Origin of the sequence: Nonomuraea soli (assembly GCF_013761175.1) — a bacterium.
GTDB classification, from domain to species: domain Bacteria; phylum Actinomycetota; class Actinomycetes; order Streptosporangiales; family Streptosporangiaceae; genus Nonomuraea; species Nonomuraea soli.
In genome coordinates, this window is record NZ_JACDUR010000008.1 from 392,546 (window position 1) to 504,558 (window position 112,013).

The 112,013-nt window shown below is 71.7% G+C and carries 102 protein-coding genes (1 of these 102 cut by a window edge); 54 read left to right on the plus strand and 48 right to left on the minus strand.

The window, feature by feature from the left end:
* Window positions 1-935 (plus strand): acetylxylan esterase (locus HNR30_RS38015; protein WP_181614972.1); only part of this gene is annotated, 935 nt, incomplete at its 5' end.
* A 46-nt stretch (window positions 936-981) separates the two neighbouring features.
* Complete coding sequence (locus HNR30_RS38020; RefSeq protein ID WP_181614973.1) at window positions 982-1,437, plus strand: VOC family protein; 456 nt, start codon at window positions 982-984, stop codon at window positions 1,435-1,437.
* Window positions 1,438-1,552: 115 nt separating this feature from the next.
* Here the strand turns inward: HNR30_RS38020 and HNR30_RS38025 are convergent, their stop codons facing one another.
* Window positions 1,553-2,209, minus strand: coding sequence for a formylglycine-generating enzyme family protein (locus HNR30_RS38025; RefSeq protein WP_181615216.1), 657 nt, complete (start codon window positions 2,207-2,209; stop codon window positions 1,553-1,555).
* A gap of 401 nt (window positions 2,210-2,610) precedes the next feature.
* Window positions 2,611-3,282 (minus strand): TetR/AcrR family transcriptional regulator, encoded by a 672-nt coding sequence (locus HNR30_RS38030; RefSeq protein ID WP_181614974.1) that lies wholly within the window; start codon window positions 3,280-3,282, stop codon window positions 2,611-2,613.
* 79 nt (window positions 3,283-3,361) lie between these two features.
* Between HNR30_RS38030 and HNR30_RS38035 the strand changes: the two genes are divergently transcribed.
* Window positions 3,362-3,838, plus strand: coding sequence for an anthrone oxygenase family protein (locus HNR30_RS38035; RefSeq protein ID WP_181614975.1), 477 nt, complete (start codon window positions 3,362-3,364; stop codon window positions 3,836-3,838).
* Window positions 3,835-4,353 carry a hypothetical protein gene (locus tag HNR30_RS38040; protein ID WP_181614976.1) on the plus strand — a complete coding sequence of 173 codons (519 nt, stop codon included), beginning with the start codon at window positions 3,835-3,837 and terminating at the stop codon, window positions 4,351-4,353. Before HNR30_RS38035 ends, HNR30_RS38040 begins: the two co-directional genes overlap by 4 nt.
* Before the next feature lie 203 nt (window positions 4,354-4,556).
* On the opposite strand, the gene HNR30_RS38045 is transcribed toward HNR30_RS38040, so the two are convergent.
* From HNR30_RS38045 to HNR30_RS38055, 3 genes are all read right to left on the minus strand, one after another.
* Entirely contained in the window at window positions 4,557-5,483 is a 927-nt protein-coding gene (locus tag HNR30_RS38045) for an aldo/keto reductase (protein ID WP_181614977.1), read from the minus strand.
* A 139-nt stretch (window positions 5,484-5,622) separates the two neighbouring features.
* Window positions 5,623-5,919 (minus strand): ubiquitin family protein, encoded by a 297-nt coding sequence (locus HNR30_RS38050; protein WP_181614978.1) that lies wholly within the window; start codon window positions 5,917-5,919, stop codon window positions 5,623-5,625.
* A 3-nt stretch (window positions 5,920-5,922) separates the two neighbouring features.
* Window positions 5,923-7,002 carry a WD40/YVTN/BNR-like repeat-containing protein gene (locus tag HNR30_RS38055; protein WP_181614979.1) on the minus strand — a complete coding sequence of 360 codons (1,080 nt, stop codon included), beginning with the start codon at window positions 7,000-7,002 and terminating at the stop codon, window positions 5,923-5,925.
* Between the two features lie 135 nt (window positions 7,003-7,137).
* Between HNR30_RS38055 and HNR30_RS38060 the strand changes: the two genes are divergently transcribed.
* Window positions 7,138-7,944, plus strand: a complete 807-nt coding sequence (locus HNR30_RS38060; RefSeq protein ID WP_181614980.1) for a helix-turn-helix domain-containing protein — start codon at window positions 7,138-7,140, stop codon at window positions 7,942-7,944.
* 79 nt (window positions 7,945-8,023) lie between these two features.
* Here HNR30_RS38060 and HNR30_RS38065 read toward each other — a convergent pair whose 3' ends face one another.
* Both HNR30_RS38065 and HNR30_RS38070 read right to left on the minus strand, forming a co-directional pair.
* On the minus strand, window positions 8,024-9,142 hold the full coding sequence (locus tag HNR30_RS38065; protein ID WP_181614981.1) for a globin domain-containing protein: 1,119 nt from the start codon (window positions 9,140-9,142) through the stop codon (window positions 8,024-8,026).
* Between the two features lie 251 nt (window positions 9,143-9,393).
* The gene (locus HNR30_RS38070) at window positions 9,394-10,881 is read right to left on the minus strand and encodes an N-acyl-D-amino-acid deacylase family protein (protein WP_181614982.1); all 1,488 of its coding nucleotides are present in this window, start codon (window positions 10,879-10,881) and stop codon (window positions 9,394-9,396) included.
* Between the two features lie 119 nt (window positions 10,882-11,000).
* On the opposite strand from HNR30_RS38070, the gene HNR30_RS38075 reads away from it, so the two are divergent.
* Genes HNR30_RS38075 through HNR30_RS38085 form a run of 3 tightly spaced genes read left to right on the plus strand, consistent with a single transcriptional unit; the run spans window position 11,001 to window position 14,624 of the window.
* A complete protein-coding gene (locus tag HNR30_RS38075) occupies window positions 11,001-12,296 on the plus strand; it encodes a serine hydrolase domain-containing protein (protein ID WP_181614983.1) in 1,296 nt (431 codons plus the stop codon).
* Entirely contained in the window at window positions 12,293-13,057 is a 765-nt protein-coding gene (locus HNR30_RS38080) for a GNAT family N-acetyltransferase (protein WP_181614984.1), read from the plus strand. Before HNR30_RS38075 ends, HNR30_RS38080 begins: the two co-directional genes overlap by 4 nt.
* On the plus strand, window positions 13,038-14,624 hold the full coding sequence (locus tag HNR30_RS38085) for a PucR family transcriptional regulator (RefSeq protein ID WP_181614985.1): 1,587 nt from the start codon (window positions 13,038-13,040) through the stop codon (window positions 14,622-14,624). The genes HNR30_RS38080 and HNR30_RS38085 overlap by 20 nt, the downstream gene beginning before the upstream one ends.
* 10 nt (window positions 14,625-14,634) lie before the next feature.
* On the opposite strand, the gene HNR30_RS38090 is transcribed toward HNR30_RS38085, so the two are convergent.
* Window positions 14,635-16,068, minus strand: a complete 1,434-nt coding sequence (locus tag HNR30_RS38090) for an ABC transporter substrate-binding protein (RefSeq protein WP_181614986.1) — start codon at window positions 16,066-16,068, stop codon at window positions 14,635-14,637.
* Here HNR30_RS38090 and HNR30_RS38095 point away from each other — a divergent pair.
* Genes HNR30_RS38095 through HNR30_RS38110 form a run of 4 tightly spaced genes read left to right on the plus strand, consistent with a single transcriptional unit; the run spans window position 16,067 to window position 19,845 of the window.
* The gene (locus tag HNR30_RS38095; protein ID WP_181614987.1) at window positions 16,067-16,372 is read left to right on the plus strand and encodes a hypothetical protein; all 306 of its coding nucleotides are present in this window, start codon (window positions 16,067-16,069) and stop codon (window positions 16,370-16,372) included. The two genes, HNR30_RS38090 and HNR30_RS38095, sit on opposite strands and share 2 nt — an antisense overlap.
* 40 nt (window positions 16,373-16,412) lie before the next feature.
* Entirely contained in the window at window positions 16,413-17,375 is a 963-nt protein-coding gene (locus HNR30_RS38100; RefSeq protein ID WP_220134451.1) for an ABC transporter permease, read from the plus strand.
* The gene (locus HNR30_RS38105) at window positions 17,375-19,135 is read left to right on the plus strand and encodes a dipeptide/oligopeptide/nickel ABC transporter permease/ATP-binding protein (RefSeq protein WP_181614989.1); all 1,761 of its coding nucleotides are present in this window, start codon (window positions 17,375-17,377) and stop codon (window positions 19,133-19,135) included. Before HNR30_RS38100 ends, HNR30_RS38105 begins: the two co-directional genes overlap by 1 nt.
* A complete protein-coding gene (locus tag HNR30_RS38110; RefSeq protein WP_181614990.1) occupies window positions 19,132-19,845 on the plus strand; it encodes an ABC transporter ATP-binding protein in 714 nt (237 codons plus the stop codon). Before HNR30_RS38105 ends, HNR30_RS38110 begins: the two co-directional genes overlap by 4 nt.
* Here the strand turns inward: HNR30_RS38110 and HNR30_RS38115 are convergent.
* Window positions 19,823-21,391, minus strand: coding sequence for a CocE/NonD family hydrolase (locus HNR30_RS38115; RefSeq protein ID WP_181614991.1), 1,569 nt, complete (start codon window positions 21,389-21,391; stop codon window positions 19,823-19,825). The two genes, HNR30_RS38110 and HNR30_RS38115, sit on opposite strands and share 23 nt — an antisense overlap.
* A 21-nt stretch (window positions 21,392-21,412) precedes the next feature.
* Complete coding sequence (locus HNR30_RS38120) at window positions 21,413-23,776, minus strand: penicillin acylase family protein (protein ID WP_181614992.1); 2,364 nt, start codon at window positions 23,774-23,776, stop codon at window positions 21,413-21,415.
* A gap of 177 nt (window positions 23,777-23,953) precedes the next feature.
* Here HNR30_RS38120 and HNR30_RS38125 point away from each other — a divergent pair, with 177 nt between their 5' ends.
* On the plus strand, window positions 23,954-24,652 hold the full coding sequence (locus tag HNR30_RS38125) for a sugar phosphate isomerase/epimerase family protein (RefSeq protein WP_220134452.1): 699 nt from the start codon (window positions 23,954-23,956) through the stop codon (window positions 24,650-24,652).
* Complete coding sequence (locus tag HNR30_RS38130) at window positions 24,649-25,734, plus strand: Gfo/Idh/MocA family protein (protein WP_246380020.1); 1,086 nt, start codon at window positions 24,649-24,651, stop codon at window positions 25,732-25,734. The genes HNR30_RS38125 and HNR30_RS38130 overlap by 4 nt, the downstream gene beginning before the upstream one ends.
* 155 nt (window positions 25,735-25,889) lie before the next feature.
* On the opposite strand, the gene HNR30_RS38135 is transcribed toward HNR30_RS38130, so the two are convergent.
* Both HNR30_RS38135 and HNR30_RS38140 read right to left on the minus strand, forming a co-directional pair.
* A complete protein-coding gene (locus tag HNR30_RS38135; protein WP_181614994.1) occupies window positions 25,890-26,405 on the minus strand; it encodes a MerR family transcriptional regulator in 516 nt (171 codons plus the stop codon).
* 15 nt (window positions 26,406-26,420) lie between these two features.
* Window positions 26,421-27,578, minus strand: coding sequence for an alpha/beta fold hydrolase (locus HNR30_RS38140; protein ID WP_181614995.1), 1,158 nt, complete (start codon window positions 27,576-27,578; stop codon window positions 26,421-26,423).
* A gap of 77 nt (window positions 27,579-27,655) precedes the next feature.
* Between HNR30_RS38140 and HNR30_RS38145 the strand changes: the two genes are divergently transcribed.
* A complete protein-coding gene (locus tag HNR30_RS38145) occupies window positions 27,656-28,636 on the plus strand; it encodes an acetylxylan esterase (RefSeq protein WP_181614996.1) in 981 nt (326 codons plus the stop codon).
* 48 nt (window positions 28,637-28,684) lie between these two features.
* Here the strand turns inward: HNR30_RS38145 and HNR30_RS38150 are convergent, their stop codons facing one another.
* The gene (locus HNR30_RS38150) at window positions 28,685-28,969 is read right to left on the minus strand and encodes a Fe-S cluster assembly protein HesB (RefSeq protein WP_181614997.1); all 285 of its coding nucleotides are present in this window, start codon (window positions 28,967-28,969) and stop codon (window positions 28,685-28,687) included.
* A gap of 129 nt (window positions 28,970-29,098) precedes the next feature.
* On the opposite strand from HNR30_RS38150, the gene HNR30_RS38155 reads away from it, so the two are divergent.
* The 4 genes from HNR30_RS38155 (at window position 29,099) to HNR30_RS38170 (ending at window position 33,720) form a co-directional block, all read left to right on the plus strand.
* Complete coding sequence (locus tag HNR30_RS38155) at window positions 29,099-30,445, plus strand: aldehyde dehydrogenase family protein (RefSeq protein ID WP_181614998.1); 1,347 nt, start codon at window positions 29,099-29,101, stop codon at window positions 30,443-30,445.
* Between the two features lie 129 nt (window positions 30,446-30,574).
* Window positions 30,575-31,732: an alginate lyase family protein gene (locus HNR30_RS48625; RefSeq protein WP_181614999.1), complete on the plus strand. Its 1,158-nt coding sequence runs from the start codon at window positions 30,575-30,577 to the stop codon at window positions 31,730-31,732.
* Complete coding sequence (locus tag HNR30_RS47055; protein ID WP_312894940.1) at window positions 31,729-33,072, plus strand: ricin-type beta-trefoil lectin domain protein; 1,344 nt, start codon at window positions 31,729-31,731, stop codon at window positions 33,070-33,072. The genes HNR30_RS48625 and HNR30_RS47055 overlap by 4 nt, the downstream gene beginning before the upstream one ends.
* A 69-nt stretch (window positions 33,073-33,141) precedes the next feature.
* Window positions 33,142-33,720, plus strand: coding sequence for an AAA family ATPase (locus tag HNR30_RS38170; RefSeq protein WP_181615000.1), 579 nt, complete (start codon window positions 33,142-33,144; stop codon window positions 33,718-33,720).
* Between the two features lie 6 nt (window positions 33,721-33,726).
* Here the strand turns inward: HNR30_RS38170 and HNR30_RS38175 are convergent, their stop codons facing one another.
* Genes HNR30_RS38175 through HNR30_RS38200 form a run of 6 tightly spaced genes read right to left on the minus strand, consistent with a single transcriptional unit; the run spans window position 33,727 to window position 39,393 of the window.
* Entirely contained in the window at window positions 33,727-33,942 is a 216-nt protein-coding gene (locus HNR30_RS38175) for a hypothetical protein (RefSeq protein ID WP_181615001.1), read from the minus strand.
* A gap of 57 nt (window positions 33,943-33,999) precedes the next feature.
* Entirely contained in the window at window positions 34,000-35,049 is a 1,050-nt protein-coding gene (locus HNR30_RS38180; RefSeq protein ID WP_181615002.1) for an LLM class flavin-dependent oxidoreductase, read from the minus strand.
* A 1-nt stretch (window position 35,050) separates the two neighbouring features.
* A complete protein-coding gene (locus tag HNR30_RS38185; protein WP_181615003.1) occupies window positions 35,051-36,508 on the minus strand; it encodes an APC family permease in 1,458 nt (485 codons plus the stop codon).
* Window positions 36,495-36,746: a hypothetical protein gene (locus HNR30_RS38190; RefSeq protein WP_181615004.1), complete on the minus strand. Its 252-nt coding sequence runs from the start codon at window positions 36,744-36,746 to the stop codon at window positions 36,495-36,497. The genes HNR30_RS38185 and HNR30_RS38190 overlap by 14 nt, the downstream gene beginning before the upstream one ends.
* Window positions 36,743-38,236, minus strand: a complete 1,494-nt coding sequence (locus HNR30_RS38195; protein ID WP_181615005.1) for an FAD-binding oxidoreductase — start codon at window positions 38,234-38,236, stop codon at window positions 36,743-36,745. The genes HNR30_RS38190 and HNR30_RS38195 overlap by 4 nt, the downstream gene beginning before the upstream one ends.
* Window positions 38,233-39,393 (minus strand): (Fe-S)-binding protein, encoded by a 1,161-nt coding sequence (locus HNR30_RS38200; protein WP_181615006.1) that lies wholly within the window; start codon window positions 39,391-39,393, stop codon window positions 38,233-38,235. Before HNR30_RS38200 ends, HNR30_RS38195 begins: the two co-directional genes overlap by 4 nt.
* A gap of 48 nt (window positions 39,394-39,441) precedes the next feature.
* Here HNR30_RS38200 and HNR30_RS38205 point away from each other — a divergent pair, with 48 nt between their 5' ends.
* Both HNR30_RS38205 and HNR30_RS38210 read left to right on the plus strand, forming a co-directional pair.
* On the plus strand, window positions 39,442-40,176 hold the full coding sequence (locus HNR30_RS38205; protein ID WP_312894942.1) for a FadR/GntR family transcriptional regulator: 735 nt from the start codon (window positions 39,442-39,444) through the stop codon (window positions 40,174-40,176).
* A 2-nt stretch (window positions 40,177-40,178) separates the two neighbouring features.
* Window positions 40,179-40,856: a cache domain-containing protein gene (locus HNR30_RS38210; RefSeq protein ID WP_181615008.1), complete on the plus strand. Its 678-nt coding sequence runs from the start codon at window positions 40,179-40,181 to the stop codon at window positions 40,854-40,856.
* An 18-nt stretch (window positions 40,857-40,874) separates the two neighbouring features.
* Here HNR30_RS38210 and HNR30_RS38215 read toward each other — a convergent pair whose 3' ends face one another.
* Window positions 40,875-42,032, minus strand: a complete 1,158-nt coding sequence (locus tag HNR30_RS38215; RefSeq protein ID WP_181615009.1) for an MFS transporter — start codon at window positions 42,030-42,032, stop codon at window positions 40,875-40,877.
* A 48-nt stretch (window positions 42,033-42,080) separates the two neighbouring features.
* On the minus strand, window positions 42,081-42,368 hold the full coding sequence (locus tag HNR30_RS38220; RefSeq protein ID WP_181615010.1) for an SH3 domain-containing protein: 288 nt from the start codon (window positions 42,366-42,368) through the stop codon (window positions 42,081-42,083).
* A 161-nt stretch (window positions 42,369-42,529) separates the two neighbouring features.
* Here HNR30_RS38220 and pgi point away from each other — a divergent pair, with 161 nt between their 5' ends.
* Both pgi and HNR30_RS38230 read left to right on the plus strand, forming a co-directional pair.
* Window positions 42,530-44,161: a glucose-6-phosphate isomerase gene (pgi, locus tag HNR30_RS38225; protein WP_181615219.1), complete on the plus strand. Its 1,632-nt coding sequence runs from the start codon at window positions 42,530-42,532 to the stop codon at window positions 44,159-44,161.
* Between the two features lie 18 nt (window positions 44,162-44,179).
* Window positions 44,180-44,515, plus strand: coding sequence for a spore germination protein GerW family protein (locus HNR30_RS38230; RefSeq protein ID WP_181615011.1), 336 nt, complete (start codon window positions 44,180-44,182; stop codon window positions 44,513-44,515).
* Between the two features lie 62 nt (window positions 44,516-44,577).
* Here HNR30_RS38230 and HNR30_RS38235 read toward each other — a convergent pair whose 3' ends face one another.
* Both HNR30_RS38235 and HNR30_RS38240 read right to left on the minus strand, forming a co-directional pair.
* Entirely contained in the window at window positions 44,578-45,717 is a 1,140-nt protein-coding gene (locus tag HNR30_RS38235) for a site-2 protease family protein (RefSeq protein ID WP_181615012.1), read from the minus strand.
* Window positions 45,718-45,772: 55 nt separating this feature from the next.
* Complete coding sequence (locus tag HNR30_RS38240) at window positions 45,773-46,423, minus strand: hypothetical protein (protein WP_246380022.1); 651 nt, start codon at window positions 46,421-46,423, stop codon at window positions 45,773-45,775.
* Between the two features lie 275 nt (window positions 46,424-46,698).
* On the opposite strand from HNR30_RS38240, the gene HNR30_RS38245 reads away from it, so the two are divergent.
* The 4 genes from HNR30_RS38245 (at window position 46,699) to HNR30_RS38260 (ending at window position 53,619) form a co-directional block, all read left to right on the plus strand.
* Entirely contained in the window at window positions 46,699-48,801 is a 2,103-nt protein-coding gene (locus tag HNR30_RS38245) for a hypothetical protein (RefSeq protein ID WP_312894968.1), read from the plus strand.
* Between the two features lie 64 nt (window positions 48,802-48,865).
* Complete coding sequence (locus tag HNR30_RS38250) at window positions 48,866-52,198, plus strand: phosphodiester glycosidase family protein (protein ID WP_181615014.1); 3,333 nt, start codon at window positions 48,866-48,868, stop codon at window positions 52,196-52,198.
* Between the two features lie 281 nt (window positions 52,199-52,479).
* The gene (locus HNR30_RS38255; protein ID WP_181615015.1) at window positions 52,480-53,121 is read left to right on the plus strand and encodes a helix-turn-helix transcriptional regulator; all 642 of its coding nucleotides are present in this window, start codon (window positions 52,480-52,482) and stop codon (window positions 53,119-53,121) included.
* A 12-nt stretch (window positions 53,122-53,133) separates the two neighbouring features.
* A complete protein-coding gene (locus HNR30_RS38260) occupies window positions 53,134-53,619 on the plus strand; it encodes a DUF3291 domain-containing protein (protein ID WP_181615016.1) in 486 nt (161 codons plus the stop codon).
* Here the strand turns inward: HNR30_RS38260 and HNR30_RS38265 are convergent.
* Together HNR30_RS38265 and HNR30_RS38270 are read right to left on the minus strand one after the other, a co-directional pair.
* Window positions 53,556-54,704, minus strand: a complete 1,149-nt coding sequence (locus tag HNR30_RS38265; RefSeq protein WP_181615017.1) for a monooxygenase — start codon at window positions 54,702-54,704, stop codon at window positions 53,556-53,558. The genes HNR30_RS38260 and HNR30_RS38265 overlap by 64 nt on opposite strands.
* A gap of 57 nt (window positions 54,705-54,761) precedes the next feature.
* A complete protein-coding gene (locus HNR30_RS38270; protein WP_181615018.1) occupies window positions 54,762-55,847 on the minus strand; it encodes a DUF3866 family protein in 1,086 nt (361 codons plus the stop codon).
* A 28-nt stretch (window positions 55,848-55,875) separates the two neighbouring features.
* Between HNR30_RS38270 and HNR30_RS38275 the strand changes: the two genes are divergently transcribed.
* The 6 genes from HNR30_RS38275 to HNR30_RS38300 all read left to right on the plus strand — a co-directional run bounded on the left by HNR30_RS38275 (window position 55,876) and on the right by HNR30_RS38300 (window position 62,843).
* Entirely contained in the window at window positions 55,876-56,823 is a 948-nt protein-coding gene (locus tag HNR30_RS38275) for a helix-turn-helix transcriptional regulator (RefSeq protein ID WP_181615019.1), read from the plus strand.
* On the plus strand, window positions 56,820-57,779 hold the full coding sequence (locus HNR30_RS38280; RefSeq protein ID WP_181615020.1) for a helix-turn-helix transcriptional regulator: 960 nt from the start codon (window positions 56,820-56,822) through the stop codon (window positions 57,777-57,779). The genes HNR30_RS38275 and HNR30_RS38280 overlap by 4 nt, the downstream gene beginning before the upstream one ends.
* Before the next feature lie 210 nt (window positions 57,780-57,989).
* Window positions 57,990-58,283 carry a Sec-independent protein translocase subunit TatA gene (gene tatA / locus HNR30_RS38285; RefSeq protein WP_181615021.1) on the plus strand — a complete coding sequence of 98 codons (294 nt, stop codon included), beginning with the start codon at window positions 57,990-57,992 and terminating at the stop codon, window positions 58,281-58,283.
* Window positions 58,284-58,292: 9 nt separating this feature from the next.
* Entirely contained in the window at window positions 58,293-59,162 is an 870-nt protein-coding gene (gene tatC / locus HNR30_RS38290; RefSeq protein ID WP_181615022.1) for a twin-arginine translocase subunit TatC, read from the plus strand.
* Between the two features lie 9 nt (window positions 59,163-59,171).
* Window positions 59,172-60,050, plus strand: a complete 879-nt coding sequence (locus HNR30_RS38295; RefSeq protein WP_181615023.1) for a diacylglycerol kinase — start codon at window positions 59,172-59,174, stop codon at window positions 60,048-60,050.
* A 51-nt stretch (window positions 60,051-60,101) separates the two neighbouring features.
* Window positions 60,102-62,843, plus strand: coding sequence for a DEAD/DEAH box helicase (locus tag HNR30_RS38300; RefSeq protein WP_181615024.1), 2,742 nt, complete (start codon window positions 60,102-60,104; stop codon window positions 62,841-62,843).
* Here the strand turns inward: HNR30_RS38300 and HNR30_RS38305 are convergent.
* Entirely contained in the window at window positions 62,825-64,150 is a 1,326-nt protein-coding gene (locus HNR30_RS38305; RefSeq protein WP_181615025.1) for a cytochrome b, read from the minus strand. The two genes, HNR30_RS38300 and HNR30_RS38305, sit on opposite strands and share 19 nt — an antisense overlap.
* Window positions 64,151-64,271: 121 nt before the next feature.
* Here HNR30_RS38305 and HNR30_RS38310 point away from each other — a divergent pair, with 121 nt between their 5' ends.
* From HNR30_RS38310 to HNR30_RS38320, 3 genes are all read left to right on the plus strand, one after another.
* Window positions 64,272-64,820, plus strand: a complete 549-nt coding sequence (locus HNR30_RS38310; RefSeq protein ID WP_220134453.1) for a helix-turn-helix domain-containing protein — start codon at window positions 64,272-64,274, stop codon at window positions 64,818-64,820.
* A complete protein-coding gene (locus HNR30_RS38315; RefSeq protein WP_181615026.1) occupies window positions 64,817-65,182 on the plus strand; it encodes a RidA family protein in 366 nt (121 codons plus the stop codon). The genes HNR30_RS38310 and HNR30_RS38315 overlap by 4 nt, the downstream gene beginning before the upstream one ends.
* A 171-nt stretch (window positions 65,183-65,353) precedes the next feature.
* On the plus strand, window positions 65,354-65,524 hold the full coding sequence (locus HNR30_RS38320; protein ID WP_181615027.1) for a hypothetical protein: 171 nt from the start codon (window positions 65,354-65,356) through the stop codon (window positions 65,522-65,524).
* An 81-nt stretch (window positions 65,525-65,605) separates the two neighbouring features.
* Here HNR30_RS38320 and HNR30_RS38325 read toward each other — a convergent pair whose 3' ends face one another.
* Window positions 65,606-67,021, minus strand: coding sequence for a LysR family transcriptional regulator (locus tag HNR30_RS38325; protein WP_181615028.1), 1,416 nt, complete (start codon window positions 67,019-67,021; stop codon window positions 65,606-65,608).
* A gap of 125 nt (window positions 67,022-67,146) precedes the next feature.
* Here HNR30_RS38325 and HNR30_RS38330 point away from each other — a divergent pair, with 125 nt between their 5' ends.
* Window positions 67,147-68,043 carry an EamA family transporter gene (locus HNR30_RS38330; RefSeq protein WP_220134454.1) on the plus strand — a complete coding sequence of 299 codons (897 nt, stop codon included), beginning with the start codon at window positions 67,147-67,149 and terminating at the stop codon, window positions 68,041-68,043.
* Window positions 68,044-68,328: 285 nt separating this feature from the next.
* On the opposite strand, the gene HNR30_RS38335 is transcribed toward HNR30_RS38330, so the two are convergent.
* The gene (locus HNR30_RS38335) at window positions 68,329-69,771 is read right to left on the minus strand and encodes an RNB domain-containing ribonuclease (protein ID WP_181615030.1); all 1,443 of its coding nucleotides are present in this window, start codon (window positions 69,769-69,771) and stop codon (window positions 68,329-68,331) included.
* Between the two features lie 127 nt (window positions 69,772-69,898).
* Between HNR30_RS38335 and HNR30_RS38340 the strand changes: the two genes are divergently transcribed.
* Window positions 69,899-70,300: a hypothetical protein gene (locus tag HNR30_RS38340; RefSeq protein ID WP_181615031.1), complete on the plus strand. Its 402-nt coding sequence runs from the start codon at window positions 69,899-69,901 to the stop codon at window positions 70,298-70,300.
* Complete coding sequence (locus HNR30_RS38345; RefSeq protein WP_181615032.1) at window positions 70,293-71,375, plus strand: hypothetical protein; 1,083 nt, start codon at window positions 70,293-70,295, stop codon at window positions 71,373-71,375. The genes HNR30_RS38340 and HNR30_RS38345 overlap by 8 nt, the downstream gene beginning before the upstream one ends.
* A gap of 37 nt (window positions 71,376-71,412) precedes the next feature.
* Here the strand turns inward: HNR30_RS38345 and HNR30_RS38350 are convergent, their stop codons facing one another.
* Complete coding sequence (locus HNR30_RS38350; RefSeq protein ID WP_181615222.1) at window positions 71,413-72,315, minus strand: 5'-3' exonuclease; 903 nt, start codon at window positions 72,313-72,315, stop codon at window positions 71,413-71,415.
* Window positions 72,316-72,377: 62 nt separating this feature from the next.
* Window positions 72,378-73,613, minus strand: a complete 1,236-nt coding sequence (locus HNR30_RS38355; protein WP_181615033.1) for a PP2C family protein-serine/threonine phosphatase — start codon at window positions 73,611-73,613, stop codon at window positions 72,378-72,380.
* A gap of 144 nt (window positions 73,614-73,757) precedes the next feature.
* Between HNR30_RS38355 and HNR30_RS38360 the strand changes: the two genes are divergently transcribed.
* The 6 genes from HNR30_RS38360 to HNR30_RS38385 all read left to right on the plus strand — a co-directional run bounded on the left by HNR30_RS38360 (window position 73,758) and on the right by HNR30_RS38385 (window position 78,369).
* Window positions 73,758-74,867, plus strand: coding sequence for a M24 family metallopeptidase (locus HNR30_RS38360; protein ID WP_181615034.1), 1,110 nt, complete (start codon window positions 73,758-73,760; stop codon window positions 74,865-74,867).
* A gap of 36 nt (window positions 74,868-74,903) precedes the next feature.
* Complete coding sequence (locus HNR30_RS38365; protein WP_181615035.1) at window positions 74,904-75,566, plus strand: AIM24 family protein; 663 nt, start codon at window positions 74,904-74,906, stop codon at window positions 75,564-75,566.
* 344 nt (window positions 75,567-75,910) lie between these two features.
* On the plus strand, window positions 75,911-76,249 hold the full coding sequence (locus tag HNR30_RS38370; RefSeq protein ID WP_312894944.1) for an RNA polymerase sigma factor: 339 nt from the start codon (window positions 75,911-75,913) through the stop codon (window positions 76,247-76,249).
* A complete protein-coding gene (locus tag HNR30_RS38375) occupies window positions 76,246-77,205 on the plus strand; it encodes a hypothetical protein (RefSeq protein ID WP_181615036.1) in 960 nt (319 codons plus the stop codon). The genes HNR30_RS38370 and HNR30_RS38375 overlap by 4 nt, the downstream gene beginning before the upstream one ends.
* A 142-nt stretch (window positions 77,206-77,347) precedes the next feature.
* A complete protein-coding gene (locus HNR30_RS38380; protein ID WP_181615037.1) occupies window positions 77,348-77,893 on the plus strand; it encodes a GTP-binding protein in 546 nt (181 codons plus the stop codon).
* A gap of 17 nt (window positions 77,894-77,910) precedes the next feature.
* Window positions 77,911-78,369, plus strand: coding sequence for an Lrp/AsnC family transcriptional regulator (locus tag HNR30_RS38385; RefSeq protein WP_181615038.1), 459 nt, complete (start codon window positions 77,911-77,913; stop codon window positions 78,367-78,369).
* 52 nt (window positions 78,370-78,421) lie between these two features.
* Here the strand turns inward: HNR30_RS38385 and HNR30_RS38390 are convergent, their stop codons facing one another.
* From HNR30_RS38390 to HNR30_RS38415, 6 genes are read right to left on the minus strand one after another with little or no spacing between them, the layout of a single operon-like run.
* Window positions 78,422-79,402 carry an N-acetylglucosamine kinase gene (locus HNR30_RS38390; RefSeq protein WP_181615039.1) on the minus strand — a complete coding sequence of 327 codons (981 nt, stop codon included), beginning with the start codon at window positions 79,400-79,402 and terminating at the stop codon, window positions 78,422-78,424.
* The gene (locus HNR30_RS38395) at window positions 79,393-80,637 is read right to left on the minus strand and encodes a 6-phospho-beta-glucosidase (protein WP_181615040.1); all 1,245 of its coding nucleotides are present in this window, start codon (window positions 80,635-80,637) and stop codon (window positions 79,393-79,395) included. The genes HNR30_RS38390 and HNR30_RS38395 overlap by 10 nt, the downstream gene beginning before the upstream one ends.
* Window positions 80,634-81,527, minus strand: a complete 894-nt coding sequence (locus HNR30_RS38400; protein ID WP_181615041.1) for a carbohydrate ABC transporter permease — start codon at window positions 81,525-81,527, stop codon at window positions 80,634-80,636. The genes HNR30_RS38395 and HNR30_RS38400 overlap by 4 nt, the downstream gene beginning before the upstream one ends.
* A complete protein-coding gene (locus HNR30_RS38405; RefSeq protein ID WP_181615042.1) occupies window positions 81,527-82,471 on the minus strand; it encodes a carbohydrate ABC transporter permease in 945 nt (314 codons plus the stop codon). The genes HNR30_RS38400 and HNR30_RS38405 overlap by 1 nt, the downstream gene beginning before the upstream one ends.
* A 2-nt stretch (window positions 82,472-82,473) precedes the next feature.
* Window positions 82,474-83,832, minus strand: coding sequence for an ABC transporter substrate-binding protein (locus tag HNR30_RS38410; RefSeq protein ID WP_312894947.1), 1,359 nt, complete (start codon window positions 83,830-83,832; stop codon window positions 82,474-82,476).
* A gap of 25 nt (window positions 83,833-83,857) precedes the next feature.
* Entirely contained in the window at window positions 83,858-85,018 is a 1,161-nt protein-coding gene (locus tag HNR30_RS38415; protein ID WP_312894948.1) for an ROK family transcriptional regulator, read from the minus strand.
* A 168-nt stretch (window positions 85,019-85,186) separates the two neighbouring features.
* Between HNR30_RS38415 and HNR30_RS38420 the strand changes: the two genes are divergently transcribed.
* The 4 genes from HNR30_RS38420 to HNR30_RS38435 all read left to right on the plus strand — a co-directional run bounded on the left by HNR30_RS38420 (window position 85,187) and on the right by HNR30_RS38435 (window position 91,051).
* Window positions 85,187-87,421 carry a helicase domain-containing protein gene (locus tag HNR30_RS38420; protein ID WP_181615225.1) on the plus strand — a complete coding sequence of 745 codons (2,235 nt, stop codon included), beginning with the start codon at window positions 85,187-85,189 and terminating at the stop codon, window positions 87,419-87,421.
* A gap of 443 nt (window positions 87,422-87,864) precedes the next feature.
* Window positions 87,865-89,679 (plus strand): apolipoprotein N-acyltransferase, encoded by a 1,815-nt coding sequence (lnt, locus tag HNR30_RS38425; protein ID WP_312894950.1) that lies wholly within the window; start codon window positions 87,865-87,867, stop codon window positions 89,677-89,679.
* Entirely contained in the window at window positions 89,679-90,422 is a 744-nt protein-coding gene (locus tag HNR30_RS38430) for a polyprenol monophosphomannose synthase (protein WP_220134455.1), read from the plus strand. The genes lnt and HNR30_RS38430 overlap by 1 nt, the downstream gene beginning before the upstream one ends.
* Window positions 90,423-90,538: 116 nt before the next feature.
* Complete coding sequence (locus tag HNR30_RS38435) at window positions 90,539-91,051, plus strand: FxsA family protein (protein WP_181615044.1); 513 nt, start codon at window positions 90,539-90,541, stop codon at window positions 91,049-91,051.
* A 103-nt stretch (window positions 91,052-91,154) separates the two neighbouring features.
* Here the strand turns inward: HNR30_RS38435 and HNR30_RS38440 are convergent, their stop codons facing one another.
* Entirely contained in the window at window positions 91,155-91,499 is a 345-nt protein-coding gene (locus HNR30_RS38440; protein ID WP_181615045.1) for an RNA polymerase-binding protein RbpA, read from the minus strand.
* A 128-nt stretch (window positions 91,500-91,627) separates the two neighbouring features.
* The gene (locus HNR30_RS38445) at window positions 91,628-92,236 is read right to left on the minus strand and encodes a hypothetical protein (RefSeq protein ID WP_181615046.1); all 609 of its coding nucleotides are present in this window, start codon (window positions 92,234-92,236) and stop codon (window positions 91,628-91,630) included.
* A gap of 81 nt (window positions 92,237-92,317) precedes the next feature.
* Here HNR30_RS38445 and HNR30_RS50455 point away from each other — a divergent pair, with 81 nt between their 5' ends.
* A complete protein-coding gene (locus tag HNR30_RS50455; RefSeq protein ID WP_181615047.1) occupies window positions 92,318-94,117 on the plus strand; it encodes a histidine kinase in 1,800 nt (599 codons plus the stop codon).
* 66 nt (window positions 94,118-94,183) lie between these two features.
* On the opposite strand, the gene HNR30_RS38455 is transcribed toward HNR30_RS50455, so the two are convergent.
* Both HNR30_RS38455 and HNR30_RS38460 read right to left on the minus strand, forming a co-directional pair.
* Entirely contained in the window at window positions 94,184-94,792 is a 609-nt protein-coding gene (locus HNR30_RS38455; protein WP_181615048.1) for a response regulator transcription factor, read from the minus strand.
* 14 nt (window positions 94,793-94,806) lie between these two features.
* Complete coding sequence (locus tag HNR30_RS38460; RefSeq protein WP_181615049.1) at window positions 94,807-95,295, minus strand: nuclear transport factor 2 family protein; 489 nt, start codon at window positions 95,293-95,295, stop codon at window positions 94,807-94,809.
* Window positions 95,296-95,335: 40 nt separating this feature from the next.
* Between HNR30_RS38460 and HNR30_RS38465 the strand changes: the two genes are divergently transcribed.
* Window positions 95,336-95,833 carry a winged helix-turn-helix transcriptional regulator gene (locus HNR30_RS38465; protein WP_220134456.1) on the plus strand — a complete coding sequence of 166 codons (498 nt, stop codon included), beginning with the start codon at window positions 95,336-95,338 and terminating at the stop codon, window positions 95,831-95,833.
* Between the two features lie 59 nt (window positions 95,834-95,892).
* On the opposite strand, the gene HNR30_RS38470 is transcribed toward HNR30_RS38465, so the two are convergent.
* From HNR30_RS38470 to HNR30_RS38490, 5 genes are all read right to left on the minus strand, one after another.
* A complete protein-coding gene (locus tag HNR30_RS38470) occupies window positions 95,893-96,723 on the minus strand; it encodes a class I SAM-dependent methyltransferase (protein WP_181615050.1) in 831 nt (276 codons plus the stop codon).
* A gap of 81 nt (window positions 96,724-96,804) precedes the next feature.
* Window positions 96,805-98,238 (minus strand): MFS transporter, encoded by a 1,434-nt coding sequence (locus HNR30_RS38475; protein ID WP_181615051.1) that lies wholly within the window; start codon window positions 98,236-98,238, stop codon window positions 96,805-96,807.
* Window positions 98,239-98,448: 210 nt separating this feature from the next.
* Window positions 98,449-99,825, minus strand: a complete 1,377-nt coding sequence (locus tag HNR30_RS38480) for an RNA polymerase sigma factor (RefSeq protein ID WP_181615052.1) — start codon at window positions 99,823-99,825, stop codon at window positions 98,449-98,451.
* 208 nt (window positions 99,826-100,033) lie between these two features.
* On the minus strand, window positions 100,034-100,348 hold the full coding sequence (locus HNR30_RS38485) for a hypothetical protein (RefSeq protein ID WP_181615053.1): 315 nt from the start codon (window positions 100,346-100,348) through the stop codon (window positions 100,034-100,036).
* Window positions 100,349-100,358: 10 nt separating this feature from the next.
* Window positions 100,359-101,519, minus strand: a complete 1,161-nt coding sequence (locus tag HNR30_RS38490; protein ID WP_181615054.1) for an AMP-binding protein — start codon at window positions 101,517-101,519, stop codon at window positions 100,359-100,361.
* An 18-nt stretch (window positions 101,520-101,537) separates the two neighbouring features.
* On the opposite strand from HNR30_RS38490, the gene HNR30_RS38495 reads away from it, so the two are divergent.
* A complete protein-coding gene (locus tag HNR30_RS38495; RefSeq protein WP_312894951.1) occupies window positions 101,538-102,452 on the plus strand; it encodes an o-succinylbenzoate synthase in 915 nt (304 codons plus the stop codon).
* Complete coding sequence (gene menD / locus HNR30_RS38500; RefSeq protein WP_181615055.1) at window positions 102,449-104,119, plus strand: 2-succinyl-5-enolpyruvyl-6-hydroxy-3-cyclohexene-1-carboxylic-acid synthase; 1,671 nt, start codon at window positions 102,449-102,451, stop codon at window positions 104,117-104,119. The genes HNR30_RS38495 and menD overlap by 4 nt, the downstream gene beginning before the upstream one ends.
* Window positions 104,120-104,177: 58 nt before the next feature.
* Here menD and HNR30_RS38505 read toward each other — a convergent pair whose 3' ends face one another.
* The 3 genes from HNR30_RS38505 to HNR30_RS38515 form a co-directional block, all read right to left on the minus strand.
* On the minus strand, window positions 104,178-109,367 hold the full coding sequence (locus tag HNR30_RS38505; RefSeq protein WP_181615056.1) for a DNRLRE domain-containing protein: 5,190 nt from the start codon (window positions 109,365-109,367) through the stop codon (window positions 104,178-104,180).
* 76 nt (window positions 109,368-109,443) lie between these two features.
* Window positions 109,444-110,397 (minus strand): hypothetical protein, encoded by a 954-nt coding sequence (locus HNR30_RS38510; RefSeq protein ID WP_181615057.1) that lies wholly within the window; start codon window positions 110,395-110,397, stop codon window positions 109,444-109,446.
* Window positions 110,398-110,518: 121 nt separating this feature from the next.
* A complete protein-coding gene (locus tag HNR30_RS38515; RefSeq protein ID WP_181615058.1) occupies window positions 110,519-111,259 on the minus strand; it encodes a GntR family transcriptional regulator in 741 nt (246 codons plus the stop codon).
* A gap of 52 nt (window positions 111,260-111,311) precedes the next feature.
* Between HNR30_RS38515 and HNR30_RS38520 the strand changes: the two genes are divergently transcribed.
* Window positions 111,312-112,013, plus strand: the 5' portion of a protein-coding gene (locus tag HNR30_RS38520) for an inositol monophosphatase family protein (protein WP_181615059.1). The gene runs 84 nt beyond the window's last position; only the first 702 of its 786 coding nucleotides appear in the window; the start codon lies at window positions 111,312-111,314; its stop codon lies beyond the right edge, outside the window.

The window sequence follows — 112,013 nt, forward strand, 5'->3', positions numbered from 1 at the left end:
ACCCGACTTACGGCTACGACCTCGACGCGCTGCTGGCCGTACCCGCCCCCTCGCCTCCCGCCGACTTCGACGCCTTCTGGCAGGGCCTGTACGCCCAGGCCCTCGACGTCGCCGTCGCCCCGCAGCTCGGCCCGCTGGAGTACGAACAGGACGGCATGCGCGTCCACGGCGTCACCTACACCTCGAGCGGCGGCTTCCGCGTCGGCGGCTGGCTGACGCTGCCCGCCGACGGCGAGGTCACCCGCGGCCTGGTCGTCGTCCACGGGTACGGCGGGCGCACCGCTCCCGAGACCACCCTGCCCGGCCCCGGCACCGCGGCCATCTGGCCGTGCGCCCGAGGACTCGGGGACCGCAGCCTGTCGCCGGAGATCCCCTCCCTGGCCGCCGAGCACGTCCTGCACGGCATCGCCGCACGCGACACCTACGTGCACGGCGGCAACGCGGCCGACGTGTGGTGCGCGGCCACCGCCCTCCGCGAACTCGTGCCGCAGGCCGGGCGGCTCGACTACGTGGGCACCAGCTTCGGCGGCGGGCTCGGCGCGCTCGCCCTGCCGTGGGACCCGCGCTTCACCAGCGGCGTCCTGGTGGTGCCGAGCTTCGGCAACATCCCGCTGCGGCTGACCCTGCCCTGCCTGGGCAGCGGCGAGGCCGTCCGCGCCCACCACGCCGCCCACCCGGAGGTGGTGGAGGTGCTGCGGTACTTCGACGCGGCCTCGGCGGCGACCCGGGTGAACATCCCGATGCTCGTGGCCGCCGCCCTCTACGACCCCGCGGTGCCGCCGCCCGGGCAGTTCGCGGTCTACAACGGGCTGGCCGCCGGGGTGCGGGAGCTGGTGGTGCTGAGCCACGGGCACGCGGAGTACGAGGGGGCCGAGGCGGAGGCCGCGGAGTTGCGCAGCGCCATCCACCGCTTCCTCACCGTCGAGCCGGGCTGACCGCCGGCCGGGCCGGATTGTCGGTGGGGCCTGACACCATCACCTCATGGCAACCCGCTTCCAGATCACCGTCGACTGCGCCGACCCCGACCGGCTGGCCCACTTCTGGGCCGCCGCGCTCCACTACGAGCTCCAGGAGCCGCCCGACGGTTTCGACACCTGGGCCGACTACTGGCGCAGCAGAGGCCTGCCCGAGGAGGAGGTGGGCGACGGCCTCGGCTACGACTCCATCGTCGACCCCTCCGGCGCCGGGCCCCGCCTGTGGTTCCAGCAGGTGCCCGAGAAGAAGGAGGTCAAGAACCGCCTCCACCTCGACCTCGACGTCACCAACCGGCGCAGCGGCACCCTCGAGGCGCGCCGCGAGCTCATCGACGCCGAGGCCGCCCGCCTGATCGCCCTCGGCGCCACGATCTCCCGCGTCGCCGGACCGGAGATCGGCATCACCGACTACTACGCCATCACCCTGCTCGACCCGGAGGGCAACGAGTTCTGCATCAGCTGAGCGCCTTCGCCACCCGGGCCACGGAGTTCTGTATCAGCAGTGCGCCTCCGCCACCCGGGCGACGGAGTTCTGCATCAGCTGAGCTCCTCCGCCACCCGGGCCACGGAGTACCGCATCAACTGAGCTCCTGCGCCGACCGGGCGACGCGGAAACCGACATCGTCCAGCCGCAGCGTCGGGTGGCTGCGGCGACGCACCGAGGCACGGCAGCTCCACGGCTCGTCGAACCACCCGCCGCCGCGCAACACCCGGTAGCTGCCGTAGACCTCGGCGTCGTAGACGTCCCAGCACCACTCCCACACGTTGCCGAGCATGTCGTACAAGCCCCACGCGTTGGGCGCCTTCCCTCCGACGGGGTGGCTGCGCTCACCCGAGTTGGCCCGATACCAGGCGATCTCGTCAAGCGAGCCGTACCTGGGCCCGGTGCTGCCCGCCCGGCAGGCGTACTCCCACTCGGCCTCCGTGGGCAGCCGGTATCCGTCCGACCCGGCGTCCCACACGCAGTCCGTCCCGTCGGGCGACAGGCGGTAGGCGGGGGTGAGACGCTCGCGTTCCGAGCGGGCGTTGCAGTAGCGCACCGCGTCGTGCCACGACACGGTCTCGACGGGCCGGTCCGCACCGGGCGCGCTGCTGGGCTGCGCTCCGGTGACGTCGGCGTAGTCGCCCTGGGTGACGGGACAGGAGGCGAGCAGGAAGGGCGCGACAGCGGCGGGCCAGGTGCGCTGCGTCCGCCGGTCGGACAACATCACCTGCCCGGGGGCCAGGGGGATCATCTCGCCTGCTCTCACGCCGGCGATCTTATCGACGGCACGGACGCCCTCCTGGAGCCCAGTCTCTCCGGCACCCCTCGGCAACCCCAGCCCTTTCGCCGGGCCCATCCCGGGCCAACTCGAAGCCCGGGCACAGCATCCTGCTCAAAGTCACCCCGCCTCCGGTCGCCCCCGCCTTCGGCCACCCGCCTCCGGTCGCCCCCGCCTTCGGCCACCCGTCTCCGGCCCCCGTCTCCGGCCCCCGTCTCCGGCCCCCGTCTCCGGCCTGGCTGCTCGGTCACCCTGCCCCTGGCGTGGCCGTTCGGTCACCCTGCCCCCGGGCGTGGCGGGACGGGTGCTTGCACGCGGGACGACGGGACGACGGGGCGGCGGAAGCGGGTCGGCGGGGCGGTGAAGGTGGTGCGCTAACGCGTGAGAGAGCCTCCGAGCAGGGTTGCCGCCAGCGTCGTGGCGAGCCAGTCGGTGTACTCGTCCGCGTTCCAGCCGCACACCTCGGTCAGCTTCTCGTAGTTCTCCGTCGAGGTCAGCACGTAGATCTGCGCGGCCGCGCGCGCAGCGGGGAGGCCCGGCCGCAGGGCGCCGAGAGCGTGCAAATGCTCGGCCGGTCCGCGGCTGCCCACCAGTCGCTCACCTTCGATGTCTGTCAGGAGCTCTTGGAGTCCGGTGTCGGCGGGTGACGCGGCGGCGGCGGCGCGCAGCACGCGATGCACTGGCTGGATGCGCAGCAGTATCGCCGTCGCCATGGCGGCGTACTTGGCCAGCTTGCGCACCGGGTCCGGCTCATCGATGATCGCCTGGACCTCGGCGCGGTCCCGTTGCGGCACAGGGCTGGCGTCCCCGGCCAGCGTGATGTCGTAGACGAGCTTGGCCAGCGCCGGCTTGCCGCCGGGGGCTGAGGTGTACAGCGTCTGAACGGCTACTCCTGCGTCGCGCGCCACCTCGGCCATGGTGGTGTCGGCGTAGCCCTTCCTCAGCATCAGCTCCCGCGCCGCCGTCGCGATCTTCTGCCGGGTGGCCTGTGCCTGCTCCTGGCGTAGCGCGCTGGAGTAGGAGCGCCGCTTCTTCTGCTCGGTCATCGCATGCCATGATTCCAGAACTATATTGACTAGATGTTGCTCTAATGAAAGAGTTTACTTCCAATGAAGGAGGTGTTGAGTGTCCCTTTTGCTCGCCGTGTCCAGGATCGCGGCGCTCCTGTTGATAGGCCTGTACGCGGGCGGGGTCTTTTTCACGGTGATCGCACCGTCGGTGTCCCGGATGCCGGGAGTCGCGTACGTCAGGTACTGGCAGGCGCTCAACGTCGACTACGGACGGGCCATGCCACCTCTTCTCCTGACCGGTCTGGCGGCTCTGATCATGGTCGCGGTGCTGTCGGCGCGTCGGGGCTGGCTCGTCCTGGGCCTCAGCTCGGCCGCCCTGATCCTGGTGCTCCTCACCGTCGTGCTCACCCTGGCGGGGCTGGAACCGCTCAACCGGATCGCGGACGGCTGGGATCCTGAAGCGCTGCCCGCTGACTGGCAGGAGAGTCGCCGACGGTGGCTGAACCTGCATCTCGTTCGAAGCGTTCTCGGCGTCACGGCCTTCGTGTGCCTCGCGGCGGCGCAGATCTTCGACAGGCAGGTGTCCTCGTGACGCGTCCCGGACCGATCGTGCCCGCCCTTGCCCTCCTGTCCGTGGCCCTGCTCACGGGATGCTCGGCACCCTCCACGGAGGACGGCGGATGTCCGCTCGCGACCGAGGACCTGGACAAGGAGACGTCCCTGCGATGGCAGCTGAGGGAGAAACACGACTCCTACCCGCTGGAGACGACAGAGTCGATCAAGGCGATGGTCTGCCTTTACACGGCGGCGGACGCCCCGCAGCAGGGTGACGACCCCCTGACGATGCGGACCGACCTGGTCGAAGGGCCTGAGGTGGACACGGTGCGGAAGAGCTTCGAACAGACCTGCGCCGGGAACGCGGGCCGCGTTCGCGAGGTCTCGCGGGCGCAGGTCTGTGACAAGAACGGTTCGGTCGTGGACGGGCTGATCGCTATGGGGGATCGGGCGGTCAACGTCTACTGGGTCAACGCCGACATGGCCATCGCCGTGAAGCTCACCCCGTCGTTTGAGCGGATTGTCGCCATGATGGCCGGGAACCGAGGCTGAACGGCACGCCGATCAGCAGGAGCGCCGCGGCGAGCTGGATACCCATGTGTGAGTGGCATGTGCCGGGTCCGCGGATCGGCGGGCACCGAGTCCACGGACCGGGGTGCCGGGTTCATAGATCGGCGAGTGCCGAGTCCACGGATCGGCAGTGAAGGAGCCCGTGCAGTCCGAGCCGCGATGAGAGCCGCTGCCGCAGTGGCACGTCAGCGAATGGACGAGAGAAGAGTCATCTCCTCGTCCGACAGGCGCAGCGAGGCGGCGGCGACGTTGTCGTCGAGATGGCCGGGGTCGCCGGTGCCCGGGATGGCGAGCACGTGAGGGCCCTGCTGCAGTGTCCAGGCCAGGCGCACCTGCGCCGCCGAGACGCCGTGGGCGCGGGCGACGGCGGTGACGGCGTCGGCGTCCATCGACGGAGCGCCCGATTCGCGGCCGGCGCCGGCGATGGCGAAGAACGGGACGAAGGCGATGCCCTGCTCGCCGCACGACCGCAGCAGGTCCTGGCCGGCGGCGGGGGCGCCGATGCCGTACGGGTTCTGCACGCACACGACGGGCGCGATGGCCTTGGCCTCGGCCATTTGCTCCGGCGTGGCGTTGGAGATGCCGAGCTGGCGGATGAGCCCGGCCTGGCGCAGCTCGGCCAGCGCGCCGAAGTGGTCGGTAATCGAGGTGGCCACGCGGCTGGGCGGGATGCGGAGGTTGACCACGTCGAGGTGGTCGCGGCCGAGCTGGCGGATGTTCTCCTCGACCTGGCCGCGCAGCTGCTCGGGTGCCGCCCACCACCACTGGCCCGAGGGGTCGCGGCCGGGCCAGACCTTGGTGGTGATGACCAGGTCGCTCGGGTAGGGCGCCAGGGCGCGGTTGATCAGCTCGTTGGCCGAGCGGGTGGAGGAGAAGTAGAAGGCGGCGGTGTCGATGTGGTTGACGCCCAGCTCCACGGCGCGGCGCAGCACCGCGATGGAGGGTTCGCGGTCGCGGGGGACACCCTGGTCGAAGGCGGCGGTTCCGGTCAGGCGCATGGCGCCGAAACCCAGGCGGTTGACGACGAGGTCGCCGAGTTTCCAGGTGCCGGCCGCAGCGGCGTTCGGAGTGGCGTTCGGAGTGGCGTTAGGGGTGGCGTTAGGGGTGGACATCGAGCGGGGGCTCCTCTGCGGGGTGCGGACGCGCAAATGCGGCATGCGGGGATGCGGACACGCAAAGAAGCCTCCAGGTGCGACAGGGGCGGTGCCCGGTCGACGTGGAGGCTTCAGGAAGTGGCGAAAATATAGCAGATCAGCCAAGCGCCGGCAGAACGTACACCTCGGCGCCGGGAGGCAGGGCGCAGTCGAGGCCGCCGACGGCCCGCGCGTTCTCCCCGCACACCACCATGCTGATGTGGCGCCTGATGCGCCCGTCGACGTCGCGCAGGCGCTCCTCGAGGACGGGATGGGTGCGCCTGAGGGTGTCGAGCGCGGCGCCCAGGGTCGGGGGCGCGCCCACGGCGAAGACCTTGACCTCGGTGTCACCTCCGACCCAGTGGCGCAGGGTCGCGGGCAGCACGAACACGACCATGGTCGCGGCTTTCCCCATGGGTCAGAGCACCGCGGAGCGGACGGTGAGCACGTCGGGAAGGTGACGCGCCACCTCCTGCCAGGTCTGGCCGTCGTCGCGCGAGCCGTAGACGAAACCGTCGCGGGTGCCGAAGTAGAGGCCCGCCTCGGAGGTGCTCATGGCGTCGCGCAGCACGGTGCCGTAGACGGGGCCTTCGGGCAGCCCGGAGTCGAGCGGCTGCCAGGAGCCTCCCGCGTCGTCGCTGCGGTAGACCCGGTAGCGGTGGCCGACGGGGGTGCGGTCCATGTCGGCGTGGAGCGGCAGGACGTAGACGGTGTCGGGCTTGGAGGGGTGCACGGCGACGGGGAAGCCGAAGTCGGAGGGCAGCGAGGTGCCGATGTCGGTCCACGACAGGCCGAAGTCGTCGCTGCGGTAGACGCCGAAGTGGTGCTGCAGGAAGAGCCGGTCGGGACGCGACGGGTGGAAGGCCACCTTGTGCACGCACTGCCCGAACTCGGGATACTGCTGGCCTTCGGGCATGAACGGGGCGCGGATGCCCTGGTTGGCGGCCTGCCAGGAGATGCCGCCGTCGGTGCTGCGGTAGAAGCCGCCGGTGGAGACGGCCACGCCCATGATCTTCGGGTCGGTGGGGTGGGCGAGGATGGTGTGCATGCACAGGCCGCCCCCGCCGGGCTGCCACTGCTCGCGGTGCGGATGCTCCCACAGGCCCTCGACCAGGGTGTAGGTCACGCCGCCGTCTTCCGACCGGAACAGCGCGCCGGGCTCGGCGCCGGCCCAGACGACGCCGGGCTCCGACGGCGAGGGCAGCAGCTGCCAGACCTTCTCGAGGGTGGCGCCGGTCTTCTCGGGAAAGGCGACCGGTGGCTTGTCGGCTTCGTGCCAGCTGGCACCCAAATCATCGGAGTACATCACCGAGGGGCCGAAATGGCCGTATTCGATCCCGGCCAGGAGCCGCGGGGTCTCGCCTCGGGTGTCGATGGCCACGCTCTGGACCCCGACGGTGGAGAACTGGATGGGCTCGACCTCGAACGGGCCCCCGTCGCGCGACCGGGCCAGGATGAGGCCCTTGCGGGTGCCGATGGCGAGCAGTGCATCAGTCATGATCTTGCTCCCTGTCGAGATGGTTGCGGCCATGGTGTCACGGGCTACCGACAAAAGCCGGGCTCTACGGGATTTGCCCGTCCGCTACCTCCCAGGTAATCGTGGGCATTCCCATATGTCGGTAACGTGCCGACCATGACTGCTCTTGCCGTACACGAGGAGACCTTCGGAGAGCTGCTGCGATCCTGGCGCCAGCGGCGCCGGGTCAGCCAGCTCGACCTGGCGATCGAGGCCGACGTGTCGTCCCGGCACATCAGTTTCCTGGAGACCGGCCGGGCCAATCCCAGCCGCGACATGGTGATGAGGCTGGCCGAGGAGCTCGACGTACCGCTGCGCCACCGCAACCGGCTGCTGGTGGCCGCGGGCTTCGCGCCCGCCTTCCGCGAGCGCGAGGTGCAGGCGCCGGAGATGGGGGTGGTACGGCAGGCGATCGACAAGATCCTGCATGCCCACAACCCCTATCCGGCGGTGGTGGTGGACGCGGCGTGGAATCTGGTGGCGGCCAACGAGGCGGCGATGGCCTTCTTCGGCGGCAGCGTGTCGGAGGAGCTGATGAAGACCGACCCTGTCAACGTGCTGCGGATGACCCTGCACCCGGACGGCATGGCGGCCAAGCTGGTGAACCTCGCCGAGGTACGGGCCCACCTGCTGCAGCGGCTGCGCAGGCAGGCGGAGGCGTCGGGCGACGGCCGGCTGGGCGAACTGCACGACGAGCTGGCCGGGTACACCTACCCGGGGGTGGAGCTGAACGTGGCCCACGTGCCGGGACCGGGCGACATCCTGCTGCCGCTCCGGATCCGCCACGGCGAGATGGTGCTGTCGATGTTCACGACGATCGCGACCTTCGGCTCGCCGCTGGACGTGACGGTCTCCGAGCTGGCGATCGAGACGCTGTGGCCCGCCGACGAAGCGACCGCCGCCGTCTTCAACGGCGGCGGGTGACGGGTGACCTGGGGCGGCGGGTGACCTGGGGCGGCGGGTGACCTGGAAAAGGGGATGACCTGGGGAGGGGGAGGCCGGATCAGTGTTCGCCGTGGACCACGTCGCGGCTGATGCGGGCGAGCGGCACCCCGTTGATCTGCAGGCGCCGTACCGTCTCGTTGACCATGCCCGGCGGCCCGCACACGTACACCTGGTGCTCGGACCAGGTGTGGAAACGCTCGGTCACCTCGGGCAGGTGCCCGCGCATCCCGTCGAAGGCCGGTTCGTCCGACACCACGGGAAGCACCCGTAGCCAGGGGAACGACGCCTCCATCCTGATCAGGTCGGGCAGGTCGTAGAGTTCGGCGGCGGTCCGCGCGCCGTACAGCAGGTGCACGTTGGGCCGCCGTCCCGAGGCGATGACCTGCTCGATGATGGCCTTGATCGGCGCCAGCCCGGTGCCTCCCGCCACGCACAGCAGGTCGCGGTTGCCGCGTTCGGGCGACGTCATCGTGCCCATGGGCGGGCCCAGCATGATCGTGTCGCCGATGCGGGTGTGGCGCACCAGCGAGGTCGAGACCCAGCCGCCGCTGACGGCGCGCACGTGCAGCCGGATGGTGTTGTCGGCGCGCGGGGCGTTGGCGATCGAGAACGTGCGCCACACCCGGGGCCAGCGGGAGGTCTGCACGTTGACGTACTGTCCCGCGGTGTACGGCAGGCGCTGCGTGGGCCGCAGCGTGATGACGGCGATGTCGGGCCTGCGCAGTTCGTGATCGATGATCTCGGCCAGCCACCACGCCGGGGAGACCCCCGCGTCGGCGTCGGCGGAGTCGATCATGAGGTTGGCGGCGGCGGTGTAGGCGGCCACCCAGGCGGCTTCGATCTCGCTGTTCCACACCTCGCGCGCGAAGCGCCGGATGGTGGCCAGCAGCGCGTTGCCGACGGCCGTGTAGTGCTCGGCGATCACGCCGTACTTGCGATGGTCGCGCCCGAGCTGGCTCAGGTAGCCGGCCATGCTGTCGGGACTGTCGAGACTCCAGACGATCCGGGTCAGCGAGCTGAACAGCCGGTCCCTCTGGACGTCCATCGCCGGGGGGAACATTCCCCGAAGGTGTGGATTCTCGGCGAAGAGGCGCCCGTAGAAGTAGGCGGTGGCCTTGTCGGCCACCGGCTCGACGACGGAGAAACTCTCCTTGACGAGGCGCGGATTCAACGACATATAACTTTTACCCCACCTTTCGATCGGAACCGTTATTTCCGATCGAGTCGCAGCACCTCCCTGGCATTCCGGGTGAAGAGCGTCCGGCGGCCCCGGCCCAACCGATCGCTCGAATTCGAGTCTTACACCCGCTCTCGGGCGTCACAACCGTTTCCCCTCAATACGGTGCGAAGTAGAACTATCCGTAACGGGACCGTTATTTTCCGTATCAGAAGTCCCAGGAGAAAAAGCGAATAATCATCACTTTCGCGTTAGGCCATTCTCAGCACGCGCCCCGCGCGAGCTCCGCCGAACTCCCCGTGCTCGACCACCGGCCGCCCTTCGAGCAGAACGTGCACGATTCCCGTGGGCCGCGCGGAAGGCTCCAGATACGTGCCCGCGTGCCCCACGGTCTCCGGGTCGAAGACGGTGATGTCGGCATAGGCGCCCGCCCCCAGCCACCCCCGGCCCGCCAGCCCGAACTGGTCGGCCACGAGGGAGGTCATCTTGCGCACCGCCTCGGCCATCGGCACCACCCGGCGCTCGCGCACGTAGGCGCCGAGGAAGCGAGGGAAGCAGCCCCACGTGCGCGGATGCTCCAGCCCGACGGGCGCGCCGTTGTCGGAGCCGATGCCGATCAGCGGATCGGCCATGATCTCGACGACGTCGGCCTCGTCCATCATCTCGATGACCATCTGCGCGGCGGGATCCTCGGCGACCAGGTCGCAGAGCGTGTCCCAGGTGCCGCCCAGGTCGGCCAGCGTGCGCCCCGCCACGCCCGGCCGGGTGTGCGAGGTCACCAGGACCTTGCCGGGCGCGGCGTCGCGCCACAGCCCTGACCCGGAGCTGAGCTCCAGCAGCCTGGCCCGCTCGCCGGGCGACGACAGCCGGGCCGCGACGTTGCCGCCCGACAGGGCCACGGGCGGCAGCAGCGCGGCCAGCACCGTCGAGCCCGCCAGGTAGGGATACTGGTCGCCGAGCACGTCGACGCCGCGGGCACGGGCCGAGCGCAGCCGCTCCAGCAACATCGAGGCCTGGCCGTGGTTGGGCAGCCCGCCCACCTTGCAGTGGGAGACCTGCAGCCGCACCCTGGCCCGGGTGGCGACCTCGATCGCCTCGTCGAGCGCCGCGGCCAGCTCCGAGCTCTCGTTGCGCATGTGCGTGGTGTACGGCCTGCCGTACGCGTGGGCGACCCTGGCCAGGGCGACCAGCTCCTCGGTGTCGCCGTAGGAGCCGGGCGGGTAGATGAGGCCGCTCGACAGGCCGCACGCCCCCGCCTCGAAGGCCTCGCGCGCCAGCTCCGCCATCGCCTCGACCGACGTCGTCTCGGAGAAGCCCGAGACGGCGGCACGCAGCGTGGAGTGGCCGACGAGGGTGGCGACGTGGTTGGTGGGCCCCGCGGCCTCGATCGCGTCGAGGTATCCGGCGAAGCTCCAGCCGGGTACGGCATGGCCGGTCAGCTCCTCCAGCGCGGGCGCCGAGGGAGCGTAGGAGAAGCCGCAGTTGCCGTTGATCTCGGTGGTGACGCCCTGGAAGAGCTTGAACGGCTGGGCGTCGTCCATCAGCGGCACGAGGTCGGAGTGGCAGTGCGCGTCGATGAAGCCGGGTGCGACGGCCAGACCCGAGACGTCGATGACGCGCGAGGCGGTGAGCCCGGACCCCACGGCGGCCACCCGGCCGCCGGAGATCGCCACGTCGGCGACCACACCGGGCGAGCCGAGACCGTCGTACACCGTGCCACCGCGAAGCAAGAGATCCATACGTTTCACCCAACACCCTGATATTTCGGGAAATCTTGTCGTAACAGACCTAAGAACCAGCTCCCGCTTGGTCGATAAGAACGAAGAGACGGCAGCCGCCCCCCGCCTAGCGTGCCAGCATGACGATGTCACTGGCTGAGCCGCTGGCTGAACTGAGCAAACGCTTCCGGGTCCCCGGCGCGAGCCTCGCCTACTGGCACGACGGGCACCTGCGCGAAGAGGCCACCGGGGTGCTCAACCTGGACACCGGCGTGGAGGTCACCACCGACTCGCTGTTCCAGATCGGCTCCATCACCAAGGTCTGGACGGCCACCCAGCTCATGCTCCTGGCCGAGCGGGGCGAGATCACGCTCGACACCCCCGTCGACGGTTTCCCCGGCGTCACGATCAAGCACCTGCTCACCCACACCAGCGGCATCGACGGCGACTTCTTCCACGACACCGGACGCGGCGACGACTGCCTGGCCCGCTACGCCGAGGACGCCAGGCAGGTGGCCCGCGTGCATCCCCCCGGCGCCGCCCACTCCTACTGCAACACCGGCTTCTCCCTGGCCGGACGCGTCATCGAGACCATCACCGGCAAGGTGTGGGACGCCGCCCTGCGCGAGCAGATCATCGAACCCCTGGGCCTGACCCACACCTGGACCCTGCCCGAGGACGTGCTGCGCTTCCGCGCCGCCACCGGCCACCTCGGCGAGCCGGGGGAGGAGCCGGGGCCCACCCCGCGCTGGGGCATGATGCGCACCGTCGGCCCCGCCGGGCTGATCTGCTCCACCGCCGCCGACGTGGTGCGATTCGCCCGCTCCTTCCACGACGGCGCCCTGCTGACGCCCGCGAGCGCCGAGCTCATGGTCACGCCGCACGTCGAGCTGCCCGCCAACCCGTACGGCACGCACTGGGGCCTGGGCTGGATCCTCGACACCTGGGAGGGCCGGGCCGTCTGGAGCCACGGCGGCAACACCATCGGCCAGTCGGCGCAGCTGTGGACCCTGCCCGGCACCGGCACCGGCAACGACTCTGGAACCACGGTCTGCGTGCTGGCCAACGGCGGCGACACCTACGGCTTCTTCCAAGCCGTCGCCCAGGAGCTCTTCCCCGCGTTGTGCGGGGTGCGCCCGCGCCCGCTCCCGCAGCCGCCCGGCGAGGTCGTCCCCGTCGACGGCCGGCACGACGGCGTCTACGAGCGCGAGTCGGCCCGCATCACCGTCGAGGGCGCCCGCATGACCTACCTCAACACCAGCGCCTTCGCCGACCTGGACGAGCCGATGCTCTTCGACCTGGTCGCGCTCGACGACGACCGGTACCTCGCCCGCCGCGAGGGCACCGCCACCTGGGTCGGCGTCACCTTCGCCACCCGCGAGGACGGCACGCCCTACCAGTACTTCAGCCTGCGCTCGACCCCCAGGCTTCCGTGAACGAGACCGCCGAGCTGACCATCGGCGAGCTGACCGAGGTGGCCGACCACCACCGCGCCGCCGAGCTGATCACCCGCATCTGGGGCAGCATGCTGCTCGAACCCGGCCTGATCAGGACCATCTCCCACGTGGGCGGTTACGTGGCGGGCGCGCACGCCCAGGGTGAACTGGTCGGGATCGCGGTCGGCTTCCTCGCCGGTGACGGGCACCTGCACTCCCACATCACCGGCGTGCTGCCCGGCGCCCGCGGCGGCACCGGGTACGCGCTGAAGCAGCACCAGCGCTCCTGGTGCCGCGAGCGCGGCGTGCCGTACATCTCCTGGACGTTCGATCCGCTGGTCAGCCGCAACGCCTACCTCAACGTGCACCGGCTCGGCGCCCGCATCGCCGCCTACCTGCCGGACTTCTACGGCACCATGCGCGACTCGATCAACGCGGGCGATGCCAGCGACCGCCTCTACGTCGTGTGGGAGGTGGAGCGCCCCCGTGACCCCTCGGGGGTGGCGGACGCGGCCGTCCTGCTCGGCAGGGACGGCCTCGACCCCGTGCGCCTGGCCGTCCAGCCCGGCGAGCACGAGCGCCTGGCCGTGGCCATGCCGAAGGACGTCGAAAGCCTGCGCCTGCGTGCCCCGGACAGTGCCAGGCGCTGGCGCGCCGCCGTACGTGAGGCCCTGATGACGGCGGCCGACGCCGGCCACGAGATCGTCGACGTGACACGAGATGGGTGGTATGTCCTGAACCGTGAGCAACAGCGTGAGTAGCCTGGCCCGCATCCTGGACGACCTGGGCTCGACGTTTCTCGACGTCGTGGCCTCGCCGGGCGAGCTGGAGTTCGAGATCAGCTCGGTCCAGATCTACGACCCGCTCGACGAGCTCAGCATCGGCCGCGGCGCCATCCTGCTCGGCGTGGGCGTCGAGGGCGCCTCGCGCATCTGCGCCCTGCTCGACGAGCTCGGCGCCCAGCAGGCGGCGGGACTGGTGGTCAAGATGCCGGTGCAACTGGACGAGGTGGTGCGCGCCAAGGTGCTGCAGACCGGGGTGGCCCTGCTGGGACTGACCCGCGCGGCCTCCTGGGCGCAGGTCGCCGCGCTGCTGCGCTCGCTGCTGGCGGAGGGCGAGGTCGCGGGCGAGCCCGCCGAGAGCCCCGACGACCTGTTCACCCTGGCCAACGCCGTGTGCGAGCTGCTCGACGCGCCGATCACCATCGAGGACCGTTCCTCGCGCGTCCTGGCCTTCTCCGGGCGGCAGGACGAGGCCGACCAGGCCCGCATCGAGACCGTGCTGGGGCGCAAGGTTCCGGAGAAGTACCAGCGGCTGCAGGAGGAGCGCGGCATCTACCGCGAGCTCTATCACTCGCGCGAGCCGATCTTCTTCGACCTGGGCAACGGCATGCTGCCCCGCGCGGCGATAGCCGTACGGGCGGGCGACGAGATCCTCGGCTCCATGTGGGCCACCGTCGACGGGCCCCTGCCCGACGGCAGGCGGCGTGCCTTCGCGGACGCCGCCAAGATCGTCGCTTTGCACCTGCTGCGGCAGCGGGCGGGCGCCGACGCCCAGCGCCGCCTGCGCGCCGACCTGCTCTCCACCGTCCTGGAGGGCGGGCGCGACGCCGCCGACGCCGCCGCCAGGCTCGGCCTCGCCACCGAGCGCGTCTGCGTCCTGGCGGCCGGGCTGCACGAGACCTCGATCGAGGACGCCGCGGGACGCGAGGGCGAACGCCAGCGCTTCTGCGACGCGCTCGCGCTGCACGTCGGCGCCATCCACCCGCACGCCGCCGCGGCCCTCGTCGGCAGCGTCGCCTACGCCGTCCTGCCGATGCACGCGCCCGGCGCCGACGCCGAGGCCCGGGCGGTCAAGGTCGCCGAGAGCTTCCTGTCCAGGACCGGGCGGCGCTTCCCCGCCGCCATCGGCGTCGGGCGCCTGGTCAACACGCTGGCCGAGGTGGGCAGATCACGCGCCGACGCCGCGCGGGCGCTGCGGGTGCTGCGATCGCGCGGCGCCTCGGGTGTGGCGGCGTCGTACGCGGAGGTCTACTTCGACTCGCTGCTGCTGCAGCTGGGCGACCTGGTGGCGGCCGAGGAGCAGCCGCCCGCCGGGCCGTACGAGAAGCTGCTGGCCTACGACGCCGAGCACGGGACCGACCTGGTGCTCACCCTCAAGGCCTACCTGGACCACCTCGGCAACGTGCACGCCGCCGCCAAGGCCGTCCAGGTGCACCAGAACACCTTCCGCTACCGGCTGCGCAGGCTGACCACGATCTCGGGCCTGGATCTCGACGATCCGGGCGCCCGGCTCGCGGTCAGCCTGCAGCTGCGGCTCCACCAGTGACTACAAGTGACTACTTGGCCAGCATCCTGATCGTGCTGGGGTGGAAGGGGCCGCCGATGCGGGCGAACTCGGCGCCGTTGCCGTACAGCGGCGTCGTGGTGTCGGCGAACGGCACGATGTCGGCCTTGGCGAACAGCGCCTCCTCGGCGGCGTTCCACTTGGCGCAGCTGTCGGCCTCCGTCGGGGCCTTGGCCGCCTCGCCGATCAGCCGGTCGTAGTCGGCGTTCTTGATCGACGACCAGTTGGCGCCACCCTCGGTCGAGGACTTGCCCGACAGGAACGGCACGATCATGCTCGGCAACGGCACGTTGACCTGGATCCAGCCCGCGTCCCAGTCCATGGAGCCGTCGTTGATCGCCCCGAGCTGCGCCGAGGTGATCTGCTTCAGCTCGGTCTGCACGCCGAGCGCCTCCCACTTGCTCTTGACCAGCTCCATCGCCGACTTGCCCGGGTCGCCGTGGTCGGTCAGGTAGACGAAGGTGACCTTGAGCGGCTTGCCGCCCTGGCCGTAGCCGGCCTCCTTGAGCAGCGCGGCCGCGCCCGCCGGGTCGTGCTGTGGCAGCTTGGCGGTCGTCACCCCCGGACAGACCTTGGGCTGCATGCTCAGCCCCTCGGGCAGGGCCCCGGTGCCGCTGGTGGCCACGCGCATGAGCTCGCCGAGGTCGAGCGCCATGGTCAGCGCGCGCCGCACCCGGTCGTCGGCGGTGGCCCGGCCGGCGGCCTGGTTGAAGGTGTACTCACCGAACATCAGCCGGATCTCGGTCTTGAACAGCTTCTTGGCCTCCACCCGCGCCCGGTCGGGGCCGATGATGCTGGCGGCGTTCAGCTGGCCCGACAGCAGCAGGTTGGCGGCGGTCGCCTCGTTCTTGATGACCTTGAGGATCACCTTGTCCGGCAGGCCCTCCTGCTGCGCGGTCACCCCGCCGGGACCCCACGCGTAGTCGGCGCGCCTGGTGAGGGTGTAGTGGTCGTCGGCGACCGACTCGGTCAGGGTGAACATGCCGGTGCCGTGCTTGCCGGTCTTGAGCCCGGCCGGGTCCTTGAGCCCGGGGCCGCACACGATGAAGACGCTCGACAGGCGGCGCAGCAGGAACGGGTCGGCGTTGGTGAGTTTCACCGAGACGGTGCCCGCGGCGTCGTCGCCCGTGGCCTTCAGGTCGGTGGGCACGAACAGCCCGTACAGCTGCGACTTGTTGTTGGGGTCGGCGATGAAGTTGAGGCTTCCGGCGACGTCGGAGGCTTTCAGCGGGGCGCCGTCGGCGCACTTCACGTCCTTCTTGAGCGTGAAATCCGCCGATTTATCGGTGGTTTTCCAGTCGGTCGCGAGCTGCGGGATGATCGTGCCGTCGTCCTGGTAGGCGATGAGGGTGTCGTAGAGGAAATAATCGACGTTCCGCGGTTCCGACAACGCGGTCAGCAGCGGGTTGAGGTCGCCCGGTTCCATGATGGCCATCGTGAAGGTGGCCCCTTTGGCGTATTTTCCCGCCGCCTGCGAGGAGGCCGTGGGGCTCGCGGTCCCTCCGGAACCGCCGCACGCCGCGGTCGCCAGGGCCACCGCGCTCATCACCCCGAGCAATCGTGCGCGCATCGCCAACTCCCATCTGAGCTATGCCTGGATACCGGTCAGCGTGGACCCCGGAGCTTTCCTCTGCATCGTGAGATCCGCCAAAGCGACGAAATATCGCGGTATTTCTCGACAACTCCTCGTCGAGACTGACAGGCCGCACCAGCCCGAGTGGGTCAAGTGAACGATGCCCATTTATCGCCACAACTGGTTAGATGCCCGACATGCCCCGCCATCCCTGGGCCCACTACCTGCTCCGGCGTGCCACCCGCTTCCTCATCAGCATGGCCCTTCTCGTCACCGCCACCTTCGCCATGGTCCACGCCATCCCGGGTGACCCGGTGCGCGCCGCCCTGGGCGCGACCGCCTCGCCGGAACTGGTCGCGGCCAAGACCCACGAACTCGGCCTCGACCTGCCCGTGTGGCAGCAGTACGCCCGCTACCTGGCCGCCCTGTTCTCCGGCGAGCTCGGCGCCTCCATGACCTCGGGCCTGCCCGTCGCCCAGACGATCGCCGACCGCCTGCCGTACACGAGCCTGCTGGCCGCCGTCGCGCTGGCGGTGGTCATGCTCGTCGCGGTCCCGCTCGGCATGGCCATGGCCGCCGTCACCCGCGGCGGGCGGGGCCGGGTGGGCGAGCTGCTGTTCACCGGCGTCGCGGGCTTCCTGGCGGTCGTGCCGGAGTTCCTGCTGGCCGTCTGCCTGGTCGCCCTGTTCGCGATGGGCCTGGAGTGGCTGCCGGTGGCCGACGTGACCGGGAGCATGGGGCCCGAGTTCTACATCCTGCCCGCGCTCGCCCTGGCGATCGGCCCGGCCGCCGCGCTGGCCCGCATCGTCCGGGTCGAGGGGCTGCAGGTGCTCGCGTCCGACTACGTCCGTACGGCACGCGCCAAACGCCTGCCCGCCCGCGTGGTCCACCTGCGCCACGCCCTGCCCAACCTGCTCACCTCCGCGCTGACGATCGGCGGCCTGCTGGTGTCGGGGCTGGTCGCGGGCAGCGTCCTGGTCGAGAACGTCTTCGCCTGGCCGGGCCTCGGCACCGCCCTGGTGGAGGCGATCAGGGCCAAGGACTTCCCGGTGGTCCAGGGCGTCGTGCTGATCTACGGCAGCGCGGTGCTGCTGGTGAACTTCGGTGTGGACCTGCTGCTGGGACGGCTGGACCCGCGCTCGGTGATCGGGGAGTCGTGATGTTGCGCATCGCCGCGTTGCTGTCGCTGCTGTTCCTGCTCTTCCTGACGGGCCTGGGCCCGATCATCTGGGGCGACGACGCCCTGGCCATCGACACCGCCGCGCTCGCCCAGGGCGCCTCGGCCGCCCACCCGATGGGCACCGACGGTCTGGGCCGCGACGTGCTGGCCCGCATCATGGTCGCCTCCCGGCTGACCGTCGGCCTGGCCCTGCTGACGACGGCCATCGCCGTGGCCGGCGGGCTCGTCCTCGGCGGGCTGCCCGCGGTGCTGGGGCCGCGCGCCGGGCGGCTGATCAACGGGTTCGTCGGCCTCGTCGTCGCCTTCCCCGGCCTGCTGATCGCGCTCGTGCTCGCCGTCGTCTTCGGCAGCGGCGGCACCGCGGCCGCGCTGGCGATCGGCGTCGCCTCGATCCCGAGCTTCGCCCGCCTCACCCAGACCCTGGCCGCCTCCGTCGCCGGCCGCGACTTCATCGCCGCCGCACGTGTCCTGGGCGTGGGCCGGGTCAGGATGCTCTACCGGCACATCCTGCCCAACATCGCCGAGCCGCTGGTCGTCCAGGCCACCCTCGGCGCGGGCGGCGCGCTGCTGGCCTTCGCCGCCCTGTCCTTCCTCGGCCTGGGCGTGCAGTCTCCCGGCTACGACTGGGGCGTGCTGCTCAACGAGGGACTCAACCGCGTCTACATCAACCCCGCCGCCGCGCTCGGCCCCGGCCTGGCCGTGGTGCTGGCCGGTCTCGCCTTCAACGTGATGGGGGAGTACGCCGCCCAGGCCTTCGGCGGCCGCTCCCGGGTGATCCGCACCCGCGGACGCTCCTCACGTCCCGCTCCCGGCCCCGCCCTGCGGGTGCGCGATCTGACGGTCAGGTACGGCGACGCGGTCCCGGTCAAGGGCGTCTCCTTCGAGGTCGTCCCCGGCGAGCGCGTCGGCATCGTCGGCGAGTCCGGCTCCGGCAAGAGCCTCACCGCCCTGGCCGTCTCCGGCCTGGTCGAGCCGCCGGGCCAGGTCTCCGGCGACATCGAGGCGGCCGAGACCGCCATGGTCTTCCAGGACCCGATGACCTCGCTCAACCCGGCGCTGCGGATCGCCACCCAGCTCGCCGAGGTGGCCACGACGCACGAGGGGATGTCGCGCCGCGCCGCCCGGTCGCTGGCCGTCACCCGTCTCACCGACGTGCACATCGCCCAGGCCGCGCGCGTCGTCCGGCAGTATCCGCACGAGCTGTCGGGCGGCATGCGCCAGCGCGCGATGATCGCCATGGGCCTGATGGGCACCCCCCGGCTGATCATCGCCGACGAGCCCACGACCGCGCTCGACGTGACCGTCCAGAAGCAGATCCTCGACCTGCTGCGCGAGGTCAGCACCACGACCGGCGCCGCGATCGTGCTCGTCTCGCACGACCTGGCCGTGGTCGGGCAGCTCTGCTCGCGCGTGCTGGTCATGTACGCGGGAGTGATCGTCGAGGACCTGCCGGTGTCGCGTCTCACGGCGGAGCCGGACGCCGGAGACGGTCCCGCCCACCCGTACACGCGGGCGCTGCTGGCCGCCGTGCCGGACCTGACCGCCGACCGTTCACGGCCGCTGGCCACCATTCCCGGGCGCATGCCCTCGCCGCTGGACGTCACCGGCGGCTGCCCCTTCGCCCCGCGCTGCCCCCGCGCCGACTCCCGCTGCCACGCCGAGACGCCCGCCTTCGACGGCGCCGTCGCCTGCTGGCACCCGCACACCACGGAGCACGTCCTCAAGGAGGAGAGCCGATGACGGCCCTGGAGTTCCACGGCGTCTCGGTACGGCTCGGCCGGGGCCGCAGAGCGGTCACCGTGGTCGACGACGTCACCCTGACCGTCCCCTCGGGCGGTGTCACCGGCCTGGTCGGCGAGTCGGGCTGCGGCAAGACCACGCTGGCCCGCGCCGCGGTCGGCCTGGTGCCGCTGTCGGGCGGCGCCATCCACCCGCGCAGCCGCGTCCAGCTTGTCTTCCAGGACCCGTACTCCTCGCTCGATCCCCGGATGACCGTCGGCGCCGCCATCGCCGAGGCGCTGCCCCGCCGTACGCGCTCCGACGAGGTCTCCCGCCTGCTCGACCTCGTCGGCCTGGACCCGGCGCTGGCCGTACGGCTGCCGCGCCACCTGTCCGGCGGTCAGCGCCAGCGCGTGGCGCTGGCCCGCGCGCTGACGGCCCGCCCCGAGGTGGTCATCGCCGACGAGATCACCTCGGCGCTCGACGTCTCGGTCCAGGGCCTCGTGCTCAACCTGGTCCGCGAGATCCAGCGCGAGCTCGGCCTGACGATGTTGTTCATCTCCCACAACCTGGCCGTGGTGCGCTACGTGAGCGATCACGTGGCGGTGATGCGGGCGGGCCGCATCGTCGAGAGCGGCCCGGTCGAGCAGGTGCTCTCCGAGCCCGCCGACGCCTACACCCGCACGCTGCTGGCGGCGGTGCCCACGCTCAGGTCAGCACCGGGAGCGTGAGCGCCGAGGTGTGGCCGATCTCGTAGGAGACCCGCTTGCCGGCCACGGCCGAGGCGGCGGGCTCGCCGGTGCCGTGGTTGCGGGCGAAACGCGGGAAGCAGGCGCCCGAGACCTGCACGCGCAGCCGGTGGCCGCGCAGGAACCGGTAACCGGTGGGGAACAGCTCGACCGTGACCTCGTCGTCGTCCGGGGCGAGGCGGAGCACGCCGTCGGTGACGTTGCGCGACAGGCCCGCCTGGTCGACGTCGCACAGCCGGACGAACAGGTCGCCGAACCCGGTGTCGGTGCGCACGGCGACGCGCGCGGTGACCGGGCCGACCAGGTCGAGGTCGCGGGGCAGCGGGGCGGAGGTGTAGACGAGCACGTCGCGGCGGCGCTCCAGCTCGCGCTGGTCGCGCTGCCCGCCCTTGCCGCCGAGCAGCGGCCCGCCGACGGTCGGGGCGGGGTCGGCGGGGTCGTGGACGAAGGAGTCGTGGCCGGGCTCGCCGGTGGCCTCCCAGCCGAGCCCGCCCCGCGGACCCAGGTGCAGCGTCGTCGGGGTGGCGGGCGGCGGCCAGCTGTCGAAGTCGAGCCACTGGCGGGCGTTCTGCAGGTGCAGGCGGACCGGGGCGCGGCGGAGCTGGGCGCCGTCGTCCATGAGGTGGGCGCGCAGCCAGGAGACGGCGTCGATCAGGCCCGCCCGGATGGCGCCCGCGTCGTGGCCCCACGGGCCGATGGTGATGCGGTTGTTCCGCCCGGCGGCGAAGTCGGCGATCGTCTCGGGCAGGAAGATGTCGTACCAGCCGCTGACCATGCTCGCCGGCGTGGTCAGCCCGGCCGCGGCGGGGCTGTGGTCGCTCTCGGCCCAGAACGCCCTGTCGTGGTCCACGACGTCGCGGAAGAAGGCCGACGGCCTGCCGACCGCCGCCAGGTCCGCGGTGGCCAGCGGCAGGTGGCGCTTGGCCCGCTCGACCTTGCGGTGGTAGAGCGGGCTGATCGGGGCGCCGAGCGGCGCCGACTCCTGCACGGTGATCAGCGACGACCAGCCGAGCAGGTTGTGCAGGGCCAGGGTGCCGCCGGGGTAGAAGGTGTTGACCAGTCCGGAGGCGGTGATGCCCAGGCACATCGCCGACAGGGGCTGCTCCAGGTAGGGCCCTAAGGCCCACTGGGTGTAGCCGCCGTAGCTGTTGCCCGCCGTGGCCAGCCTGCCGTCGCACCAGGGCTGGGCGCGCAGCCAGGCGGCCGTCGCCAGGCCGTCGGCCCGCTCCTGGGCGAAGGGCATGAAGGTGCCGCCCGAGCCGAAGGTGCCGCGCACGCTCTGGGCCACGACCTGGAAGCCCTGACGCGACAACGCGCCGCCGAGCAGCCGTGACTCCAGGTTGGCCCTGCCGTACGGCGTGCGGATCAGCACCACCGGCAGCGGCCCCGCGACCCCTTGCGGGCGGTAGCGGTCGGCCAGCAGGAGCGTGCCGTCGGGCATCGGCACGCGCAGATTCCTGGTGACCGTGACCGCGTCCGTCCGTGCCTGGGGCAGGCCCATGAGCCTGTCGATAAGTCGCCCGATCATGTGCGCAAGTATCCCCTTATATCAAGGCGATGTAACCGTGATCGTCCGCAAGGCGGGCGACGCCAGGATGTCGGCCTCGCAGAAGCGCTGGGTGATCCACCGCTTGGCCGAGAACTCCCTGGTCTGGTCGGCGTGGTGGGGCGAGTTCGGGTTCTCCGACTGCGAGTAGGCCAGGAAGCCCCGCGCGTCCGGGCAGCCGTCGCCGTCGAACGCCACCGCCTGCAGGTAGCTGGAGCCGTGGTTCATCTCCTTGTAGCCGCCCTGCCAGTCGGCGATCGTGACGTTGTAGACGCCGCCGTTGTGGCCGCCGCCCCCGTGGATCGGGATGCGCGTGCCGCCGCGCGTGACGTAGTGGTGCTCGCCCCACGGGGCGTCGTAGGCGATCCCCGCCTCGCGCAGGTCGGCCAGGGCGTTGCCGAAGTCGATCTGATGACCGAGGTTGATCGACACCCCGCGCGGCGTGGCGACCGGGTCGGCGGCGGAGAAGGGCGTGGCCCACGGGTTCTTGGTCAGCTGCTCGGGCAGGCTCGCGCCGACGGTCATGTGCTCCCAGAAGCGGGAGAACAGCACCGCGCCCCGGCTGCCGTTCTCCAGCCGCCCGTCCCAGGCCTCCAGCACGTCGCAGGAGTTCGCGACCGCGATCGGGCCCACCCGCGAGGGCGCGTGGCCCAGCGGCATTGTGCGGCACAACTCCAGCACGTCGGCCCTGACCAGCTCCCAGGCGTAGAAGCGGTTGGCGAAGACCAGCTGCTCCATCGAGGCCCTGGTCAGCCCGGTGCCGAGGGCCGGGATGGCGGTCAGGCCGTAGCGGGTGCGCAGGTCCTGCTGCACGCCGGTCTTGACCTGGTGGCGGGGATAGGCGGTCAGGCGGGTGGTGTCGTTCAGCAGCCACGGGCTGTCGTTGGAGTTGGCGACCCAGGTGCGGTTGGTGATCGCGGGCTGCTGGGCGGGGCCGAAGATGCCGGGCACGATGGCGTCGGGATCGGTGCCCGGCAGGCAGAACGTGCGCGTGCCGTCCAGGATCGCCACGTAGCTGAGGGTGCTCGCCAGCTGCCCGAGCACGGTGACGCACGCGTCGAGCTGGGCGTCGGAGATGTTCTGCACGACCTGGATGTCGGAGAAGTAGGCGTTGCCCGCCGAGTCGGCGGCGATGGTGTTGACCCACGGGATGCCCTGGTTGCGGCGCAGCGCCTGGTCCAGCTCGGCGACGCTGCCCGCGTGGTCCATGTCGAACCAGGCGTTGGCGGCGCGCAGGTTCGTCAGGTTCGCGTCGGCGATCGTGAAGGCCAGCAGGCCCGCCCACGGCGTCGGCAGCGAGGTGATCTTCGTGGTGACCGGGCCGTACCGGGTGGACCAGACCTTGCGTGTGACGGGGCCCGTGGAGGTGGGCACGACGATGTCACGGCTGGTCATCTGCTCCACCTGGCCGTCGACCAGGTAGGAGGTGGGGGAGCCGGGGATCGTCTTCAGGTCGTAGATCACGAACGGGTAGCTGGCCGAGACGGTGTGGCTCCAGGCGACCTTGTCGTTGAAGCCGATCTGCACGCCCGGCAGCCCCAGCAGCGAGCCTCCCGACACGTTCAGCCTGCCCGGCAGCGTCAGCTGCGACTGCCAGAAACGCAGGCCGTCGTGCCAGGGGAAGTGCGGATTGCCCAGCAGCAGGCCCCTGCCGCCGGCCGAGCGTTCGCCTCCCGCCGCGACCGCGTTGCTGCCGATCTGCCGCTCGCTCTGGAAACGCCTGGCCCAGGCGGCGACCTCGTCGGGCGTCGGCGCCGTGCCCGTGCCGCGCGTCAGGTCGGCCTGGGCGATGCCCGCCGCCGCCTGTCCCAGCCCGCCGTAGAGCATGCGCGCGTAGACGAACAGCCAGGCGTCGCGCTCGGTGATCGGCCGCAGCCACGGCTTGCCCGCGCAGCGGGTGTCGGTCGTGCCCTCGCCGACCGCCTTGTTGTAGCCGGCCACGTAGCCGCGCAGGATCTCGAAGATCTCCGTCCTGGGCCCCTGCGGGTACGGCTGGGCGAGCAGGCCGTCGAGGGCGGGGGAGACGCTGCGGAAGTAGACGTCGCTGTCGAGGTTGACGTCGGCGGTGGAGTAGACGTTGGCGCCCGGCACGCGCAGCGGTTCGGCGTCGACGCCGAAGGCCTTGCCGTCCTTGCCGAAGAACAACGACCGCTCGCCGCGGACGGTCACGTAGCCGTTGGCGAGAGTGCACAGGTTGTCCTTGGCCATCGCGTAGCCCTGGCCGAACCCCAGATCGCCGTAGGCGCCGGCGGTGATGTGCGGGATCCCGTACTCGGTGTAGCGGATCGTGGCGCTGTAGGCGGGCGTGGACTGGACCGTGACGGCGCCGCTGAGCAGGGGAAGAAGGCATAACAGACGTTTGATCATCATTCGAGTCTGAACGCGGCCCCACGGCCCGCCATCGTCGAAACCGCCCAAGCGGTGGCGGGCCGTTGGTGCCGAAACCCCACCCCCGCCTCACTCCTGGAAGCGATCAACTCCGATAGTTTCGACTCCCGGCCGAATCTTCCTTGATCGGGTCGGATGTCCGTAGAGTCGGGTGGTATGTATGCCGTCCAGCTTTATACCCTTCGTGACCAGTCATCCCTCAGTGACACCCTCCATCGCCTCGCCGGCCTCGGCTACGCCGCCGTCGAGCCCTTCGACATCCTGACCGACACCGCCGGCCTGCGCTCGCTGCTCCAGGAGACCGGGCTGCAGGTGCGCTCCGCGCACGTGCCGATCATCGGCGAGCGGCGTCAGGAGGTGGCGGAGGCGGCCCGGGTGCTCGGTCTCGACACGGTCATCGTGCCCTTCCTGCCCCCGGACGACTTCGCCGACGCAGGCGCCGCACGCAAGAGCGCCGAGGCCGTCAACGAGGCCGCCGCCTGGGGCGCGGAGCACGGGCTGCGGGTCGGCTACCACAACCACAACTGGGAGCTGGCCCAGTGGGACGCCTTCCTGGACGCGCTCGACCCCGCGGTCTTCCTGGAGGTGGACGTCTACTGGGCGCAGGTGGGCGGCGCCGACGTGCCGGAGCTGCTGCGCGGCCTGGGCGAGCGGGTGCGCTTCCTGCACGTCAAGGACGGCCCCGCCAACACCACCGACGCCATGACCGCCGTGGGTGATGGCGTGCTGCCGATCAAGGACATCCTGGCCGCCGCGCCGCACGCCCAGCGCATCGTCGAGCTCGACCGCTTCGACGGCGACATCTGGGACGCGGTCTCCCGCTCGATCGCCTACCTGCGGGAGGTGGAGGCTTGATCGGCATCGGCATCATCGGGTGCGGCAACATCAGCCACGCCTACCTGCGCAACTTCCAGACCTTCCCCGAGGTGAAGGTCGTCGGCGTCGCCGACCTCGACGTGGAACGTGCCCGCGAGACCGCCGAGCAGTACGGCGTGCCGGTGTGGGGCGAGGCCTCGGAAGTGATCAACCACCCCGACGTGGAGCTGGTCGTCAACCTGACCGTGCCCGCCGCCCACGTCGAGGTCTCGCTCACCGCCGTGCGCGCGGGCAAGCACGTCTACGTGGAAAAGCCCCTCGCGCTCGACCCCGAGGCGGGACGCGCGTTGCTGGAGGAGGCCGACAAGCTGGGCGTGCGGGTCGGCTGCGCACCCGACACCTTCCTCGGCGCCGGGCTGCAGAGCGCCCTGCGCGCGGTGGCCGGCGGGCAGATCGGCGTCCCCGGTTCGGCCCTCACCCTGCTGCAGGGACCGGGGCCGGAGGCCTGGCACCCCAGTCCGGCCTTCTTCTACCAGCGGGGGGCCGGGCCGCTGTTCGACATGGGCCCGTACTACCTCACCGCGCTCGCCGTCCTGTTCGGGCCGGTCACGCGGGTCGCCGCCAACGGCTCGCGCGCCCACACCAGGCGCAGGGTCGGCTCCGGGCCGCTGGCCGGGACCGAGTTCGACGTCGAGGTGTTCACCCACGTCAGCGCGCTGCTGGAGTTCGCCTCCGGTCAGAACGCCACCGCGGTGTTCAGCTTCGACTCGCCGCTGCCGCGTCACGGCTTCATCGAGATCACCGGGACCGAGGCGACGCTGGCCGCTCCCGACCCCAACACCTTCGCCGGGCCGCTGCGCCTGCGCAGGCTGGGGGAGGGCGACTGGATGGAGCTGCCGGTCGAGGGCACGACCGTGGGGCGGGGGATCGGCGTGGTGGAGATGGCACGCGCCATCGCCGCCGGCCGTCCGCACCGCGCCTCGGGCGAGCTGGCGCTGCACGTGGTGGACGTGATGTGCGCCATCGTCGAGTCGGCGGAGCAGGGCCGGTTCGTCCCGATCGCCTCGACCTTCGAGCAGCCGCCGCCGCTGCCGGAGGACTGGGACCCGGCCTCCGCCTGACCCGCCGCCTGAACACACCGCCGGGCGGAGCGCCGACCGCCACCCGCCCGGCGACCGCCCGTGGGCTCGGGCGCCGTGGCCCGGACGCCGTGGCCCGGACGCCGTGGCCCGGACGCTGCCGGGATCGACGGTCCCCGGCCCGCGGGCGGCGGCGGTCAGCTGGAGCTCGTCGGCGACCGCGACGGCATCCCCGTCGGCGACCGCGACGGCGACCGCGACGGCAACCCCGTCGGCAACCCCGTGGGCGCCGCCGCCTCTCCCGCCAGGCGGTCGACCGTCGTCCGGCCGTCGACGAGCGCGTCCAGCGCGCCCGTCATCGTCGGGCAGTCACGCGCCGGGTGCTCGGCCGGGCAGTCGCGGGCGTGCACCAGGAACTCGCGCGCCTGCGAGGCCCGCGCGATGAGCTCGTCGAGCTGCCCGATCTGCTCGTCGATCGACGAGCGCCGGCGCGGCGCCGGGCTGTCGAGCACCGCCCCCGCCGTGTCCAGCGAGAGCCCCAGCCGCTGTGCGATCCGCAGGAAGGCGACCCGGCGAAGCTCCCGCCGGCCGTACATGCGCCGCCCCCCGGCCCGAGCGGCGGGAGGCACGAGCCCGAGCTCGTCGTAGTAGCGCAACGCGGAGGCGCTGACCTCCAGCCGCCGCGCGGCCTCACCGATGGGAATCAGGTCCATGCCCTCCATTGGACGTCACGCGAGGAAGGTCCGTAGCGCCCTGATGTACTCCTCCGGCCGGTCCTCGTGCACCGCGCTCCCGGCCGACGGCACGGTGACCACCCGGGCCCCGGGGAAGGCGGCGAGGTAGTCGCCCGGCGTCGGCGCCCGGTCGCAGGAGCCGTGCACGATCAGCACCGGCAGCGTGGCCGGATCCGGCAGGTCCGCGCCTCGTAGCCGCGGGGCGGGACGGTCGAGCAGGTCGGCGAAGCCGCCGCCTCCGGGGGCACTGGGCGCGGGCGCGCCGGGGCAGTGCAGCGCGGGCGCGGTCAGCCGGTGGCGCGCGTCGAGCCGGGCGTCGAGCTCGGCGTCGTCGGCGAAGGAGCGCACGGCGCCGGGGTCGACGCTGGCGAGCACGTCGATGGCCAGGGAGCGGGGATGCAGCATCGACCACGCCAGCCGGCCGCTCTGCGCGCCGTCGAGGTGGGCGAACATGGCGGGACGGGTGCCGAGGGGTTCGGGGGAGGACAGGACGAGCCTGGCCACCTTGCCGGGGAAGGCCGAGACGTAGGCGGCGGCGACGGTCGCGCCCTCCGCGTGCCCGACCAGGGTCATCTTCGCCGCCCCGAGCCGTTGCCTGATCTCCTCCAGGTCCTCGACGTCCCGTGCCAGGCCGTACTCGGCGGGGTCGGTCAGGCGCGCCGAGCGGCCCGTGCCGAGCCGGTCGTAGAGGTAGACCGCGTGCCCGTCGGCCCGCAGGGAGCTGAACGTGCGCGACAGGCCCGCCAGGTCGGGGCGCCCGTGCAGGACGATCACCGGCTCCGGCCGCGGCCTGCCCGGCGCGTGCCGCACGTACGCCAGCCGTGAACCGCTCTTCAGCTCCCACGTCTGCTGCCCGGCCAGTTCCGGCAGCGCGGCGGCGCGGGCGGCGGGGTTGAGCGCGGCCACGCTGACCTGCCAGCCGGCGAACCCGGCGACGCCCAGCACGATGAGGGCCCGCACGGCGCGCGGCACCGGCCGCCACGGTCGCGGCACGCACAGCAGCAGCCCGAGCAGGAAGACGCCGCAGAAGGCCGCCAGCCCCGCGACCGTGTAGACGGTGGGGTTGCCGGTGATGGAGGCGACCCCGGCGAGGGTGGCCAGGCCGAGGACGGGGGCCAGGAGCAGGACCCCCAGTCCGGAAAGCGCTCGCACGACTCGCCTCACCATGAGGATCGAAGCTATCGCTTTTCTGGTGAAATATCGGGAGCTACCGAACAAAAGGAGTTGTAGTGCCGCTTTTCGATCTACCCCTCGATCGTCTGCATGAGTACCGCCCCGAGCGTGACGAGCCCGCGGACTTCGACGGCTTCTGGGCCCGCACCCTGGCGGAGGCGGCCGAGCACGACCTGGCCGCCGAGTTCGTCCCCTACGACGTGCCCCTGGCAGGCGTGGAGGTCTACGACGCGTCCTTCTCCGGCTGGGGCGGCGACCGCATCCGCGGCTGGTTCATCCTGCCGCGCGGCGCCGAGGGCCCGCTGCCGTGCGTGGTGCAGTACATCGGCTACAGCGGCGGGCGCGGCTTCGCCCACGACAACATCCTGTGGCCGACGGCGGGCTACGCCTACCTGATCATGGAAACCCGGGGCATGGGCGGCGGCAACACCGAGCGGCCAGGCCACACGCCCGATCCGCACGGCGGCGACCACGTGCACGCGTTCGGCATGATGACGCGCGGCGTGCTCGACCCCGAGCAGTACTACTACCGCAGGGTCTTCACCGACGCCGTGCGGGCGATCGACGCGGTCAGGGCCCACCCCGGCGTCGACCCGTCGCGTATCGCGGTGCTGGGCGGCAGCCAGGGCGGCGGCATCGCCCAGGCCGTGGCCGGGCTGCGTCCCGGCCAGGTGCGGGCGGCGCTCATCGACGTGCCGTTCCTGACGCACTTCCGCCGGGCGGTGGAGATCACCCCGCGCGACCCGTACGCGGAGATCGTGCGGTTCCTGTCGACCCACCGCGACGCGGAGGAGCAGACCTTCCGCACGTTGTCGTACTTCGACGGGCTCAACTTCGCCGCCCGCGGCCAGGCCGACGCGCTCTACTCCGTCGGCCTCATGGACGACGTGTGCCCGCCGTCGACGGTCTTCGCCGCCTACAACCACTGGCAGGGCGAGAAGGAGATCAACGTCTACCCCTGGAACAACCACGAGGGCGGCAGCGGCTTCCAGAAGGAGGCGCAGCTGCGCTACCTGGCCGGGCGTCTCAAGGGCTGATCATGGTACGGCGGGCGAGCGGTGCGCGTGCCCGCCCGCCGTACACGCTCATGGCTGTTCTGTCACCGTGAAGGAGAGCCCGCCCTCGGCGGTCTCCCCGGCATCCAGAGCCTTGTCCCCCAGGGCCACCGCGGCGGTCTCGTCGAGGTAGACGCGGGCGCCCTCCTTCTCCACCACCTCGTCGGCCGGTTCGGGCCCCGTCGCGAGCGACAGGACCAGCGAGTCCGCCTCGGGACCCTTGGCCGAGATGCGGATGCCGCTCGACTCCGGCTGCGGCGCGTTGGCCGTCAGATCGCGGATCGCCTGGGCGGCGTTGGTTGTCAGGGTGAGCACGTCGGCTCCTCCTCACCTTTCGATTCTCGGACCCGTCCCGCCCTGCCCGTTTTCGTCCGACTCAACCGCCATTGACGCTTCACTACTTATTTTAAACAATGCACAAAGCCTAAAAATATGGAGTGAGACATGGCTGAGGCCTCCCCCTACCTCAACGGCGTCTTCCGGTCCGCGCAGCGCTGGAGCCCGGTGCACGACAAGGCCACCGGCGAGCCGATCGGACGCTACGCGCCCGCCGGCGCCGCCGACGTGGACGAGGCGGTCGCCGCCGCCCGCGCCGCCCAGCCGGGCTGGGCCGCGCTGGCCGCTCCCGAGCGCGCCGCCTACCTGCGCCTCATGGCCGAGCACCTGCAGAGCCGCTACGAGGAGCTCGTACGGCTGAGCATGAGCGAGACCGGCGGCCTGCGCCGCAAGGCCGAGGACGAGGTGTCGACCGGCATCAAGCAGCTGCACATCTCCTCGGTCCAGGCGATGGGCACCGCCGGCGACATCCTGCAGCCCTACAAGGCCGGCAAGCTCTCGCTCTCGCGTGCCGTACCCCTGGGCGTGATCGGCGTGATCACGCCGTGGAACTACCCGCTCAACCTCGCCATGCGCGCGGTAGCGCCGGGTCTGGCCTTCGGCAACACGATCGTGCTCAAGCCGGCCGAGCTCACCCCCTTCATCGGCGGCCAGGTCATCGCCGAGGCCGCCGACGCCGCGGGCCTGCCGCCCGGCGTGCTGAACGTGCTGCCGGGCGAGGGCCCCGAGGCGGGCTGGGCGCTGGCCGAGCACCGCGGCCTGGACCTGCTGGACTTCACCGGCTCGCGCGAGGTGGGCCTGGCCATCGCCGCCTCGGCCGCGACCGACCTGCGCCCGATCCGGCTGGAGCTGGGCGGCGATAACGCCTTCATCGTGCTCGACGACGCCGACGTCGATCTGGCCGCCGACCACGCGATGATCGCCTCGCTGGAGTTCCAGGGGCAGACGTGCATCAGCTCCAGCAGGCACCTGGTCATGCGTGCGGTGGCCGACCGGTATCTGGCGGCCCTCACCGAGCGGGCCGCGGCGATGGAGGCGGGGCGGGACTTCGGGCCCCTGATCAGCGCCGCCCAGCGTGACCGGGTGCACGCGCTCGTCGAACCCTCCGTCGCCAAGGGCGCCAGGGTGCTGACCGGAGGCACCTGGGATGGACCGTTCTACCGGCCGACCGTCCTGGCCGACGTCACTCCCGACATGCCCGTCTTCACCGAGGAGATCTTCGGCCCGGTGCTGCCGGTGACGGTCGCCGACTCCGAGGAGGAGATCGTCGAGCTGGCCAACCGCCACCCGATGCTCATGAACTCGGTCTTCACCGCCGACCTGATGCGCGGCATGGCGCTCGCCGAACGCCTGCACGCGGGCGAGGTGCACGTCAACGACGCCCATGCCCGCCACGGGGCGGAGAACCAGATGGCGGGCTTCACCAAGCGCCAGTGGATCGGTCTAACGCGCTGATCATGGCCCTGCCGGATAGGAAAGTTTCTTAATTTAAGTGTTGACTCAAGTCGAAAGGTCACCGTAGCGTCACGGGTGCCGTTCACAGTTGCGGCCTTTGTTCACATATGTGAATCGAAAGGCGATCAAATGCGAACCATCCCCCTCGTCGCGGCTCTGCTGCTCTGGCTGCTCGTGCCCTTGCCGGCGCAGTCCGCACCCGCCCAGTTCACCCACCCCGGCGTCCTGCTCGGACGTGCCCAGCTCGACGTCATGCGAGCCCAGGTCCGAGCGGGCGCCCAGCCCTGGAAGAGCGCCTTCGACCAGATGATGGCGCACAACCTGGCCTCGCTCTCGCGCACGCCCAAGCCCAGGGCGGTGGTCGAGTGCGGCTCCTACTCCAACCCGAACAACGGGTGCACCGACGAACGCCAGGACGCCCTGGCCGCCTACACCATGGCGCTGGCCTGGTACGTCACCGAGGACAGCCGCTACGCCGGCAAGGCCATCCAGTACATGGACGCCTGGTCTGCCACCATCCGCGACCACACCAACAGCAACGCCCCGCTGCAGAGCGCCTGGTCCGCGTCGAGCTGGCCGCGCGCCGCCGAGATCATCCGCTACACCTACCCCGGCTGGTCCCAGGCGGGTATCGACCGCTTCTCCACCATGCTGCGCACCGTCTACCTGCCCGAGGTGATCAACGGCTCCAACAGCAACGGCAACTGGGAGCTGTCGATGATGGAGGCCGCCCTGGGCATCGCTGTCTTCCTGGAGGACCGCTCGGCCTACGACCGCGCCGTCGCCCGCTGGCGCAACCGGGTGCCGGCCTTCATCTACCTGGAGAGCGACGGCGAACTGCCCCGCACCGTGCCCGGCAGCGGCCTCGACACCCGCTCGGAGATCGTCGGCTACTGGCACGGCCAGACCACCTTCGTCAACGGCCTGGCCCAGGAGACCTGCCGCGACTTCGTGCACACCGGCTACGGCCTGTCGGCGGTCTCCCACTTCGCCGAGACCACCCGCCTGCAGGGCCAGGACCTCTACCCCGAGATCGCCGACCGGCTGCGGCACGCCCTCGGCCTGCACAGCAAGTACGAGCTCGGCACCGCCCCGCCGTCGTGGTTGTGCGGCGGCAGCGTCAAGCGAGGCCTCGGCCCGATCACCGAGGTCGGCTTCAACGCCCTGCGCAACCGCATGGGCCACGCGATGTCCAACACCCAGACGCTCACCGAGCAGCGCCGCCCGGCCGGCACCAACGTGCTCTTCGTGGCCTGGGAGACCCTCACCCACGGAGGAGCCCCGTGAAGCGCGCCATCGTCGTCACCGCCACCGGCCTGCTCGCCCTGACCGCCCTGACCGCGGTTCCCGCCCGGGCCGCCGTCGGCCAGATCACCGGCCTCGGCGGCAAGTGCGTCGACGTCGCCGGGGCCGCTACGGCCAACGGCACCCGGGTCCAGCTGTGGACCTGCAACGGCACCGCCGCCCAGAGCTGGGACGTGCGCTCCGACGGCACCGTCCGGGCCCTGGGCAAGTGCCTGGACGTCAACGCCGCCAGCAGCGCCAACGGCACCAAGGTGCAGATCTGGGACTGCAACGGCACCGCCGCCCAGCAGTGGAGCGCCGCCGCCGACGGCACGCTGCGGGCACTCGGCTCCTGCCTGGACGCCACCGGCGTCAGCTCCGCCGACGGCACGCCGCTGCAGATCTGGAGCTGCGGCACCGGCGCCAACCAGAAGTGGACGCTGCCCGGCGGCGGCACCCCCGAGCCGCCCGCCGGCAAGATGGCCGGCGCTCCGTACCTCTACATGGGCTGGGGCAGCCCGCCCAACCCCGGCACCGTCATGGACGCCACCGGCGTGCGCTCCTTCACCATGGCCTTCATCCTGTCGGGAGGCGGCTGCACGCCGCGCTGGGACGGCTCGCGCCCGCTCACCGGGGGAGCCGACCAGCAGGCGATCAACACGATCAAGGGCAGGGGCGGGAACGTCCAGGTGTCGTTCGGCGGCTGGTCGGGCAACAAGCTCGGGCCCAACTGCTCGACGCCCGCGGCCTACGCCGGAGCCGTCCAGCAGGTCATCAACGCGGTCGGACCGGCCGTGGTCGACTTCGACATCGAGAACAGCGACGAGTTCACCAACTACACCGTGCAGGACCGCATCCTCGGCGGCCTGAAGATCGTCAAGCAGAACAACCCCGGTGTGAAGGTCGTCGTGACCTTCGGCACCGGCGTCAACGGCCCCGACGCCGCCGGGGTCCGCCTGATCAACCGCTCCCGCGAGCTGGGCGTGCCGATCGACAACTACACGATCATGCCGTTCAACTTCGGCGGCTCCAACCTCTACCAGAACACCGTCAGCGCCTCCGAGGGGCTCAAGAACGCCCTCAAGAGCGCCTTCGGCTGGAGCGACGCCCAGGCCTACGCCCGCATGGGCATCTCCGGCATGAACGGACTGTCGGACCAGCGCGAGACGACCACCGTCGCCACCTGGACCCAGATCCGCGACTGGGCCAGGTCCAGGGGCCTGACCAGGCTGGCCTTCTGGTCGGTCAACCGCGACCGTCCCTGCGCGGGCGGCCTCACCGACACCTGCAGCGGGGTCCCGCAGGCCAACTGGGACTTCACGCGGGTGACCGCGGGATTCTGATCACCCGGAACCTCGGCATAGACTGGCGCGCCTTCCCCATTCGCCCGGGGTCGGGGAGTGGGGGAGAGCGTGCCGGTCGCGACGCGGAAGCTGACCTTCCGCCCGGGGTCGCTGGTGATCATCACCGGCCTGCCGGGTGCGGGCAAGAGCACCCTGCTCAGACGCCTGTACGGCCTGAGCGGGCAGGAGGACCGGCCGCATCTGCACGGCCCGGTGAGCATCATCGACTCCGGCCAGTCCAGGCTCACCTGGGCCGGACGGCTGTCGTGGGCGCCCAAGCAGGTCCGCACCGCCGTCGTGTGGGCCACCCACGTCGGCCGCATCTCCCGCGCCCTGTCCGCCGGCCGCTCGGTCGTCGCCCACAACCGCGGCGGCCACCCCCTCGTCCTGTACGGCTTCGCCTGGCTGGCCAGGCGAGGCGGCCTGCACCTGATCCTCCTGGAGGTCGACCCGGAGCAGGCCAGGCAAGGCCAGCGTTCACGCGGCAGGGTCGTGCCCGGCCCGACCTTCGCCCGTCACGTGCGCCGCCACGAGGCGCTGCTGGCCCGGGTGCGGACCGGAGACCTCGAACCCGCCGCCAGCGTCACCGTGCTCACCCGCCCGGCCGCCGACCTGGTGGAGGCGATCGACTTCACGGCCGGACCCTGACGAGGCTCACCCCCACTGCTCGGCCAGCTTGCGCAGCTCCGCGGCGTCGCGCGACAGGCCGTGGCGGCGGGTGACCGCGGCGAGCCTGCGCACGATCTCCTCCACCGGCCGCTCCGCGCTCTCGCGGAGGGTCTGCCTGATCTCGGCGTCGTAGGCCGCGAGCACCTTGGACAGGTGCTCGCGGACCTCGTTCTCGAAGTGGGGACCCCACACAACCGTCATGCCGCCATCCTGGGCACCCCGGCGCAAGGAGCCCTGGGGGAAACGCGGCACTTTGAGCTAGGAGAACGCGGGCATGATCTCGTCGTGGATCAGCCGCAGCTGCGTCTCCACCGGCGCCACCTGCGGCAGGTCGCGCCCCATGAACTGCTTGACCAGCGTCGCGTCGGTGATCGCCAGGATCATGTGGTTGACGCCGGCGGGCTCGATCTCACGCTTGATCTTCTCCACGCACTCGGCGGGCGTGCCCGCGATCGACAACCGCTCGCCCAGCTCGGGCGTGGTCAGCTCGATCGCCTTGGCCAGGTCTCCGGCGCCGAGCGCCTCGACGATGGGCTTCATCGTGTTGGGGTTGACGCCGTTGCGCTCCAGCTGCTCGGCGGGCATCGAGGAGGCGTAGAGGCCGACCATGCTCCTGGCCGCCTCCTTGGCGACGGCCGAGTCGGGCCCGGTGGCGAAGACGACCCACGCGCCGATGTCCATGGCCGCCGGGTCCTTCCCGGCCCGTGAGGCGCCCTCGCGGAAGTGGGAGACGAGGTAGTCGTAGGCCTCGCGCGTGTAGCTGAGCGCGTGGTGCACGCCGTCGGACAGCTCGCCCGCCGCCCGGAAGGACTTGGGCCCGCGCATGGCGCCGAACTTGACGGGGACCCGTTCCTGGACGGGCCTGGCGAAGGTGAACAGCCCGTTGTAGGTGAAGAACTCGCCGTTCATGGTGATCGCGCCGGTGTCGAGCAGGGTGCGCACGACGTGGGCCGCCTCCTTGACCCGCGACAGCGGCTTGCTGACGGTCCAGTCGATGCCGTACTGCGCCAGCAGCCCGAAGTTGCCGCAGCTGAGCACGACCTCGGCGCGGCCGCCCGACAGCTCGTCGAGGGTGGCGGCGGCCTGGGCGATCAGCGAGGGCTCGCGCAGCACCACGCTGGAGACGCTGGGACCGAAGCGGATGCGGGAGGTCTGCTGCGAGGCGGCGGCGAACAGCAGCCACAGGTCCTTGTGCCAGGTCTCGTCCGCGGCGTAGCAGGCGTGGAAGCCGAGCTCGTCGGCGAGCTTGATGGCCTCGATCGACTCGGTGAGCGGATAGTCGGGCAGCATCACGTAGCTGAACTTCATCTCAGCCTCCGGAAGAGGGGATGGCGTCGCCCGCCGGGGCGTCGCCGCGGTCGTAGGGCCGGACGGCGAGCAGGTAGACCAGCCCGAGGCCGATCACCACCAGTCCGGACAGGAGCACGAGGTAGTTGTCGTACCAGGGGGCGCCGGGGGTGCGCGGCCAGACCATGTTGAGGACGGCCAGCACGCCGTAGGCCAGGGCGGCCACGTTGACGGCCGTCCCGGCGGCGCCGAGGGTGAACGGCCCGGCGGGCCGCCAGCCCAGCAGCCGGGCGCGGAGCGCGGCCAGCACCACCATCTGGAAGGCCAGATAGATGCCGAGCACGGCGAACGAGATGATCTTGACGAGCGCTTCCTCGGAGATGATGGAGCCGATCACCACCACCGCCGGGACGACCGCGGCGACGGCCAGCGTGTACGGCGGGACGTGCCGGGCGGCGGAGAACCTCGACAGCAGCCTGCTCCCGGCGATCATGCGGTCGCGGGCGTAGGCGTACAGCAGGCGGCTGGCGGCGGCCTGCAGGCTCATCGCGCACGACAGGAACGACAGCAGCACGATCGCCAGGACGACCTTCAGCCCCGTCGCGCCGAAGGCCGTGGTGAGCACCCCGGTGACCGGGTCGCCCGCCGTACCGGCGATGACCGCGCCGAAGTCGGGGACGGCCAGCACCAGCGCGAGGCAGACGCAGGTCGCCGCGGCGCCGCCCACGTAGATCGTCATCCGCATGGCCTTGGGGATGCGCCTGGTCGGGTCGGGCACCTCCTCGGCGACGTCGCCGCAGGCCTCGAAGCCGTAGTACTGGAAGACGCCGATGAGCCCGGCGGCCAGGAAGGCCGCGAAGTAGCCGGTCGAGGAGCCCGCGCCGAAGGAGTCGAACAGCACCCCGAGCCCGTGGTGGCGCTCGGTCAGCAGCAGCCAGCCGCCCACCACGAGCGCGCCGACGAGCTCGGCGGCGAACCCGATGATCGCCGCCATCGCCAGCGCCCGCGTGCCCGCCAGGTTGATCGCCACCGCGACGGCCAGCATGACCAGCGCGCACAGGATCGTGTTGGTGGTGCTCACCTCGATGCCGAGGAAGGCGCTGAGGTAGGGACCGGCGCCGTAGGCGACGCTGGCGATCGTCACCAGCAGCGCGATCAGGTAGACCCATCCGGTCATCCAGGCGTAGCGCCTGCCCCACAACCGGCGTGCCCACGGGTAGATGCCGCCGGTCAGCGGGTACTGCGACACGATCTCCCCGAAGACCAGCGCCACCAGGAACTGCCCGGCGCCGACGATGACCAGGCTCCAGATCATCGGCGGCCCGCCGGTGGCCAGCGAGACGGCGAAGAGCGTGTAGACGCCCACCACCGGCGACAGGTAGGTGAAGCCCAGCGAGAAGTTCGCCCACAGGCTCATCTCCCGCCGGAACTCCGAGGTGTAGCCCAGATCGGCCAGGCGGCCCTCGTCAGTCGAGGTCATCGAGCAGCTCCTCGCCCGAGATCACGGTGTGGGCGAAGTGACGGTGCATCCAGGCCAGGTGGTCGGCGCGCGAGCGCACCAGGCGCAGCGTGTCCCAGTTGGGGAAGACCTGCTGGAGCACGTGCTCGGTCATTAGCGCCGGATCGACCTCGAAGACGTGGGCGAACCGGGTGATCGCCACCGGCGAGGCCCGCTCGGCCGGGGGCGGGGTCATCTCCCTGTCGTAGCGGTAGCTCATGAGTAGGCCCTGTCCAGGAGGTACTTGCCCGGGTTCATGATGTTGTTCGGGTCCAGCTCGCGCTTGACGGCGAGCATGATGTCGTAGCCGCCGCCGAGCTCCTCCGGCACCAGGTCGACCTCGCCCTCCCGGCACGAGCCGTGGCAGGCGCTGATCGAGCCGCCGTGGCGCAGGGCGACCGCGGCGAGGTCGCGCTTGGCCTTGACCCACGCCGCCCAGGAGGCGTCGTCGAGGCGCCGCTCCCAGATGCCGATGTCGATCTCGGTGAGGTAGTCGGCGCCCGTCGAGCCGTTGGTGTAGGCGAACATGCCCCAGTCGTCGAACACGTCGCTGGTCCTGCGCAGCTCGGCGGCGATCTCGTGCCACGCGAGCCGTACGGCGGGCAGGTTGGCGTAGGTGATGGAGGCGTCCTCGCAGTGCCAGCTCATCGGCACCACCTGGCCGGCGCGGGTGCGGCCGTGCAGGGGAGTGGCGTAGCGGTCGTGCCTGGCGGCCCAGTCGCCCTGCGAGATCTCGTCGCCCAGGTAGCGGGCGCCCAGGTCGCGCGCGATGCGCATGAGCCGTCTCCCGCCCGCCCTGACCTCGTCGTCGTAGCCGTAGAGCGCCGCGCAGACCAGCGCCTTCACGCTCGACGGCTGCGGGATGTAGGCCTCGTCGTCGCGGCGCAGGTAGTCGACCTTCCACTCGTCGAACAGCACCGCGGCGGCGAAGGTCGCCACCCCGGCGCGGGCCAGCGCGCCGACCGCGCGGTAGGCGCTGTCGTAGTCCTCGAACGCCCAGAACGGCGAGAACTCCGCCTCCGGCTTGGGGAAGAGTTTCAGCGTGGCCTCGGTGGCGACGCCGAGCGTGCCCTGGTGGCCCATGAACAGGTGCTTGAGCTGGTAGCCGCTCGACGATTTGGTGATCTTGCCGCCGATGCCGTCGCCGACATGGATGACCTTGCCGGTGGGCAGCACGTGGTCGAAGCTGAGCACCAGGTCGCGGGTGTGGCCGTAGCGGGACCCGATCAGCGACCAGCCGCTGGTGCCGATCCTGCCGCCGACCAGCGAGCACGGGTACGACGCCGGATCGTCGGGATAGAACAGGTCGTGCGCGGCCAGCACCTCGTTGAGCTTGAGCGCGTTGATGCCGGTCCCGACCGTGCAGGTGCGGTTGACCAGGTCGATCTCCTTGATCTGGTTGATGCGCTTGACGTCCAGGAGGATGCCGCCGCGCAGCGGCACCGCCCCGTCGGTCAGCCCGGTGCCGCCGTCGCGCGGCACGACCGGGATGCGCAGCCGGTTGGCCAGCGCGACCACCTCGGCCACCTCCTCGGTGGAGGCGGGCATGACCACCACGTCGGGCATGCGCTCGGCCCAGCGGTGCACGGGGAAGGGCGCCGGCACGCGGGCCCGGTTGAGGCGGTCGGCCTTGCCGGTCAGCACGTACGGCTCGCCGAGGATGCGCCGCAGCTCCCCGACGACCGGGTCACTCAGGGCGACGGCGGTCACGGCTCGCCCACCCCCAGCGACTCGGCGAGCAGCTCGTGCAGGTCGACGACGCCGATCGTGCCGACCTCCGACAGCGGTCGCTCGGCCCACGGGCAGGCGGTCACCAGCGTGTCGACGCCCAGTTCCAGGGCCTTGTCGACGCGGGCGGCGCTGATCTTCGCGGTGAGTTCCGGCTTCTCGATGGCCAGCCCGCCCCCGGCGCCCGAGCACGAGGACCACTGCGTGACCCGGTCGACGTCGCGGAAGTCCAGCCCGGGAATGGATCGCAGCAGCTCGCGCGGCTCCTGCCAGATGCCCTTGCGCTTGTTGAGCCGGCACGGGTCGTGGTAGGTCACCGACCGTTCGACGGGCACGTGCGGGGTCAGCACCCCCTCGCGCACCATCGAGGCCAGCAGCTCGATCACCAGCACGACCTCGATGTCGAACTCCTCGCCGAAGTAGCGCGGGTAGTCCTCGGTGAAGGTGATGTAGTCGTGCGGGTCGAGCACCAGCACCCGCCGCACGCCGTGGGCGCGCCAGTCGTCGAGGTTGTGCCGGGCGAAGCGCTGGGCCTGCTCGCCGTACCCCATCTCGGCGGCGGGACCGCCGCAGCACCACTGCTCGTTCATCAGCCCGAACGTGTAGCCCGCCAGGTTCAGCATGCGGGCCACCGCGCGGGGTAACGAGGTGCGGTGGAAGGCGGCCTCGCAGTCGACGAACAGGATCGTCTCCCCGCCCACGGGCAGGTCGAGCCCGTCCGCCCAGTCGCGCACCCGCTCCTGCGAGACGCCGTCGAGCACCGGCTCGTGGGAGTTCTGGTCGGTCAGCCGGTTCCACCGCTGCCAGCCCGGCTGGTGCACACCCTCGGAGACGGCCAGCCCGCGCATCGCCTTGACCAGGTCGACCGTGCGCGTCCTGAACCGGTAGAAGTCGCCGGTGAACAGGGAGTTGGGGCAGCGCAGCTCGCAGGCTCCGCAGCCGGTGCAGTTGACGTAGTCGGCCGCGACGTCGGACACCTCCAGCTCGCCCTTCTCCATCGCCACGACGTTGGCGTGGAAGGCGGTGGGGCTCCACGACTCGTTCCTGGTCACCTGCATGACCGGGCAGACCTCGCGGCAGAACTTGTGTCCCGAGGAGAAGCAGTTGTAGGCGGCATCGCGCCACTCTTCGAGGAACATCACTTAAAACTATGAGTTCATATTTCATAAGGCAATATGCTGGATTCCGTGACTCAGCTGCCGGATGCCGCCGTCTTCTCGCCTCTGGACGACGGCTCCGGGCGGGTGGAGGTCGTCGTGCGCCGCCTCGGCGAGGCCATCGCGCTCGGGCTCGTCACCGACCAGCTCCCCGCCGAGCTGGAGCTGGCCGCCCAGCTCAACGTCTCCACCGTGACCCTGCGCGCGGCCCTGGCCGCCCTGCGCGAGCGCGGCCTGGTCGAGACCCGCCGGGGCAGGGGCGGCGGCACCTTCGTCGTCGGCCCCGCCGACCCCTCCACCGCCCGGCTGCGCACCCGCCTGCGCGAGCTGAGCAGCTCCGAGCTGCGCGAGATCGGCGACTACCGCTGCGCCATCGCCGGCACCGCCGCGCGCCTGGCCGCCCTGCGCGCCTCCGCCGACAACGTCGCCCGCCTGCGCCACGTCGTCGGCCGCCTGGAGGCCGCCACCTCCACGGGCGAGCGCCGCCGCGCAGACGGCCGCTTCCACATCGAGGTCGCGGCGGCCGCCCAGTCCGTACGGCTGACGCGCGCGGAGATCGACATCCAGGGCGAGGTGGGCGAGCTGCTGTGGCTGCCGTACGGCGAGGCGGTCGATCCGGCGCTGGTCGTCAGCAGCCATCGCGAGGTGATCGAGGCCATCTCCGCCCGCGACGCCGAACGCGCGCGCACGCTCACCGAAGAACACATCGACAAGGGCATAGAGCGTCTGATGGAGTTGCACTGGCGGCTGGTGGCCGGGAGGTGACCATGAACGAGTTGGCCGATCGGGCCCGCTCCATCATCGAGGAGGTCTTCGCCTCCCTGGAGGAGATCAGGGAGAGCGTCGTCACCTGCTACCGCTCATCGGCGGGTTTCTGCACCGCCGACCTGGCCGGGGTGCGCCCCGAGATCTTCCGCTGCCTCGGCAGGGCGCCCGAGACGCTCGCCGGCGCCGGGATGATCGTCGCCCCCGGCGTGCTGGCCGACCGGCCGCGCTGGCTCGAATGGTGGCAGGCTCCCGATCCGACCTTCCTCGACGTCGACCTCGACCCCGGCAGCCTCGACTTCTACGACTACACCGCCGCCGAGTGGTTCGCCGTCCCCGAACGCACCCGCCACCGGCACATCGTCGGCCCCTACGTCGACTACGGCGGCACCGACACCTACATGCTCACCCTCACCGCACCGGTCGAGGACGGCCCGCGCTTCCTGGGCGTGGTCGGCGCCGACGTGCGGGCGGCGAGGTTCGAGGCGCTGCTGCTGGCCGAGCTGACCGCGTGCCCGACGGAGGTGGCGCTGGTCAACGCCGAGGGACGGGTCGTGGTGGCCAACTCGCCGCGGCACCCGGCGGGCTCGCTCCTGCACGAGGCGGGCGAGCGCCTGCCGGGGCTGCCATGGGCCCTGGTCAGCGCGCGACAGGCGGCCGGCGCCTCGGCGAACCCGTAGATCGCGGGAACGTCCCCTTCACCCGTCTGCCGACGGTTCGCCCTCGGGACGGGCCCACCGGCGGCGTCCCAGGGTGGCGGTCAGGCCGAGCGGGATCGCCAGGAGCGCCGCCCAGCCGAAGATCTCGGCATAGCGATCCGCCTGGGCCAGCGGGCCCGCGAGCACCGCCGCCAGGGCGCCGCCGAGGAACAGGCAGCCCGCGAAGGCCGACACCACCGCCGCACGGGCCCTCGGCAGCACCTCCGTGGCCCAGGTCTGCAAGCTGGAGTGCATGAACGCCCAGGCCGCGCCGATCAGCAGGGCCGCGACGCTCGCGGTGACGACGGAGGGGCGCAGGGCGATCAGGCCGCACCCGGCGACGGCCGCCGCCGCGCCCAGGCCGATGAGCCGCGAAGCGTGCAGGCGGCGCGACAACCGCCCGGCCAAGGGTGCGCAGACGAAGACCGCCACGCCGTACAGAGCGGTCACCGTGCCCGCGATCGAGGGGTCGACGCCGCTCGCCTCGATCGCCGACGGCAGCAACGTCAGCACGCCGAGCAGGACCAGGCCCTCGGCGAAGGCCAGGCACAACACCAGCCACGCCCAGCCCGAGCGGCCCAGCGCGACCAGCGGCGCCAGCAGGCCCGGTTCGGCGCGCCTGGGCGGCGCGGGCAGCCCGCCGACCGTCACGGCCAGGGCCAGAGCGGCGAGACCCGTCGCCAGGAACGCGGCCCGCCAGCTGCCGTACTGCGCCAGCAGGCCGCCGGCCCCGCAGGCCAGCGCCGTGCCCAGCGCGACCCCCGACATGAGCCGGGTGATCTCACGCTGCCGCAGGCCGGCGGCGACGGTGTCGCCCACGTAGACCAGGCAGGCGGGGATGGCGGCGCTGAAGAACGCGCCCGCCAGGCCCCGCGCGACGGCCAGGCTCGCCGCGTCGCCTGCCAGCGCGGACACCATCGTCGTGACGCCGGATAGGGCCAGCGCCCCGCGCAACGTCGGGACCAGGCCGAACCGGTCGGACAGGACGCCCCACACCGGCTGGAGCAGGCCGTAGGCCAGCACGTAGGCGCCGATCGCGTTGACCACCTGGGCCAGCGGCAGGCCCAGGTCGCGCGAGATCGCGAGCAGCATGGGCGGCATCGCGAAGCGGTCGAGCGTGCTGACGAAGGGGACGATCCATAACCGGCGAGGGGTCATGATCGTAAGCTTGCCGCACGGCTCGACGGCCCGGCCTCGCGGCGTGGTTCAGTGGCTCACCCTGTGCAGGTACGGGCGGTAGGCCCAGCCTGGCATGCCGTCGTCGGCGCCGACGCGCACCCAGCCGCCCTGGCTCTGGCACGAGCCCCAGATGGTCTCCAGGTAGCCGGCCGAGCCGACGACGTCGTACCCCGTTCCGGGTCCGGAACGGATCCACAGGTTGGCCGGATACGGCGGTCTGACCTCGTAGTAGCAGCCCTCGGTGGCTTGAGCGGCGGCCGGTGCCGCGACGAGGGTGAGAGCCGCCAGCGCGGTGACGGCGATGATCCTGCGCATGCTGCCTCCCTCCAGGAGAACCGGGGGGAAACGCCGTCCATTTTATCCCGATATATCCAGATATGTGAAGGTCGGCGTTCTCCCCGACTCGCCCCCTCCTCACCGAACGGGCGCTTGGGACATGGAAGAGTGACGGTGAGGCGTTTTGGAAAGATGGAGGAATCGTGGCTGACATTACGCAGACCCCGGAATGGGCGGCGCTCGACAAGCACTACGGCGAGTTCGCCGACAGGACCCTGCGCGAACTGTTCGCCGACGACCCGCAGCGCGCCGAGCGCATGAGCCTGACCGCGGGAGACCTGTTCCTCGACTACTCCAAGCACCGCGCCGGCGGCGAGACCATGGAGCTGCTGCTCGCCCTGGCCGCCAAGTCAGGACTGCGTGACCGCATCGAGGCCATGTTCACCGGCGAGCACATCAACGTCAGCGAGGACCGCGCCGTGCTCCACGTCGCGCTGCGCATGCCCCGCGACGCCCGCCTGGTCGTCGACGGCCAGGTCGTGATCGCCGACGTGCACGCCGTCCTCGACAAGATGGCCGCCTTCGCCGGCCGGGTGCGCTCCCAGGAGTGGCGCGGCCACACGGGACAGCCCATCAAGACCGTGGTCAACATCGGCATCGGCGGCTCCGACCTCGGCCCCGCGATGGCCTACGAGGCGCTGCGCGACTTCCTCGACGCCGGCATCGAGGCACGATTCGTCTCCAACATCGACCCCGCCGACATCACGGGCGCGCTGCGCGGCCTCGACCCGGCCACCACCCTCTTCGTGATCAGCTCCAAGACCTTCACCACGCTGGAGACGCTGACCAACGCCCGCGTCGCCCGCGACTGGCTGGTCAGCGGCCTGGGCTCGGCCGACGCCGTCGCCAAGCACTTCGTGGCCGTCTCCACCAACGCCGAGAAGGTCGCCGAGTTCGGCATCGACACCGCCAACATGTTCGGCTTCTGGGACTGGGTCGGCGGGCGCTACTCCTACGACGGCGCCATCGGCCTGTCCCTGATGATCGCGGTCGGCCCCGAGCGGTTCCGCGAGATGCTCGACGGCTTCCACACCATCGACGAGCACTTCCGCACCGCGCCCTTCGAGGCCAACATGCCGGTGCTGATGGCGCTGCTCGGCATCTGGTACGCCGACTTCTTCGGCGCCGAGACCCGCGCCGTCCTGCCGTACTCCCAGCGCCTGCACCGCTTCCCCGCCTACCTGCAGCAGCTGACCATGGAGTCCAACGGCAAGTCCGTGCAGGCCGACGGCACCCCGGTCACCGTGCAGACCGGCGAGATCTTCTGGGGCGAGCCGGGCACCAATGGCCAGCACGCCTTCTACCAGCTGCTCCACCAGGGCACCAGGCTCGTCCCCGCCGACTTCATCGGCTTCGCCGAGCCGCACGAGGACCCCGCGGGCATGCACGACATCCTCACCGCCAACCTGCTCGCCCAGACCACCGCGCTGGCCTTCGGCAAGACCGCGGAGGAGATCGCCGCCGAGGGCACCCCGCCCCACGTCGTGCCGCACAAGGTCATGCCGGGCAACCGTCCCACCTCGACCATCCTGGTCCCGCGCCTGACCCCGCACACCCTGGGCCAGCTGGTGGCGCTCTACGAGCACATCGTCTTCGTCGAGGGCACCGTCTGGGGCGTCGACTCCTTCGACCAGTGGGGCGTCGAGCTGGGCAAGAAGATGGCGCTGGCCCTGGAGCCCGCGCTGACCTCCGAGCAGCCGGTCGCCGACTACCCCGACGCGTCGACCGCACAGCTGGTCCGCAGGTACCGGAAGCTGCGGGGACGCGCCTGAGTCCTTACATTTAGTTCCATGAACATCATGGAGCTGCTGGACCAGACCACCGACGCCGCCACGGTCGGCCGGGTCTTCGGTCAGCCCGTCACCCACGACGACGTCACCATCATCCCGGTCGCCCGGGTCGCCCAGGCGGGCGGCGGAGGCACCGGGAAGGGCTCGATCGACGAGCCCGGCGGTGGCGGCGGCTACGCCGTCGCGGCCAAACCGGCCGGGGTGTACGTCATCAAGGACGGGGAGGTGTTCTGGAAGCCGGCCGTCGACGTCAACCGCATCGTCGTGGGCGGGCAACTGGTCATGGTGGTGCTGCTAATGACGCTGCGCGCGATCTTCCGCAAGCGCCGCAAGTAACACCCGCCGCGCCGCCGTACGGCACCGGCCCGTACGGCTCGGCGCAGGACAGCGTGTACGGCTCAGCGCAGGTCGGCGCCGCGCTGGGCGTAGGAGCGCAGGTCGCCCCGCTGGATGGCGCGGCTGATGTCGCTGGGCGAGACGATGCCGGCCACCCGCCCCGTCTCGTCCAGCACCACCGCCCGCCCGTCGGCGCAGCCGTTCATCCGCGGCAGCAGCTCCACCAGCACCTCGTCGGCACGTGTCAGCGGCAGCTGGTCCGGCGGGCAGGCGATCTCCGACAGCCGGGTGGCGGCGTGCCGCTCCCTGGGCAGCGCCCGGATGCGGTTGAGCGTGACCAGCCCGGCGAAGTGCCCGTCGCGGCCGATCAGCGGGTAGGCGGAGAAGCGGGAGTGCAGCAGCACCCGCCCCACGAAGGAGAAGACGCTTTCGTCGGGGTCGGCGGTGACCGCGGGCGCGCTCATCACCTCGCCCACCCGCAGGCCCTGCAGCACCGACGACGCCTTGGCCTGCGCCTCCTCGGCCGCGGCGGCGTTGACGAGGAACAGCCCGATCATCGCCAGCCACAACCCCTGCAGCCCGAGGCCGGTCACCACCTCCAGCAGCCCGGCGGCGATCAGCACGTAGCCGAAGATCCGTCCCGCCTTGGCCGCCGTCACGGCGGCGAAGGTCCTGTCGCGCTTCCACGCCCACAGGCCCGCCCGCAGCACCCGCCCGCCGTCGAGCGGCGCGGCGGGGATCAGGTTGAAGAGCGCCAGCACCAGGTTCACCCCGGCCAGGTACAGCAGCGTGCCCTCGGCCAGGCCGGTCAGCGGCAGCGACAGCACGAGGAACAGCAGGGCGCAGCCCAGGCTCGTCAGCGGTCCGACCGCCGCGATCCGCAGGTCCGCGCCGGGGGAGCGGGCCTCGCCCTTCAGCTCGGCCACCCCGCCCAGCAGCCACAGCGTGATCCCGGCGACCTCCACGCCTTCACCCCTGGCCACCAGGGCGTGGGCCAGCTCGTGGGCCAGCAGGCTCGCCAGGAACAGCACCGCCGCGAGTGTCGCCGCGACCAGGTAGAGCGCCGTGCCGTACCCCGGGAAGGCGGCGGGGAAGCGTCCGAAGGCCAGGCCCAGGATGAGGATGGCCAGGATGAGCACGACGGAGAGGTTGAGGCCGACGGGCACGCCGCCCATGCGGCCCAGGGGGATCGTGGGGCGCACGGGTGCCTCCCGTCGGCTGGGTCGTGCCTGAGGCCTGAGTCGCGAGCGTCGGCGATCAGCCGGTGGTGGCGGCCGGTGCCCGGTGGACGGCGGCCTCCCGCGACGGCGGTTCCACCAGCGCCGTCACATCGGCGATCGCGTCGGTCAGCAGCCCCTTCAGCAGCGCGTCCGGGTCGCTGACGCAGGCCTGCGCGATCCCCACCACCGACAGCTGCACCGCGTTGGGCGCCGCGTACTTGCGGAAGCCCTTGTCGGTGATGCGCGCCGCGCGGCTGAAGCGCCGGGCGTACTCGGCGGCGAGCGGCACCTGGTCCATCGCCCGGCGGCCGGCGTCGCCGAGCCTGCCGGGAGCACGCCCGTCGAGGCGGGCGAGCATCTCCTCGGCCGCCAGCACCGACACGGCCAGCGCCAGCTGCCGTTCGGCGGCGGCGACGGGCAGGGCGGTGGTGGCGCACCTCAGGGAGAGGGTCGCGTCGATGCGCAGGTCGTCGCCGGTCAGCCCGATGATGGACGGCACCAGCGTGACGAGCTCGCCGCGCCGGGCGTCGGTGGTGTTGTCGTTGACCAGCCTGGCCAGGGCGGCCAGCAGCGGGTGGGTGCAGGCGGGGTGGTCGCTCCACCGCTCGCCCGCGAGATAGGAGGCCAGCTCCATGAAGCAGGCGCCGCGCCTGGGATTGCGGTGCCTGCCGCGGGAGAGAACGGGCATGGGTTCAAGGTGAGTGTCCACGAGGGCTCCACTGCTCAGCGCGTTCGCCTGTTCTTCCAGTCTGCGCCGCCGGGATCGTGTTCGCCAGAGCGCACGACAGGATGATCCTGCCCACGACACGAAGCACCATTCCTGACCATTCGCCCCGAGTCCGGACTTTTCTGGAATAGGGCGCACGGGGATCTCTTCGGTAAGCCGAGTTCGGCGCACGCTTTCGTGCTACCTTTCCCAGGCATTTGCCAAGCTGAGCCGCATGGGGGCCGACGTTGAGATGGGTGCTTCTGCTGATGGTGGCGGCCTTCTGGGCGGTCGTGCCCCAGCCTGCCTCCGCTGAGGCCTCCGCCGGAGACTCCGCTGAGACACAGGGGCGAGTGGCGCTCATCGGCGTCCCCGGCCTGCACTGGGACGACCTGAGCCCCGAGCGGACCCCGAACCTGTGGAAGCTGGCCGGTCAGAGCGCCGTCGGCTCGGTGTCGGTCAAGATCGTGGGCACCACCACCTGCCCCTACGACGGCTGGCTGACGGTGTCGGCGGGCCGCCGCGCGGCGGTGGGCGGCGGCTGCGGCCTGCCCCCCGAGCCGCTCACGCAGGGCGAGGGCGCCGTCGTGCCGGGCTTCACCGACCTGCAGCGCTCGGGCGAGGGCGTCCACGCGGGCACCCTCGGCGAGGCCCTCCACCAGGCGGGCCAGTGCACCTCGGCCGTGGGCAAGGGCGCCGCCGTCGCGCTCGCCGACCGGGCGGGCAAGGTCGACTTCTACGGCCCCGGCCTCCAGTGGGCCGGAGACCTCGGCCGGTGCCGGGTCACGGCGATCGACATCGACGCCCTGATCAGGCCCTACCTGCGAGACGGCAAGCTGCCCAAGGAGCCCGAGGTCCTGACGGCGGCCGAGCGTCAGCAGGCGGTCAAGGCCGCCGACGACGAGGTGGGCGTCGCCCTGGGCAGGCTGCCCGCCGACACCCGGGTGATCCTGGCGGGCCTGGGCGACCACGGCAGCGTGCCGCACCTGCGCGTGGCGATGTGGAAGGCGCCGCAGGCCCAGGGCGCCTACCTGACGACCACCTCGACCCGCCGCCCGAACATCGTCATCGTGCCCGACCTGACGCCCACGATCCTGACCGCCGTGGGCGCCCCGATCCCGCCGCAGGTCGTCGGCGTCGCCTTCGGCACCGGCGCGGGCGAGCCGCTCGCGCAGGCGGCCGAGACGCTGCGCCGCTCCGATGTGACGGGCGTGACCGTGCGCGGGCTGACGGGCCACTTCTTCACCGGCTTCGCGATCCTGCAGGTCGCCTTCTACGCCGTGACCTTCCTGCTGCTGCGCAAGCGGCGCAGGGCCACCGCCGCGGCGGCACTCGGCCTGGGCCTGGCCTCGATCCCGGTGTCGACCTACCTGGTCAACCTGCTGCCCTGGGCCCACGCCCCCGTGCCGGGCCTGGCACTGGTCGGCGGCGTGGTCACCATCGCCACGATCATCCTGCTGGTCAGCGTCAGCGGCCCGTGGCGCAGGCATCCGCTCGGCCCGCCCGCGATCGTCGGCGGCATCACCGGCGCGGTGCTCCTGGGCGACCTGCTGACCGGCACCACCCTGCAGTTCAACAGCCTCATGGGCTACACCGCGGTCGTCGGCGGGCGCTACCACGGCCTGGCCAACATTCCCTTCGCCCTGCTGGCCACGGCCGTGCTCATGGTGACCGCGGTCGCCGCCGACGGACTGGTGCGCTCCGGGCGCAAGCGGGTGGCGGTCAGCCTGGTCGTCTCGCTCGGCGTGCTGGCGCTGCTGCTGGCGGGCTGGCCCGGCATCGGCAGCGACTTCGGCGGCGTCATCGCCTTCGTGCCGGGCATCGCGGTGACCGCCCTGCTGGTGGCGGGCAAGCGCGTGTCGGTCATCAAGCTGGGGCTCTTCTGCGTCCTGGGCGGGCTGGTCGTCAGCGCGATCGCGGTCCTCGACTTCATGCGGCCCACCGCCTCCCAGACCCACCTCGGGCGCTTCGTCGGCCAGGTGATCGACGGCACGTTCTGGCCGCTCATCGGGCGCAAGCTCGGCGCGATGCTCAACACCCTGCTGTCGCCGAACCTCATGCCGATCGTCATCGTCGGCCTGGCCTTCCTGGTCTTCGCGATCATGCGCCCCGGCAAGGTGAGCGTGGGAGCGGTGCCGGAGGCCTTCACCCGGGCGCCCATGTTGCGGGCCGGACTGATCGGCGCGCTGGTCAGCGCCGGGGTGGGCATGCTCGTCAACGACTCCGGCACCGCGGTGCTGTCGATGGCGATCGCGCTCGCCGTACCCCTGGTCCTCTACGCGGGCGTGCGGAGCATGGCCATGGCCCCGACGCAGGTGCTGGAGGAGCCGGGAGGGGCCGAGCTCACCCCGGTCTCGTGAAATTCTCTTTCAGTTCACTGTTGGGACTTGAAACTTAATACCATCTAGCGATTGAGTCTGGGTCGTGCAGACCCTCACCATCGCACTGACCGCCACGCTCTTGTTAGGGACGCCGCCGGTCGAGGACGCCCCCAGGGCGTCCTCGTATGACGCGCCCTCCACCCTCGTGGCGGCCCCCGCGCCGCGTTTCCTCGAGACCGCGAGCCGGGAGCGCCCCGTCGCCCCCGGCATCACGCTGACCTCCTTCGACCGCTACGACGCCGCGGGCTGGCTGCGCGCCGACGCGCTCTCGGCCGACCTCGGCACCGCCAAGGCGGGCTACCTGTTCTCCGGCGAGGTCTCCAAGACCGAGCCGCTGTCGGGGCCCGCCGGCCGGGCCAAGGCCGTCGCCGCCGTCAACGGCGACTTCTTCGACATCAACCAGTCCGGCGCCGCCCAGGGCATCGGCGTGCAGGACGGCACGCTCGTCCAGTCGCCGGTGGCCGGCTGGGACAAGGCGGCGGCGATCAGCCCCGACGGCGTCGGTAGCGTCATCACCGCCGCCTTCCAGGGCACCGCGGGCTCCATCCCGCTGACCCAGTTCAACCAGCGGATCCAGAGCGGCGGCGTCGGCCTGTTCACCCCGCTGTGGGGCTCCTACACGCGGGCACGCGCCGTCGAGGGCGCCCCGCGCGTGACCGAGGTCGAGCTCCGCGACGGCGTCGTGCAGGCCGTACGGCAGGCCGCGGGCGCCGGCCCCATCCCCGCCGGGACCTCGATCCTGCTCGGCCGCGAAGCCGGAGCCGACGCCCTGGCCGCGCTGAAGCCGGGCGACCCCCTGGAGGTGACCTACCAGCCCAAGCCCGGCGGCATCCAGACCGCGGTCGGTGGCAGCCACGTCCTGGTCAAGGACGGCGCCGTCGTCCCGATCACCGACCCCGCCGCGCACCCGCGCACCGCCGTCGGCTTCTCCGCCGACGGCCGCACCATGCACCTGCTGACCGTCGACGGCCGCCAGGCCGACAGCCGCGGCGTCACGCTCGGCGAACTGGCCGCGATGATGGTCGAGCTGGGCGCGCACAACGCCCTCAACCTCGACGGGGGCGGCTCCTCCACGCTGCTGGCCCGAGAGCCGGGCTCGGCCTCCGTCCAGGTCGAGAACAGCCCCTCCGACGGCGGCGAGCGGCACGTGCCCAACGGCCTGGCGCTGTACGCCCCCGAGGGCAGCGGCACGCTGAAGGGCTTCTGGCTGGAGACCGCCACCGACCCGGCCAAGGCGCCCGGCGTCGGCCCCGTCGCCGGCGGACGCCCGGAACGGGTCTTCCCCGGCCTCACCAGGCGCCTGACCGCCGCCGGATTCGACGAGACGTACGGCCCGGCCGAGGGCGCACCGCACTGGCGCGCCAACCCGGCCGTGCACGGCCTGGTCTCCTCCAAGGGGCTCTTCCGCGCCCTGGTCCCCGGCCAGACGACCGTCACCGCCTCCCGCGACGGCGCGAGCGGCAAGCTGGAGCTCACCGTCCTGCAGCCGCTGGTCAGGCTCGGCTCGACCGCCGACCGCATCAGCCTGCCCGGCGCGGAGGCGCTGGGAACCTTCGGCGTGGTCGGCTACGACCGCAACGGCAACACCGCCCCCATCGAGCCCGCCGACGTGAAGCTCACCTACGACCAGGCCCTGTTCGAGGTGACCGCGTCGCAGCACGGGTTCTTCCAGGTCAAGCCCAAGCAGGCGACCGGCTCCGGGCTCATCACCGCCGCCGTCGGCCGTACGACCGTGGCCGTGCCGGTCACGATCGGCTCGGTCGACGCGCCGGTGGCCGACTTCGAGAACGCCTCCTCCTGGGCCTTCGCCGCCGCCCGCGCGACCGGGTCACTCGGGGCGGCCCCCGGGCAGAGCGGCACCGGCCTGAAGCTGTCGTACGACTTCACCCAGTCCACCGCCACCCGCGCCGCCTACGCCAGCCCGCCCGGCCAGCTCGTGGTCGAGGGGCAGCCGCAGGGCTTCGGGATGTGGATCCACTCCACCGGCAAGGGCGAGTGGCCCAGCCTGGAGTTCTACGACGGGCTCGGCCAGTCGCAGATCCTGCGCGGGCCGTACCTGACCTGGACGGGCTGGAAGTACGTGGAGTTCGCCGTCCCGGCGGGCGTCACCTACCCGCTGCGGCTGCGGCGCTTCTACGTGGCCGAGACCAGGCCCGACGCCAAGTACACCAACGAGATCGTCATCGACGGGCTGGTGGCCAAGGTGCCGCCGCCGGTGACCGTGCCGCCGGTGGCCAAGGTCGCCGACCCCGTCGTCGTGCCCTCGGTGTCGGACGCGTCGTGGCGTTTCGCCGTCATGTCCGACGCGCAGTTCGTCGCCCGCGACCCCGGCAGCGACATCGTCCGCAACGCCCGCCGCACCCTGCAGGAGATCAAGGCGGCCGAGCCCGACTTCCTGCTGATCAACGGCGACCTCGTGGACGAGGCGTCACCCGCGGACTTCGAGCTGGCCAAGCGCATCCTCGACGAGGAACTCGCCGGGACGCTGCCCTACTACTACATTCCCGGCAACCACGAGGTGATGGGCGGCAAGATCGACAACTTCAAGTCCGCCTTCGGCGACACCTACCGCAGCTTCGACCACAAGGGCACCAGGTTCGTCACCCTCGACACCTCGCGCCTGAACCTGCGCGGCGGCGGCTTCGACCAGGTCGCCCTGCTCCGCTCGCAGCTCGACGCGGCGGCCGGGGACGCGGCGGTGGGCTCGGTCGTGGTGCTCTTCCACGTGCCGCCGCGCGACCCCACCCCCGGCAAGGGCAGCCAGCTCGGCGACCGCAAGGAGGCCGCGCTCGTCGAGGGCTGGCTCGCCGACTTCCAGCGCGAGACCGGCAAGGGGGCGGCGTTCATCGGCTCCCACGTGGGCACCTTCCACGCCTCCCGGGTCGACGCCGTGCCGTACCTGATCAACGGCAACTCCGGCAAGAACCCGGCCACCCCCGCCGACGACGGCGGCTTCACCGGCTGGTCGCTGTGGGGCGTCGACCCCGTCAGCGAGCAGGAGGCCGCGCACGTGCGGCGCAACTGGTTCGTCGACGCGCCCACGTGGATCGGCGCCCAGGTCCGCCCGCACGTCGACACGCTGACGCTGACGGCTCCGTCGTCGGTCGAGGTCGGCACGCCGGGCAAGGTCACCGCCTCGCTGGCCCAGGGCAGCCGGGTCGTGCCGGTCGCCTACCCGGTGTCGGCGCAGTGGTCGGGCTCGCCGTCGCTGCACGTCGGCGGCAGGGCGGGGCTCAAGCCGTGGCACGTGGCCCGGCTCGACCCGGCGAGCGGCGAGCTCACGGCGATCAGGGCGGGGCAGGTGGTGATCTCGGTGACGGTGAACGGCGTCAGCCAGTCGGCCACCGTCGCCCTCGCCGCCCGCGCCGCCGCCTGACGGGCTCCCCGCCTGACGCGACCCCGCCTGACGCGACCCCGCCTGACGCGACCCCGCCTGACGCGACCCCGCCTGACGCGACCCCGTGTGACGGGTCCCTGCTGATAGGCGCCGTCCTGGCGGGGACCCGCCTGAAGTGACACCGCCCGATCCCGGCCCGCCCCTCCGCGGGCCGGGATCGGGCGGCACCTTCAGCGGGGGCCGCCCAGCCTCCGCCGCCTCGTGGCCCCGGCCTCCGCGCCCCCCACGCCGCGCCCCGGATCCCGCCCTAGACTCGCCATGTGAGCAGCACCGACGACCTCGAGGCGCTGGCGGGCCTGGCCGACCCCGCGCGGCGACGGCTCTACGATCTGGTCGCCGCCTCCCCCCACCCCGTGGGCCGCGCGGAGGCGGCCGAGGCGGCCGGCATCTCCCGCACCCTGGCCGCCTTCCACCTCGACAAGCTGGCCGAGTCCGGACTCCTGGACAGCCACTTCCAGCCCCCGGCGAAGAAGGGTCCCGGCAGCGGGCGCCCGGCGAAGGTGTACACGCGTGCCAGGCAGGAGCGCACGGTCTCCCTCCCTCCCCGCGACTACGTCACGCTGGCCGCGGTCCTGGCCGAGACGGTCGAGCTGCTCGACGCCCAGGACAAGGCCGAGCAGGCGGCCAGGAAGGCGGGGGAGAAGCTGGCGGCCGGAGGCGGCGACCTGATCGAGACGTTGCGGGAGCGCGGCTACGAGCCGTACGCCGAGGGCGAACAGATCCGCCTGCGCAACTGCCCCTTCCACACCCTCGCAGAGGACCAGCCGGTGCTGGTCTGCTCGCTCAACCTGGCGTTGTGCCAGGGGCTGCTCCAGGGCCTGGGCCAGGATCCGGCCCGCGTGAGCCTGGACCCGAGGCCGGGGGAGTGCTGCGTGGCGGTTTCTAAAACAAACGAAAATTGACATAGTGGTCGCATGCATCTCGCACAGCTGAACGTGGCGCGCATGGTCGCGCCCCTCGACGACCCCGTGATGGCCGACTTCAAGAACGCCCTGGGCCCGATCAACGAGCTCGCGGAAAGCACCCCCGGCTTCGTCTGGCGCCTGAAGGGCAGTGAGGACGACCCCACCGCGCTGGTCGACCACGACTACGGCGACTTCGCCGTCACCTACTCCATCTGGGAGTCGCGCCAGGCCCTGTGGGACTTCATCTACCGCACCTCCCACCTGCCGTACCTGCGCCGCCGCCGCGAGTGGTTCCACCACAACACCGTGCCGAGCGCGGTGCTGTGGTGGGTGGAGGAAGGCGAGATCCCCTCGCTCAAGGACGGCCTGGAGCGGCTGGAGCACCTGCGCGAGCACGGCCCCACCCCTCACGCCTTCACCTTCAAGGACTTCTACGAGACCACCACGATCCCCAGGCACATCTCGTCCTGGGTGCCCTCGCCCCAGACGACGTAGCGCGGCGGCAGGTCCTTCAGGACCGGCAGCTGGGCGCGCAGCCCGGCGTCGTGGGTGCAGGTGACGGTGATCTTGTCGCCCTTCTTGACCGCCACCGGCTCGTCGAGCGGCTGCAAGGCCTGGTTGTCGAAGTTGTACTGCGGCACGTCGAGCAGCGTCTCGCCGTTCAGCTCGACCTTGATCGAGCGGCCGAGCAGGTGCATGTGCCCCGCCAGCGCGTGGATGGTCGCCGGCTGCTCGACCGGGACCGTGCACGACTGGGTGGCGCCCGCGACCGGCTTGTCGCCGTCGCACCATTCGCTGAGCTGCTGGACCTGCGCCAGGGACTGCTCGCCGAACCGCTTGCCCACATCGGCCACGGCCGCCTCGCGCGAGCACAGCGGGCCCTTCTCCGCGTCGGTGCACGGCAGCTCGACGGGCGCGGCGAACAGCGCGGTGCTGAGCGGTGTACGCTGCCCGGTCGCCATCCGCATCCGCACGCCCGACCGGTCGCTGCCCGGCTCCTTGCCGCCGAGCGCCAGCGTGCTGTAGTGCACCTGCATGATCAGCATGCTGCCCGGAGCCATCGGGTAGCCGAGCTTCGGGTCGAGCAGCACCTCGTTGGTGCCGGGCGCCCAGTGCCCGATCCAGTCGCCGTCGACGCCCGCGTCGCCGAAACAGGTCCAGCCCGGATCCGGCGACTCGGCGTCGAGCTTGCGCGCCTGGCCGACCTTGTCGGCGCGGAAGAAGATCGCGTGGTGGACGACGTCGCCGTTGCCCGGCAGGAACTGGGTACCGGCGAGATAGGTGCCCGGCTCGGTGATCTTCGGGTCGATCAGGAAGCAGCGATACTCGTCGGTGCCGCCCCCGGTCGGCCTGGGCGTATAGGGCTCGGCCATGGTGAGCGTCACGAAGCTCTCACCCGTGCGCAGCGCGGCGGCCGGCGGAGTCGGTGAGGCGGAGTGCAGCCCCCCGTGCGTGGAAGCCGGGGGCGAGCCCCCGGCGGAGTGGCCGCCCCCGTGGGCGGTGGTGGAGGCGGTGCCCCCGCAGGCGGCCAGGAGAGCCGTCACTAGCAGGCCTGCGGCCCCGATGGCGATACGTCTCATGCCTCCACGGTCTCGCGTGGCCGGGGGGCCTGTCGTCGTGCCACGGTAGGGCTCGCGTCACCCGATGGGAGGAGGCCCGCTCTCCGCCAAGAGGGCGGCGGCCAGCCGTCCGGCCGCCGCGGAGGCCAGGAAGTAGGCCAGGTCTGCGTCCAGGCCGCGCCCCATCGTCGACAGGCGCGCGGGGCAGGCGTCGAGAGCCTCTCGCAGGCCCTCCAGCTCGACGTCGACCAGCTCATGCCGTACGGCCAGGGCCCGCGCCTGCTCGCGCACCCGCTCGCCGAACGCTCCCGGCAGCGCGGGCACCGCGACCAGGGCCGGCGCGAGCGCCACCCTTCCGTAGGCGGTCAGCGAGTGGTGCGACAGCCCCTGGTGCCGCTCGCGGGCGTCGCCCTCGCTCACCCGCAGCGCCGCGACAGCACGCCCGCCCAGGACGGCGGCGGCGTTGACCGCCTCGCCCGCCGACACGCCGGAGAAGCCCCACCGGGTGCCGGTGCCGAGGTTGCCGGGCCCCTGGGTGACGATGGCCACGTCGGCGCCGAGCACGTGGCGGGCGGCCAGCAGCCCGGTGTGCGTGGTGACGGCCTCGACGTCGCCGCCGAACGCCTGGCCGACCGTGACGACCGCCTCCAGCCAGCCCGCCTCCTTCAGCTGCGCGCACGACATGGAGAACCACGCGGGCAGCGCGCCGCCGTCGAGCATCACGTAGACGGCCCGGGCCGTACGCGGCAGCCCGGCCAGGATCGCCGGCAGCGCCGAGTGCAGGTCGGCGACGACGACGGGCATGCCGTCGAGGCCGTCGGCCTCGCGCAGGACCTCGTGCCACGGCGAGTCCTGCTCGTCGGCGCCGAGCACCGTGGCCTGCAGCGGGGTGTAGCGGGCCTTCACCAGGTGGCCGGGGCCCGATGGATCTTCCGGCAAACGGTTCGGCAGGGCCACCACCATGGCGTAACCTCCCGTACCGAGACCCATCGCGAGCGCGGTCGTGTTGAGCAGCACCTCGTCACCGGGTTCGGGGCGGCCCACGAGCGCTGGATAGGCCAGCGCGCGGCAGGTGCCCTCCGAAGCGACGGAGACCACCAGCTCCACCGCTCCCGGCCACTCGCGCCGGATCTCGAGCACCTCGCCTTTGCGCCATCGGATCACGCAGGGCAGGCTATACGTGGAGGGGACGATGTCGCGCAGGAAAACCGAGCGGTTGCTGAATCTTGTGATCTGCCTGCTCGCGACGCGCCGCCCGCTGTCGGCCGAGCAGATCCGCCAGGCCGTGCCCGGCTACGACCGCGAGAGCGACGAGGCCTTCCAGCGCATGTTCGAGCGCGACAAGAACGAGCTGCGCGAGATCGGCATCCCCATCGAGGTGATGCGCGACCCGTGGGAGGACGAGCCCGGCTACAAGATCGAGCGGCAGTCCTACGAGCTTCCCGAGATCACGCTGGAGCCCGACGAGGCGGCGGTGCTGGGCCTGGCCGCCCAGGTGTGGCAGCGCGCCAGCCTGGCCGACGCGGCCTCCGGCGCGTTGCTGAAGCTGCGCGCGGGAGGCGTGCAGACCGACGCCTCGCCGCTGGGCGGCGCCCTGGAGCTGCGCGTCGACAGCAAGGACCCGGCCTTCCCCGCGCTGTGGGAGGCGGTGCGCGACCGCAAGGTGGTGCGCTTCGACTACCGCGCCTCGGGCAGCGAGAACATCCGCACCCGCACCGTGGAGCCGTGGGGCGTGGTCTCGCGCCGCGGCCGCTGGTACCTTGCGGGCTTCGACCGCGACCGCGCCGCGCCGCGCGCCTTCCGCCTGTCGCGGATCATGGGCGAGGTCACCACGCTGAAGGGGCCGTTCACCGTCCCCGACGGCGTCGACCTGCGCGAGATGGTGGGCTTCCCCGAGGGCGAGCCGGTGGAGGAGCGCACCGCGGTCGTGCTGGTGAGAAAGGGCACGGGCGAGGGCCTGCGGCAGATCGCCAGGGGCGTGCGCCCCGCCGACGAGGAATGGGACCGTGCGGAGCTGATCTTCGCCGACCCCGAGCGGCTGGCCGGATGGCTGGCCAGCCTGGGCGCCGACGTACGGGTGGTGGAGCCGCCCGACGCCCGCGACGCGGTCATCAGAAGGCTCAAGGGGGCATGGGCATGAGTGGTGCGGCCGATCGGCTGCCGAGGCTGCTGGCGCTGGTGCCGTACCTGATGTCCCACCCGGGGGCTCAGGTCGGCGAGGTGGCCCAGGTGTTCGGGCTGAGCGAGAAGCAGCTCATCGACGATCTCCAGCTCGTGTGGATGTGCGGGCTGCCCGGCCACACGCCGGGCGATTTGATCGACGTGTCGTGGGACGGCGGCGAGATCGTCATCGACAACGCCGACACGATCGCCAGGCCCCTGCGGCTGGGCATCGACGAGGCCAGCGCGCTGCTGGTGGCGCTGCGCATGATCGGGGCGATGCCGGAGGTGGCCCAGGGCGACGCGCTGCCCAGGGTCGTGGCCAAGCTGGAGCAGGCGGCCGGCGCGGGCGCGGCGGCGGTCAGCAACCAGGTCGAGATCGACGTCGACGCCACGCCCGACGCGCTCCCGCTCGTGCGCGAGGCGCTGGTCAGGGGGCGCAGGGTCTCTCTGCGCTACTACGTGCCGGGCCGCGACGAGGTCACCCCGCGCGAGGTCGACCCGACCAGGCTGGTGATGGCCGACGGCCGCACCTACCTGGAGGGCTGGTGCTACCGCGCCGAGGGCATGCGCCTGTTCCGTCTCGACCGCGTGATGTCGGTGGAGGTGCTCGACGTGCCCTCCAGCCCTCCGGCCGAGGCCGAGCCGATCGACGTGACCCAGGGAGTCTTCCGCCCCTCGCCGACCGACCGCCTCGTGGAGCTCGAGGTGACCGCGGCCGGCCGCTGGGTGGCCGAGTACTACCCCTACGAAGAGGCCACCGAGCTGGGCGAGGGCCGCCTGCGCATCACGTTGCGGGCCCGCGACGACGACTGGGTGCTCAAGCTGATGCTGCGCCTGGGCGACACCGGGCGGGTGGTCTCGCCGGAGAGCCTGGCCGAGAAGGTGCGGGCCGAGGCCGGGCGGGCCCTGGCGTTGTACTCTTCTGCCCCATGACGTGGATCTACGTGGGCGCCGGCGCGGCGGGTCTGCTCGTGCTGGCCGCCCTGGGTGTCCGGGTGCTCGTGGCGGCCCGCGGCCTGAACAGGCAAATCGCCGCAGCTCATGAACAATTTGGACAGAACGGGCGCCGGAGGGATGAGACTGTCCCCAGGGCAGCGTACGATCGTGGCTGAGAACAGCCATCTGGGCATTTAAGGAAGTCGCATGAACCTGGGACCTACGGAAATCATCCTGATCCTGCTGGCTCTTGTGCTGCTCTTCGGCGCCAAGAAGCTGCCGGACCTGGCTCGTGGTGTCGGCCGGTCGCTGCGCATCTTCAAGGCCGAGACCAGCAAGCTCTCTGAGGACCCTGACGAGGACGTCAAGACCTACACCGTCCAGCAGCAGCCGCAGCCGCTGCAGGCCACCCCCGTGCTGAGCCCGGAGGAGCAGGCCCGCAAGCTCGAGGAAGAGGCCGCCCGGCTGCGCGCCTCCGCCCAGGCCGACAAGAAGGCGTAAGCATCAGCGATGGCGCTGCTCAAGCGGTCGGGCAAGAACAGCCCACCCCCTGACCCCGAGGGGCGCATGCCCCTCATGGACCACCTGCGCGAGCTGCGGAACCGCATCCTCATCTCGCTGGCGGCCGTGGTCTTGGCCATGGTGGTCGGATTCCTGGTCTTCGATCCGGTATGGGCGGTGCTGAAGGAGCCCTACTGCTCCACGGAGGCCTCCCGCCAGCTCACCGGCGAGTGCAGCCTGACCTACACGGGCATCTTCCAGTCCTTCTTCATCACGTTGAAGGTCTCGGCGATGGTCGGCATGATCATCGCCTCGCCCGTCTGGCTGTACCAGCTCTGGGGGTTCGTCACCCCCGCGCTGTACAGCAAGGAGAAGCGCTACGCGATCACCTTCCTGGGACTGGCCGTCCCGCTGTTCGTCGGCGGCGCCTTCCTGGCCTACGTGATCATGGACACCAGCCTGGCGTTCCTGCTGTCCTTCAGCGTCGACGGCTCGGTGGCCACGATCGGCATCGACGACTACCTCGACTACATCCTGATCATGATCGTGATCTTCGGTGTGTCGTTCGAGCTGCCGCTGGTGCTGATCTTCCTCAACATCCTGGGCGTGCTGTCCCACGCCACGGTGGCCAAGCACCGCCGGATGATCATCTTCCTGATGTTCGTCTTCGGAGCGGTGGTCACGCCTGGCGGCGACCCGATGGCCATGATCGGGCTGGCCCTGCCCATGATCATCCTGTTCGTGGCCGCCGAGCTCTTCATGTACGTGCGCGAGAAGCGCGCGGCCAAGAACGACGAGTTCGCCGATCTGTCCGACGACGAGGCCTCCGAGCTGCCCGTCGACGAGGAGCCTCTGGATTCGGAAGGGGAACGCCGGTAGGTTGCGGGCGTGTCCCCGCACCTGGCCCTGCTGGCCAACCCCACCGCCCGCAACGGCGGCGCGCTGCGCCTGATGGAGCCGGTGGTGCGTCGCCTGCGCTCGCGCGGCGCCGACGTCAGCGTCATCGTCGGTGACGACGCCGCCGACGCGCTCGACCGTGCCTGCACCGCCGTGGCCGAGCGTCCTGACGCCCTGGTGGCCTTCGGCGGCGACGGGCTGGTGCATCTGGCACTCCAGGCGGTGGCCGGCACCGACGTGCCCCTGGGCATCATCCCCGCGGGCACCGGCAACGACATCGCCTCGGCCTTCGGCCTGCCGTACAAGGACACTCTGACGGCGGCCGACGTGGTGCTCGGCGGCTCGCCGCGCGTCGTCGACGCCGCCCGCATCGCCGACGAGTGGTTCGCCGGGGTGGTGTGCTGCGGCTTCGACTCCCGCGTCAACGAGCGCGCCAACCGGCTGACCCGCCCGCGCGGCATGGCCAAGTACCTGGTCGCCCTGGCCCAGGAGCTGCGCTCGTTCCAGCCGATCCCCTTCCGTGTCGTGCTCGACGAGAGGGAGGTCCTGGAGCTGGAGGCGATGCTGGTCGCCGTCGGCAACACCTGCTCCTACGGGGCGGGGATGAAGGTCTGCCCGTCGGCGCTCTACGACGACGGCCTGCTCGACGTGACGATCCTCGGGGCGGTGGGCAAGGGGGAGTTCCTGCGCACCTTCCCGCGCGTCTTCAAGGGCACCCACGTGAGCCATCCGGCGGTCATCACCAGGCGGGCGCGCAGCGTCAGGGTGGAGGCCCCCGACGTCGTGGCCTATGCCGACGGGGAGCGGGTCGGGGCGATTCCGGTCACGTGCGAGGTCGTTCCCGCAGCTCTCAGCGTACTTACTTTGTAAAGGCGCCCGACTTGGACGGACCGGAATCTTGGTTTCGGTAGGCTGACAGGCATGACGACGCCAGCTTCACCAGCGGAACGGTACGCGGCCTTCCGGGAGAAGCTCTCCGGCGACGGCCCCGCGATGACCTCCTTCCGCCGGCTGTACGACTTCGAGCTCGACGAGTTCCAGCTCGACGCCTGCCGGGCCCTGGAAGCCGGCGACGGCGTGCTGGTGGCCGCGCCCACCGGCTCGGGCAAGACGGTGGTCGGCGAGTTCGCCGTGCACCTGGCCCTGGAGCAGGGGCGCAAGTGCTTCTACACCACCCCGATCAAGGCGCTGTCCAACCAGAAGTACAACGACCTGGTCAAAAGGTACGGCACGGCCAAAGTGGGCCTGCTCACCGGCGACAACAGCGTCAACGGCGAGGCGCCGATCGTCGTCATGACGACCGAGGTGCTGCGCAACATGCTCTACGCCGGCTCCGGCACCCTGTCGGGCCTGGCGTTCGTGGTGATGGACGAGGTGCACTACCTGGCCGACCGCTTCCGCGGCGCGGTCTGGGAAGAGGTCATCATCCACCTGCCCGAGTCGGTGCGCATCGTCGCCCTGTCGGCGACCGTGAGCAACGCCGAGGAGTTCGGCGAGTGGCTCGGCACCGTGCGCGGCGACACCACCGTCATCGTCGACGAGCACCGGCCCGTGCCGCTGTGGCAGCACATGATGGTCGGCAACCGCATCTACGACATGTTCACCGCCGAGGCGGGCGAGGGCGGGCCCAAGCACATCAACCCCACGCTCATGCGCATCGCCCGCGACGAGGAGCGCCTGGCCGGACGCGGGGGCAGGCGAGGGTACGGCAGGCCGCCGCGCAACCGCCCGCCCGACCGCGCGCAGACGATCGAGAAGCTCGACTCCGAGGGCCTGCTGCCGGCGATCACCTTCATCTTCTCCCGCGCCGGCTGCGACGCGGCCGTGATGCAGTGCCTCTACGCCGGCATCCGGCTGACCGACGAGCGCGAGAAGCACGAGATCCGCCAGATCGTCGACGAGCGCACCGCGCACCTGCCCGACGAGGACCTGGCCGTGCTCGGCTTCCTGGAGTGGCGCGACTGCCTGGAGCGCGGCCTGGCCGCCCACCACGCGGGCATGCTCCCGGCCTTCAAGGAGGTCGTGGAGGAGCTGTTCGTGCGCGGGCTGGTCAAGGCCGTCTTCGCCACCGAGACCCTGGCCCTGGGCATCAACATGCCCGCCCGCACGGTGGTCATCGAGAAGCTCGACAAGTGGAACGGCGAGATGCACGCCGACCTGACGCCGGGCGAGTACACCCAGCTCACCGGCCGGGCCGGGCGGCGCGGCATCGACGTCGAGGGCCACGCGGTGGTGCTGTGGCAGCCGGGCATGGACCCGCTGTCGGTCGCGGGCCTGGCAGGCACCCGCACCTACCCTCTGCGCTCGTCGTTCCAGCCGTCGTACAACATGGCGGTCAACCTCGTCGGCCAGTTCGGCCGCGAGCGTGCCCGCACCCTGCTCGAAGCCTCCTTCGCCCAGTTCCAGGCCGACCGGGCCGTGGTGGGGCTGGCCAGGCAGCTGCGCAAGCACGAGGAGGCCCTGGCGGGCTACAAGGACGCCATGACCTGCCACCGCGGCGACTTCCCCGAATACGCCGCGCTGCGCCGCCGCCTGTCCGACCGCGAGGCGGAGCTGGCCAAGCAGCGCGGGCACGCCCGGCGTGCCGCGGCGCTGCGCTCGCTGGAGGCGCTCAAGCCCGGCGACGTCATCAGGGTTCCCGGCGGGCGCCGGGCGGGACTGGCCATTGTCCTCGACCCCGGCATCACCCCGCGGGGCGAAGGGCCGCGCCCGCTGGTGCTGACGATCGGCAAGCAGGTCAAGAAGCTCGACCCGGCCGACTTCCCGGTGCCGGTCGAGCCGATCGAGACGCTGCGCATCCCGAAGAACTTCAACTCGCGCTCCCCGAAGGAGCGGGCCAACCTCGTCTCCACGCTGCTGGCCAAGATCGGCGACCGCGACCTCGGCAAGCCCGATCGGGCCCGTGATCACGCCGTCGAGGACGCGGAGCTGCTGGAGCTGCGCCGCCTGATCCGCCAGCACCCCTGCCACGGGTGCGACGAGCGCGAGGACCACGCCCGGTGGGCCGAGCGCTACTACAAGCTGCTGCGCGAGACCGAGGGGCTGCGCCGCCGGGTCGAGGGCCGCTCCCACGTCATCGCCCGCACCTTCGACCGGGTCTGCGGCGTGCTGGAGCAGCTCGGCTACCTGGAGGGCGAGACCGTCACCGAGGCCGGTCGCCGCCTGGGCCGCCTCTACACCGAGCTCGACCTGCTCACGGCCGAGTGCCTGCGCTCGGGCCTGTGGGACAAGCTGGAGCCGGCCGAGCTGGCCGCGTGCGTGTCCGCGCTGGTCTTCGAGTCGCGACAGTCCGACGACGCCCGCCGTCCGAAGATCCCCGCGGGCCGCGCCCAGGACGCCCTGACGGCCATGATCCGGCTGTGGGGCGAGCTGGAGGGCATCGAGCGCGACAACGGCGTGTCCATCATCCGCGAGCCCGACATGGGCTTCGCCTGGGCGGCCTTCCGCTGGACCAAGGGGCACTCGCTCGACGCGGTCCTGATGGACGGCATCAACGGCAACGAGCTGGCGGCGGGCGACTTCGTGCGCTGGGTCAAGCAGCTGATGGACCTGCTGTCGCAGCTCGGCGACGCCTGCCCGCCCGGCAGCCCGGTCAGGCAGACCGCCTCCAAGGCCATCGACGCGATGCGCCGCGGCGTCGTCGCCTACTCCTCGCTGGTCTGATCGCCCTCGCGGGGCGCGATCGCGTGCCCCGCGGGGACGAGCCGCTCGTGGAAGCCGCCGTCCGGCGAGCGCACGATGACGCCGGTCTCCACACCGTGCTCGGCCACGTGCCGGTCGGCGCTCTGCAGGCCCAGGCAGATCCAGCGGGTGACCAGGAAGGCCACCACCGGGCCGATGACCACGGCGTACCTGAAGAAGATCGTCACGGTCTCGACGGTCAGCTGGAACTGGTGGGCGAACTGGTCGTTGGCCGCCGAGGCCCACAGCAGGCCGTAGAAGGCGACTCCCGCGACGGCGATGGCGGTGCGCGCCGGCGCCTGCCGTGGCCGCTCCAGCGTGACGCTCGCCGGTCGTCCCTTCAGCAGGCGGCGTTCGGCCAGCGGGTAGAGCGCCAGGACGGTGAAGAAGGCGCCCGGCAGGACGATCACGGGGACCAGGACGGCCAGGCTCAGGGTGTAGCCGCCGATCGTCACCTCCCAGCCGGGCATCAGGCGCAGGGCGCCGTCGAGGAATCCCATGTACCAGTCGGGGACCGATCCGGCCGAGATCTGGGTGGGCCGGGCGGGGCCGTACAGCCAGATCGGGGCGACCTGGAAGGCGAAGCCGAGGACGATCAGCATGCCGAGCGTCGCGACCGCCATGAGCGGGCGGGCGCCGGGCCTGGCGGGCGCCGCGTCGGTGAAGTGCGTGTGGCCGTTGCGCCGCACGAGCCAGGCACGCGCGCCCAGCAGGGCGGCCATCACGGCGGGGATGACGAGCGCGTGTCCCCAGTACAGGGTCGTGATCACGCTCTCGCCGGGGAAGTCGGTGCCGAACAGCAGCATCACGCCGTAGCTGCCCACCAGCGGCAGCGACTGCAGCACCGACTTGATCAGCCAGAGGCTGCCGCCCGAGAGCATGTCGTCGGGCAGGATGTGGCCGGTCTCGCCCGCGGCCATGCCCAGCGGCAGCAGGGCCACCCAGATGAGCCACTGCGCCGTGCGGGGGCGCCGGTAGGCGGCGGTGGCGAACATGCGCAGCAGCTGCAGCGCGACCGCGGCCACGAAGACGAGCGCCGCCCAGTGGTGCATCTGGCGGATGAGCAGGCCGCCGCGCACCTCCAGGCTCAGGTGCATCGTGGAGTCGAAGGCCCGGCTCACCTGGGTGCCGCGCAGCGGGGCGTAGGTGCCGTCGTAGGTGACCGGGGCCATGCTGGGGTCGAAGAAGAACATGAGGATCGCCCCGGTCACCATCAGGACCGCGAACGACCACAAAGCGATCTCGGCGAACATGAACGACCAGTGGGAAAACCGGAACTCGCGACGCATGGGTCCCCCTTCGGATCCGTCTCGACAACAAGACGAAACGCGGCGGCGAAGCGTGACACCGAGCGAGAGTGAATCCCGTCACGTTCTCCTTTGGTAGAAATAGTTCGCTATAGTGCCATTCGTGGATCTTGTGGCTTTGGGAGAGCGGCTCAGAACCGAACGCGTACGGCGGGGCGTCACGCTGGAAGGCCTGGCCGCCGCCAGCGGGGTGAGCCGCAGCATGATCTCCACCATCGAGCGGGGGCTGAAGGCGCCCACCGTGATCGTGCTGGCGCGCCTGGCCACCGGCCTCGGCACCACCGCGGCACGGCTGCTCGACGAGAGCACGCGGGCCAAGGTCATGGTCATCCGCCACGAGCAGCAGCGCGCCCTGGTCGACCCCGGCGGATGGGAACGCCGCATCCTGTCGCCGAACCTGCCCGGCGTGGAGTTCGAGTTCATCCGCACCTCGGTCCCGCCCCACGTCGTCCTCGGCGAGTTCGCCGCCCACGCGGCGGGATCGCGCGAATACGTCGCCGTCGAGAGCGGCCGGCTCACCGTCACCGTCGCGGGCGAGGACCACCTGCTCGAAGCGGGCGACTCCCTGTACTACGACGGCGACCAGGTGCACTCCTTCGCCAACCACCACGACGCCGCGTGCGTGTACTACACCGCCATGGAGGTCCCGTGACCATCACGTCGTTCCGCCCCGAGTCGGCCTACTGCCAGGGCGCCCTGGCCACCGACGTCTCCCGCCTGCTGTTCGTCAGCGGCCAGATACCCGTCGACGCCGACGGCCACGTGCCCGAGACCTTCGCCGACCAGGCACGCCTGGCCTGGCGCAACGTCGAGTCGGTGCTCGCCGAGGCGGGCATGGGCCTGACGGACCTGGTCAAGGTGACGGTCTTCCTGTCGGACCGTCAGTACCGGCGGGAGAACTACGAGGTGCGCAAGGAGGTGCTAGGCGAGCACATGCCCGCGCTGACGATCATCATCACCGGCATCTACGACGAGGCGTGGCTGCTGGAGATCGAGGCCGTGGCGGCAAACTGACCGCCCGGTCAAACTGACGTGTTCGTAGGTTCACTCAACGTCACTCTGCAGTCAGTTTCCGGGGTGATCGCAGCGGAAATCCCCTTGTCGAACGCGTAAAAGCCCTCGGACGCACATCCGCTCAGACCCGCCCGCCCGCGGAGTGCGGCCACCCCGCCCGGAGGTTGGAAGATGTTCGCTCTCCTCGCCGCTCTGCTGTTCGTCCTCGCCCTCGTCTTCGAAATCGCCGGCGTCGCCGTCGGCGGCGTGGTCACCGTCGCCACCCTCGGCACCGCCGGCCTGCTCTGCGTCGCGCTGCACCTCATGGGCGTCGGCGCGGGCTGGAGCCCCCTCAAGAAGTGAGCGACCCGTCCCCCTGGAACCGGTTCAGGAAGCCGCCCCAGCCCCGGCGCTGCGGGCGGCTTTCCTTGTCTGTCAGGGGGTTCAGATTCCGGCGATGACCTGATCGACGACGAGCCGCACCCCCGGCCAGCGCCACCCGCCCGGGCGCGTGACGGCGTACATGCGCCGCCGTACGTCGAGGCCGTGCAGCGGCAGGAGCCGCACACCCGGCCGCGACGGGAGGAAGGCGGGCACCAGGGCGACGCCGAGCTCGGACTCCACGATGTCGAGGACGAGCTCCAGGCTGTCGGCCCGGTGCGCCACGACGGGCGTGAACCCGGCGAGCGCGCACACCCGCGCGGCCAGCTCGTCATCGGCCCGGCTGCGCGAGTTGACCACCCAGGGCGTGCCGGCCCACCGGGCCAGCGCGTCGAGAAACGGCGCACCCTTACCGGGAGCGGCGCCGAAGGGCACGCCGTTGAGCGCCGCACCCGCTCCGCCGCTGGCGGACGCGCCTGTGCCGCCGTTGGCGGACGCACCCGCCCCGCCGTTGGGTGTCGTGCCCGTCCCGCCGGGGAGCGTCGCACCCGCCCCGCCGTTGGCGGACGCACCCGCCTCGCCGTTGGGTGTCGCACCCGCCCCGCCGGGGAGCGTCGCACCCGCCCCGCCGCTGGGGGACGCACCCGCCTCGCTGATGGGTGTCGCGCCCGCCTCGCCGTTCACTGACGAGCCCGCCCCGCTGGTGAGCGCGGCGCCCGCTTCGATGGCCGGCCCGGCTGCCCCGGACGACGCCCTGCCCGGGGGCCCGACGGGCGCGTCCGCCCCCGATGCCGCTCTGGCCGGCGCGTCGCTGATGGGCGCGCGTGCCTCGAAGGGCCGTCCGCCTGGCGTGCCGCCGAGGGGTGTGGACGCCCCCGATGCCGTTCCGGGCGCGCCGTCGGGGGCGGCGTCCGTCGAGAGCCACTGGTCGCCCGCGGCGCCGTACGCGTCGGCGAGGGACGCTGGTACGGCGAGCACGAGCGGCGTGTCGCACAGCAACTCCGTGGGTTCACGGCCGGCCCACGGCACCAGGTTGTAGTCGTAGACGAACCCCAGCTCGATCCGCCCCGAGTCGAGCAGCTCGAACACCTCGTCCGGCTCGTGCTCGCTGAGCAGCAGCCGCAGCGACGGATGGCTGGCCGCGAGCCTGCGCGCCACCGGCAGCAGGTCGCGTGAGAGGGCCCCGGCGAAGGCGGCGATGCGCAGGGTGCCGCTGGGCTCGCTGAGCGGGTCGAGCGCGGCACGGGCTTCGGCGACGGCGGCGAGGATGCGGCGTCCGTGGTCGGCCAGTAGTTCACCGGCGGGTGTCAGCCGCAGCCGGCGGCCGTCGGGTTCGACGAGGGTGGCGCCCACGTCGCGTTCGAGGGTGGCCAGTTGCTGGGAGACGGCCGAGGTGCCGTAGCCGGTGGCCTCGGCGACGGCGCGCAGGGTGCCGCGGCGTTCGAGTTCGACCAGGACGCGCAGGAGCCGGGTATCCATCCGTCCATAATATGCGGATATATCGTCCACGATCATGTGGTGGACGCGGACATAGCCCATGCAGTGACATGGACGTCATGACGACTTCGACTGTTTCCCCCGGTTCCCGTCTGGGAGCCGTCGGCATGGCCCTGGGTTCGATGGCCAGCGTGCAGATCGGCCTGGGCGCCTCGACGGGCCTGTTCGATCGGGTGGGGCCCGCCGGCAGCGCCTGGCTGCGGCTGGCCTTCGCCGCCGTGTTCTTCGTGGCGCTGGCCCGGCCGCGGATCCGTTCGCTGCCTCGTGCCGATGTCGGATGGTCGCTGCTGCTCGGGGTGGTGACCGGCTTCATGACCGTGCTGTTCGTGGAGGCGATCGCCAGGATCCCGCTGGCGACCGCCACCGCCCTGGAGTTCCTCGGCCCGCTGGGTGTGGCCGTCTTGCGCCGCAGCGGGCGGTGGGGGCTGCTGTGGCCCGCGCTGGCGCTGGCCGGGGTGCTCGCGCTGACCAGTCCCTGGGAAGGCGGCACCGACCTGCTGGGCGTGGCCTTCGCCCTGGGGGCGGGGGTGTGCTGGGGCGCCTACATCCTGCTCACCCAGCGGGTGGGGGAGCGGCTGCCGGGGGTGCAGGGGCTGGCCATCTCGATGCCCGCCGCCATGGTCGCCGTGGCCGTGGTGGGGCTGCCGCAGGCCGCCGCGGGGCTGAGCTTCGAGGTCGTCTGGCAGGCCGCCCTGCTCGCGCTGCTGCTGCCTGTCGTGCCGTTCACGCTGGAGCTGATGGCGTTGCGCCGCCTGCCCAGTGCGGTGTTCGGGGTGCTGATGTGCCTGGAGCCGGCGATCTCGCTGGTGGTGGGCATCGTGTTGCTGGGCCAGATCCCCGGTCCCGTGCAGGCCGTGGGGATCGTGCTCGTCTGCCTGGCCGGGGTGGGAGCGGTCAGGCCCCAGGTGGCATCTCAGCCCCCGGCCACGGCCCCGGCCGCGCACGAGGCCGGAGCGGCCCCTGAGCCCGAGGTGCCCGGAGACCGTATCCGCAGCGGCTCGTGAGTCCGAGGCGCCACGCGACCGCGTCCGCAGCGGCTCCTGAGCCGGAGGCGCCCAGAGACCGTATCCGCAGCGGCTCGTGAGTCCGAGGCGCCACGCGACCGCGTCCGCAGCGGCTCCTGAGCCGGAGACGCCCAGAGACCGTCTCCGCAGCGGCTCGTGAGTCGGAGGGCGCCCCGCGACCGCGTCCGGAGCGGCTCCTGAGCCCGTGGCTCTCAGGGGCCGTATCCGGAGCGGGTCTACCCCTCGGGGCGCGTGCAGCGGCGTCCGCCCCGGGTGGTGGATCCTCTAAGCGAGGGTGAAGCGCACCTCGCGGGTGGACGGGTCGGCCTTGACCAGGCGTACGGTCACGCGCTCGCCCAGCGGCAGCGACTCGCCGTCGCAGCGGGCGATCACCGCGGGGTCGAGCAGCTGGACGAGCCCGCCCTTGCGCCGCTCGTCGATGTCGATCACCGCGGCCTCGAAGGTGTGCCCCACCCGATCACGCAGCACGAACGACTCGACCAGGTCGATGCAGGCTCGGTCGACGGCGTTGGCCCGGCGCCCGGTGGTCGACATGATCTCCGGCACCTCCGGCAGCGCTTCCTGGACGTCGTCGGGGACCGGCTCGCCCGCCGCGACCGCCAGGCAGATCTCGGCCGCGTAGCGGTCGGCCAGGCGGCGCAGCGGAGCGGTGACGTGGGCGTACGGCGCCGCGACGGCCGTGTGGTCGGCGTGGGAGGGCGGCGCCCCGTTGAAGGCGACGTAGCCACTTCCGCGCAGCAGCACCTTGGACTCCTGCAGGAACGCCGCCTGCTGCGGCTTGCCGGGGTCGAGGTCGTGCACCACGGCGCCGTACGTGGCGCCCTCCGGCCACGGCACGTCGAGCGCCGCCGCCACGCGGCGCACCTTGGCCAGGTCGGACGAGTGCGGCGGCGGCAGCACGCGGAGCAGCCCCAGTTCGGCGTCGAGCATCATCGCCGCGGCGGCCATGCCGGTCATCAGCGAGATCTGCGCGTTCCACGCCTCGGAGGGCAGGGGCACGCGGTACTCCAGCCGGAAGTCCTCGCGCTCCCTGGCCGCCGCGTCGAGCGCGACGATCTCCTGCTCGGGCGTGGGCAGCGTGACGCCGCCGCGTTCGCGCTCCAGCTCCAGCCGGAGCCGGCCGACCTGGGCCAGCAGGCGCAGGGTGCCGTCGGCGGTTCCGGTGTCGACGGCGGCCTGGACGTAGTCGTAGTCGAGGCGCTCGCGGCTGCGCACCAGGCCGCGCTGGACGTCGGCGCCGATGGTGCGCCCTTCGGCGTCGAGGTCGATGCGCCAGACCGCGGCCAGCCGGTCGGCTCCGGGCAGCAGGCTGGCCGCTCCCTCCGACAGCACTTGCGGGTGCAGCGGCACCTTGCCGTCGGGCAGGTAGACGGTCTCGCCGCGCTGGCGTGCCTCGGCGTCGAGCGCGCTGCCGGGCCGTACGTAGGCCGCGACGTCGGCGATGGCGTACCAGACGCGGTAGCCCTGGCCGAGCTGCTCGATGCAGAGCGCCTGGTCGAGGTCCATGGAGCCGGGCGGGTCGATGGTGACGAAGGGCAGATCGGTCAGGTCGCGGCCGGTGTGGGCCGGGGAGGTGGCCATCCACTCGGCCTCGTCGAGCGCGGCCTGGGAGAAGGCCGCCGGGAGGTGCTGCTCGCGGCGGATGCGCTCGAAACCCTCGGTCAGCTTGCGATGCGCCTGCTCCGGCACCCGGATTCTGGTCGACACGGGATCAACCTATCGGGTGCGGGGCCTTCCGGCAGGCGAGCACCGCTGCGGAGCCTCGTCAAGATCTTTCCTTTTCGTCCCGTTCTGCTTGGCTTTGGGATTAACGATCTATTCGAGGAGGTGACACTTGCTGACCAGACGGTTAGCCAGGTGGGCCGCGGCGGTCTGCCTGGTGATGGGGATGTGCCTGGTCGGGGTGCCGCCGGCGCACGCGGGAACCAGCGGCATCACCTACAACGGCAACGGCAGCGCGTACGCCGGGTTCATCGACGACGCCGCCTACTGGTGCAACTCCGGCTGGGAGATGGTCTACCTGGAGGACACCGTGGCCGACGGCCTCGGGGTGCGCGCCTACGTGAACGGCTACTTCTACTACGACTACACCGGCGGCGCCTCGGGCGGCGGAGGTGACCACTGCTACAACTTCAGCGAGTGGAACAACGTCTCCTTGCAGGCCTGCAGCCGTAACGCCGTCAACGGCACGATCCGGCTGTCGAACTGGGGCCCGACGGAGGGCTACTATGCGTGAGCTCCCCAAGTGGGCCCTGGCGGCCGCCGCGGTGGCGGTCGTGGCCGGAGGCGGCGCCTGGGTGGCCGGGACCGGCGCGCAGGCGCCCCGCCCAGCGGGTATGGCGGGTCCGGCGGTCGCTCAGGTCGCCGTCATCCCCGACGCGCAGAGTCTGTGGCCGCGGGCGGTCCACCGTGTCCCGAGGACGTTGCCCGAGGGCGGCCAGGTCGTGCCCAGGCTGCTGCTCGACTCCACGACCCTGCTGTTCACGGCGGAGTCGAGCTTCGAGCGGGCCGACGCCCTCCTGACCTACGACCTGGCCTCGGGCCGGGTGACCAGGCTCGCCGACATCCCGGTGCCCGAGGGTTCGACCGTTTTCGCCTCCGACTTCGCCGCCGGTGACGGCGAAGTCGTCTGGTGGACGGCGCGAAAGGGCCGCGAGGGCGCTCTCGTGGAGATCTGGAGAGTCCCGGTGAGCGGCGGGACGGCCGAGGTGGCCCTGTCCATGACGGCCAGGGATCGCTCGGGGTACCCGACGGCGCTGGCTGTCGCCGACAAGAAGATCGTCTACTCCCTCGGGGCGGGCGGGGTCTACCGGGGCACGCGGCTCGTGCCCGGCACGGAGGGCCGGTATCTGCTGAACTGGCCGTGGATCGGCTCGCCGGGGCCGCGCCCGCACGGCGACGGCAGCTTCGCCTCGGTGCGCAACCTGCGCACCGGCCAGACGCGCGAGGCGGCCACGGCGGCCGCGGGCAAGATCGTGGCCTGTGGCTTCACCAAGTGCCTGCACGCGGCCGAGCAGGGGCGCTCCAGCACGCTGGTCGCCGCCGACGGCAGCAGCACCCCGCTGCCGATCGTGGCGGGCGGGGTGCCCCGCCGCCTGCTGAAGGACCGCTTCCTGGCCACCGCCGCCCCCGAGGCCGGCCGGCGCAGGCCGGTCCTGTGGGACGTGGACCGGGGCGTGGCGGGGGCGCTGGGACCCGCCAAGGGCCCGGCCGAGCCCTTCGAGGGTGCGTGGGCGATGCCCGACGGCAGGACCGTCGGCCTCAAGCTGGACAAGGAGTGGGTGATCGTGGACCTGGAGGCGATCAGCTAGCGGACCTGGAGGCATCTGCCAGCAGGCCTGGGAGGCATCAGCCGGCGGACTTGGCCAGCTCGTTGAGCAGCCGGTTGAGCGGGCTGTTGAGGTCGTAGCGGTCCGCCAGCCGTACGAGGGCCTCGGGGTCCTTGGGGGCGGCGGGCAGGGTCAGGTCGGCGTCGGGGAGCGGGGCGTCGGAGGCGACCTCGACCACGGCGGGGGCCACGGACAGGTAGTCGCGCGCGGCGGCCAGCTTGAGCCTGGCCCCGGCCGGGAAGCCTTCCGTGACCCCGCCGTCGAGCGCCTCCATGAGGTGGTGCAGCGAGCCGAAGCGGGTGATGAGCGAGGCGGCGGTCTTCTCGCCCACGCCCGCGACGCCGGGCAGGCCGTCGCTGGGGTCGCCGCGCAGGGTGGCGAAGTCGGCGTAGCCGCGGCCGGGGATGCCGTACTTCTCGCTGACGAAGCCCTCGTCGACCACCTGGAGGTTGCGGATGCCGCGCGCGGTGTAGAGGACTCGCACCGGCCGGCTGTCGTCGACGAGCTGGAACAGGTCGCGGTCGCCGGTGACGATGTCGACGGCGCCCTTGGAGCGGTGGGTCAGGGTGCCGATGACGTCGTCGGCCTCGTAGCCCTCGCACTCCAGGCGCGCGATGCCCAGGGCGTCGAGAACCTGCTCGATCACGGGGATCTGCGGCACCAGGGTGTCGGGGACCTCCTCGACGTCGCCGTGGGCCACCCGGTGGGCCTTGTAGGTGGGGATCGCCGACACCCGGAAGGCGGGCCTCCAGTCGGCGTCCATCGTCGCCACCAGCTCGGCCGGCCGGTATTGCCGAACCAGGGTGGCGATCATGTCGATCAGGCCGCGCACGGCGTTGACCGGCATGCCGTCGGGCGCGGTCATCGACTCGGGGATGCCGTAGAAGGCGCGGAAATACAGCGACGGGGTGTCGAGCAGCATCAGCACCGGACCAGTATGCCGGTGCCCACCGACAATGGCGCGGAGGCGGAGGGCCCCGGTCGTCAGGCGAGCATGCCGATGGCCAGCAGGCAGGCGTCGTCTTCCGGGTTGGGCCCGCCGATGGCCTCCAGGAGCCGGTCGAGCCCGGCGTCGAGGTCGAAGGGCGGCAGCTCGCGGGCGGCGCCCACGGCCAGCTCGAGCCCGGCGTCGAGGTCGCGGGTGCGCCGCTCGACCAGGCCGTCGGTGAACAGCAGCAGCACGTCGCCCTCCTGCAGCTGGGTGACGGCCAGGTGGTACGGCTGGTCGCAGGTGGCGCCGAGCAGCACCCCGCGCGGCGCGATGAGCTGGTGGGCGCGCCCGTCGCGGACCAGGATCGGCGCCAGGTGCCCGGCCTGGCCCCAGGTGAAGGTCCGGCTGACCGGGTCGAGGTGGCCCAGTACGCAGGTGGCGGTGGTGTCGTCGAGGCGGTGCATGACCAGTTCGTTGAGCCAGCCCAGCAGCCGGTCGGCGGGCTGGCCCGTCATGGTCAGGCCCACCAGTGCGTGGCGCAGCTGCGCCATGTGGGCGATGGCGGGCAGGCCGTGCCCGGAGACGTCGCCGATGGCCAGTAGCACCCGCCCGTCGGGTAGCGCGGCGGCCTCGAACCAGTCGCCGCCCAGCGAGGCGGTCTTCTCGGCGGGCACGTAGCGGACGGCGACACGGGTGCGGGTCAGGTCGAGGTAGCCGGAGTGGGCGGGCAGGATCGCCTCGCGCAGGGTCAGCATGACGGTGCGGTCCTCGGCCGCCTTCTCCCGCTCCACCAGCAGCTGGCGGCGCGACTCGCTCATCATGCGCTCGGCGCGGCGGCGGCCGGTGATGTCCTGGATGACGCCGTGCACGCCGGTGGGCCCGTCGGGGGCCTGCAGCGGCTCCAGCACCATCCGCACGTTGCGCACCTCGTCACCGCGCCGGATGCGGAACTCCGCGTGACCCGCGGCTCCGCCCTGTTCCAGGGTCGCCAGCAGCCGGTCGAGGGCCTGCTCGTCGCCGGGCTCGACGTAGGCGGCGAGCTCGGCCAGGGCGACGGGACCGCTCGCGCGGTCCCTGCCGAAGATCACGTAGACGTGATCGGACCAGATGATCTCACCGGTGCGCGCGTCCCATCGGACCCAGCCCATGTTGCCCAGACGCTGGGCATGGGCCAGCTGGACGGACAGCAGCGCGGCGTCACGCTCGGCGGCCTGCTGTTCGGTGAGCTGCTTGACCAGCTCGGCCGCGGTCAGCGGGCGGTCTTGCGACGAGGGTACGACGCCGACCATATGACTCACTCTCAAACCTCAACGGAACAGGACAATTGCCCCCACAGTACGTGATCGCCCTTGAACGGAGTGTAGCGATAGCTTGCCGTGTTGTGAGAGCTTTTCGTGGATTTTGCCTGCCTGCGCCGGAGTAGATTTGAGCCCGTGACTGACGCAGAGCTGTATCCCGTGTCCCGACTTTCCGCAGTTCAGCAGGCGACCGCCCAGGCCGGGCTCGACGCCCTGCTGCTGACGCCCGGCCCCGACCTGCGCTACGTCAGCGGCTACGAGGCGCTGCCCCTGGAGCGTTTGACCTGCCTGGTGGTGCCCGCGTCGGGCGAGTCCTTCATGATGGTGCCACGACTGGAGCTCCCCGCGGCGCAGGCCTCGCCCGCGTCTCGGCTCGGGCTCGACTTCGTGGCCTGGGACGAGACCGACGACCCGTACGCCGTGGTCGCCTCAAGGCTCGGCCGGGTGGGCACCGTGGGCCTGGCCGACCGCATGTGGGCGATGGCCTCGCTGCGCTTCCGCGACGCCATGCCCGGCACCGAGCAGGTGCTGGCCGGCAGCGTGTTGCGCGAGCTGCGCATGCGCAAGTCGCGCGTCGAGGTCGACGCGCTGCGCGAGGCGGGCGCCGCGATCGACGCCGTGCACCGCCTGGTGCCCGGATTCCTCAAGGCCGGGCGCACCGAGCGCGAGGTGGGCAAGGACATCCACGACGCCATCCTGGCGGCCGGTCACGCCACCGTCGACTTCGTCATCGTCGCCTCGGGGCCCAACGGCGCCAGCCCCCACCACGAGGTCTCCGACCGCGTCATCCAGCCGGGCGAGCCGGTCGTGGTCGACATCGGCGGCCAGTTCCACAGCGGCTACTGCTCCGACTCCACCCGCACCTACTGCGTGGGCGAGCCGCCCGCCGACTTCGCCGAGTACTACGCCGTGCTGCGGGCCGCGCAGGACGCCGCGTGCGCCGCCGTACGGCCGGGCGTGTCGTGCGAGTCGATCGACGCCGCGGCCCGCGACGTGATCGCCTCCGCCGGGTTCGGGTCGTACTTCATCCACCGCACCGGCCACGGCATCGGCATCGAGACGCACGAGGAGCCCTACATCGTCTCCGGCAACACCGAGGTGCTGGAGCCCGGCTTCGCCTTCTCCGTCGAGCCCGGCATTTACCTGCCCGGACGGCACGGCGCGCGCATCGAGGACATCGTCGTGTGCACCGCCGACGGCGGCGAGCGCCTCAACAACACGACCCGGGACCTGGTCATCGTCTAGGGGAACGGGTGACGCCTCGATGGCGTTGATCCCAGCATGCGTAGTTCCGTCTTCGGCAACCTCGATCCCCAGCACGCCCCGCCCGGTTTCGCCCTGGCCAACTCCAAGATGCTGCGGGTGCAGCTTCCCGAGGTGCTGGCCAGGCAGGGCTCGATGGTCGCCTTCCAGGGGCAGATGACCTTCGACTACGAAGGCTCGGGCGGCATGGGCAAGCTGTTCAAGAAGGTCATGACCGGCGAGGGCGTGCCGCTGATGCGTGTGCGCGGCCAGGGCAGCCTCTACCTGGCCGACAACGCCGACGACATCTTCCTGTTCTACCTGGAGGACGAGGGCATCACGGTCAACGGCCGCAACCTGCTGGCCTTCGAGCCGCAGCTGAAGTGGGACATCAACCGCGTGCAGGGCGCGGGTGTGGCCGCGGGCGGGCTGTTCAACACCACCGTCACCGGCACCGGCTGGGTGGCGGTCACCGCCCACGGCACTCCCATCACGCTCGACGCCGGGCAGGCGCCCACCTTCGCCGACGGCCAGTCGGCGGTGTGCTGGAGCGCCTCCCTCCAGGTGGGGGTCAACCGCACGTTCAAGGCGAGCGCCATGATCGGGCGCGGCAGCGGCGAGGCCATGCAGCTGGCCTTCCAGGGGCAGGGTTTCGTGCTCGTCCAGGCGAGCGAGGGGCCGCCCGTCGTGTCGGCGTCCTGACGCGCTGAAGATTTCTCCACGAAGCGCGAAATGATGGCCGCCTGCCGTACATAGGCCTAGGTGTCCGCATGGAGGCGCTGAGCGAGGAGTCCGGCCCGTGTCCAACGAGCAGCCGCAGCAAGCACGGCTGGCCCGGTTCGAGGCCGTCTACCGGCACAACTACAGCCTGATCACCGCCTACGCCGCGCGCCGCTGCGCCTCTCCGCAGGACGCGGCGGACGTGGTCGCGGAGACCTTCACCGTCGCCTGGCGCCGGTCGGGCGAGTTGCCCGGCGGCGATCAGGCGACGTTGTGGTTGTATCAGAGCGGAGCTCTTCAACTTCGTATACGGCGTCGCACGCAAGGTGCTGGCCAACCACTTCCGCGGCGAGAACCGCAGGCAGGCGCGCACCGTCGAACTCGACGCCGAGCTGTCCGACCTGTACGCCGCCGCGCCCGAGCAGGGCGTCGAGGTGGCCGCGATCGGCGAGGTCTTCAGGGCGCTCGGCGACGACGACCGCGAACTGCTCGCCCTGGTCGCCTGGGAGGGGCTGGACCGCGAGCAGATCGCCGCCGCCATGGGGCTGTCGCGCAACGCCGTGCGGATCAGGTTGCACCGTGCGCGCAAGCGCTTCGCCCGCGCCCTGGCCGCGGCCGGGGTGCGCGGCGCCGATCAGACGCTGCAGATGGAGAGCTCGCTGTGAACGACGTCGACAAGATCACCGAGAAGCTCGCCAGGGTGGGGCGCGACCACCCGGGGGCGCCGGAGTCCGGCCCCGGCGCCCGCGCGCTGCTGGCGGCGATCACCGCGGACGAGCGGGAGAGCCCCGCGCCGCGTCGCCGGATCCCCGCCGCGCGGCTGGGCGTGGGCCTGGCGGCGGCCGCGGCGCTGGCCGTGGGCATCGTGGTCGGCCCGAGCCTGCTCGACGACCGTCCGGGCGTCAGCTCCTCCTACGCCGTCACCAGGTCGCCCGAGGGCATCGTGATCATCGAGGTACGCGACTTCGCCGACGCTCCGGGGCTGGCCAGGCGCCTGGCGGAGCTGGGCGTACCGGCCGTCGTCGACCTCGTCCCCGAGGGTTCGCGCTGCCGCGAGCCGCGCGGCGTCACGGTGGACGACATCCCCAAGGGGCTCTACTCCCTCCCGGAGAACATCACGGGCGACCCCCACGGGCCGGGGTGGCAGATGCGCATCGACACTCGCCTGTTCAGGCCGGGGGAGACGTTCGTGTGGACGATCTCCCCGCACGCCCATGGAGGCAGCTCGACCAGCACCATCCTGATGAAGGACCCGGTGGCGCCCTGCGTGCTGGAGGCCGATCCGAATCCGGGATCGCGCATGGTTCGGGGGCCCGCGCTCGCCGATCGTCAGGGCGGGCCGCTGGAGGGCTTCCGCTCCGACGAGAAGAGTGTCGGCGAGGTGCGGGCGGAGCTGGCCAGGCGCAAGCTGAAGGCCACCTACCTGATCGTGGACGTGCCCGAGGGCAACCCCGGCGGCTACGCGGAGAGCCCCGACCAGACCAGGACGGTCGGCGACGACTGGACGGTGTGGGAGGCCTTTGACACCGAGCCCGGGACGGTGCAGCTGCTGGTGACCGAGCGCCGCCACGACCGCAACCCGGTGTACGGCGGGCCGCGCGACGCCCTCCTGCCGGAGTAGGCCACGGCGGAAGGTTGACAAGGGATGTCAAATGGCCAACGAATCCACAAAGTGGAAAAATAGGTCTTGAGGGGCATTTGTGGCGTTGCTAGATTCTTGACCACTCTCCTGACTCGAGTAACACCTGCAGGGATGGTGCTCGATGCATGTCTCGCAAGTGCCGATGGCGATCAAGATCCTCATCGCGGGCGGCTTCGGCGCGGGCAAAACCACCCTCGTCGGGTCCATCTCCGAGACCAGACCCCTGCGCACGGAGGAGAGCATCAGCGGGTTCTCCGCGGTCGCCGGCAAGACCACCACGACGGTGGCCATGGACTACGGGCGCCTGACCATCCGCGACCAGTACACGCTCTACCTGTTCGGCACCCCGGGCCAGGAGAGGTTCTGGTTCGTCTGGGACGAGCTGGCCTCCGGCGCGATCGGCGCCGTCGTCCTCGCCGACGTGCACCGCCTGGCCGACTGCTTTCCCGCCGTCGACTACTTCGAGCAGAACCGCACGCCCTTCATCGTGGCGCTCAACAGGTTCGAGGACCTGCCCGAGCTCGAGGTGAGCAGGGTACGGCAGGCACTGGACCTGCCCGACGACATCCCGATCGTGCTGTGCGACGCCCGCAGGCGCGAATCCGGCAAGGAAGTCCTCATCGCCCTGCTCCAGCACGCCCTCACACGCACCGGCACACCCGCCTGACCCGATACCTTTGCCCCATGGAGGAGATCGACCGCCGCATCGTCACGCTCCTGGCCAAGGACGGCCGGATGAGCTTCACCGATCTGGCCAAGGAGACGGGCCTGTCGGTGTCGGCCGTGCACCAGCGGGTGCGCCGCCTGGAGAAGCGGGGTGTGCTGCGGGGCTACACGGCCGTGATCGACCACGACGCGATCGGGCTGCCGATGACCGCGTTCGTGTCGATCAAACCGATCGACCCCGCCGCCCCCGACGACGCCCCCGACCGCCTGGCCCACCTGGCCGAGATCGAGGCCTGCCACAGCGTGGCCGGTGACGAGAGCTACATCCTCAAGGTCAGGGTGGCCTCGCCGCACGGGCTGGAGGACCTGCTGCAGCGCATCCGCGCGGCGGCCAACGTCTCCACCCGCACCACCGTGGTGCTGAGCACCCCCTACGAGCACCGCCCGCCCCGGTTCGACGTCGACGGCGACCGGTGAGCACAAGACCTCCACGTCCCCGCGCGGGCGAAGACGTGGAGGTCCGACGGGGTCAGCGATGCGGGGCGAAGTGCTCCCGCAGCCGCTCCTTGGCCTCCTGCGCGGCCCCCAGGTGCTCCATGCCCAGCAGCGCCGCCCCCACCAGCGGGGGCACGTCGGCCACGACCGGCTTGGCCTGCGGGGCACGCGCGGCGAAGCGCTCGTCGAGCAGGCCGTCGAGCAGGGTGTGCCGGGCGGTCAGGATCCCGCCGCCGAGCACCACCTCGGTCGGCGTCTCCAGCAGTCCCAGCCGCCGCAGGCACGTCTCGGCCATGGCGACCACCTCGTCGGCCTGCCGTACCACCAGCGACCTGGCCACCTCGTCGCGGTCGGCCACCGAGAACAGGCCGGGGGCCAGCTCCAGCAACCGGGTCGGCCGCACGCGGCCGAAGTGCAGCTCCAGCACGAGTTCTGCGACGGTGGCGACGCCGAAGTGCGAACGGACCACGTCGACCAGCGCCGTGGCGGGCCCGCGGCCGTCCTCGCCGCGCGCGGCGTGCCACAGCACCTCCTCACCCAGCACCTGCCCGCCGCCCCAGTCGCCGCTGATGGACCCCAGGGCGGGGAAGCGGGCGACCTGGCCGGTGGGGGAGACGCCGACGGCGTTCATGCCCGCCCCGCACACCACGGCCACGCCCCACGGGCCGGAGGCGCCGGCGCGCAGCAGCGCGAAGGTGTCGTTGGCGACCGTCGCACTGGAGGCCAGCCCGCGCGCCATGAGCTCGGCGTGCAGCTCCTCCTCCTCGACGGGCAGGTCGGCCCCGGCGAGGTAGGCGGCCAGATGCGTGGCGTACGGCGGGGCGGACGCGGCACCGCATGCCTGCCGTACCGCCTCCTCCAGGACGTCGACGGCCGCGCGCACGCCCGCGCTCTGCGGCTCGAACCCCGCCGACCGTCCGGTGCCCAGGACGGTGCCGTCCCCGGCGACCAGGGCGACGGCGGTCTTGCTGTTGCCGCCGTCGACGGCCAGCACGGTGCCGGCGTTCACACCCACGGCAGGTACCTGCCGTTGGCCTCCAGCAGCAACGTGGTCAGCTCGTCCGCGACGGCCAGCTGGCCGACCAGCGGGTGCGCCAGCAGGGCGTCGTGCACCCGATCGCGCCCCCCGTGCAGGGCCGCCTGCAGGGCCAGCTCCTCGTAGGCCGACACGTTCGCGATCAGCCCGCGATACAGCGGCTCGACCGGATCGACCGGCAGCGGGAGCGCTCCCGCGGACGAGATGCGTGCGGGGACCTCGATGACCGCGTCGTCGGGCAGGAACGGCAGCGTGCCGTTGTTGCGGGTGTTGACCACCTGCACGTCGCCCCGGCCGGAGGCCAGGGAGGCGACGAGCGCCACGGCGGCCTCGGAGTAGTAGGCGCCGCCGCGCTTGTCGAGCTGCGCGGGCTTGGTGTCGGCAGCGGGGTCGGCGTAGATCCGCAGCAGCTCGTCCTCCAGCGCCGCGACCTCCGCCGCCCGCGACGGCTTGCTGCGCTGCTCCTCGACCACCTGGTCGTGGGCGTAGAAGTAGCGCAGGTAGTAGGAGGGCACCACGCCGAGCCGGGTGATCAGCTCGAGCGGCAGGCCGAGCGAGTCGGCCATCTCCTGGTCCAGCAGCCGGGGCAGGACGTCCTCGCCGTCGAGGTACACCGCCCGTTCCCAGGTCAGGTGGTTGAGCCCGACATGGTCGAGCGTGATCCTGGAGTGCTCCACGCCGAGCCTGGCGGCGAAGCGGCGCTGGAACCCGATCGCCACGTTGCACAGCCCGATCGCGCGATGCCCGGCGTCGAGCAGGGCCCTGGTGACGATGCCGACCGGGTTGGTGAAGTCGACGATCCACGCCCCCGGCGCCCGCTCGCGGATGACCTCCGCCAGCTCCAGCACCACCGGGACCGTGCGCAGCGCCTTGGCCAGGCCGCCCGCTCCTGTGGTCTCCTGACCCACGCAGCCGCACCGCAGCGGCAGCGTCTCGTCGACGTCGCGGGCGGCCTGGCCGCCGACCCGCAGCTGCAGCAGGACGGCCGCCGCGTCCTCCACGCCGCGACGCAGCTCGGTCGTGGCGGTGACCGCGGCGTGATGGCCGGCGCGCGCCAGCATGCGCCGGGCCATGCCCGCGACCAGCTCCACCCGGTCGGCCGCCGGGTCGATCAGCGTGATCTCGGTGAGCGGGAGTTCCTCCCGCAATCGGGCGAACCCGTCGATCAGCTCGGGCGTGTACGTCGAGCCGCCCCCGACTACCGCGAGTTTCAACCCTTCACTCCTGTCAAGGTGACGCCCTCGATGAAGACTCTCTGGGCGAAGAAGAAGACGATGATCACAGGTGCCGTCACCAGCAGGGTGGCGGCCATGGTGAGGTTCCACTGCACGCTGTGGAAGGCCTTGAAGGTGGCCAGGCCCAGCGACAGGGTCCAGCTGCTCTGCTCACCCGGATCGGTGTAGAGCAGCGGCCCGTAGTAATCGTTCCAGCAGTAGAAGAAGGTGAACAGGGCCACCGCCGCGATCGCCGGGCGCGCCATGGGCAGGATCACCCGGATGAGCGTGCTGAAGTCCGTGCAGCCGTCCACGCGGGCGGCGTCGGTGTAGTCGCGCGGGATGGTGACCAGGAACTGCCGGAGCAGGAAGATCGAGAACGCGTCGCCGAGCAGCATCGGCAGGATCAGCGGCCAGAGCGTCCCGGTCAGCTCGAAGCGGGCCCACAGGGTGTAGACCGGCACGGCGACGACCTGAGGCGGCAGCATCATCATGGTGATGACCAGCAGGAAGGCCGCCTTCCTGCCGCGGAAGCGGAAGCGGGCCAGCGCGTAGGCCACCGGCACCGACGACAGCAGCATGAACACCGTGGCCGTCGCCGCGTAGACGAAGGTGTTGGCCGTCCACTGCAGCAGGTGCGACTTGGAGAAGACCTCGGAGAAGTTGGACCAGTTCCACTCCTGCGGCCACAGCGAGCTGGTCAGCGCCTGCTCGTCGGTCATGAGCGCGGTCAGCGCCACGAAGACGATGGGCGCGGCGAACATGATGGCCAGCGCGATGGCGATGGCGTGGGTGGCGATGAAGTACAGCGTGCGCCGCCTGCGGGTGCCGCTGCGCGGCACGGGCCTCGCGCGGTGCGAGGCCGGGCGCGCGGTCAACGTCGACGTCATCAGGACTCCTCGGCCTTGCGGAACTGCCGCAGCAGCATCAGCGTGAAGATCATCGCCGCGGCGAACAGCAGCAGCGCGTGGACCGAGGCCGCGCCCATCATCCAGTCGCGGAACCCGGTGTGGAACAGGTGCTGCGGCAGCGTGAGCAGCGACCCGTCCGGGTAGCCGGGGGTGAAGGTGCTGCCCGCCGAGTCGGTGCCGCCCGAGGCCACCCGGGAGGCGATCATCGCCTGGGTGAAGTACTGCAGGGCGTAGATGACCCCGGTGATGGCCGAGAACATCAGCACCGGCGAGATCATCGGCAGCGTGACGCTGCGGAACTGCCGCCAGGCCGAGGCGCCGTCGATGGCGGCCGCCTCGTACAGGTGCTTGGGCACGTCCAGCAGCGCCGCCAGGAAGATCATCATCGTGTTGCCGATGCCCCACATGCCCAGCAGCGTCAGGCTCGGCTTGGACCAGGCCGAGCTGCCGAACCAGTCGGGCCCCTCGATGCCGAAGAAGCCCAGGATCTGGTTGACCGGACCGGTGGCGGGGTTGAGCAGGAAGACGAAGGCGACCGTCCCGGCCACCAGCGGCACCAGCGAGGGCAGGTAGAAGATCGTGCGCAGGATGCCCGCGCCGGCCTTCACCTTGGTGAGCAGCTGCGCCATGCCCAGCGCGAACAGCAGCTGCGCCGGAACCATGAAGACCACCAGCCACAGCGTGTTGGCCGCCGACTGGATGACGAGCTGGTCGGAGAAGACGTAGGCCCAGTTGTCGAGGCCCACGTACTCCAGCGTGAACAGGTCGTAGCGATGGAAGGAGAAGAAGATGGTCGCCAGGAACGGATAGACGAAGAACAGCGACGTCCCGACGAGGAAGGGCGAGAGCCAGAGGAGAGCCTTCAGGCCCTCGCCGCGCCGCCCCCGTGACGGAGGGGGCGGTGCGGCGTGGGTGGCAGCCATGGTCAGCCTCCGGCCAGCTTCAGCTTGTCGTTGATGCGCTTGTCGACCTGGGCCATGGCGGCGTCGAGGTCCTTGACCTTGCCGGCCTCCCACTGGACCAGCAGGTTCTGCACCTCGGCCTGGTTGAAGACACTGTTGACCGAGGCAGGGACCGTCGTCGTCTTCGGGTGGTTGAAGATGTCGATGAAGGTCTTGAAGTTGTCGTCGACCAGCAGGTCGGGCGAGGCCGCCGCGTCCTTGGTGGTGGGAACGTTCCGCAGCTTGTTGGAGAGGGTCACCAGGCCCTCGGTGTCGGTGGTGAGGTACTTCAGCAGCTCCCAGGCGTGCTGCGGGTTCTTGGCGCCCTTCGGGACGCCGATGACGGTGCCGGCGGTGAAGCCGCTGCCGTGCAGGTCGGGCTTGTCGTCGGCGACCGGCAGGGGAGCGGTGCCGAACTTCAGGTCCTTGGTCGCCTCGGGGTTGGCGGCGATCATGCCAAGGCGCCACTCGCCGTCGAGGATCATGGCGACCTTGCCCTTGAAGAACGGGTGCTCGGCGCCCCACTCGTCACCCAGGCCCTTGCGGAACTTCTCCAGCTTGTCGTAGCCGTACCAGTCGACGAGCTCCTTCTGCCAGGTCATCAGCTGCTTCCACGCGGGGTCGGAGCCGATGGCCGAGGTGCCGTCCTCGTTGTACCACTTGGCCCCGGTCATCGGCGCCATGTGCGAGGCGGAGTTCTCGTAGTACTGGAAGCTGGGGATGAACCCGGCCACCTTGATGTCGCCGTTGGCGTCGCGGACGGTGAGCTTCTTGGTCAGCTCGGTCAGCTCGGTCAGCGTCTTGGGCGGCTGCTCGCCCTTCATCAGGTCGGTGTTGTAGAACATGCCGTAGGCGTCGGCCAGCAGCGGCATCGTGCACCGCTTGCCCTCGAACTCGGTGTAGGAGCGCGAGGTCGCCGGCAGCACGTTCAGGTCGATGCCGTCGGCCTTGATGACCTCCGTCAGATCCTGGAACGCTCCCGACTTGCACCATTGGGCGACGTTGTCGGTGGTGAACGAGGCGGCCAGGTCGGGCGCCTTGCCGCTGCGGACGGCCGCGGTGATCTGGTCGTCCTGGATGCCCTTCTTGGCGACGACCTTGATCTGCGGGAACTTCTTGGTGAAGCCGGCGATGGCCTCCTCGAAGGCCTTGACCTCCGAGTCGGCCGAGAAGCCGTGCCACAGCTCCAGGGTGGCGGGAGGCAGGGCCGCGGCGACCGGCTCGGAGCCGGTGGTGGTGGGTTTGGCCTGGGCGCCCAGGGTGGGCGCGGGTGCCTTGCCCGCGGTGCAGGCGGTCAGCGCCAGGGCCATGAGCCCGGCGGCCGCGAGGGGAGTCAAGCGCACGGGGGGTGCCTCCTGATCGTGTTTCTTAGGGAAAGACCTCTTCACGGGTCGCGTCCAGTGCCAGGCCGAGCGCCCCGGCCAGCACCGGGTTGCCCTCGACGGCCGACATGCGGACCTGCGGCTGGGGGATGGTGAGGGCGTGCAGCTCGTGCTCGATGAGCTCGCGCAACGTCTCGCCGCCGGCCTGGACGGCGCCGCCGGTGAGCACGATGAGCGCCGGGTCCAGCACCGAGGTGATGGCGGCCAGGCCCACGGCCAGGCGGGCGGCGACGTCGCGCAGCCCGGCCCTGGCCTCCTCCGAACGTTTGGCCGACCTCGCCGCGGCGGTGATCGCCTGGCGGAAGTCCGCGCCGCGCACACCGTACGAGCGCAGGACCTTGTGGATCGCCCGCCCGCCGGTCAGCGCCTGGTAGCCGTGGTCGTCGGTGCGGCCGGTCTCCCGGGCCGTGGGCGCGCCCGGGGTGGGCATGTAGCCCACCTCGCCCGCGCCCCCGCTGAAGCCCCGGTGGATGCGTCCGCCGAGCACGACCGCGGCGCCCAGGCCCTCGTCGGCCCACAGCAGCACGAAGTCGTCGTGGCCCATGGCCGCGCCGCCCGCCTGTTCGGCCAGCGCGACCAGGTTGACGTTGTTCTCCACCGACACCGGGGCGCCCAGCCCGGCCGACAGCGTGGGCAGCAGATCGGGGATCTGCCAGCCCGGCATGTCCTTGGCGGTGGCGTAGCCGAGCTTGCCGGTGGTCGGGTCGATGGCGGCCTGCACGCCGATGACGACGTGACGGGGCGCCGCCGGCGCCGCCGCCCCGTCGAGGGCGGCCTTCAGCCGTTCGACCAGCTCACCGGCGGGCCGGCGCGGGGTGGGCAGCGTGTACTCGCCGACGATGGTGCCGGTCAGGTCGGCCACCCTGGCCTCGATGCGGTCGGGGGTGACGTCCAGCGCGGCGGCGTAGGCTGCGGCCGGGTTGATCCGGTACACCTCCGCCGTGCGCCCCGGCAGGCCCTCGCGGATGCCGTCGAGCACGACCAGGCCCGCCTCCTGCAGCCTGACCAGCAGCTGAGATGCTGTTGGCTTGGACAGGCCGGTGAGCGTGCCGATCTCCGGCCGGGTGAGCGGTCCGCGCTCCAGCAGCGCCTCCAGCGCGGCCCGGTCGTTGATGGCGCGCAGCAGGCTGGGCGTTCCCGGTTTCACTTCCGCAACTCCGATCAGAGTTAGGAAACTTTCCTAACTTCAAGGTGACCGTACGGAAACCGGCCGCCGGTGGTCAAGAGGCGAAACCAAGACGTGACACAGTCGTGGGAAAGCCCCGCCCTGGCATACTGGAGAGCTGAATCGATAAGGAAATGGCCGGAGTGTCCCATTACCACTAATTCGGAGCTCGCCAAGGAGCAGGAGTACGTCTCCCGCCTCTACGACCGCCTCGACGTGTTGCGCGAGCGAACCCAGCGTCAGCTCAAGGAGATCCTGGCCACCGGTGCGGTGGGCACCCATCAGAACCGCTCGGAGCGCGACGACTTCGCCGTCATGTACGCCAACCGGCTGGCCAGGCTGTGGGCCGTCGAGCGCGGGCTGGCCTTCGGCCGCCTCGACCAGGCCGACGGCGACCGTTTCTACATCGGCAAGCTGGGGCTGACCGACGACGAGCAGGAACGCCTGCTCATCGACTGGCGCGCCCCCGTCGCCCAGCCCTTCTACCAGGCCACGCCGCGCTCGCCCATGGGCGTGACCCGCCGCCGCCACCTGCAGACCCGCGGCCGTACGGTCACCGGCGTCGACGACGACCTGCTCGACCTCGACAACCTGGCCGAGGCCGACCGCGCGACACTCAACGGCGAGGCGGCGCTGCTGGCCGCCCTCGACGAGGAGCGCACCGGCCGCATGCGCGACATCGTCGCCACCATCCAGGCCGAGCAGGACCGCGTCATCCGCGACGACCTCAACGGCGTGCTCGTCGTCCAGGGCGGGCCCGGCACCGGCAAGACCGTCGTCGCCCTGCACCGCGCCGCCTATCTCCTCTACTCCCACCGCGAGCGCCTCGAACGCCGCGGCGTGCTCATCCTCGGGCCCAACCCGACCTTCCTGCGCTACATCGAACAGGTGCTGCCCTCCCTGGGCGAGACCGACGTGCTGCTGTCGACCGTCGGAGAGCTGTATCCGGGCGTGAACGCGACACGCCGCGACACGCCCGAGGCGGCCGCGCTCAAGGGCGACCTGCGCATGGCCGAAATCCTGACGCGTGCCGTACGCGAACGCCAGCGGGTGCCGCGCACCGCCATCGAGCTGCCCCTGGGCCGCTACACCCTGACCATCGACGGCCGCATGCTCGATTCGGCGCGCAACAAGGCGGTCAAGTCCCGCCGCCCCCACAACGCCGCCCGCGCCGTCTTCGTGCGCTCGGTGCTCAACGCCCTGGCCCGCCAGGCGGGCAAGAAGATCGGCAAGGGCCTGCTCGACGACGAGGAGCTGGCCGACCTGCGCGAAGACCTGCGCACCGAGCCTGCCGTACGTGCGGCCCTCAACCGCTTCTGGCCCTACCTCACCCCGCAGCGCCTGCTGCTGACCCTGTACGGCTCGGCCGAGCGCATGGCCGCGGCCGGGCTCACGGAGCGCGAGCAGCGCCTGCTGGCACGCACGTCGGCCGAGTGGACCGAATCCGACGTGCCCCTGCTCGACGAGGCCGCCGAACTGCTCGGCGAGATCGACGAGCAGGTCCTGCGCGCCTCCGCGGCGATGGCCGAGGAGGAGCTCCTGGCCGCCCGCCTCGCCGAGGAACGCGAGCGCCAGAGCGAGCTGGAGTACGCCCGCGAGGTGCTCGAACTGACGGGCCTGTCCGACGTGATGGAGGCCGAACGCCTGGCCGAACGCCAGCGCGGCGAAGGCCCCTACCTGACCACCGCCGAGCGCGCCGCCGCCGACCGCACCTGGGCCTACGGCCACGTCATCGTCGACGAGGCGCAGGAACTGTCGCCCATGGCCTGGCGGGCGATCATGCGGCGCATCCCGACCCGCTCGATGACCATCGTCGGCGACATCGCCCAGACCGGCTCCGCCGCCGGAGCACGCTCCTGGGCCTCCGCGCTCGATCCCTACGTCGCCGGGCGCTGGCGCCAGCGCAAGCTCACCGTCAACTACCGCACGCCCGTCGAGCTCATGGAGGTCGCGGCCGACGTGCTCGCCGCGATCGACCCCGAGCTCGAAGCGCCCGCCTCGGTGCGCCACAGCGGCCAGGAGCCCTGGTCGGCGCCGCTGGAGCGGCTGCCCGAGCTGGTCACGTCCTCGCCCGGCAAGACCGTCGTCATCGCGCCGACGGCGATGCTCGACACGCTCGGACTCGAAGGGTCGGTGATCGTACGGCCCGGCGAGCGCAACGACGCGCTCGACGCCGCGGTGTCGGTCATGGCCGTGACCGACGCCAAGGGACTGGAGTTCGACTCGGTGATCGTCGTCGAACCGGCGCTGATCGTATCGGAGTCGCCACGCGGTTTGAGTGATCTTTACGTAGCCTTGACTCGGGCGACGCAGCGTTTGGGCGTCGTGCACGACTTGCCGCTTCCATCCAGTCTGCGGCGGCTGGTCCTAGCTGCGAAAACTTGATGTCGCCGCTGATCGGGACACGGTTGACATCATCGCCAGAGTCGGTAGTTTGCTGCGCAGTCCAGCACGGGACTTGGCCGGTTGGCCGTCTCTGACATCGACGGATCCTGCGTCCGTGACGAAACCTCCGGGTTGCGTCCACACAGCCAGGTGCAGGGCCGTCGGTCCGTCGAGTCGGGGCACCCCAACCGGGCGGGGGGTTGGACCCGGGACGGGCCCGGCAGCCCAGTAGACAACGGAACTCCGCGCTCGCCGCCGACGAGACGGATCCGGTCCGAAGGGTTGCCGGGCCCTCTTCCCGCTCCCGTGCTCATGGACCACCGCGAGAGCGCCGGGTGATCCCACGACGGTGGGGTCACCCTGCCTTGCCTTTACGCCGGGCGACTCCTCGGGGGCGGTAGCTTTTCTTGCAAGCCGTTTTCATCGCGAGGAGACCCCCGGCCGTGGCGCAGGACCTTTCCGACACCGCTGGCACCCCGGTGCCGCCCGGCTCCGCCACGCCCACCCCGGCTGACGGGCCGCCCGCCGTGCCGCCTGTTGTGCCTTCCGAGCCGGCCGAGCCGCCCGCGGGAGCGCCGGGCAAGGAGCCGCGCACCGTCCTCCTGGCGCGCGTGGCCGCCGCCGCGGCCGGCGGGTTGCTGCTCTTCCTGGCCTTCCCGCCCCTCAACTGGTGGCTGTGCGCCCCGCTGGGCCTGGCCCTCGTGGCGGGCAGCCTGTACGGCACGCGGCCCCGCAGAGCCGCCTGGCTCGGCTACCTGGCGGCGCTGGTCTTCCTCCTGCCCGCCCTGGCCTGGGTCCGCCCCATCGGCTACGACGCCTGGCTGGCCCTCGTCGGCGTGGAGTCCGCGTTCTACGCGGCGACGGCGGCAGGAGCCGCGATGGTGATGCGCCTGCCGTGGTGGCCGCTGTGGTTCTCGGCACTCTGGGTGGCCATGGAGTGGATCCGTGGCCTGGTGCCCATCGGGGGCTTCCCGTGGGCGAGAGTGGGCTTCAGCCAGGGCGAGACGCTGTACACCTACTACGCGGCGCTGGGGGGCGTGCCGCTGGTGTCCTTCGCCGTCGCCCTCAGCGGCACCCTGCTGGCCGCCGCCGTCCTCCGTCTGCCGCGCCGTACCGAAGGGCCGGCGGAAACCGCGCCGGGCTTGGGCGCGGAAACGGCGCCGGGCTTGGGCGCGGAAACGGCGCCGAGCTTGGGCGCGGAAACGGCGCCGAGCTTGGGCGCGGAAACGGCGCCGGGCCCGGGGCGGGAAGCCGCGCCACGGGCGGGACGCGGCGCGGCGCCGGTGTGGCGGGTGAGTGCCGCCCTGACCGCCGGCGCGCTCGCCGTACCCGCCCTGACCTTCCTCATCCCCCGCCCGGGCGACGAGGGCAAAACGGTCAACATTGGCGTCGTCCAGGGCAACGTGCCCGGCGAGGGCATGTACTTCCTGGGCGACGAACCTGCCGTGGTCCTGAAAAATCACGCGAACATGACGCATGAGCTGGCCAAGCGTGTCAGGGAAGGGAAACTCCCGAAGCCCGACGTCGTCGTGCTCCCGGAGAACTCCACCGACATCGACCCCTACGCCGACCCGGCCGCCCACGCCATCATCGACGCCTCGGTCAAGGACGTCGGCGTGCCCACCCTCATCGGCGCCGTCGTCGGCATCGGCCAGACCGAGCGCGCCACCCGCAGCCTCGTGTGGGACCCGGCCACCGGCCCCGGCGCCTACTACGACAAGCAGAAGCTGGTGCCGTTCGGGGAGTACACCCCGATGAAGGAGATCTTCCTGGCCCTGTTCGAGCGGGCCAGCCTGGTCGGGCGCCAGTCGGTGGCGGGCACCCGCGACGGCGACCTGAAGATAGGCCCGGTCACCCTCGGCGCGATCAACTGCTACGAGGTCGCCTACGACGGCATCGTCCGCGACACCGTGCGCACCGGCGCGACCCCGCTGGTGGTGCAGGGCAACAACGCCAGCTACGCCCTGTCGAACCTGCCGCCCCAGCAGCTGGCGATGTCGCAGTTGCGCGCCGTCGAGCACAACCGGGCGGTTGTGACCGCCTTCACCACGGGGATCTCGGCATATGTGACTCCAGAGGGTAAGGTCTCCTGGCAGACCGCCGAACGTGTCCCTGACGCGACCGTGGTCACCGTTCCGGTCCGCACCCAGGCCACGATCGCCACGAAGGTGGGGAGCGCGCCGGAATGGGCATTGATAGTGGTGGGAGTGGGGGCCATCGGGGCCGCCGCATGGCGTCGGGTGAGGCATCGCAGCTGATGGAGACTCTGGGCAAGGTTCTTGTCATCGTCCCCACCTACAACGAGCGGGAGAACCTGCCTGCCATCGTCGAGCGCCTGCGATCGGCCGTGCCCGAGGCCGACCTCCTCATCGCCGACGACAACAGCCCCGACGGCACCGGCAAGATCGCCGACGAGTTCGCGGCCGCAGACGACCACATCCACGTCCTGCACCGCGAGGGCAAGCAGGGCCTGGGCGCCGCCTACCTGGCGGGCTTCGCCTGGGGGCTGGAGCAGGGCTACGACGTGCTCGTCGAGATCGACGCCGACGGCTCCCACCAGCCCGAGGAGCTCCCCAAGCTGCTGCGCGCCCTCGCCGAGGGCGCCGACCTGGCGATCGGCTCACGCTGGGTGCCCGGCGGCAAGGTCGTTAACTGGCCGGCCCGGCGGGAGTTCCTGTCGCGCGGGGCGAACATCTACACGCGCATCATGCTCGGCATGCACGTGCGCGACGCCACGGCCGGCTTCCGCGCCTACCGGGCGGCCACGCTGGAGAAGATCGGCATGGCCGATGTCGAGTCGCAGGGGTACTGCTTCCAGATCGACCTGACGCTGCGCACCGCCCGGCAGGGGCTGCGGGTCGCCGAGGTGCCCATCACGTTCGTGGAGCGCACGCAGGGGCACAGCAAGATGGGCAGGGCCATCGTGACGGAGGCGCTGTGGCGGGTGACCGTCTGGGGCGTCCAGGGCCTCCCGCGCCGCTTCCGCCGCACCCGCCCCTGACCGCAGCCGAGACCTGGCACGCGCCTCACCGGCGTGGCACCGTCCGGGGTGGAACGTGCGGCCGCCGCCGGGCGTTAGCCTTCATGTAAGGCTTTCGCGTGCGAGTGAGGACGACGATGCGGATCCTGCTGTTCCTGGCGTTCCTGGTGGTCCCGGTCCTGGAGATCTGGCTGCTCATCCAGGTCGGCCAGGTGATCGGCGGCTGGACGACGGTGGCGCTGCTGATCGCCGACAGCCTCCTGGGCGCGTGGATTGTGCGGCGGGAGGGGCGCAGGGCCTGGAAGGCGCTGCAGGAGGCCCTGGGCGCGGGGCGCATGCCCGACAAGGAGCTGGCCGACGGCGGCCTGATCCTGGTGGGCGGCGCGCTCCTGCTGACTCCCGGCTTCCTGACCGACGTGTTCGGCTTCCTGTGCGTCCTGCCGTTCACCAGGCCGCTGATGCGCCGCCTGGCGGGCTGGTTCTTCGCCAGGCGGGTGAAGACGCTCGCGCAGGCTTCGCCGTACGGCAGGCTGGTCTTCCGCGACGGCGTCAACGACTACGACGGCAAGGTCGTGCACGGCGAGGTCATCAAGGACGGTGCGGTGATCAAGGACGGCGTCGTCGTCAAGGACGACGGGCGCTTGGGCTGACGCACGGCGTCAACGCGTCGCCGGCGGTGTCGCACGCAAGCTCCGAGAAAACGAAGAACCCCGGACGTGTCCGTCCGGGGTTCTCCTTCACACCACGTGAGACTCAGGCGCTCTTGCGGCGCTGGGCCCTCAGGACCGCCAGCCGCTCGTTGAGCACCTCTTCCAGGTCTTCGATCGAACGCCGCTCCAGGAGCATGTCCCAGTGCGTCCTCGGGGGCTTGGACTTCTTGGCCTCCGGCAACTCGCCGTCCACTCGCCAGGCGGTGACGCCGCACATGCGGCATTCCCAGGTCGCGGGGACCTCGGCCTCGGCGGCAAGCGGGACCTCGAAAGTATGGCCCTTGGAGCAGGTGTAGGACACGTCCTGGCGCGGGGCCAGATCCGTGTTACGGTCGTTCTCGTAGCTGGTTGCCCCGAGCCGGGTGCCACGAAGCGCGCGCTCGCCCATGTCTAAATGCCTCCTACAGGGCCCCCATCGTGGGGGTCTGTCTCCCACGGTGTCTAACGCTTGATACCGTGATGGGATTCCCACATGGCGGTTGATCCAATCGCGCTTTTTCGGCTTTCCCCGATCCGTCACACGTTGACAGGCCGCTTCGCCCTGTGGTCGAGACGTGCCGTCAACCAGATCGCCCCCGCCGCGAGCAGGGCGCCGTGCGCGATGCGCACCGCCGGCGGAGTGAAGAACTGCGGCAGGAAAAGCGCCATTCCCACGGCGAGCGGCCACGCGTGCGGGCCCAGCGCGAGCGCCGCCAGGACCGCTCCCACGCCGAGCAGGATCAATCCCGCCGCGAACATCGTGACCGCCGCGGGGTGGAAGCGGAAGTCGTCGGCGAGCGTGAGCAGGGAGGCGTCCTGCTCGCGCGCGGCACGGGCGGCGATGACGTGCAGGCCGAACACCTCGGCGCCGTAGTACGGCAACGTCAGGCCCGCGCCGATCCAGGTCACCGCCGCGGCGCGCATCAGCCGGTCGTCGCCGCTCGACCGGTACACGCCGAGCAATGCCAGCGACAACAGGACGAATCCGGCCACGGCGAACAGGTGGGAGGCGATCCACGCCCCCGAGGCCATCGCCTGGGCGCCTTCCAGCGTCGTCTCGTCCGAGTAGGGGCGCACGAGGGGATAGGCCAGGAACAGCAGGCCGGAGGCGGCCAGGGCCGCCCTGGTCACAGGGGAGGTTGTCATGGCGACAGCCTGGTTCATGGCGATTGTCCGGTGTAGTGCGAGAATCAGCGCCTTGTTATGCCTTTTGCATAGGGGAGGGCCGTGAGGGAGCTCCAGCCGGGCACGGCTCGCGCGTTGTTGTGGGCCGTCGCGACGCTGCTGGTGGTCCAGCGTTTCTTCGGCACCCTGACCACGGCCGGGGGCGACGTGATCACCGCGGCCGCCATGACCGCCGTGCAGGCCGTCATGGCGGTCGTGCTGCTGGGATGGCGCGGGCCCGGCGCGCTGGCCGTCCAGGCGGTGCTGGGGTTCGCGCCCTTCGTACTGTTCGGTGCGGGATGGGCGCCCGCGTTGTGGGCGCTGGCGGCCTGCGCGCTGGTGGTGCTCCCGGCGAGGCGGGCCTGGCCGGTGGCGGTGGCGGTGACGGTGTCGGCGGGCGTCGTGGGTCACGCCCTCGGGGCGACGGTGTGGATGGCGGTCTGGTCCATGGCCGTCGTGGTCGACCTCGGTTTGTCGATCTACGGGCTGGCCTCGCTGACCGCCACGGTGGACAGGCTCGCCGCCGCGCGGGAGGAACTGGCCTCGGCCGCCGTCGCCGCCGAGCGGGCGCGGGCGCGGCGGGAGCTGACGGGGCGGCTGGCGGCGGATCTACGGGCTCTGGGGTTCCTGATCCGCCAGGCGACGCCGTACGGCCTGGCCCGCGCCGCCGAGCTCGCCCGCACGACCCTCGCCCGCGTGCGCGCCACCGCCGCGGCCCAGACCGGGGTGTCGGCCGGGGTCCAGGCCGGGATGCGGGCAGGGAGGGAAGCCGGGGCGCCGGCCGGGGGGCCTGGGAGCGCGGACGGCGGGGGCGAACCCGCGACGGTGGTCTCCTCGAGGCGGTGGGCGCGCGGCATCGAGGTCACGGTCCTGGCGGGCTTCAGCCTCGTCACCGCGATGAACATCGCCGTGTACGGCGCGGCGGGCTGGACGGCGACGCTCCTGGGCTGGGCGGCGGTCCTGGCCGTGCTGGTGCTGCAACTGCTGCCCGCCACCCCGCTCCGGACGGCGGCGCAGGTCGTGATCGTGCTAACGCCCGGCCCGTGGGCGGTGCCGTGGCTGGTGGGCCTGGTGCCCTTCCCGGTCAGCCGCATGATGCGGAACCTGCGCTCGTGGTTGCCCGCCGTGGCGGTGACCGTCGCCGGGGGCGTGCTGATGGGGGTGCGCACCGGCCGGTCCGCCGAAGGGCTGTACGTGCTGCTCGCGTGCGCCGGGCTGTCCCTGGCCCTGTTCGGCCTGGCCAGGCTGGCGGAGCTGACGGCGCGGCTGGAGGAGGTACGGCGGGGCCTGGCCGAGGCCGCGCTGGAGCGGGAGCGTGACCGGCTGGCCCGCGACCTGCACGACACCCTCGGGCTGGCGCTGTCGGCGATCGCGTTGCGGGGGGAACTGGCCGACACGCCCGAACGGGCCAGGGCGGAGGCGCCTGCCCTGGCGGAGCTGGCGGAGGGCGCTCTGCGGGATGTGGGGCACATCCCCGACGACGCCGTGGGGTGGTCGCTGCGGGAGGAGGTGGCGGCCGCCCGAGGGATCCTGCGAGCCGCGGGGATCGAGGTCGAGGTACGCATGCCAGGCGTCGACGTGCCCGGCGAGGTGGGGCCGGCGATGGCCACCGTGCTGCGGGAGGCGGTCACGAACGTGCTGCGGCACAGCGCCGCGCGACGCTGTCTCATCGTGGTCGAGGAGGGTGACGCCCAGCTGCGGCTGCTCGTGCGCAACGACGGCGCGCCGCCCGCCTCCCCGGCGGGGGATGGCGGCAGCGGGCTCGCAGGGCTGGCCGTACGGACCTCCGGACGGCTGAGCGTGCGGCGCGAGCCTGACGGCGGCTTCGAGCTGGAGGCGCGGTTCGCACGTGAGCCTGCCTGACGGCGGCTTCGGGGCGGAGGGCAAGCTTGAGGAGAGGCGTGTTTTGGGGTGGAGGCGAGCTTCGTCCTAGAGCCAGCCTGACTCGGTGGCGATGCGGACGGCGTCGATTCGGTTGCGGGCGCCGAGCTTGTCGACCGCGGAGGTCAGGTAGTTGCGGACCGTGCCATAGGTGAGGTGCAGCCGCTCGGCGATCTGGGCGGGCGGCAGGCCGGTGGCCGCCAGGCCGAGCACCTCGGCCTCGCGCGAGGTGAGCGGGCTGGTGGCCGACTCCAGAGCCCGCAGGGTGAGGCCCTGGTCGAAGGCCCTTCCCCCGGCGGCCACGGTGCGGACGGCCTCGGCCAGTTCCGCGGGCCGTACGTCCTTGGGCAGGAACCCCGCCACACCGGCCTCCAGGGCCCGCCTGAGCTCGGCGGGACGGGCCAGGGCGGTGAGGATCAGCACCCGCACGGCGGGAAGCTCGTCGCGCAGCCGGGCCGCCGCGTCGATGCCGTCGAGGACCGGCAGGTGGATGTCGATGACGGCCACGTCGGGCGCGTGCAGCTTCGCGGCGGGCAGGATCTCGTCGCCGCTCGTCACGGCGGCCACGACCCGGAGCCCGGGGTCTCGGCCCAGGAGCTCGGTCAGGGCCTCGCGGAGCAGGCGCATGTCCTCGGCCAGGAGGACCTTCAACGACATGGGCCTATTGTCGCCTATGTCCCGGTGACCAGCGGCACGATGCGTTTGTCGCCCATCTCGGTGAACATCACGAGCGGGGCGGCGCTCAGGCCCACCAGGCGCCCGAGCGCGGGGCGGCCCTTCTCGCGGGCCAGGGCCGGGCCGATGGCGGCCATGAAGGCCGTCAGGGCGGGCAGCGGGCGCACCCACAGCGTGAGCTCGGCGATGAGGCCCTCGTCGTCGAGGCGTACCAGCACGCTCTCCTCCAGCTCCCGTCGCCCCAGGCGGGCCGTGGCGGCCAGCATGCGGGTGCGGTCGTCGCCCACGTCGGTGTGGTAGCGGATGTCGCTCAGCAGGGGCAGCACCGCGGAGAACAGCTCGCGTAGCTGCTCGACACCGCGGAAGGTGGTGCGGGCGCTGAGCGGGGAGTGCAGGACGGCGTCGGGGGCCAGGGTGGAGAGGAGAAGGTCGAGATCGTGCTTCTCGCCGGCCTCGCGGTAGCGGCGGGTGGTTTCTGTCGACATAGTTCAGATTTTGAACTGACCGAGTGCATAAAATCAACCCATGAACAGGTTCACCGAGATGCACTGCTCGATCGCGCAGGCCGTGGGTGTGGTGGGGGAGCCCTGGACGCCGCTGATCCTGCGTGACCTGTTCCTGGGGGTGCGGCGATTCGACGACCTCGCGGCCGACCTCGGTGTGTCGCGCAACCTGCTGACGCAGCGGCTGGAGCGGCTGATGGCGGCCGGGGTCGTGGAGCGCCTGCCGTACCAGGAGCGGCCCGTGCGCTACGAGTACCACCTGACGGAGGCGGGGCGGGACATCGTGCCCGCGCTGACGATGCTGATGGCGTGGGGCGACAAGTGGTCGACGCCGCCGGGCGGGCCGCCGGCGTTGCTCATCCACTCGTGCGGCGAGCAGTTCACGCCCGTGGTGGCCTGCCCGCACTGCGGGGGAGAGGTGACGGCCGAGTCGATCACGATGGTGGGCGGTCCCGGCGCCGCGCCTGGGCCGGGCACGTGGGTCCTGGCCGGGGGGTCGGGCCCGGTCGAGGCTGGATGAGACGCCGCCCCCGCTGTACGGCCAACCCAGGGCCGAGGCAGATGGCCGGCGGCGGGTGGTCAGCGGCGGCGGAGGCGGCGGGCCCAGCCGACCGCGCGCCGCATGACCGGCCGCGACTCCGACACCTCGCGCGTGGCCGCCCGCAGCTCGGCCGTCACCTTCATCAGGTCGGCCGTCACCCGCTTCAGGTCGGGAGGCTGCGCCGCCTTCTTGCGCTGGTTGACCCGCACCAGCTGGTGGTCGCCCAGCGGGTCGACGGTGTGCCACAGGTCGTCCTGCCCCTTGAGCCAGCCCAGCAGCTCTTCGCGCAGCCGGGACGGCTCGGCCCAGGTGGCGTAGAGCTTCTGGGTGGTGAGGCAGACCGGCGACAGCCCGAGCGTCGAGACCGCTTCCCACACCGCCAGCGCGACCCCGGGCGTGTGCTCGCTGCGTATGTCGTCGAAGACCACGACCCCGTCGGCGGTCAGCAGGGCACGCGCGGAGTCGACGTCCTGGCGCACGTGGACGTACAGGTGCGAGGCGTCCACGTGGATGAAACGGCACGAGCCGGGCTCGACGTGGTCGAGGATGACCGACGTCGGGCCGTGCACGATCTCCGGCAGCTCGGCGTGGTGGTTCAGGTAGTTGCGCTCGAAGCGCTCGCGGGTGAGCTCCTTGTACGAGCCCGCCTCTGGCTCGCCGGATCCGGATCCGGAGCCGGACTCGAACAGGTCGCAGACCGTGAAGCGCTCGCCCGCGCGCAGGTGCCGCCCGATGAGCACGGCGCTCTTGCCCAGGTAGCACCCCAGCTCCAGCAGGTCGCCGCGGTCGTCACGGGACAGGAACCAGTCGAACAACCGCTGGTCGGCCGGCCAGAACCAGCCGGGAATGCCGTCGAGCTCGCGCGTCATGGGCCGGACGCTAACAGCGCTCGCGCGCCGGGCTGAAGGGGCTTTGCCGCCTCGACATCGCCCCGTCGCCGAATGTTCCGCTCAGATCTTGGCGGGCACCTCGTTGCCCGCGGCGCGGATGGCCTTGGGCAGGTCGAGCCGCCACAACATGAGGCCGCCGATGATGAAGAAGACGACCAGCGACAGGATCGCGATCCGGTAGCTGTTGGTGAGGTTCACCGCCAGCGCGATCGTCCACGAGCCGAGCAGCGTCGAGCCCTTGTCGCTGATCTCGTAGAGGCTGTAGTACTCGGCCTCCTTGCCCTTGGGGATGACGTAGGAGAACAGCGAGCGCGACAGGGCCTGCGTGCCGCCCATGACGATCGCGATCGCGAAGCCCATGGCGAAGAAGGCCACCGCGGAGCCGCGCGGCAGGAAGTAGGCCACCGCGACCACGATCGTCCAGGCGACCAGGGCGAACAGCACGACCTGCTTGGCGCCGTAGGAGCGGGCCAGGCGGCCGAGCAGCAGCGCGCCGAAGAAGGCGACCAGCTGGACCATGAGGATGGCGCTGATCTGGATCGTCTGGCCGAGGCCGAGTTCCTTGCTGGCGTAGGTGGCCGAGAAGGAGATGACGGTCTGCACGCCGTCGTTGTAGATCAGGTAGGCGATCAGGAAGCCCAGCGTCAGGGGGTAGAGGCGCAGCTCGCGGATGGTACGGCCGAGCTGGCGGAAGCTGCCGGCCACCGCCTGCCCCGTGGTCTCGGCGCCCCGGGCCAGGGGGCGGCGGTTGCGCAGCCGCAGCAGCGGGATGATCGTGAAACCGCCCCACCACACGCCCGCAGAGGCCAGCGCGATCCGTACGGCGTCGCCCGCGGACACGCCGAGGGCCTCGTGGCCCAGGAAGATGCCCAGGTTGATCGCCAGCAGCAGGAAGCCGCCCAGGTACCCGAATCCCCAGCCCTGCGCGGAGACCTTGTCGCGCTCGTCGGGCGTGGAGATCTCCGGCAGGAAGGAGTTGTACACGACGAACGCGCAGGCGAAGGAGACGCTGGCGACGATGTAGAGCAGGCCGCCGAGCAGGTAGCGCCCGTCGGCGATGAACCACATGGCCAGGGTGGCCGCGGCGCCCAGGTAGGCGAAGAAGCCCATGATCTGCTTCTTGCGCCCCGTGTGGTCGGCCAGTGCCCCGGCGACCAGCATGAGCACGACCTGGATGATCGCGGCGGTGCCGACGACGAACGGGTAGAACGCTCCCGGCCGCATCTCCATGCCGAGCACGTCGATGTAGCCCAGCCCGGGGTTGGCCGCGACGAGGGCGTCGAAGGTGTCGGCGCCGCAGGTGGCGTTGGTCGCGAAGTCCTTCGCGCAGGCCGCCGCGGTGGCGATCTCGGTCAGGTACGGCCCCAGGAACACCGTCAGGACGGTGGTGGGGAACGCCGAGTTGGCCCAGTCGTAGAAGTACCAGCCGCGTTGCTCGCGCTTGCGCGCGGCGGGGGAGTCGTCGAAGACCGCATGCGGCGAGGGGACGGTCATGCTGCGTCCTGTCGGGGATGGGGGTGATGCCGGGTGGTGGCCGGCACCTTGCGGGTCGTCGCAGGTCCCGGAGGTGCGGGACCGGCTCGCCATGACCGTACAGTGATCGCTTCCCGAGTGGAAGAGGTCCCCGCGAGGCTCGCATTTCGGTCCATCAGGGCCCTGGAGACGACGAAAGGCCCCGCCGGAGCGGGGCCTTTCGTGACGGGCTCAGCTGGCCCAGTCGAGCAGGGGCCGGGTGTTGCTGGGGTGGCGCAGCTTGGACAGCGACTCCTTCTCCAGCTGCCTGATCCGCTCGCGGGTCAGGCCGAGGTGCTTGCCGATCTCGTCGAGCGTGTGCGGCTTGCCGTCGATGAGGCCGAAGCGCAGCGCCATGATGCGCGCCTCGCGCTGGGACAGGTTGCCCAGCACGCCCCGCAGCTGGTCGGCCAGCAGCTGCCGGTCGACGATCTCGGAGGCCTCGGGGGAGTCGACGTCCTCGATGAGGTCGCCGATCGTGGTCTCGCCGTCCTCGCCGATGGTGGCGTTGAGCGAGATCGGCTGGCGGGCCGTGCGCAGGAGCTCCTCGATCTGGTCGGGAGTCTTGTCGAGCTCGACGGCCAGCTCCTCGGGCGTGGGTTCGCGGCCCAGCCGCTGGTGCATGTCGCGCTCGATGCGCGACAGCTTGGAGAGCATCTCCAGCACGTGGACGGGCAGGCGGATGGTGCGGGCCGAGTCGGCGAAGCCGCGCTGGATGGCCTGGCGGATCCACCACATGGCGTAGGTGGAGAACTTGAAGCCCTTGGTGTAGTCGAACTTCTCCACGGCCCTGATCAGGCCGAGGTTGCCCTCCTGGACCACGTCGAGCAGCGCCATGCCGCGGTCGGTGTACTTCTTGGCCACCGAGACGACCAGGCGCAGGTTGGCCTCGAGCATGTGGTCCTTGGCGCGGCGGCCGTCCTCGACCACCCACTCCAGGTCGCGGCGCATCGCGGGGGTGAGCTTGTCGGCCTGCTCCTCGAGCTTGTACTCGGCGTACAGGCCGGCCTCGATGCGGCGGGCGAGCTCGACCTCCTCGGCGGCGGTCAGCAGCGTGCGGCGGCCGATCGACTTGAGGTAGGTGTGCACCGAGTCGCCCATGACGGAGGCGGTGTCGTCGAGGTCGAGCGACTCCTTCTCCAGCTCGGCGTCCTCGGCGGTCAGCTCGACGTCGTCGGGGGAGCCGTCCTCGTCGTCGGAGGTCGTCGCGTTGGCGGCGGCCTTCGCGCCCTTGGCGGCGGTCTTGGTCGTGGCCTTGGCCGTCTTGGCCTTGGCGGGCTTGGCGGCGGTTCCGCTCGTGCTCTCGGAAGCGCTCGTTTGGGCTGCGGGCTTCTTGGCGGTAGCCTTCTTGCGAGGCGTGGCCTTGGAGAGCGACGGCTCGTCCTCGGCGGCCAGGCTCACGCCGGCCTCGGTCAGCTCTCGCAGGATTGAGCGGCCCTGGGCGGGGCTGATCCCGGCCTCGGCGAACGCGTCGCGCAGCTCCGCGAGCGACAGGTGACCCTGGGCTCGTCCTCGGTCGAGAAGCTGGTCGAGGGTGGCGGGCGTGGAAGCCACAGCGGTGGTGGGCATGAGGACACCTCCTCCTCGCGGAGTCGAAATCTGTGCTGGCATGTTTCGGGGGCGGGCGGCTGGCATTCGTGGGAGCCGCATCGACGCACCAGTACCAATAACGCCAATTTTCGCAGATTGTTCCCGCGGTCCGAAAACTCCTGCGGGGTGAAAACGCAGGTGGGCCGCCCGGAGGCGACCCACGTGGCCTACATCACTTCGGGAAAGCTCACTCCTCGGGAGCGACGATCACCACGGGCATGGGCATGGGCTCGGCGTCCTTGAGCCGCTCGGGGGTCCAGTACTTCGCCACCTCGCCGGGGTCGGCGTTGAGCTCGTGCGAGACAACGAACTCCGGGACCTTCTCGTCGGAGGAGGGCTTGCCCGAAGGCGGGGGAGTGGTCACGTCCTTCACCACCGCTCTGGTCTCTCCGCGGACGGATTCCAGCGCCCCGGCCGAGGCGGAGGCAGCCACGTAGACGCCGCCCGCCACGACGGCGGCGACGACTGCGGCGGACACCCACATCTTTCGGGACTGGTTCATAGACACAACCTTATGACGCATCCTCCGCGCGGTCCGTTCCATGCCGAAGCGATTCGAGATCTGTTTTGCCGTTGGCCAGGAGTGGCAGGCGGGGCAGAAGGCGCAGGTGGCGCGGGGCGGCGTGGGGTGGCAGGCGGTCCTTGACGTACGCGCGGACCTGTTGCAGCGTCGGCGCCCTGCCGGGGTGGGCGGGCACCACGACGGCCTCGACGATCTGGCCCCACTCGTCGTCGGGACGGCCCACGACGGCCACGTCGGCGATCTCGGGATGCTCGGCGAGCACGGCGGCGACCTGGGCGGCGACCACCTTCTCGCCGCCGGTGTTGATCACGTCGTCGGCGCGGCCCAGCACCCGCAGCCGTCCCTCGCTGAGCTCGCCCAGGTCGGAGGTGGCGAACCAGGGTCCGTCGAAGGGCTCGCCGAAGCGGTAGCCGGAGAACAGGACGGGCCCGGCGATCTGGATGAGGCCCTCGGGGCCGATTTTGAGATCTACATTGTAAAGGGGCCGGCCGTCGTACACGCAGCCGCCGCAGGTCTCGCTCATGCCGTACGTCGTCACCACCCTCGCGCCCAGGTCGCGAGCCCGGCCGAGCAGGCTCGGCCGGGCCGGCGCGCCGCCGAGCAGGATGGTGCGGAAGACCGACAGGCCGGCGCTCATCTCGACCAGCCGGTGCAGCTGGGTGGGCACGAGGGAGACGTGGTCGGCGCCGGAGCCGAGCACGGCGGCCGGGTCGAAACGTTCGTGGATGATCGGCTCGCTGCCCGCCAGCATCGACCTGACCAGCACCTGGAGCCCGGAGACGTGGGAGGGCGGCAGGCAGCACAGCCAGCGCTCGCCGGGGGAGGCCCCCAGGCGCCTGAGCGAGGCGGCCGCCGAGGTGCGCAGGGCCGAGGCGCTCAGCTGCACGCCCTTGGGCGCGCCGGTGCTTCCGCTGGTGGCGATGACGACCGCGACGTCGTCCGGCACGCCGACGCCGTCGTCCTGCCGTACGCCGTCGACATGGGTGGGGCGCAGGGCCCGCACCGCGTGCTCGGACGTTCCGGGAGGCAGGGGGAGTACGGCGGGGCCGTCGCCGGACAGCGCGGCGGTGATGGCGGCGGCGAGCGCCGGACCCGGTGGCGAGACCACCGCGTGCAACGCGCGCTCCAGATTCGATGACCTCCCCGGCATGTCCGTAAGGTTAGCTCTGTGAGCGACCCCGTCATCTTCCGGATCCCCATGCGCACCCGTTTCCGCGGCCAGACGGTCCGCGAGGGAGTGCTGCTGCGGGGGCCGGCCGGATGGGGGGAGTTCTCGCCCTTCCCCGAGTACGGCCCGCGTGAGTGCGCCCGGTGGCTGGCCTGCGCGCGGGAGGCCGCCTTCGAGGGCTGGCCGGCTCCGCTGCGCTCCCGCGTCCCGGTCAACGCCACCGTGCCCGCCGTCGGTCCCGAGCACGCCCACGAGCTGGTCCGGCAGTCGGGGGCGGGCACCGCGAAAGTGAAGGTGGCCGAGAAGGGGCAGAGCTTCGCCGAGGACCTGGCCAGAGTCGAGGCGGTGCGCGACGCGCTGGGCCCCGGCGGCAAGGTCCGTGTCGACGCCAACGGCGCCTGGGAGGTCGACGAGGCGGTGCGCAAGCTCAAGGAGCTCGACCGGTTCGGCCTCGAGTACGCCGAGCAGCCCTGCGCGACGCTGGCGGAGCTGGCGCGGGTGCGCCTGGCCCTCGACGTGCCGATCGCGGCCGACGAGTCGATCCGCCGCGCGGAAGACCCGCTGAAGGTGCGCGCCGCCGAGGCGGCCGACATCGCGGTGGTCAAGGTGCAGCCCCTGGGCGGGGTGCGCGAGGCGCTGCGCGTGGTGGAGGCGTGCGGGCTGCCCGCGGTCGTCTCCAGCGCCGTGGAGACCTCGGTCGGGCTCGCGGCGGGCCTGGCGCTGGCCGCGGCGCTGCCAGAGCTGCCGTACGCCTGCGGCCTGGGCACCCTCAGCCTGCTGTCGGGAGACGTCACCACCGAGCCGCTGATGCCGGTCGGCGGGTGGCTCGAGGTGCGCCGCCCCGACGCCGACGCCGTATCCGATTTCCAGATCGATTCCCCCTTGTGGTTGCGCCGTATGGAGGCTGCACAGTGAATCCCGCCACCGCGCTGGCCGCAGTGCTCATCGACGAGCTGGTGCGCTGCGGTCTGACCGACGTGGTGCTGGCCCCTGGCTCGCGCTCGGCCCCCCTCGCCCTGGCCTCGCACGCCGAGTCGCGGGTGCGCCTGCACGTGCGGCTCGACGAGCGTTCGGCTTCCTTCCTGGCGCTGGGCCTGGCCCGCAGGGCCGAGCGGCCGGTGGTGCTGATCTGCTCGTCGGGCACGGCCGTGGCCAACTTCCACCCGGCGGTCGTGGAGGCCGGCGAGTCGGGGGTGCCGCTGCTGGTGCTGAGCGCCGACCGGCCGCCCGAGCTGCGCGGCACCGGCGCCAACCAGACGATCGACCAGATCAAGCTGTACGGCTCGGCGGTGCGCTGGTTCGCCGAGGTGGGCGTGCCGGAGGAGCGGCCCGGCCAGGTGGCGTACTGGCGTTCGCTGGCCTGCCGTGCCTGGCAGCGGGCGCTGGGGCCGCACGATCCCGGCCCGGTGCACCTGAACCTGCCCTTCCGCGAGCCGCTGATCCCCGACGGTGACTCGACGTGGTGCGAGTCGCTCGACGGCGACAGCCAGGGCGGGCCGTGGATCCGGGCCCGGGTGGCGCCGCCGCCCGTGGCGTTGCACCTGCCGCCGACCAGGCGCGGGGTGCTGGTGATCGGCGACGGCGCGGCCAACGTGCGGCGTTACGTGGCGGCCGCCGGCATGGCGGGCTGGCCGGTGTTGTCGGAGCCGAACGGCAACGGCCGTTACGGCGACCACGCCATCTCCACCTACCACTACCTGCTGGGCACGCCGGAGTTCGCCGAGGCGCACCGGCCCGAGGTGGTGGTCACGCTGGGCCGTCCCGGGCTGTCGCGTCCGCTGATGTCGTGGCTCAAGCGTGCCTCCTCCGACGGCGCCGAGCACATCGTGGTCGCCACCGACCTGACCCGCTGGCCGGATCCGACCCGCTCGGCCACGCAGGTGGCGCAGGCGGTGGAGATCCCGGTGGCCGCGGGCGACGACGAGTGGCTCAACTCCTGGCGGCGGGCCGATCTGGCGGTGCGCGGGGCGATCGACGGGCTGCTCGACGTGTCGGGCCTGTCGGAGCCGAGGCTGGCGCGTGACCTGGTGGAGGCGCTGCCGAACGGCTCGTTGTTGTTCACCGCCTCCTCGATGCCGATCCGCGACCTGGACCAGGCGATGCGGGCCAGGCGCGGCATCCGCGTCCTGGCCAACCGGGGCGCCTCGGGCATCGACGGGATCGTCTCGACCGCGATCGGCGCGGCGCTGGCGCACAACGGACCCTCGTACGCGCTGCTGGGCGACCTGTCGTTCCTGCACGACCAGAACGGGCTGATCCTGGGTGACCGGGAGCCGCGGCCGGATCTGTGCCTGGTGCTGGTCAACAACAACGGTGGCGGCATCTTCTCGTTGCTGCCGCAGGCGGCGCTGCGCGATCCGTTCGAGCGGGTCTTCGGCACGCCGCACGGGGTCGACTTCGGGTATGTGGCGGCGGCCACGGGCACGCCGTACACCCTGGTGACCGACGAGTCTGAGCTGGTCAAGGCGCTGCGCGGCGAGGGTCTGCGGATCGTCGAGGTGCGCACCGAGCGGGAGAGCAACGCCCACCTGCACGCGCAACTGCGCGATGTCGCCCAGGTGGCGCTGCGGGCCGCGCTCTGAAAGCGGGCTGTGAAGGGCTCTCCGGCCGGGGGGAAGCCACGGCCGGAGAGCGGGATTCTCAGTAGGGGCGCTGCAGGAAACGTCCCAGCGCCGGTTCGTACAGGCGCCCGCCCGCCAGGACGGCGCCGCCCGGCAGGGTGGGCCGGGAGTCGCCGCCCAGCCAGCCGTACCTCAGCAGCGGCTGCGTGGTCACCCCGAACTCGTCGTAGGCCGCCACGGTGGCCAGCTCCTGGCCGAGGTCGAGCTCGGTGCCGACGTGCCCGTCGATGGTGAGCAGCTGGAGCCGGACCGCCCCGGCCGGGCCGGTGAGCGCGGCCAGCGCGCCGCCCGGTCCTGCCACGTGACGCACGATCGTGCCGCCGGAGGTGGTCCAGGCGGGCCGGTCGCCGTCCGAGCCGTAGTGGTGGACGGTGACGGCGCCCGCCTCGGTGGTCTCCGACCTGACGCGCCCGGCCGGGTCGTGCTGCCAGGTCACGCTCCGTGCCCCTGAGGTCAGGGCGGCGGGCAGGCCGTCGGCGGTGTAGGAGAAGCCGCGCCCGCCGGGCAGTGACGTGGTGCGGCCCGCGGCGTCGTGGGCGTGGCCGTCTCCGGTGAGGGCGCCGTCGGCGGTGTAGGCGTAGGTGGTGACGGTCGCGGCCGCGTCGTCGGCCACCGGGCAATCGAGGTCGGAGGCCTGGACGGCCAGCCGGACCCGCTCGCCCCTGGCGTTGTGGTCGTAGCGGCGCAGCGTGCACAGCGGAAAGGCCAGCTCCAGCACCGAGGAGAGCTGCCCCGCCCGGTCGTAGGCGAGCTGGCGTTCGGTCATGGTGTCGGTGCGCAGGCGCAACATCTCCTGCCCGTGCGCGTTGCGGCCGATCTGGTCGATCATCACCGGCCCTTCCAGGCCGTCGCGGGTGTAGATGCGGGCGTAGGCCTGCCCGCGCTCGTCGTAGCCGTTCAGGACGTGCAGCCCGCCCGGCAGGTCGCCGCCGGCCAGGCGGCCCTCGGCGTCGTAGCGGGCGGTGAAGGTGCCCGCGGCGGAGTCGGTGAGCGAGGTGAGCAGGCCGCGCGGCTCGGCCGCGTGGTCGTAGGTGTAGACGGTGGTGGAGGGCGCCGAGTCGACGACCTTGGTCGGCCGGTCGAGGTCGTCGTAGTCGGTGCGGGTCTGGCCGCCGTCGGCGTCGGTGTGGGTGGTCGGCCGTCCCAGGAGGTCGTATCCGGTCACGACGGTCTGGGCGCCGCGGGTGCGCTCGGTGAGGCGGCCGGTGGCCGGGCTGTAGCGCAGGCCGGTCTCGGGGTCCTGGCCGCTCTGGGTGGCGATGGGCCGGCCGGCCGCGTCGCGCCTGATCGTGGTGGTCGTGCCGCCTGCGGTCACCGTCTGCGGCAGGCCGGAGGCGGTGTGGGTGTAGAGGCGGTCGCCGTCGCGGCAGGTCAGGCCCGCCCATTCCGGCCGGCCGCCGCATTCGCCGCCGCCCGTGGCCGCGTAGAGGGTCAGAGCGGGGGCGGTGGTGGTGACGGCCCGCCCGCCGGGGTCGCGCACGGTCGTGAGCGGTCTGCCGGTGGCCCAGTCGTAGGTGAGGGTGGTGGTCCTGACGTCGGCGTCGGGCAGGTTTTCGCGGCCGACGATGACGGCGCCCGTCCTGACGGTGGTGGGCAGGTCGCGGGCGGTCGCGGTGGCGGGGCGTCCCTCGTCGTGGACGTGGACGGTGCGGGTCCTGGCGCCGATGGCGTACCCGGCGGGCAGGTCGTCGACGTCGGACTCCAGGTTGACGATGTGGACGGGGCTCAGCTCCTCAAGCTTGCGCCGGCCCGTGGCGTCGTAGATCGAGCGGGTGGCCAGCAGTTCCGCTCGCTCGTCGGGGCTGTAGCCGGTGATCGCCAGCTCGGCCAGGCGGTCGTCGGTCATGGGCCGCTGCGACAGCTCCCTGTTGGCGGCGGTGAGCACGCGTACGGCGTGGCCGTACCGGTCGTGGTCGGTGGCGGACAGGTGGCCGCCCGGGGTGAGCACGTTGACGGCCCGGCCCGAGGCGTCCAGGTAGGTGACCGTGGGACGGCCGGTGGAGTTCGGCGGGTGCACGGCGGTGGCGGTGACCGGTGCCGTGGCCTGGCCCCAGGCGGCGATCTGCTTGGCCGTCATGTCCGCGGGGCCGCCCGCGGCGACGGTGAGCGGCACGCCGTACTGGATCGTGGTGGTCGCCTGGCCCGCGATCTGGTCGGCGGTGCCAGGGCGGAGTGTGGCGCGGGTGACCGAGCGCAGGCGGCCGTCGGTCTCGTAGGCGAAGGCCCATGGCAGCTCGCCGGGCGGGGTGAGCGCGGTGACGCGTCCGGTGGCGTCGTAGCCGTAGCGGGTTTTCAGCGGCGGGCTGATGCGCGGGTCCCAGGTTTCCGCCAGGCGTCCCGCCGCGTCGTAGCCGTACTGCGCGACCGTCTCGCCCTTGAGGGAGACGGTGGCCAGGCGGCCGGCGGCGTCGTAGGCGAAGGTCAGCGTGTGCCCCAGGCGGGTGACCGAGGCGGGCCGCAGCCGGTCTGCCTGCTCGTAGACGTGTCCTGCGGGCAGGTGGAGCTCGCCCTGCTTGGTGAAGGTCGTGACCTCGCCGGAGGCGTCGGTCAGCGTGTAGGCGCCGGTGAGGGTCAGGTGCTCGGCGCCCGGTTCCGGACGCCAGCCGTCGGCGGTCCTGGTGAACTGCACGGGTGAGCCGTCGGCGCGGGTGAGCTCGGCCGACGTGGGCGAGGTCTGCCGCAGCGTGGTCAGCCCGGCCGTCCATTCGGGCAGGCGGGAGGAGATCGTCCTGGTCAGGGCCAGGTCGAAGGCGCCTCCCGCGGTGGTACGCAGGCGGTAGTCGCCGGTCTGCAGGTTGAGGACGCCGGGCCCGACCTCGCTGGTGGCGGCCCTGGTGGCGCGGCGGTCGACGACGACGTGCGCGGGGTCCGACTCGTACGGCGGGGCGGAGGCGCTGGAGACCACCGCCCTGACCTGGACGGTGGCGTCGCCCAGCTGGGTGGCGGCGTCCCAGGTCAGCCCCGACACGCCGTTGGGGGCGGCCACCGGCCAGGCGGCCGGCGGCTTGCCGTCGGCGCCGGTCACGTGGGCGAGGGGCAGGTCGGCCCAGGTGTCGAGGTCGGAGCGGCGGAACTGGAACCTGGCCTGGGTGAAGCCGGTCCCGGTGACCGCGAGCGGCACCCTGCCGGTGGTGCGCAGGCCGTCGGCGGGTGCGGTGAGCGCGGCCACCGAGCTTCCTGAGCCCACGCTGAAGGTGTACGCGGTGGTGGGGGAGGTGTTGCCCGCCTTGTCGATGGTGTAGACGCTGAGCGTGTGGGCGCCGGTCGAGGGCGGCGTCAGCTTGGCGGTGACGGCCGCGCCGGTGGTGGCCGCCTTCGTGGTGGTGCCGTTGCCGAGCTTGTAGGCGATCCAGGCGGCGTCGGTGCTCGCCGGGGTCATGGTGAAGGTGCCGGCCTGGCCCGCGTCGCCGTACCAGCCCCCGTCGGAGGGGTAGTCGGCGGAGGCGACCCTGGGGGCGGCGGGTTTGACGGTGTCGACGGTGAAGGACCAGCTCTGGTAGGCCTTGGACGACAGGGAGCCGTCATTCGACCACGAGCGGACGGTGTAGGTCCTGCCGTTGACGAGCTTGCCGGCGGGCACGTTGGCGGTGGAGGAGAACCCGCCGCTGGCCACGTAGGCGCCGTAGAGGTTGTCGATGACCGGCGTGCTGCCGTCGTAGACGTCGAACAATCCGCGCACGTTGCCGCCGTCGGGGTCGCCGACGTGGGCGCGCAGCTGCGGGGTCGCGGTGCCGGTCCACTTCTTGCCCGCGTGGTCGGTGTGCGGGTTGACCCAGGTGGAGACCGGCGTGCTGGGGTAGGAGTTGTAGGTCACCGAGATGGAGGGCACGTTGGAGGCGGCGTCTCCGGAGTTGAAGCGCTTCCAGCCGTACTCATCGCCCTCGTCCTTGGCCCTGATGCCCATGCCGGAGCGGGTCCAGCCCTTGTCGGCCCAGTGCTGGGCGAGCGAGGTCACGTTGGCCTTGACCCAGCCGTCGGCGCAGCCGGTGCCCCAGCCCTTGGTCTCGGTCGAGGTGGCGTGGACGACCGCGATCTCCGGGCCGGGCCAGCGGGAGGCCGTGGTGGCCTGGTTGGCCGTGCCGACCTGCCATGACCTGGCCTGGCAGGACCAGGAGTGCCAGTTCCACAGGTTCAGGGTCGCGGAGGTGATCTTCTTGCCCGCGATGCCGGCGGTGTTCCAGGTGATGAACGAGCGCGCGACCTGGCCCGAGCCGTTGTTGCCGATCTTCAGCTCGTCGGTGGCCGACTGGTCGGTGCCGTACCCCTGCTGGACGAAGGTGTCGAAGGTGCCGCGCACGGTCAGCGCGGGGTCCACGGTGACCGGGTAGACGGTCGCCGGGTCGTTCAGGAAGGCGGGGTCGGGGGTGAGCACCAGGTCGTCGCCGCGCAGCTCGAAGGCGACGGGGGCGCGGCGGGCGTGCTCGCCGGAGCCCGGTGCGATGGAGGCGTCCCACATGACCGGCGCGGGCAGGCTCATGACCGCTCTGCCTCTCGGGTCGGCCAGTTCGATCCCGCCGCCGGCGGCGGCGCGCGCTTTGAGCTTGGGCGAGCTGAACCTGAGGGTGTACTGGAGCGGTGCGGCGGGGCGCCGGTTGAGCAGGAGGAACTGTTCGGCGCCCGTCCTGGTGGCTTCGACGACGAGGTCGGCGCCGGGGAGCACGCCGGGGTAGGTGGCCTTGGCCCCGTCGAGCTTCGGTGCCGGGAGCGTGCCCTTCCACTGCAGGGTGACCTGCTGTTCGCCCTCGCCGAGGGTGATCAGGTCGGTGTGCCCGCCTGCGGTGCGCTGCCGGGACGAGGGTCCGCCGCCCAGGCGCAGCCGGCCGCGGTGCGCTCGGGGGGCCACCTGGCCGTCGGGCGTGGTGGTGAGGGTGATGTCGACGGGCTTCCACGCGCCGTCCTGGCGGTAGCGGACGGGGCCGGCGAAGGTCTCGAGGGTGAGGGTGCCGTCGGGGTTGGCGTAGGTGGTGGTGGTCTCGGTGCGGGCCGACTCCACCTCCACGCGCGTGCCGCCGAGGCGGGCCGACAGGCGTGCGGACGGCTCGTCGGGCGCCACCCGCGGGGCCGTCGCGACCGTGGCGGCCGTGGCGACCGTCGTGGCCGTCGTGGCCGTCGTGGCGGGAGGGGGTTCTGCGGAGGAGGGCTGCGCGGTCAGGGGCAGCAGCAGGAGGGCGAGGCCACCGGCGACGGCCCGTGGCAGGAGGGCGGGCATGAGTGCTCCGGGAAGAGGTGTGCGGGCGTGAGACGGCGCCCCCGCCGTGAGGCGGGGGCGCCGGGGGAGGCGGTGCCTAGTTGTTCATGCAGCTCTTCTTGCGGACCTCGTACCAGACGATGCCCGGAGCCTGGAAGCGCACGGCGAAGCACTGGCCCTGCCTGGCGGCGTCCCTGAACTTGTAGATGGCCGAGGCTCCGGCCACGGTGTAGGCGGTCTTGCAGATGACCTTGGCCTTGCCCTTGAGCTTGTCGCAGACGCTCTTGAGCGCCTCGATGGCGCCGGCCACGCCGCCGACGAGCCAGACGCCGTAGATCTGCTTGGTGAGCTTCCTGGAGAAGATCAGGCGGCACATCGCCTTCCACCACTCACACTGCAGCTTGAGTGCGGGGTCGGCGACCACGGGGTAGGCGGCGCCGGCGTGGTTGACGGTCTGGACGAGCGTCATGCCCTCCACCCGGTAGGAGGTGGGGACGGTGTTGCCGTTGGCGTCCTTGGCCCAGGGCAGGTCGATCTCGGCGAGGTAGACGTCGTCGGTGTAGATCAGGACGGTGCCGTCGTCCTCCTCGACCTGCAGCTCGCTGTTGGGCGGGGCGGAGATGGGGAAGCGGTACTCCGTGGGCGCCGAGGCGTCGTGGATGATCGTCAGCGACCGGGCGATCCGGTCGGTGCGCTGGTGGGCGTAGGAGACGCTGGGCTGGGCGGCGGCATAGGTGACCAGGCCCGGCAGTGCCTGGTTGCCCGCGTCGGCGGCTTCGGGCAGGCCGATGCCGATCTCGCTGTCGCTGACCACGGCCACGAGCGAGCGGCCTGGGTCGGTGGCGGCGGCGAAGACGCGCTGGGTGTTGCCTTCGGGGATCTCGACCGGCGGGACGGTCTGGGCCTCTTGGACGATGTCGGGGACGACCTGCTGGAGTGCGGCCAGCGTGCGGTCGTCCTGCGCCGAGACGGGGCTTCCGTAGACGCCCGCGCCGCTGAAGGCCAGGGCCGTCACCAGGGTGACGGCGAAGGCCCGTGCGGAGATGCGCATGGATGTCCTTCCACATGCGTGAGGGGGAGTGCGCAAACGCCGCAACCATAAAGATCATGTAAGAACGAAAAATGATCTTGGATGGCTGGACGGTAAACGTTTGCGGTCCTCCAGGCTCCGCTCAGCGCTCGATGAGGGTGACCTCCAGGGAGTAGTGGGAGGCGCGGTAGACGTGGGAGCCGTGCTCGACGGCGCGGCCCTGGTCGTCGTAGGTGGTGCGGACCATGGTCAGCAGGGGAGCGCCCCGGCGTTCCTCCAGCAGCTTGGCCTCGTGGGCGCTGGCCGCGCGGGCGCCCACGCGCTGGTTGGCCACCCGCATGCGCACGCCCGCGCTGCGCAGCAGTTCGTACAGGCCCCGGTTGTGCAGGCCCTCGGGGGTCAGTGGGGCCAGGCCCACGGGCAGCCAGTTGTGCATGATCGCCAGCGGCTCGCCCGCGGCGAAGCGCACCCGCTCCAGGTAGATGACGTGGGTGCCGGTCTCGACGCCGAGGATGGCGGCGATCTCCTCGTCGGCGGGGCGCGGCTCGAGGGCCAGCACCTGGGTGGCGGGCTCCTGGCCGGCGCGGCGCAGGTCGTCGTAGAGGCTGGTCAGCTCGACCGAGCGCTTGACCTGGCCGTGCACGACCTGGGTGCCGACGCCCCGCTTGCGGACCAGCAGGCCCTTGTCGACCAGGTACTGGATGGCCTGCCGTACGGTCGGCCTCGACAGGCCCAGGCGGTCGGCGAGGAGGATCTCGTTGTCGAGCCGGGAGCCCGGGGCCAGGTCGCCGTTCTTGATCGCTTCGGCGATCTGCTCGGCCACCTGGAAGTAGAGGGGCACGGGGCTGGATCGGTCCAGGTCGATCGCCAGGTGCGAGGTCATGTGATCAGGGTAATGGGGTCAGAATGTCCTGACAAACGGCTACGGTGGAAAGATGGCGCCTTCAGCTGAACTCCTGGACATCGCGGTCGAGGCATCCCGGACGGCGGGGGAGCGGCTGCGTGCCGCGTTCCGCACCAGGCCCGCCGTGGAGACCAAACGCGACTTCCACGACCCGGTGACCGAGCACGATCTGGCGGCCGAGGAGACCATCCGCGCGGTGATCGCCAAGCGCGCGCCGGACAGCGCGATCGTGGGGGAGGAGGGCGGAGGCGCCGCCGGCGACGGCGTCACGTGGTTCGTCGACCCGATCGACGGCACCGCCAACTTCGCCGCCGGGGTGGCCTTCTGGTGCGTGTCCATCGGCGTGGCCGTGGGCGGGGAACTGGTGGCGGGAGTGGTGTACGACCCGGTGCGCGACGACCTGTTCGCCGCCTCGCAGGAGGGCGCGTGGTGCAATGGCGCCCCGCTGCGCAGCCGGGGCGCCACGCGCGACCGCGAGGCGATGTTGCTGACCAGCTATCCGACCCCCCGCGACTTCGACGAGCACGGTGACGAGGCGCTGCGCCGTTACGGCAGGCTGCTGACCTCGTTCTCGGCGCTGCGCCGGCCCGGCAGCGCCGCGCTCAAGCTCGCGCACGTCGCGGCCGGCTGGTCCGACGCCTGCTTCGGCCGTGGCGCGAGCCCGTGGGACGTGGCCGCCGGCGCGGTCCTGGTACGGCAGGCGGGCGGCCTCTACCTCGGCGACCCCTTCCGG

What these genes read in the sequence shown, in the direction of transcription:
- HNR30_RS38305 (WP_181615025.1), bottom strand. Translation starts at nt 64,150, where the DNA reads ATGCGTCGCGAGTTCCGGTTTTCCCACTGGTCGTTCATGTTCGCCGAG.
- HNR30_RS38480 (WP_181615052.1), bottom strand. Translation starts at nt 99,825, where the DNA reads ATGCCCACCACCGCTGTGGCTTCCACGCCCGCCACCCTCGACCAGCTT.
- HNR30_RS38430 (WP_220134455.1), top strand. Translation starts at nt 89,679, where the DNA reads ATGGAGACTCTGGGCAAGGTTCTTGTCATCGTCCCCACCTACAACGAG.
- HNR30_RS38190 (WP_181615004.1), bottom strand. Translation starts at nt 36,746, where the DNA reads ATGAGCTACCGCTACGACAGGGAGATGACCCCGCCCCCGGCCGAGCGG.
- HNR30_RS38325 (WP_181615028.1), bottom strand. Translation starts at nt 67,021, where the DNA reads ATGGATACCCGGCTCCTGCGCGTCCTGGTCGAACTCGAACGCCGCGGC.
- HNR30_RS38380 (WP_181615037.1), top strand. Translation starts at nt 77,348, where the DNA reads ATGCATGTCTCGCAAGTGCCGATGGCGATCAAGATCCTCATCGCGGGC.
- tatC (WP_181615022.1), top strand. Translation starts at nt 58,293, where the DNA reads ATGGCGCTGCTCAAGCGGTCGGGCAAGAACAGCCCACCCCCTGACCCC.
- HNR30_RS38330 (WP_220134454.1), top strand. Translation starts at nt 67,147, where the DNA reads ATGGCCCTGGGTTCGATGGCCAGCGTGCAGATCGGCCTGGGCGCCTCG.
- HNR30_RS38090 (WP_181614986.1), bottom strand. Translation starts at nt 16,068, where the DNA reads ATGGAACCGGGCGACCTCAACCCGCTGCTGACCGCGTTGTCGGAACCG.
- HNR30_RS38215 (WP_181615009.1), bottom strand. Translation starts at nt 42,032, where the DNA reads ATGACCCCTCGCCGGTTATGGATCGTCCCCTTCGTCAGCACGCTCGAC.
- HNR30_RS38260 (WP_181615016.1), top strand. Translation starts at nt 53,134, where the DNA reads ATGCATCTCGCACAGCTGAACGTGGCGCGCATGGTCGCGCCCCTCGAC.
- HNR30_RS38030 (WP_181614974.1), bottom strand. Translation starts at nt 3,282, where the DNA reads ATGACCGAGCAGAAGAAGCGGCGCTCCTACTCCAGCGCGCTACGCCAG.
- HNR30_RS38465 (WP_220134456.1), top strand. Translation starts at nt 95,336, where the DNA reads ATGAACAGGTTCACCGAGATGCACTGCTCGATCGCGCAGGCCGTGGGT.
- HNR30_RS38200 (WP_181615006.1), bottom strand. Translation starts at nt 39,393, where the DNA reads ATGTTCCTCGAAGAGTGGCGCGATGCCGCCTACAACTGCTTCTCCTCG.
- HNR30_RS38440 (WP_181615045.1), bottom strand. Translation starts at nt 91,499, where the DNA reads ATGGGCGAGCGCGCGCTTCGTGGCACCCGGCTCGGGGCAACCAGCTAC.
- HNR30_RS38055 (WP_181614979.1), bottom strand. Translation starts at nt 7,002, where the DNA reads ATGACTGATGCACTGCTCGCCATCGGCACCCGCAAGGGCCTCATCCTG.
- HNR30_RS38320 (WP_181615027.1), top strand. Translation starts at nt 65,354, where the DNA reads ATGTTCGCTCTCCTCGCCGCTCTGCTGTTCGTCCTCGCCCTCGTCTTC.
- HNR30_RS38445 (WP_181615046.1), bottom strand. Translation starts at nt 92,236, where the DNA reads ATGACAACCTCCCCTGTGACCAGGGCGGCCCTGGCCGCCTCCGGCCTG.
- HNR30_RS38050 (WP_181614978.1), bottom strand. Translation starts at nt 5,919, where the DNA reads ATGGGGAAAGCCGCGACCATGGTCGTGTTCGTGCTGCCCGCGACCCTG.
- HNR30_RS38275 (WP_181615019.1), top strand. Translation starts at nt 55,876, where the DNA reads ATGTCGCGCAGGAAAACCGAGCGGTTGCTGAATCTTGTGATCTGCCTG.
- HNR30_RS38455 (WP_181615048.1), bottom strand. Translation starts at nt 94,792, where the DNA reads ATGTCGTTGAAGGTCCTCCTGGCCGAGGACATGCGCCTGCTCCGCGAG.
- HNR30_RS38100 (WP_220134451.1), top strand. Translation starts at nt 16,413, where the DNA reads ATGCCCCGCCATCCCTGGGCCCACTACCTGCTCCGGCGTGCCACCCGC.
- HNR30_RS38475 (WP_181615051.1), bottom strand. Translation starts at nt 98,238, where the DNA reads ATGACCGTCCCCTCGCCGCATGCGGTCTTCGACGACTCCCCCGCCGCG.
- HNR30_RS38180 (WP_181615002.1), bottom strand. Translation starts at nt 35,049, where the DNA reads ATGAAGTTCAGCTACGTGATGCTGCCCGACTATCCGCTCACCGAGTCG.
- HNR30_RS38025 (WP_181615216.1), bottom strand. Translation starts at nt 2,209, where the DNA reads ATGATCCCCCTGGCCCCCGGGCAGGTGATGTTGTCCGACCGGCGGACG.
- HNR30_RS38210 (WP_181615008.1), top strand. Translation starts at nt 40,179, where the DNA reads ATGAACGAGTTGGCCGATCGGGCCCGCTCCATCATCGAGGAGGTCTTC.
- HNR30_RS38175 (WP_181615001.1), bottom strand. Translation starts at nt 33,942, where the DNA reads ATGACGGTTGTGTGGGGTCCCCACTTCGAGAACGAGGTCCGCGAGCAC.
- HNR30_RS38435 (WP_181615044.1), top strand. Translation starts at nt 90,539, where the DNA reads ATGCGGATCCTGCTGTTCCTGGCGTTCCTGGTGGTCCCGGTCCTGGAG.
- HNR30_RS38135 (WP_181614994.1), bottom strand. Translation starts at nt 26,405, where the DNA reads ATGGACCTGATTCCCATCGGTGAGGCCGCGCGGCGGCTGGAGGTCAGC.
- HNR30_RS48625 (WP_181614999.1), top strand. Translation starts at nt 30,575, where the DNA reads ATGCGAACCATCCCCCTCGTCGCGGCTCTGCTGCTCTGGCTGCTCGTG.
- HNR30_RS38185 (WP_181615003.1), bottom strand. Translation starts at nt 36,508, where the DNA reads ATGACCTCGACTGACGAGGGCCGCCTGGCCGATCTGGGCTACACCTCG.
- HNR30_RS38505 (WP_181615056.1), bottom strand. Translation starts at nt 109,367, where the DNA reads ATGCCCGCCCTCCTGCCACGGGCCGTCGCCGGTGGCCTCGCCCTCCTG.
- HNR30_RS38350 (WP_181615222.1), bottom strand. Translation starts at nt 72,315, where the DNA reads ATGCTGCTCGACACCCCGTCGCTGTATTTCCGCGCCTTCTACGGCATC.
- HNR30_RS38345 (WP_181615032.1), top strand. Translation starts at nt 70,293, where the DNA reads ATGCGTGAGCTCCCCAAGTGGGCCCTGGCGGCCGCCGCGGTGGCGGTC.
- HNR30_RS38105 (WP_181614989.1), top strand. Translation starts at nt 17,375, where the DNA reads ATGTTGCGCATCGCCGCGTTGCTGTCGCTGCTGTTCCTGCTCTTCCTG.
- HNR30_RS38490 (WP_181615054.1), bottom strand. Translation starts at nt 101,519, where the DNA reads ATGCCGGGGAGGTCATCGAATCTGGAGCGCGCGTTGCACGCGGTGGTC.
- HNR30_RS38220 (WP_181615010.1), bottom strand. Translation starts at nt 42,368, where the DNA reads ATGCGCAGGATCATCGCCGTCACCGCGCTGGCGGCTCTCACCCTCGTC.
- HNR30_RS38075 (WP_181614983.1), top strand. Translation starts at nt 11,001, where the DNA reads ATGACGATGTCACTGGCTGAGCCGCTGGCTGAACTGAGCAAACGCTTC.
- HNR30_RS38070 (WP_181614982.1), bottom strand. Translation starts at nt 10,881, where the DNA reads ATGGATCTCTTGCTTCGCGGTGGCACGGTGTACGACGGTCTCGGCTCG.
- HNR30_RS38510 (WP_181615057.1), bottom strand. Translation starts at nt 110,397, where the DNA reads ATGCGCATCTCCGCACGGGCCTTCGCCGTCACCCTGGTGACGGCCCTG.
- HNR30_RS38110 (WP_181614990.1), top strand. Translation starts at nt 19,132, where the DNA reads ATGACGGCCCTGGAGTTCCACGGCGTCTCGGTACGGCTCGGCCGGGGC.
- HNR30_RS38280 (WP_181615020.1), top strand. Translation starts at nt 56,820, where the DNA reads ATGAGTGGTGCGGCCGATCGGCTGCCGAGGCTGCTGGCGCTGGTGCCG.
- HNR30_RS38230 (WP_181615011.1), top strand. Translation starts at nt 44,180, where the DNA reads ATGAACATCATGGAGCTGCTGGACCAGACCACCGACGCCGCCACGGTC.
- HNR30_RS38485 (WP_181615053.1), bottom strand. Translation starts at nt 100,348, where the DNA reads ATGAACCAGTCCCGAAAGATGTGGGTGTCCGCCGCAGTCGTCGCCGCC.
- HNR30_RS38515 (WP_181615058.1), bottom strand. Translation starts at nt 111,259, where the DNA reads ATGACCTCGCACCTGGCGATCGACCTGGACCGATCCAGCCCCGTGCCC.
- HNR30_RS38115 (WP_181614991.1), bottom strand. Translation starts at nt 21,391, where the DNA reads ATGATCGGGCGACTTATCGACAGGCTCATGGGCCTGCCCCAGGCACGG.
- HNR30_RS38125 (WP_220134452.1), top strand. Translation starts at nt 23,954, where the DNA reads ATGTATGCCGTCCAGCTTTATACCCTTCGTGACCAGTCATCCCTCAGT.
- HNR30_RS38460 (WP_181615049.1), bottom strand. Translation starts at nt 95,295, where the DNA reads ATGTCGACAGAAACCACCCGCCGCTACCGCGAGGCCGGCGAGAAGCAC.
- HNR30_RS38400 (WP_181615041.1), bottom strand. Translation starts at nt 81,527, where the DNA reads ATGACGTCGACGTTGACCGCGCGCCCGGCCTCGCACCGCGCGAGGCCC.
- HNR30_RS38300 (WP_181615024.1), top strand. Translation starts at nt 60,102, where the DNA reads ATGACGACGCCAGCTTCACCAGCGGAACGGTACGCGGCCTTCCGGGAG.
- HNR30_RS38120 (WP_181614992.1), bottom strand. Translation starts at nt 23,776, where the DNA reads ATGATCAAACGTCTGTTATGCCTTCTTCCCCTGCTCAGCGGCGCCGTC.
- HNR30_RS38155 (WP_181614998.1), top strand. Translation starts at nt 29,099, where the DNA reads ATGGCTGAGGCCTCCCCCTACCTCAACGGCGTCTTCCGGTCCGCGCAG.
- HNR30_RS38405 (WP_181615042.1), bottom strand. Translation starts at nt 82,471, where the DNA reads ATGGCTGCCACCCACGCCGCACCGCCCCCTCCGTCACGGGGGCGGCGC.
- HNR30_RS38065 (WP_181614981.1), bottom strand. Translation starts at nt 9,142, where the DNA reads ATGTCGTTGAATCCGCGCCTCGTCAAGGAGAGTTTCTCCGTCGTCGAG.
- HNR30_RS38355 (WP_181615033.1), bottom strand. Translation starts at nt 73,613, where the DNA reads ATGGTCGGCGTCGTACCCTCGTCGCAAGACCGCCCGCTGACCGCGGCC.
- HNR30_RS38385 (WP_181615038.1), top strand. Translation starts at nt 77,911, where the DNA reads ATGGAGGAGATCGACCGCCGCATCGTCACGCTCCTGGCCAAGGACGGC.
- HNR30_RS38365 (WP_181615035.1), top strand. Translation starts at nt 74,904, where the DNA reads ATGCGTAGTTCCGTCTTCGGCAACCTCGATCCCCAGCACGCCCCGCCC.
- HNR30_RS38020 (WP_181614973.1), top strand. Translation starts at nt 982, where the DNA reads ATGGCAACCCGCTTCCAGATCACCGTCGACTGCGCCGACCCCGACCGG.
- HNR30_RS38470 (WP_181615050.1), bottom strand. Translation starts at nt 96,723, where the DNA reads ATGACGCGCGAGCTCGACGGCATTCCCGGCTGGTTCTGGCCGGCCGAC.
- HNR30_RS38060 (WP_181614980.1), top strand. Translation starts at nt 7,138, where the DNA reads ATGACTGCTCTTGCCGTACACGAGGAGACCTTCGGAGAGCTGCTGCGA.
- HNR30_RS38265 (WP_181615017.1), bottom strand. Translation starts at nt 54,704, where the DNA reads ATGAGACGTATCGCCATCGGGGCCGCAGGCCTGCTAGTGACGGCTCTC.
- tatA (WP_181615021.1), top strand. Translation starts at nt 57,990, where the DNA reads ATGAACCTGGGACCTACGGAAATCATCCTGATCCTGCTGGCTCTTGTG.
- HNR30_RS38095 (WP_181614987.1), top strand. Translation starts at nt 16,067, where the DNA reads ATGATGGCCATCGTGAAGGTGGCCCCTTTGGCGTATTTTCCCGCCGCC.
- HNR30_RS38045 (WP_181614977.1), bottom strand. Translation starts at nt 5,483, where the DNA reads ATGTCCACCCCTAACGCCACCCCTAACGCCACTCCGAACGCCACTCCG.
- HNR30_RS38240 (WP_246380022.1), bottom strand. Translation starts at nt 46,423, where the DNA reads ATGCCCGTTCTCTCCCGCGGCAGGCACCGCAATCCCAGGCGCGGCGCC.